The organism is Mycoplasma hafezii, from assembly GCF_049942695.1.
Lineage (GTDB): Bacteria > Bacillota_I > Bacilli_A > Mycoplasmatales > Metamycoplasmataceae > Mycoplasmopsis > Mycoplasmopsis hafezii.
On the sequence record NZ_CP187940.1, the window covers coordinates 807,399 to 922,741 of the forward strand.

Annotated in this window: 96 protein-coding genes, 14 tRNA genes, 3 rRNA genes, 2 other RNA genes and 1 riboswitch (2 of these 116 cut by a window edge); of the genes, 56 read left to right on the forward strand and 59 right to left on the reverse strand. The window is 29.3% G+C overall.

The window, feature by feature from the left end:
• Positions 1-120, forward strand: partial view of an IS30 family transposase gene (locus ACPYPZ_RS03110; protein ID WP_426461124.1) — the 3' portion only. Its footprint begins 909 nt before the window's first position; only the last 120 of its 1,029 coding nucleotides appear in the window; the start codon falls outside the window, past its left edge; its stop codon occupies positions 118-120.
• A gap of 102 nt (positions 121-222) precedes the next feature.
• Here the strand turns inward: ACPYPZ_RS03110 and ACPYPZ_RS03115 are convergent, their stop codons facing one another.
• From ACPYPZ_RS03115 to ACPYPZ_RS03155, 9 genes are all read right to left on the reverse strand, one after another.
• A complete protein-coding gene (locus ACPYPZ_RS03115; protein WP_426461125.1) occupies positions 223-4,647 on the reverse strand; it encodes a DNA-directed RNA polymerase subunit beta' in 4,425 nt (1,474 codons plus the stop codon).
• Entirely contained in the window at positions 4,640-8,245 is a 3,606-nt protein-coding gene (locus ACPYPZ_RS03120; protein ID WP_426461126.1) for a DNA-directed RNA polymerase subunit beta, read from the reverse strand. The genes ACPYPZ_RS03115 and ACPYPZ_RS03120 overlap by 8 nt, the downstream gene beginning before the upstream one ends.
• A gap of 179 nt (positions 8,246-8,424) precedes the next feature.
• Positions 8,425-10,032 (reverse strand): hypothetical protein, encoded by a 1,608-nt coding sequence (locus tag ACPYPZ_RS03125; RefSeq protein ID WP_426461128.1) that lies wholly within the window; start codon positions 10,030-10,032, stop codon positions 8,425-8,427.
• A 58-nt stretch (positions 10,033-10,090) separates the two neighbouring features.
• Positions 10,091-10,831, reverse strand: coding sequence for an ATP-binding cassette domain-containing protein (locus tag ACPYPZ_RS03130; RefSeq protein WP_426461129.1), 741 nt, complete (start codon positions 10,829-10,831; stop codon positions 10,091-10,093).
• 2 nt (positions 10,832-10,833) lie between these two features.
• Complete coding sequence (gene cypl / locus ACPYPZ_RS03135; RefSeq protein ID WP_426461130.1) at positions 10,834-11,976, reverse strand: ABC transporter thiamine pyrophosphate-binding lipoprotein p37/Cypl; 1,143 nt, start codon at positions 11,974-11,976, stop codon at positions 10,834-10,836.
• Positions 11,977-11,997: 21 nt separating this feature from the next.
• A riboswitch (TPP riboswitch) is annotated at positions 11,998-12,095 on the reverse strand.
• Positions 12,096-12,111: 16 nt separating this feature from the next.
• A complete protein-coding gene (locus ACPYPZ_RS03140; protein WP_426461132.1) occupies positions 12,112-14,241 on the reverse strand; it encodes a Tex-like N-terminal domain-containing protein in 2,130 nt (709 codons plus the stop codon).
• Positions 14,242-14,243: 2 nt separating this feature from the next.
• Positions 14,244-14,921, reverse strand: coding sequence for a nuclease-related domain-containing protein (locus tag ACPYPZ_RS03145; protein WP_426461133.1), 678 nt, complete (start codon positions 14,919-14,921; stop codon positions 14,244-14,246).
• Positions 14,922-14,976: 55 nt separating this feature from the next.
• On the reverse strand, positions 14,977-16,020 hold the full coding sequence (locus ACPYPZ_RS03150) for an aquaporin (protein WP_426461134.1): 1,044 nt from the start codon (positions 16,018-16,020) through the stop codon (positions 14,977-14,979).
• Positions 16,013-17,050 carry an NAD(P)-dependent oxidoreductase gene (locus ACPYPZ_RS03155; RefSeq protein ID WP_426461135.1) on the reverse strand — a complete coding sequence of 346 codons (1,038 nt, stop codon included), beginning with the start codon at positions 17,048-17,050 and terminating at the stop codon, positions 16,013-16,015. Before ACPYPZ_RS03155 ends, ACPYPZ_RS03150 begins: the two co-directional genes overlap by 8 nt.
• Positions 17,051-17,227: 177 nt before the next feature.
• On the opposite strand from ACPYPZ_RS03155, the gene ACPYPZ_RS03160 reads away from it, so the two are divergent.
• Entirely contained in the window at positions 17,228-17,974 is a 747-nt protein-coding gene (locus ACPYPZ_RS03160; protein WP_426461136.1) for a hypothetical protein, read from the forward strand.
• Between the two features lie 31 nt (positions 17,975-18,005).
• Here the strand turns inward: ACPYPZ_RS03160 and rpmA are convergent, their stop codons facing one another.
• From rpmA to ACPYPZ_RS03190, 6 genes are all read right to left on the reverse strand, one after another.
• Positions 18,006-18,266: a 50S ribosomal protein L27 gene (rpmA, locus tag ACPYPZ_RS03165; RefSeq protein WP_426461137.1), complete on the reverse strand. Its 261-nt coding sequence runs from the start codon at positions 18,264-18,266 to the stop codon at positions 18,006-18,008.
• Positions 18,267-18,273: 7 nt separating this feature from the next.
• Positions 18,274-18,573 carry a 50S ribosomal protein L21 gene (rplU, locus tag ACPYPZ_RS03170; RefSeq protein WP_426461138.1) on the reverse strand — a complete coding sequence of 100 codons (300 nt, stop codon included), beginning with the start codon at positions 18,571-18,573 and terminating at the stop codon, positions 18,274-18,276.
• 137 nt (positions 18,574-18,710) lie between these two features.
• Positions 18,711-18,956, reverse strand: coding sequence for a hypothetical protein (locus tag ACPYPZ_RS03175; RefSeq protein WP_426461139.1), 246 nt, complete (start codon positions 18,954-18,956; stop codon positions 18,711-18,713).
• Between the two features lie 59 nt (positions 18,957-19,015).
• Positions 19,016-20,539, reverse strand: coding sequence for a YitT family protein (locus tag ACPYPZ_RS03180; RefSeq protein WP_426461140.1), 1,524 nt, complete (start codon positions 20,537-20,539; stop codon positions 19,016-19,018).
• 944 nt (positions 20,540-21,483) lie between these two features.
• Entirely contained in the window at positions 21,484-21,810 is a 327-nt protein-coding gene (locus ACPYPZ_RS03185; RefSeq protein ID WP_426461142.1) for a hypothetical protein, read from the reverse strand.
• Positions 21,811-21,875: 65 nt separating this feature from the next.
• Positions 21,876-22,064, reverse strand: coding sequence for a hypothetical protein (locus ACPYPZ_RS03190; RefSeq protein WP_426461143.1), 189 nt, complete (start codon positions 22,062-22,064; stop codon positions 21,876-21,878).
• A gap of 588 nt (positions 22,065-22,652) precedes the next feature.
• Here ACPYPZ_RS03190 and ACPYPZ_RS03195 point away from each other — a divergent pair.
• The 4 genes from ACPYPZ_RS03195 to ACPYPZ_RS03210 all read left to right on the forward strand — a co-directional run bounded on the left by ACPYPZ_RS03195 (position 22,653) and on the right by ACPYPZ_RS03210 (position 28,861).
• Positions 22,653-23,651, forward strand: a complete 999-nt coding sequence (locus tag ACPYPZ_RS03195; RefSeq protein WP_426461144.1) for a heat-inducible transcriptional repressor HrcA — start codon at positions 22,653-22,655, stop codon at positions 23,649-23,651.
• An 8-nt stretch (positions 23,652-23,659) separates the two neighbouring features.
• Entirely contained in the window at positions 23,660-24,514 is an 855-nt protein-coding gene (grpE, locus tag ACPYPZ_RS03200) for a nucleotide exchange factor GrpE (protein ID WP_426461146.1), read from the forward strand.
• Positions 24,515-24,618: 104 nt separating this feature from the next.
• Positions 24,619-26,421, forward strand: coding sequence for a molecular chaperone DnaK (dnaK, locus tag ACPYPZ_RS03205; RefSeq protein WP_426461148.1), 1,803 nt, complete (start codon positions 24,619-24,621; stop codon positions 26,419-26,421).
• A gap of 115 nt (positions 26,422-26,536) precedes the next feature.
• Positions 26,537-28,861 carry an SGNH/GDSL hydrolase family protein gene (locus tag ACPYPZ_RS03210; RefSeq protein ID WP_426461150.1) on the forward strand — a complete coding sequence of 775 codons (2,325 nt, stop codon included), beginning with the start codon at positions 26,537-26,539 and terminating at the stop codon, positions 28,859-28,861.
• A gap of 514 nt (positions 28,862-29,375) precedes the next feature.
• On the opposite strand, the gene ACPYPZ_RS03215 is transcribed toward ACPYPZ_RS03210, so the two are convergent.
• From ACPYPZ_RS03215 to ACPYPZ_RS03225, 3 genes are all read right to left on the reverse strand, one after another.
• Positions 29,376-31,256, reverse strand: a complete 1,881-nt coding sequence (locus ACPYPZ_RS03215; RefSeq protein WP_426461151.1) for an ABC transporter ATP-binding protein — start codon at positions 31,254-31,256, stop codon at positions 29,376-29,378.
• Positions 31,257-31,267: 11 nt separating this feature from the next.
• Positions 31,268-33,085, reverse strand: coding sequence for an ABC transporter ATP-binding protein (locus ACPYPZ_RS03220; protein WP_426461153.1), 1,818 nt, complete (start codon positions 33,083-33,085; stop codon positions 31,268-31,270).
• Positions 33,086-33,291: 206 nt separating this feature from the next.
• Positions 33,292-33,368 (reverse strand) — tRNA-Arg (locus tag ACPYPZ_RS03225).
• A gap of 298 nt (positions 33,369-33,666) precedes the next feature.
• Here ACPYPZ_RS03225 and ACPYPZ_RS03230 point away from each other — a divergent pair.
• The 7 genes from ACPYPZ_RS03230 (at position 33,667) to ACPYPZ_RS03260 (ending at position 37,655) form a co-directional block, all read left to right on the forward strand.
• Complete coding sequence (locus ACPYPZ_RS03230; protein ID WP_426461155.1) at positions 33,667-33,930, forward strand: hypothetical protein; 264 nt, start codon at positions 33,667-33,669, stop codon at positions 33,928-33,930.
• 790 nt (positions 33,931-34,720) lie between these two features.
• Entirely contained in the window at positions 34,721-34,885 is a 165-nt protein-coding gene (locus ACPYPZ_RS03235) for an IS3 family transposase (RefSeq protein ID WP_426461156.1), read from the forward strand.
• 467 nt (positions 34,886-35,352) lie between these two features.
• On the forward strand, positions 35,353-35,763 hold the full coding sequence (locus ACPYPZ_RS03240; RefSeq protein WP_426461158.1) for an MG284/MPN403 family protein: 411 nt from the start codon (positions 35,353-35,355) through the stop codon (positions 35,761-35,763).
• The gene (locus ACPYPZ_RS03245; RefSeq protein WP_426461159.1) at positions 35,756-36,883 is read left to right on the forward strand and encodes a hypothetical protein; all 1,128 of its coding nucleotides are present in this window, start codon (positions 35,756-35,758) and stop codon (positions 36,881-36,883) included. Before ACPYPZ_RS03240 ends, ACPYPZ_RS03245 begins: the two co-directional genes overlap by 8 nt.
• Positions 36,873-37,322, forward strand: a complete 450-nt coding sequence (locus tag ACPYPZ_RS03250) for an MHO_1590 family protein (RefSeq protein ID WP_426461161.1) — start codon at positions 36,873-36,875, stop codon at positions 37,320-37,322. Before ACPYPZ_RS03245 ends, ACPYPZ_RS03250 begins: the two co-directional genes overlap by 11 nt.
• Positions 37,323-37,343: 21 nt before the next feature.
• Positions 37,344-37,556, forward strand: a complete 213-nt coding sequence (locus ACPYPZ_RS03255) for a phosphopantetheine-binding protein (RefSeq protein ID WP_426461162.1) — start codon at positions 37,344-37,346, stop codon at positions 37,554-37,556.
• Between the two features lie 24 nt (positions 37,557-37,580).
• Positions 37,581-37,655, forward strand: a tRNA-Trp gene (locus ACPYPZ_RS03260).
• A 76-nt stretch (positions 37,656-37,731) separates the two neighbouring features.
• On the opposite strand, the gene ACPYPZ_RS03265 is transcribed toward ACPYPZ_RS03260, so the two are convergent.
• The 3 genes from ACPYPZ_RS03265 to ACPYPZ_RS03275 form a co-directional block, all read right to left on the reverse strand.
• Positions 37,732-38,652: an ROK family protein gene (locus ACPYPZ_RS03265; RefSeq protein ID WP_426461163.1), complete on the reverse strand. Its 921-nt coding sequence runs from the start codon at positions 38,650-38,652 to the stop codon at positions 37,732-37,734.
• 55 nt (positions 38,653-38,707) lie between these two features.
• Positions 38,708-38,782: transfer RNA gene (locus tag ACPYPZ_RS03270), tRNA-Gln, on the reverse strand.
• Between the two features lie 6 nt (positions 38,783-38,788).
• A tRNA-Tyr gene (locus ACPYPZ_RS03275) sits at positions 38,789-38,872 on the reverse strand.
• Positions 38,873-39,023: 151 nt separating this feature from the next.
• On the opposite strand from ACPYPZ_RS03275, the gene smpB reads away from it, so the two are divergent.
• The 6 genes from smpB (at position 39,024) to ACPYPZ_RS03305 (ending at position 44,783) form a co-directional block, all read left to right on the forward strand.
• The gene (smpB, locus tag ACPYPZ_RS03280; RefSeq protein WP_426461164.1) at positions 39,024-39,455 is read left to right on the forward strand and encodes an SsrA-binding protein; all 432 of its coding nucleotides are present in this window, start codon (positions 39,024-39,026) and stop codon (positions 39,453-39,455) included.
• A 4-nt stretch (positions 39,456-39,459) separates the two neighbouring features.
• Positions 39,460-39,841: a transfer-messenger RNA gene (ssrA, locus tag ACPYPZ_RS03285) on the forward strand.
• Positions 39,842-39,843: 2 nt separating this feature from the next.
• Positions 39,844-39,917 (forward strand) — tRNA-Thr (locus ACPYPZ_RS03290).
• Positions 39,918-40,049: 132 nt separating this feature from the next.
• Positions 40,050-41,999 (forward strand): DNA topoisomerase subunit B, encoded by a 1,950-nt coding sequence (locus ACPYPZ_RS03295; RefSeq protein WP_426461166.1) that lies wholly within the window; start codon positions 40,050-40,052, stop codon positions 41,997-41,999.
• Between the two features lie 13 nt (positions 42,000-42,012).
• Complete coding sequence (locus ACPYPZ_RS03300) at positions 42,013-42,780, forward strand: MAG0110 family membrane protein (protein ID WP_426461167.1); 768 nt, start codon at positions 42,013-42,015, stop codon at positions 42,778-42,780.
• Positions 42,781-42,878: 98 nt separating this feature from the next.
• Positions 42,879-44,783, forward strand: a complete 1,905-nt coding sequence (locus tag ACPYPZ_RS03305) for a M13 family metallopeptidase (protein ID WP_426461168.1) — start codon at positions 42,879-42,881, stop codon at positions 44,781-44,783.
• A gap of 81 nt (positions 44,784-44,864) precedes the next feature.
• Here the strand turns inward: ACPYPZ_RS03305 and rplT are convergent, their stop codons facing one another.
• Genes rplT through infC form a run of 3 tightly spaced genes read right to left on the reverse strand, consistent with a single transcriptional unit; the run spans position 44,865 to position 46,045 of the window.
• Positions 44,865-45,215, reverse strand: a complete 351-nt coding sequence (rplT, locus tag ACPYPZ_RS03310) for a 50S ribosomal protein L20 (RefSeq protein WP_426461169.1) — start codon at positions 45,213-45,215, stop codon at positions 44,865-44,867.
• A 58-nt stretch (positions 45,216-45,273) separates the two neighbouring features.
• A complete protein-coding gene (rpmI, locus tag ACPYPZ_RS03315) occupies positions 45,274-45,453 on the reverse strand; it encodes a 50S ribosomal protein L35 (RefSeq protein WP_426461171.1) in 180 nt (59 codons plus the stop codon).
• Complete coding sequence (gene infC / locus ACPYPZ_RS03320) at positions 45,443-46,045, reverse strand: translation initiation factor IF-3 (protein ID WP_426461173.1); 603 nt, start codon at positions 46,043-46,045, stop codon at positions 45,443-45,445. Before infC ends, rpmI begins: the two co-directional genes overlap by 11 nt.
• 638 nt (positions 46,046-46,683) lie before the next feature.
• Between infC and ACPYPZ_RS03325 the strand changes: the two genes are divergently transcribed.
• From ACPYPZ_RS03325 to holA, 3 genes are all read left to right on the forward strand, one after another.
• On the forward strand, positions 46,684-47,196 hold the full coding sequence (locus ACPYPZ_RS03325) for an MAG0490 family ComEA-like DNA-binding protein (protein WP_426461175.1): 513 nt from the start codon (positions 46,684-46,686) through the stop codon (positions 47,194-47,196).
• A 284-nt stretch (positions 47,197-47,480) separates the two neighbouring features.
• On the forward strand, positions 47,481-48,443 hold the full coding sequence (locus ACPYPZ_RS03330; protein WP_426461176.1) for a ComEC/Rec2 family competence protein: 963 nt from the start codon (positions 47,481-47,483) through the stop codon (positions 48,441-48,443).
• 25 nt (positions 48,444-48,468) lie between these two features.
• Positions 48,469-49,419: a DNA polymerase III subunit delta gene (holA, locus tag ACPYPZ_RS03335; RefSeq protein WP_426461177.1), complete on the forward strand. Its 951-nt coding sequence runs from the start codon at positions 48,469-48,471 to the stop codon at positions 49,417-49,419.
• A gap of 31 nt (positions 49,420-49,450) precedes the next feature.
• Here the strand turns inward: holA and ACPYPZ_RS03340 are convergent, their stop codons facing one another.
• A complete protein-coding gene (locus ACPYPZ_RS03340) occupies positions 49,451-50,365 on the reverse strand; it encodes a MurR/RpiR family transcriptional regulator (protein ID WP_426461179.1) in 915 nt (304 codons plus the stop codon).
• Between the two features lie 154 nt (positions 50,366-50,519).
• Here ACPYPZ_RS03340 and rnpB point away from each other — a divergent pair.
• An RNA gene (gene rnpB, locus ACPYPZ_RS03345) (RNase P RNA component class B) lies at positions 50,520-50,785 on the forward strand.
• Positions 50,786-50,844: 59 nt separating this feature from the next.
• Here rnpB and ACPYPZ_RS03350 read toward each other — a convergent pair.
• The 7 genes from ACPYPZ_RS03350 to ACPYPZ_RS03380 all read right to left on the reverse strand — a co-directional run bounded on the left by ACPYPZ_RS03350 (position 50,845) and on the right by ACPYPZ_RS03380 (position 60,078).
• Positions 50,845-52,638, reverse strand: a complete 1,794-nt coding sequence (locus ACPYPZ_RS03350; RefSeq protein ID WP_426461180.1) for a bifunctional metallophosphatase/5'-nucleotidase — start codon at positions 52,636-52,638, stop codon at positions 50,845-50,847.
• 348 nt (positions 52,639-52,986) lie between these two features.
• Positions 52,987-54,633: an IS1634 family transposase gene (locus ACPYPZ_RS03355; protein ID WP_426461182.1), complete on the reverse strand. Its 1,647-nt coding sequence runs from the start codon at positions 54,631-54,633 to the stop codon at positions 52,987-52,989.
• 92 nt (positions 54,634-54,725) lie between these two features.
• A complete protein-coding gene (locus ACPYPZ_RS03360; protein WP_426461184.1) occupies positions 54,726-55,388 on the reverse strand; it encodes a hypothetical protein in 663 nt (220 codons plus the stop codon).
• 186 nt (positions 55,389-55,574) lie between these two features.
• Positions 55,575-57,275 (reverse strand): phosphoenolpyruvate--protein phosphotransferase, encoded by a 1,701-nt coding sequence (gene ptsP / locus ACPYPZ_RS03365; RefSeq protein WP_426461185.1) that lies wholly within the window; start codon positions 57,273-57,275, stop codon positions 55,575-55,577.
• A gap of 125 nt (positions 57,276-57,400) precedes the next feature.
• Complete coding sequence (gene nagB / locus ACPYPZ_RS03370; protein ID WP_426461187.1) at positions 57,401-58,120, reverse strand: glucosamine-6-phosphate deaminase; 720 nt, start codon at positions 58,118-58,120, stop codon at positions 57,401-57,403.
• The gene (gene nagA, locus ACPYPZ_RS03375) at positions 58,110-59,237 is read right to left on the reverse strand and encodes an N-acetylglucosamine-6-phosphate deacetylase (RefSeq protein ID WP_426461189.1); all 1,128 of its coding nucleotides are present in this window, start codon (positions 59,235-59,237) and stop codon (positions 58,110-58,112) included. Before nagA ends, nagB begins: the two co-directional genes overlap by 11 nt.
• The gene (locus ACPYPZ_RS03380) at positions 59,227-60,078 is read right to left on the reverse strand and encodes an N-acetylmuramic acid 6-phosphate etherase (protein WP_426461190.1); all 852 of its coding nucleotides are present in this window, start codon (positions 60,076-60,078) and stop codon (positions 59,227-59,229) included. Before ACPYPZ_RS03380 ends, nagA begins: the two co-directional genes overlap by 11 nt.
• Positions 60,079-60,382: 304 nt before the next feature.
• On the opposite strand from ACPYPZ_RS03380, the gene ACPYPZ_RS03385 reads away from it, so the two are divergent.
• The 8 genes from ACPYPZ_RS03385 (at position 60,383) to ACPYPZ_RS03420 (ending at position 70,459) form a co-directional block, all read left to right on the forward strand.
• Positions 60,383-61,138: a hypothetical protein gene (locus ACPYPZ_RS03385; protein WP_426461192.1), complete on the forward strand. Its 756-nt coding sequence runs from the start codon at positions 60,383-60,385 to the stop codon at positions 61,136-61,138.
• A gap of 1 nt (position 61,139) precedes the next feature.
• Positions 61,140-62,825: a PTS transporter subunit EIIC gene (locus tag ACPYPZ_RS03390; RefSeq protein ID WP_426461194.1), complete on the forward strand. Its 1,686-nt coding sequence runs from the start codon at positions 61,140-61,142 to the stop codon at positions 62,823-62,825.
• A gap of 176 nt (positions 62,826-63,001) precedes the next feature.
• Entirely contained in the window at positions 63,002-63,550 is a 549-nt protein-coding gene (locus ACPYPZ_RS03395) for a hypothetical protein (protein WP_426461195.1), read from the forward strand.
• 143 nt (positions 63,551-63,693) lie between these two features.
• On the forward strand, positions 63,694-65,208 hold the full coding sequence (locus ACPYPZ_RS03400; protein WP_426461197.1) for a hypothetical protein: 1,515 nt from the start codon (positions 63,694-63,696) through the stop codon (positions 65,206-65,208).
• 7 nt (positions 65,209-65,215) lie between these two features.
• Positions 65,216-66,625 carry a hypothetical protein gene (locus tag ACPYPZ_RS03405; RefSeq protein WP_426461198.1) on the forward strand — a complete coding sequence of 470 codons (1,410 nt, stop codon included), beginning with the start codon at positions 65,216-65,218 and terminating at the stop codon, positions 66,623-66,625.
• A gap of 525 nt (positions 66,626-67,150) precedes the next feature.
• Entirely contained in the window at positions 67,151-67,381 is a 231-nt protein-coding gene (locus tag ACPYPZ_RS03410) for a hypothetical protein (protein ID WP_426461200.1), read from the forward strand.
• A 143-nt stretch (positions 67,382-67,524) separates the two neighbouring features.
• Positions 67,525-69,045 (forward strand): hypothetical protein, encoded by a 1,521-nt coding sequence (locus ACPYPZ_RS03415; protein ID WP_426461201.1) that lies wholly within the window; start codon positions 67,525-67,527, stop codon positions 69,043-69,045.
• Positions 69,035-70,459 carry a hypothetical protein gene (locus tag ACPYPZ_RS03420; RefSeq protein ID WP_426461203.1) on the forward strand — a complete coding sequence of 475 codons (1,425 nt, stop codon included), beginning with the start codon at positions 69,035-69,037 and terminating at the stop codon, positions 70,457-70,459. Before ACPYPZ_RS03415 ends, ACPYPZ_RS03420 begins: the two co-directional genes overlap by 11 nt.
• Before the next feature lie 53 nt (positions 70,460-70,512).
• Here ACPYPZ_RS03420 and ACPYPZ_RS03425 read toward each other — a convergent pair.
• The 4 genes from ACPYPZ_RS03425 to tapR all read right to left on the reverse strand — a co-directional run bounded on the left by ACPYPZ_RS03425 (position 70,513) and on the right by tapR (position 73,826).
• Positions 70,513-70,588: transfer RNA gene (locus tag ACPYPZ_RS03425), tRNA-Thr, on the reverse strand.
• A 31-nt stretch (positions 70,589-70,619) separates the two neighbouring features.
• Complete coding sequence (ffh, locus tag ACPYPZ_RS03430; protein ID WP_426461205.1) at positions 70,620-71,960, reverse strand: signal recognition particle protein; 1,341 nt, start codon at positions 71,958-71,960, stop codon at positions 70,620-70,622.
• Positions 71,961-72,006: 46 nt separating this feature from the next.
• The gene (gene tyrS, locus ACPYPZ_RS03435) at positions 72,007-73,242 is read right to left on the reverse strand and encodes a tyrosine--tRNA ligase (protein ID WP_426461207.1); all 1,236 of its coding nucleotides are present in this window, start codon (positions 73,240-73,242) and stop codon (positions 72,007-72,009) included.
• Positions 73,242-73,826, reverse strand: a complete 585-nt coding sequence (gene tapR / locus ACPYPZ_RS03440) for a TyrS-associated PheT N-terminal domain-related protein TapR (RefSeq protein ID WP_426461208.1) — start codon at positions 73,824-73,826, stop codon at positions 73,242-73,244. Before tapR ends, tyrS begins: the two co-directional genes overlap by 1 nt.
• Before the next feature lie 35 nt (positions 73,827-73,861).
• On the opposite strand from tapR, the gene ACPYPZ_RS03445 reads away from it, so the two are divergent.
• The 4 genes from ACPYPZ_RS03445 to tsaD are packed head-to-tail and all read left to right on the forward strand — an operon-like array spanning position 73,862 to position 76,619.
• A complete protein-coding gene (locus ACPYPZ_RS03445) occupies positions 73,862-74,719 on the forward strand; it encodes a DegV family protein (protein ID WP_426461210.1) in 858 nt (285 codons plus the stop codon).
• Between the two features lie 21 nt (positions 74,720-74,740).
• Positions 74,741-75,133, forward strand: coding sequence for a tRNA (adenosine(37)-N6)-threonylcarbamoyltransferase complex ATPase subunit type 1 TsaE (tsaE, locus tag ACPYPZ_RS03450; RefSeq protein ID WP_426461212.1), 393 nt, complete (start codon positions 74,741-74,743; stop codon positions 75,131-75,133).
• Positions 75,133-75,678: a tRNA (adenosine(37)-N6)-threonylcarbamoyltransferase complex dimerization subunit type 1 TsaB gene (gene tsaB / locus ACPYPZ_RS03455; RefSeq protein ID WP_426461214.1), complete on the forward strand. Its 546-nt coding sequence runs from the start codon at positions 75,133-75,135 to the stop codon at positions 75,676-75,678. Before tsaE ends, tsaB begins: the two co-directional genes overlap by 1 nt.
• The gene (tsaD, locus tag ACPYPZ_RS03460; protein ID WP_426461216.1) at positions 75,678-76,619 is read left to right on the forward strand and encodes a tRNA (adenosine(37)-N6)-threonylcarbamoyltransferase complex transferase subunit TsaD; all 942 of its coding nucleotides are present in this window, start codon (positions 75,678-75,680) and stop codon (positions 76,617-76,619) included. Before tsaB ends, tsaD begins: the two co-directional genes overlap by 1 nt.
• 20 nt (positions 76,620-76,639) lie before the next feature.
• Here tsaD and ACPYPZ_RS03465 read toward each other — a convergent pair whose 3' ends face one another.
• The 3 genes from ACPYPZ_RS03465 to ACPYPZ_RS03475 form a co-directional block, all read right to left on the reverse strand.
• Entirely contained in the window at positions 76,640-77,704 is a 1,065-nt protein-coding gene (locus tag ACPYPZ_RS03465) for a hypothetical protein (protein WP_426461218.1), read from the reverse strand.
• A 5-nt stretch (positions 77,705-77,709) separates the two neighbouring features.
• Positions 77,710-78,360: a LemA family protein gene (locus tag ACPYPZ_RS03470; RefSeq protein ID WP_426461220.1), complete on the reverse strand. Its 651-nt coding sequence runs from the start codon at positions 78,358-78,360 to the stop codon at positions 77,710-77,712.
• 109 nt (positions 78,361-78,469) lie between these two features.
• Positions 78,470-80,848, reverse strand: a complete 2,379-nt coding sequence (locus tag ACPYPZ_RS03475; RefSeq protein WP_426461222.1) for a phosphoketolase family protein — start codon at positions 80,846-80,848, stop codon at positions 78,470-78,472.
• Positions 80,849-81,309: 461 nt separating this feature from the next.
• Here ACPYPZ_RS03475 and tuf point away from each other — a divergent pair, with 461 nt between their 5' ends.
• The 15 genes from tuf to ACPYPZ_RS03550 all read left to right on the forward strand — a co-directional run bounded on the left by tuf (position 81,310) and on the right by ACPYPZ_RS03550 (position 95,497).
• A complete protein-coding gene (gene tuf, locus ACPYPZ_RS03480; protein ID WP_426461223.1) occupies positions 81,310-82,497 on the forward strand; it encodes an elongation factor Tu in 1,188 nt (395 codons plus the stop codon).
• Positions 82,498-83,335: 838 nt separating this feature from the next.
• Positions 83,336-83,878: a tRNA (cytidine(34)-2'-O)-methyltransferase gene (locus ACPYPZ_RS03485; protein ID WP_426461225.1), complete on the forward strand. Its 543-nt coding sequence runs from the start codon at positions 83,336-83,338 to the stop codon at positions 83,876-83,878.
• Complete coding sequence (locus ACPYPZ_RS03490) at positions 83,856-84,578, forward strand: TrmH family RNA methyltransferase (protein ID WP_426461227.1); 723 nt, start codon at positions 83,856-83,858, stop codon at positions 84,576-84,578. The genes ACPYPZ_RS03485 and ACPYPZ_RS03490 overlap by 23 nt, the downstream gene beginning before the upstream one ends.
• A gap of 8 nt (positions 84,579-84,586) precedes the next feature.
• The gene (locus ACPYPZ_RS03495; protein WP_426461228.1) at positions 84,587-84,865 is read left to right on the forward strand and encodes a DivIVA domain-containing protein; all 279 of its coding nucleotides are present in this window, start codon (positions 84,587-84,589) and stop codon (positions 84,863-84,865) included.
• A 1-nt stretch (position 84,866) separates the two neighbouring features.
• Positions 84,867-85,727, forward strand: coding sequence for a ribosome biogenesis GTPase YlqF (gene ylqF / locus ACPYPZ_RS03500; protein ID WP_426461229.1), 861 nt, complete (start codon positions 84,867-84,869; stop codon positions 85,725-85,727).
• Entirely contained in the window at positions 85,720-86,106 is a 387-nt protein-coding gene (locus ACPYPZ_RS03505) for an IMPACT family protein (RefSeq protein ID WP_426461231.1), read from the forward strand. Before ylqF ends, ACPYPZ_RS03505 begins: the two co-directional genes overlap by 8 nt.
• A complete protein-coding gene (locus tag ACPYPZ_RS03510; protein WP_426461233.1) occupies positions 86,090-87,463 on the forward strand; it encodes a M17 family metallopeptidase in 1,374 nt (457 codons plus the stop codon). Before ACPYPZ_RS03505 ends, ACPYPZ_RS03510 begins: the two co-directional genes overlap by 17 nt.
• An 8-nt stretch (positions 87,464-87,471) precedes the next feature.
• Positions 87,472-88,617: a trigger factor-related chaperone gene (locus ACPYPZ_RS03515; protein ID WP_426461235.1), complete on the forward strand. Its 1,146-nt coding sequence runs from the start codon at positions 87,472-87,474 to the stop codon at positions 88,615-88,617.
• Between the two features lie 67 nt (positions 88,618-88,684).
• On the forward strand, positions 88,685-89,158 hold the full coding sequence (locus ACPYPZ_RS03520; protein WP_426461237.1) for an Rrf2 family transcriptional regulator: 474 nt from the start codon (positions 88,685-88,687) through the stop codon (positions 89,156-89,158).
• A 304-nt stretch (positions 89,159-89,462) separates the two neighbouring features.
• Positions 89,463-90,278, forward strand: coding sequence for an HAD-IIB family hydrolase (locus ACPYPZ_RS03525; protein WP_426461238.1), 816 nt, complete (start codon positions 89,463-89,465; stop codon positions 90,276-90,278).
• A 6-nt stretch (positions 90,279-90,284) separates the two neighbouring features.
• A complete protein-coding gene (secG, locus tag ACPYPZ_RS03530) occupies positions 90,285-90,521 on the forward strand; it encodes a preprotein translocase subunit SecG (protein WP_426461240.1) in 237 nt (78 codons plus the stop codon).
• 109 nt (positions 90,522-90,630) lie between these two features.
• A complete protein-coding gene (gene rnr, locus ACPYPZ_RS03535; protein WP_426461242.1) occupies positions 90,631-92,883 on the forward strand; it encodes a ribonuclease R in 2,253 nt (750 codons plus the stop codon).
• Entirely contained in the window at positions 92,858-93,643 is a 786-nt protein-coding gene (locus ACPYPZ_RS03540) for a tRNA1(Val) (adenine(37)-N6)-methyltransferase (protein WP_426461244.1), read from the forward strand. Before rnr ends, ACPYPZ_RS03540 begins: the two co-directional genes overlap by 26 nt.
• A 7-nt stretch (positions 93,644-93,650) precedes the next feature.
• Positions 93,651-95,198, forward strand: a complete 1,548-nt coding sequence (gene metG, locus ACPYPZ_RS03545) for a methionine--tRNA ligase (protein ID WP_426461245.1) — start codon at positions 93,651-93,653, stop codon at positions 95,196-95,198.
• Between the two features lie 14 nt (positions 95,199-95,212).
• The gene (locus tag ACPYPZ_RS03550) at positions 95,213-95,497 is read left to right on the forward strand and encodes a putative quinol monooxygenase (RefSeq protein WP_426461246.1); all 285 of its coding nucleotides are present in this window, start codon (positions 95,213-95,215) and stop codon (positions 95,495-95,497) included.
• A 134-nt stretch (positions 95,498-95,631) separates the two neighbouring features.
• Here ACPYPZ_RS03550 and ACPYPZ_RS03555 read toward each other — a convergent pair whose 3' ends face one another.
• The 15 genes from ACPYPZ_RS03555 to ACPYPZ_RS03625 all read right to left on the reverse strand — a co-directional run bounded on the left by ACPYPZ_RS03555 (position 95,632) and on the right by ACPYPZ_RS03625 (position 107,239).
• Positions 95,632-96,312 carry a signal peptidase II gene (locus tag ACPYPZ_RS03555; protein ID WP_426461247.1) on the reverse strand — a complete coding sequence of 227 codons (681 nt, stop codon included), beginning with the start codon at positions 96,310-96,312 and terminating at the stop codon, positions 95,632-95,634.
• 5 nt (positions 96,313-96,317) lie between these two features.
• Positions 96,318-98,996, reverse strand: coding sequence for an isoleucine--tRNA ligase (gene ileS, locus ACPYPZ_RS03560; protein WP_426461248.1), 2,679 nt, complete (start codon positions 98,994-98,996; stop codon positions 96,318-96,320).
• Between the two features lie 8 nt (positions 98,997-99,004).
• A complete protein-coding gene (locus ACPYPZ_RS03565; RefSeq protein WP_426461249.1) occupies positions 99,005-99,502 on the reverse strand; it encodes a hypothetical protein in 498 nt (165 codons plus the stop codon).
• Positions 99,503-99,565: 63 nt separating this feature from the next.
• Positions 99,566-99,641: transfer RNA gene (locus ACPYPZ_RS03570), tRNA-Phe, on the reverse strand.
• Positions 99,642-99,645: 4 nt separating this feature from the next.
• Positions 99,646-99,722: transfer RNA gene (locus ACPYPZ_RS03575), tRNA-Asp, on the reverse strand.
• A gap of 4 nt (positions 99,723-99,726) precedes the next feature.
• Positions 99,727-99,802, reverse strand: a tRNA-Met gene (locus ACPYPZ_RS03580).
• A 39-nt stretch (positions 99,803-99,841) separates the two neighbouring features.
• Positions 99,842-99,932 (reverse strand) — tRNA-Ser (locus ACPYPZ_RS03585).
• A gap of 2 nt (positions 99,933-99,934) precedes the next feature.
• Positions 99,935-100,010: transfer RNA gene (locus ACPYPZ_RS03590), tRNA-Ile, on the reverse strand.
• Between the two features lie 24 nt (positions 100,011-100,034).
• Positions 100,035-100,111 (reverse strand) — tRNA-Met (locus ACPYPZ_RS03595).
• 7 nt (positions 100,112-100,118) lie between these two features.
• A tRNA-Ala gene (locus tag ACPYPZ_RS03600) sits at positions 100,119-100,195 on the reverse strand.
• A gap of 6 nt (positions 100,196-100,201) precedes the next feature.
• A tRNA-Pro gene (locus ACPYPZ_RS03605) sits at positions 100,202-100,278 on the reverse strand.
• 236 nt (positions 100,279-100,514) lie between these two features.
• Positions 100,515-103,401 (reverse strand): 23S ribosomal RNA (locus tag ACPYPZ_RS03610).
• A gap of 299 nt (positions 103,402-103,700) precedes the next feature.
• Positions 103,701-105,208: ribosomal RNA gene (locus ACPYPZ_RS03615) — 16S ribosomal RNA — on the reverse strand.
• A 400-nt stretch (positions 105,209-105,608) separates the two neighbouring features.
• On the reverse strand, positions 105,609-105,800 hold the full coding sequence (gene rpmB, locus ACPYPZ_RS03620) for a 50S ribosomal protein L28 (RefSeq protein WP_426461250.1): 192 nt from the start codon (positions 105,798-105,800) through the stop codon (positions 105,609-105,611).
• 92 nt (positions 105,801-105,892) lie between these two features.
• On the reverse strand, positions 105,893-107,239 hold the full coding sequence (locus ACPYPZ_RS03625; RefSeq protein WP_426461251.1) for a hypothetical protein: 1,347 nt from the start codon (positions 107,237-107,239) through the stop codon (positions 105,893-105,895).
• A 250-nt stretch (positions 107,240-107,489) separates the two neighbouring features.
• Between ACPYPZ_RS03625 and ftsY the strand changes: the two genes are divergently transcribed.
• The 4 genes from ftsY to ACPYPZ_RS03645 all read left to right on the forward strand — a co-directional run bounded on the left by ftsY (position 107,490) and on the right by ACPYPZ_RS03645 (position 109,302).
• The gene (ftsY, locus tag ACPYPZ_RS03630; protein ID WP_426461252.1) at positions 107,490-108,518 is read left to right on the forward strand and encodes a signal recognition particle-docking protein FtsY; all 1,029 of its coding nucleotides are present in this window, start codon (positions 107,490-107,492) and stop codon (positions 108,516-108,518) included.
• Positions 108,511-108,729, forward strand: a complete 219-nt coding sequence (locus ACPYPZ_RS03635; RefSeq protein ID WP_426461253.1) for a sigma factor-like helix-turn-helix DNA-binding protein — start codon at positions 108,511-108,513, stop codon at positions 108,727-108,729. The genes ftsY and ACPYPZ_RS03635 overlap by 8 nt, the downstream gene beginning before the upstream one ends.
• A 32-nt stretch (positions 108,730-108,761) precedes the next feature.
• Positions 108,762-108,867 (forward strand): 5S ribosomal RNA (gene rrf / locus ACPYPZ_RS03640).
• 126 nt (positions 108,868-108,993) lie between these two features.
• Complete coding sequence (locus ACPYPZ_RS03645) at positions 108,994-109,302, forward strand: thioredoxin family protein (RefSeq protein ID WP_426461254.1); 309 nt, start codon at positions 108,994-108,996, stop codon at positions 109,300-109,302.
• 26 nt (positions 109,303-109,328) lie between these two features.
• On the opposite strand, the gene yidC is transcribed toward ACPYPZ_RS03645, so the two are convergent.
• The 3 genes from yidC to rpmH are packed head-to-tail and all read right to left on the reverse strand — an operon-like array spanning position 109,329 to position 112,081.
• Positions 109,329-111,605, reverse strand: coding sequence for a membrane protein insertase YidC (gene yidC, locus ACPYPZ_RS03650; protein WP_426461255.1), 2,277 nt, complete (start codon positions 111,603-111,605; stop codon positions 109,329-109,331).
• Positions 111,592-111,924, reverse strand: coding sequence for a ribonuclease P protein component (gene rnpA / locus ACPYPZ_RS03655; protein ID WP_426461256.1), 333 nt, complete (start codon positions 111,922-111,924; stop codon positions 111,592-111,594). Before rnpA ends, yidC begins: the two co-directional genes overlap by 14 nt.
• Before the next feature lie 10 nt (positions 111,925-111,934).
• Positions 111,935-112,081: a 50S ribosomal protein L34 gene (rpmH, locus tag ACPYPZ_RS03660; protein ID WP_027333701.1), complete on the reverse strand. Its 147-nt coding sequence runs from the start codon at positions 112,079-112,081 to the stop codon at positions 111,935-111,937.
• A gap of 192 nt (positions 112,082-112,273) precedes the next feature.
• Here rpmH and serS point away from each other — a divergent pair, with 192 nt between their 5' ends.
• Positions 112,274-113,542, forward strand: coding sequence for a serine--tRNA ligase (gene serS / locus ACPYPZ_RS03665; protein ID WP_426461257.1), 1,269 nt, complete (start codon positions 112,274-112,276; stop codon positions 113,540-113,542).
• A 45-nt stretch (positions 113,543-113,587) separates the two neighbouring features.
• On the forward strand, positions 113,588-114,424 hold the full coding sequence (locus ACPYPZ_RS03670) for an HAD-IIB family hydrolase (protein WP_426461258.1): 837 nt from the start codon (positions 113,588-113,590) through the stop codon (positions 114,422-114,424).
• 47 nt (positions 114,425-114,471) lie between these two features.
• Here the strand turns inward: ACPYPZ_RS03670 and ACPYPZ_RS03675 are convergent, their stop codons facing one another.
• Both ACPYPZ_RS03675 and ACPYPZ_RS03680 read right to left on the reverse strand, forming a co-directional pair.
• Positions 114,472-115,137, reverse strand: a complete 666-nt coding sequence (locus ACPYPZ_RS03675; protein WP_426461259.1) for a hypothetical protein — start codon at positions 115,135-115,137, stop codon at positions 114,472-114,474.
• Positions 115,109-115,343: the 3' portion of a hypothetical protein gene (locus ACPYPZ_RS03680; RefSeq protein WP_426461260.1), read on the reverse strand. Its footprint extends 761 nt past the window's final position; only the last 235 of its 996 coding nucleotides appear in the window; the start codon falls outside the window, past its right edge — the gene reads right to left on this strand; it ends in the stop codon at positions 115,109-115,111. The genes ACPYPZ_RS03675 and ACPYPZ_RS03680 overlap by 29 nt, the downstream gene beginning before the upstream one ends.

Sequence of the window (115,343 nt, forward strand, 5' to 3'; positions counted from 1 at the left end):
GTCTGAGAAATCAATAATTTACCAAGAAAAATACTTGGATGAAAATGCTCAAATCAAATTTTACAAGACGAAATGGATAAATTAAATAAGGAGATAGAAAAGTTAGCAGAACTTGAATAAGTTGTGAAAAAGCCGACAAATTAATGTCGGCTCTATTTTTAACCCAAGTGTTGCACTGTAAAGGTTAATTAAGGAAAAGACACATAAGTGCCTTTTTTTATATTAGTTTTCATCGTTTTCGTAATCTGAAGCGATGTCATCTAAATCGAATTGTTCTAAATCATTTCCGTAATATTCTGTTTCTTGCATTAAGTCTAAGTCAATGATGTCATTACCGTACATATCACCTGGTAAATCATCATATTCATCTGCTTCTTCGTTTGTAAAGTATGATCTTGGGTTTCTGATGTCATATTTACCTTTTAATTCATAATTACTGTTTGTTCCAGCAGGAATCTTGTGTCCAAGAATAATGTTTTCTTTAAGACCTTCAAGGTAGTCAACACGTTTCGCAATTGAGCTATTAACAAGAATTTTAGCTGTTTCTTGGTATGATGCAGCAGCTAAGAATGAATCACTAAGAAGTGGTGTTTGTTTAGCTCCACGAATCTTAACTTCTCCAAACGCCGGTCTTTTACCTTGAGCTAATAATTTTCCGTTTTCTCTTTGGTAAACAAATGTATCAACTAAGCTTCCTGTGAAGAAGTTTGAATCTCCTGGGTCAGTAATCATAATTTTTGAAAGCATTTGACGAATAATAATTTCGATATATTTATCTGAAATTGTAATACCTTGTAAACGGTATAGACGTTGAACTTCTTTTAATAAATAGTTTTGAACAGCACGTGTATCAGCAACTGTAAGTAATTCGTTAAGAATAATAGGTCCTTCGAAGATTTTTTGTCCTGGAATAACTCTATCACCAACTTTTACTCTAAGTTTTTGAGATACTTTTCCATTTTCGTAAATTGTTTCAACTGTATTTGCATCTTTTCTTGTTTCAATTCCAACAATTAATACATCAGTGTCTTTACCTGATTTATCTTTTGCAGGTGCAATAGATACAACTTTTCCATATACTTTAGAAATTACCGCTGGACGTCCTCATGGGAAATCGTAAGCATCGATTAACTCGATTAAACGACCAAACCCACCAGTAATATCCTCAACTCCGGCAACCCCTCCGGTGTGGAATGTACGCATTGTAAGCTGTGTACCAGGTTCACCGATTGATTGAGCAGCAACAACCCCAACAGCTTCTCCGATGTTTACAATACGGTTAGAAGCAAGGTCTTTACCATAACAACGTTTACATACTCCGTTTTTGGTATGACATGAAAGAACTGAACGAATTTCAACTTCTTTCATTCCTAATTCATTAACAATTTTACTTGCTAACTCTGGTGTAATAAATGTGTTTGATTCAACTGCTACATTTCCATCTTTATCATAAATAGGTGTGTTTGTAAATCTACCTTCAATTCTTTCTGCAAGTGATTCAATAACTGTATCTGTCTTAGTATCTTTAATATCTTTAACAACAAAACCAAAGTCACTTCCACAATCTTCTTCACGAATAACAATTCCTTGAGCAACGTCAACAAGTCTACGTGTTAAGTATCCAGATTTAGCTGTGTTAAGAGCTGTATCTGTAAGTCCCTTACGAGCCCCGTGAGTTGATGAATAGAATTCATAAGCACTAAGTCCATCAAGGAATGAAGATTTAACAGGAATTTCAACTGTACTACGAACCACACGGTCGTTTTCAGCATCGGCTTTAAGAACTTTGGTGTTGTTTTGCATAAGTCCACGCATACCAGCAAGCTGAGTAAAGTTAGATGAGTTACCACGAGCCCCTGAGGTGAACATCATGAATAATGGGTTATCTAAGTCAGATTTTGTAACTTCTTTAAGATCTTTTTCGATAGAATCTTTAACTTCTGATCATTTTTGAATTACTAAGTTATAACGTTCGTCATCTGTAAGGAATCCGTTTTCAAAGTAATTTTTAAGTTGATCGATGTATTTTTCACCTTTTTGAATTTTTTCTTTAGTTGTTTCTAAAGTAGTAATGTCGTTCATTGAAATTGTTGTACCTGAGATAGTTGAGAATTTAAATCCTAAATTCTTAATTTTATCTAAGATAGATGCAACATAGTTTGTGTAACCAAATCAAACTTTTGATAATGCTTTTGTATATTGATCAATGTCTCAACGTAAACCATCAGGTTGTTGTGATTTTGGTGTACTAAAGCTAATTTCAGCGAAAGTTTCACGAATTAAGTTGCTAATAATTCTTGCATGTGAAGTAGGAATTAAATCACCTTTATAGTCTTTTAATTCAGCACAATCTGAGAATTTATTATCGTAGTTAACTTGTGTAATACCGTTAATAACTTCAGCGATGTCTTCCATTGTAACAATAGCAACGTATTTTTCATATACTTTACGTACGATTTTAGCAATATCTTTTTTGGTTAATGCGATATTTACATCCATATTTGCAATTTCTTCTTTAAAGTTTGCGCCATATGGTAATGTATATCTGTTTAAATCAAATTCTGAAGTGTGGATTGATTCTTTTTCAACCACTTTAGTTGAACCATCTTCGTTTGTTTTGTATGATTTTGCAACAAATTTACCAAAGATGAATGGGAAATCGTTAGGGAAAGCTTTGTTTAAGATAAATTTACCAACTGTAGAAATTAAGTATGGATTATCTGTATTTGTTGATACAGATTCTTTATCTAAAGCACTAATTGGTAACACAACTCTTGTGTGAAGTGTGATGTAACCATTTTCGTATGCTAACATCATATCATCATATGAAGCATAGTAGTTACCTTCACCTTTAGCACCAGCTTTTTCGATTGTTAAGTAGTATAAACCAAGAATCATATCTTGAGAAGGGTTAATGATAGGTTCTCCATCTTTTGGACCTAAGATGTTTTTAGAAGCAAGCATTAATTCTTGAGCTTCACGAACAGCTTGGTCAGAAATTGGAACGTGAACCGCCATTTGGTCCCCATCGAAGTCGGCGTTGAACGCTGTAGTTACAAGTGGATGAAGTTTAATAGCTTTACCACGAATTAAAACAGGTTGGAACGCTTGGATTGAAAGACGGTGTAATGTAGGGGCACGGTTAAGAAGAACTGGTCTTCCTTCGATTGCTTTTTCTACATATGGTCAAATAATTGGGTTTAAGTTTTCAATTAATTTTTTAGCTGATTTAACACTAGTAATTGAATCTTCACCTTTAATTAATTCTTTAATAATTCAAGGTTCGAATAATTTAGCAGCCATATCACGTGGGATACCAACTTCGTGCATCTTAAGTGATGGACCAACAACAATAACACTACGTCCTGAGTAGTCAACACGTTTCCCAAGAAGGTTTTGACGGAAACGTCCTTTTTTACCAGTTAAAGCATCTGAAATAGATTTTAATGGGTGTGCATCTTTTGATGTAACTGGAGATGGTTTTTTACGTGCGTTATCAATTAAAGCATCAACAGCTTCTTGAATCATACGATACTCGTTTTGTTTAATTAACATCGGAGCATCAGCTTCGTTTCATTTTTCTAAACGGTTGTTTCTGATAATAATACGACGGTAAAGTTCGTTAACGTCACTTGTTGAGTGTCTTCCATCATCTAATTGAACAAGTGGACGTAAATCAGCAGGAATAACAGGTAAGTTGTAAATTAACATACTTGTTGGTTTTTGTCCTGATTTGATAAATGAGTTAATAACTGTAAGACGTTTGTAAAGTTTTTGACGATCTTGTTGTTTTGTAGTTGTTAAACCACCTTCTTCTTTACCTTGTGCGTTAATTAAATCAATTTCATCTTGAACTGATTTTGCTTCAGCTTCAAGATCGATATTTTTAAGTAAGTATTCAATTGCTTGTGAACCTGTTCCGATTTTAGCATCTGAATATTCGTGAATAATATCGTTGTATTGGTAGAAGTCGATACCGAAGTCTTTTCCGATTTTAGATACAGCATATTCTCTTAATTCTTCAAGAGCAATTTTAATATCTTCGTATTCTTCAGTTCCTTCTTCGTAGTTTTCTAACATTTCAACAAGTGCATCTTGGTAAATAGTTGCAGCATCGTTAATGTCAATAATTGTATTTTTCTTTAATGATTGTAATTCACCACTATCAAGCACGATGTGTGATTTGTAGTAAATTAATTTTTCTAAATCTGCTTTAGTAACTGGTTTACTTGAATCGTAAACTTTTAAACCAAGTAATTTAGAGATGATTGAGTGATCAATTTTAAAGAATCAGAAGTGCACAACTGGGTTGTGTAACTTAATGTGTCCCATTCTACTTCTACGTGTAATTTTAGGTAAAATTTGTGGTTTGTATTTTTCACAAGCTACAGTTTTTGAACAGATTAAGTTTTCATCACTTTTCTTGTATTTTGTACCACAAACTGGACATTTATAGTCAGTTGTAGGTCCGAAAATTAACTCATCGAATAAACCATCTTTTTCTGGTTTATATGATTTATAGTTAATTGTTTCTGGTTTTTTAACTTCACCACTTGATCAATTTAAGATGTCTTCATCAGTAGCTAAAGAAAGAGTAATTTTATTAATTAATTTATTAATATCTTTTTCTTCTTTTAAATTATTCATAACTTTCTCCTCCTCCATCTAAGTATTGGTAAAGTTCTTCATCACTTTCTGTATCTTCAGTTTCTGTTTCTGATACATCAAGTTTCATACCTAAACCTTTAAGTTCGTAACTAAGAACGTTAAATGATTCAGGAATTCCTGGGTTTGGTAATTCTTTTCCAGTAACTAACGCACTGTAAAGAGCATTACGTCCAGCGATATCATCTGATTTATATGTAAGAATTTCTTGAAGTACGTTTGTAGCTCCATATGATTCAATAGCTCAGGTTTCCATTTCCCCAAATCTTTGTCCACCATTTTGAGATTTACCTCCAAGTGGTTGTTGAGTAATAAGTGAGTATGGACCAACACTACGAGCGTGCATCTTATCGTCAACCATATGGTTAAGTTTAAGCATGTACATAACCCCAACAGAAATAGGTTTATCAAATTTTCTACCTGTAATTGGGTCAATAAGTGTTTGTTTACCTGATTTATCAAGTCCAGCTTCTACTAAAGCAGCTTCAATGTCAGTTTTCTTAACCCCATCGAATGAAGGAGTAACGAATTTAACGTTAAGTGAACGAGCAGCCATTCCTAAGTGTAATTCAAGAATTTGACCGATGTTCATACGTGAAGGAACCCCTTGAGGGTTAAGCATAACATCAAGTGGTGTTCCATCTTCTAAGTATGGCATATCTTCTTCTGGAAGGACAATAGAGATAACCCCTTTGTTTCCGTGACGTCCAGCCATCTTATCACCAACTTTGATTTTACGTTTTTGAGCAATAGAAACTTTAACGATTTTATCAATACCTTCTTCAAGAACATCACCTTTATCTCTTGAAAGAACTTCAACGTGGATAACTGTACCGTTGTGTCCATTTTTAACTTTAAGAGATGTATCTTTTTGGTTTGATGATCTTTGTTGTAAGATAGCCATTAAAAGTTTTTCTTCTTGTGATGGGTTTTCTTCACCTTTAGGAGAAGTTCTACCTACTAAAATATCACCAGGAACAACTTCTGATCCAACTCTTACAATACCGTTTTCATCTAAGTTTCTTAAAGCAAATTTAGAAACGTTAGGAATGTCAGCTGTTAATTTATCATCACCAGCTCTACTTGTTCTGAATTGAATTGTTTGTTCTTCAATGTGGATTGATGTAAGAACATCATCTTTAACTAAACGTTCATTAAGAATAACAGCATCCTCGAAGTTGTATCCGTTTCATGTTGTAAATCCAACAAGAAGGTTTTTACCAAGTGCCATTTCTCCGTCTTTAAATGATGAACCATCAACTAATAAGTCACCTTTTTCAACCATTTGACCTACTGAAACAATTGGTCTTTGTTGAATTAAAGTACCTTGGTTACTTCTTTCGAAGTTTCTAAGCGAGTATTTATCTGTTACACCTTTATCGTTTTTAATGTGAATTCTAGAACCATCAACATAAACAACTTCACCAGGTTTTTTAGCTGTGATGTTGTATGATGAGTATTTAGCAATATCAGCTTCAATACCTGTAGCTACATAAGGAGCTTCAGCTTGGAGTAATGGAACTGCTTGACGTTGCATGTTTGATCCCATAAGTGCACGGTTGGCATCGTCGTTTTCTAAGAATGGAATAGCTGCAGCAGCAACTGAAACGATTTGTTTAGATGAAACCTCGATAAAGTCAACATCTTGTGGTGTAGCAATAATATAGTTGTAATCACGTCTAACTGTTAATGTTGGTGAAACGATTTTGTTTGTATCATCAACACGAACTGAAGATTGCGCAAATGAATATCCAATTTCATCAGCAGCTGTTAGGTATCTAACATCTTCATAATCAACAACCCCATTGTTTACTTTGAAGTATGGAGTTTTTAAGAAACCTAAATCATCAACTTTTGCGAATGTAGCGTAGTTAAGGATAAGACCGATGTTTGGTCCTTCAGGTGTTTCGATAGGACAAATTCTTCCGTAGTGAGTTGAGTGAACGTCACGAACTTCGAATTGAGCTGTATCACGGTTAAGACCTCCAGGCCCAAGAGATGTAACACGACGTTTATTTGAAACTTCGGCTAATGGGTTAATTTGGTCCATAAATTGTGAAAGTTTTGATGAGTTAAAGAATGTTTTCATTTGGTTTGTTACAAGTTTGTTGTTTGTAACGTTTTTAGCTGTTACTTTTTCAGCTTCTTTAGCTCCCATACGTTCACGTGTAGTTTTTTCTAATTTTGCAAGAGCAACTGAAAGTTGTCCTTCAAGTAATTCTCCAACTGAAACAATACGTTTGTTTGTAAGTGAATCTGGGTCATCATCTTGTCCGATTCCTTCTGTTAAGTTGAAGTAGTAGTTAATTGCAGCAATAATATCTGAAATTAATAAGTGTGGTTCAACTGATTTTGGATCGTTTCCGATAACAAGTACAGGTTCTTTTTCAGGATCTTCCATTTGTTTTCTTGTTGGATAAACTTTAACTTTAATAATTTTTGTACGTTTCTTTAATTCTTTGTTTGCATTAATTAATCTGTGGTAAACGAATTCTGGATCAATACCAGGAATGTTTTCAGATACAAATAATCCTAATTCAAAGTGTTCTTGAATTTTCTTAGCAATCTTAAAGTCAATAAATGTTCCTTTTTCAAAAACCACTTCGTTGTTTTTTGTTTTTAAGTCTTCTGCTAAATATGTGTTAGTAATACGGTCAAGTAATGATAACTTTTTATTTAACATGTGACGACCTGTTACAGATAAGTTGTAACGTTTTTTGTCGAATAACATTCCAGGAATAAGAGAACGTTTAGCTTCATCAGAAATACGGTCCCCTTTTCTAAGTCCTCTGAAAAGTTCTTCTTGACAAGCGTCAACCATTTCTTCGTGTGTAAAGTCTGTGTTAAGGATTAATTTATCTTTTCTTAATGTTTCTTGAAGTAATTCACCTTTTCCAAATAATTCTTCAATGTTCTTTGCACTAAGTCCAAATGAACCTAAGAAAGTAGCAAGGTTAATGTTTTTGTTTTTATCAACCTTAACTTTAACTGAGTCGATTGATGAAGATGTAACTTTGTGAGATACTTCTAATCACGAACCAATTCTAGGTAAGATTTCTAATTTGTTGAAAAGGTCATCTGATTGTTTATTACGAACACCAAGTCCAAAGTAAGCACCAGGTGAACGAATTAACTGAGAAACAATAACTTTTTCAGAACCGTTAATAATGAAACTTCCACCAGAAGTCATGTATGGAATTTCACCAATAAGAACTTCGTCTAAACGAACCTCTCCAGTTTCTGTAATTTCTCTTTTTAAAGTCGCATAAACTTTAACACTAAAGTTAATACCTTTAGCTTTACATTTTTTAATTTCTTCACTTTCACTTGTAGATTTCTTGAAAGGTAATTCTAATCTAAGTGAGTTTTTTAAGTAGTCTAATCTAACTTGCTTGTTAGCAGCTTCGATTGGATATACTTCTTGTAAGCATTCTTGGATTTTCTTGTCTACAAAAAGTTGGAAACTTTCTTTACTTGTAGCAAGAATGTCAAACAATGGAAGTGATTGTTTTGTAATTGAGTAATCTCTTCTGATTGTTTTTGGCCCAAACTTACGGTTAATGTATTTTTTTTGTTCCATAAAAACACCTTTCTGTTTTTAAATTCATATATTTATATATATGTCTAAAAATTCATATAAATTTTAGCAGAAAAGTATTTTTTCGATAATAAATAAAAAAATTACTTTTAAGCACTATTTGGTAGCGTTAAAAGTAATTTTAATTAGTATTAAAATAAAGTATTAAATTTAAATAAATATTATTTTTTTGCTTGTATAGTCAAGTTTTTTCTTTGTTTTTTTAGTTTTATGAAATTTAACTTAATTTTATCTATTCACTGTTCCTTAATTCCTAAATGAACCAGTTCTATTAAAATAAACAAGATAATAGCAGGTAAAAAGTAAGGAATAATTTTACCTTGTTCATCATTTTTTAGATAAATATTATTAATTCTACTGTAAATACCACTGGTTATAAATAAACTATAGTTCATTGCGTTTCGGTAGGTATTTTCAAATTCGAAAATGCTATTTGCTTGTAGTTGTTTTAATGCTTTAGGAAGCATATAGTTTAAATAAATTTTCAATATATTTCAACCTTTATTTTGCAATAACTTAATTTGTTTACCATTAATTGCATTAAAGTGTTCTGTAAACTGTTTAGTTAATCCTCTAAATGTTCCAACAGCAAGCGCTAAAGTTAAAGCTGTTTTAGTTGCAAATGTTGGATTAAAAATTGCAAAGAACACTATAATCGGAATTGCTTTTAAATAGCTTAAAAACAACTTAAACAATAAAGTTTGATAATAGTTGTGCAACCTACTAGCACATCAAAATGAATAAAAGATTGCACCTAAAATACCTAAAAATAAAGCAACATAGACTTGCTCAAATAATTCTCAATAAACTAAATAAATTTGTGGGTGTTCCCTAACATCAGAAAAATCAAGCTTAAAGAAATTATTAAAGAAAGTGTTGAATGCAGTTCAGCTAATTAATTGTCCGTTATTCTCTGTTAAAATCTCAATTAAGGAGTATAAACAAAAAGCTATCAAGAATATAACTAAAGCAATTTTTATATATTTTTTATAGTTATATTTAAATGAAGTTGGAGTATTCAAACTATTATCTTGAATTGATATAGGATTAAAAAGATATTTAGTGATTAAAAACAAAATAATTTCTAAACTAAAAATAAGTAACACAATATAGAAAATACTAATTGAAAGAAATTGATATTGTGTTTCATATTCTTTAAATAAAATCCCAATTCCAAAAACGCCAGCAGCACCTAAAATTGCACTTCAACGTACATTTGATTCGATTGCTAACAATAAATTCATAATGTATTTGTTTTTATTAGTAAGTAGCACATATTGATAAAATGCAATTAATTGGTTCTTGCCTAGTTTTCTGGCTAAATAATATTTTCTTAAGTTGGTGTTTTCAATAATTTCCATTAAATATTTATGTAATCATAATCATGTAAATCAAAAATAAACACAAAATGCTGCAAACATTTTTGAAGCAATTACATCTAAAAACATCGTTAAGAAAATCAGAATTGGAAATGAACGTAAAAATAATAAAAAGATCCGATTAATATAAACTAAAATACGGTGATTAAATAAATTTGGAACGCTAAAATAAGATGTAAACAGTGCAACGAAGAATGAAATCACAGTTGATGAAACCACAATTTCTAGTGTTTTTAGTAACAATTCACCATTTCACACTCAGAGATTTTTATCAACGTGCGGATCATTTGAATTAAAAGTAAATAAATCTTTTAAAACTTTTAAGCTAGTGGTTGGGCTGCTTTTAATCGTTTTAAAAAAATCTAAGTCATATAAAAAGTAAATAAACAAAGTAATTACTAAGCAAAATAATAGTAGGTGTCGAAACTTAAGTCTAAATATTGTTTTATTAATCTTCTCGTACATCAAAGTATTTTTCTAGTCTTTCTTTGTTAAATTCTTGTTTAGTAAAAATATGATTAATTCGATGATCTTCAATTGCAATTAAGACATCACAATATTTCATAGCTAATTCTAAATTATGAATTGCCATAATAACATATTTTCCTTGTTTAGCTTCTTGCGCTAAATTAATCATTGTTTTTTCACTTCAAAAAGCATCTAAATTACTGGTTGGTTCATCAGCTAATAAAAGGTTAAATTTTAGCATTAAATGCATTAGAATATTAACTCTTTGCTTTTGACCAGTTGATAAATTCTGAATTGGTTTAAATAGTAAGTGTTCAACCCCTAAGTCTTTAGCTTTATCTAGCAATAATTGTCTTTGTGCTTTATTTAACAGTTTAAATCATTTATATATGATATTTTGATAATCATTAAAGTGTCATAATAAATTATGATAAACATCATATTCTTCGATAGTTAGTTTTTCTTGATCTATAAATGAAATTTGATTTTTATACTGCTTAATTTGCTTTTTATTTTGCTTGCTACATAAATTTAAATCATCATAAAATAACTCGCCTTGAATAATTAATGAACGATCAAAAAATGATTTTAATAATGTGGTTTTACCACATCCACTACGACCAATTACACCAATTATTTTACCTGGTTCTAAAGTTAAATTTACATCTTGCAAGACTGCTTTATCTTTATACTGTAAAGTCACATTTTCGAATTTAATCATAATTATTTAATATTTAATGCCTCATATACTTTTTGTCAAAATTCTGTATCTACATTATCAATGTACTTATATCCATTAAAGCCGTGTAATGGACCTCACGGATCTTTATTTTCTTGTGCTAACTTACTAAATGCATCAACAATTATTTTAGCATCTGCTAAATCCATTTTATCTGATGCGATACCAACATTATAAGGTAAAGGATCAGTTAATGTTAAGAAGCTTAATTTTTGTCCTTCTCGATATCCTGTTGGTGTATATTTATCAGGTTCTTTTACTTTACTATAAGCATAAAATCCTTCGTTAGCCATAAAGATATGAATGTTTTCAGTTTTAACATCATTTAATTTTTTAATTTCAGTGTTGCTAATATTATTTGGATATTTAGCAGTTAAATCACGGAATGATTTAAATTGCTCACCAAATTGTTTTTGCATTAAAGCTTGTGGTAAAAGGTATTTGCTTCCAGATTTAATGCTTCCAACTCCAAGACCAAATGAAATAAATTTCTTTAAGTCTTTTTCGTTTCAAGCTTTACGGATTTGCTCTGTAATTGTTGGAGTAGCAACAATTACGAATAATCCTCGTTGGTGGTTAACTAAATTATCATTATAAAATGCTTGATAAATACTTCCATTTCATCCTAATGGATTATTTTCGTTGTTTCATTGATTACGTGGATATTTATCATATAGTTCTTGTTCTTTAGTTGCAATATTTTGTAATTCAATACCTTGGTCATTTTTATATCACGCATTTGCTTGTTCACCTTCAAACTGTTTAGTTAAGGTTTGCATAACAATGTGTAATTTTTTATTTTGAACATCAGTTTTATATTGTGCAATTGAACCACTAGAAACCATTCCAAAATCGATTTCATTTTTATCTAAGCTATCTTTTACTTGTGAATAATCATCTCCATCTACAAAATTAATTTTTACTGTCTTATTGCTTCCTTTTTGAGCTAAAAAATTATTTAGATATTGTGTGAGTTCTTGTTTAATTTGCTCTGGATTACCATATGGTGCTTGTAATTGTAAAATATATTCTGTTTTTGAATTTGTATCGTTGCATGATAAAGCAACCATTGGAGTAGCACAGACGCTAATTGCTCCTAAAAGTGTAATTAGTTTTCTTTTTAACATAAAAAAATTCCTCTTTCCGGACAGAAAAAGGAAAAGACTCGCTCCGCTAGCATTACCTAGATCAGCTTATAAGAGTAATTTCTCAACCTACAAAAAAGTAAGTACCTCTGTCCTTACTTTTAATTATATAGATTTTTATGAAATTGCAATCTTTCCTGCAATACGATTACGTTCTAAGTCTATATTTGTAATCTCTGCATTAATGACTTGGTTAGGGTAATATAAATCAAATAAACTATCTTTATCGCCTAAATTTAAATCTGACACGTGAATGAATAATGTTTGTTTTAATCCAATATAAACAAAGATTCCAAAGTCAGTAATGTTTTCAACTGTTCCTTGAACTTGTTCTCCAACTTTTAAATCTTCAATATTAGTTAAAGAATCTTTGAGGACAAATCCTTGTTTATTTTCATCAAATTGTTTTAATGGGTTTTTAAGTGCGTTCAAAATTAACTCAATTTCATATTGGTTTGAACCATATTCTTTTACAAGTTTAGCAACATTTAGGTTTAAATCTTTAATTCCAGCTTCACTAGGTTCTAAACGATATTCACGAATAATTGCATTAGCTAAAGCATATGATTCAGGGTGAATAAAAGTTTTATCAAGGTAATTATCTGAATTAAAAATACGTAAGAAACCAATTGCTTGTTCATAAGTTTTAGCGCCAAGTCCTGAAACTTTTTTAAGTTGTTCACGATTAGTAAATGAACCATTTTCTAAACGATAATCAACAATTTTTTGAGCTTGAGTTTTAGATATACCAGATACGTAACTTAAAATTGATTTTGTTGCAGTATTAACATCAACACCAACTGTATTAACTACTTTTTCAACTTTAAATGTTAAATATTGATCTAATTCTTTTTCATTTAAATCGTGTTGGTATTGTCCAACCCCAATTGATTTTGGATCAATTTTAACAAGCTCATTAAGTGGATCTAAGAATTTACGTCCAATGTTAATAGCACTACGTTCTTCAACGTTTAAATCAGGGAACTCTTCAATCGCAATTTTTGATGCTGAATAAACTGATGCTCCAACTTCAGAAACAATTGCATATTTAACATCTAATTTATATTTCTTAATTAAATCTGCAATAAACTTTTCAGTTTCTCTACTTGCTGTTCCATTTCCAATTACCACAATATCAATTTTGTGTTTTTGAATTGCGTTTAAAGTGATTTTTTCAGCTTCTGCAGTTTTAAATTTTGGAGCATTAGGATAAATTTTATTAATCTCTAAAACATCACCATTTTCGTTTAAAGCAGCTAATTTACATCCGTTGACAAATGCAGGGTCAATTGCTAAAATATTATGTCCGCTTAACGCTGGTGCAAAAAGTAATTTTTCAACTGAATTAGCAAAAATTAAAATTGCATTTTGTTCCGCAACTGCAAATAAGTCACTAAAAATCTCACGTTCAATACTTGGTTGAATTAATCTTTTTAATGAATCGTTAACTGGATCAATTAAATTTTTAGTATTAGCTTGCTTTTTGTCAATTTTTCTTAAAATCATTTGAACTAAATGATCTACAGAATATTCAAAGTCAAATTTTAAAATCTTACTTTTAACTCCACGATTAATAGCTAAAACATTGTGATTCTTAATGAAACGAATTGGAATTCTATAGTTGTAATAATTTTTAAATTTTTCATTTTCGTCTTCCACTTTAGGTTTTAAGCTAGTTAAAATAGCACCAAAACGTAAAATATTTTCTTTGATTTTTTCACGTAATTCAAAGTCTTGTGAAATTCATTGAGCAATAATGTAATTTGCTTGAGTAATTGCTTCTTCGATTGAAGTCACTTTATCATTTAAATATTTTTGAGCTTCTTTATTAAGATCAAAATTACGATTTGTATTATTGAAAATTGTTTTAGCTAATGGTTCAAGTCCTAAAGCAATCGCTTCAGTTGCTTTTGTTACTTTACCAACTTTAAATGGTTCATATAAAGCTTCTAAGTCACTCTTAACAGAACAAGCTTTAATTTTTTCTTCTAATTCTTTTGTTAATAATTGCTTTTCTTGTAATGTTTCTAAAATTGCTTCTTTTCTTTTTTCTAGCTCAACTGAATATTTATATAATGTTTCAATTTTGTAAATTTGTTCTTCATCTAGACCACCAGTTTTATCTTTACGGTATCTAGAAATAAAAGGAACTGTATTTCCTTCAGTTAACATTTCAAGCACGATGTTAACCTGTTTATCTGTGATTGCTAATTCTTTAGCAACTTTGCTTATAACTTTCTCGTTCATTTTTACCCTTCTATCATTTTTTGAAATTCTTTTTTCTCTCTTTTTGATTTTACTTCAAAGTTTGCAAGTGCTGTAACAATAACCTTATCATCAATTTTATTTTGCTGATTTTTATTGCTAAATTCTAGCAATTCATCAATCCGATTTAACATTTGATCTTCGGTTGTAATAATTACGTGTTTTGGTAGATGTTTAACATTAATTATTAAACCAGTAGGACAGACAATCATTGATGCAAGCGGCATCGATCTACCAATAATTTTTTCCAAATGGTTTAAGTGTTTTTCATTTTGCAACACTGGATTTTTAAAGTCTTTTGTAATTGTTCCTTTTTTAGTATATGAAACAAGTTGTAATTCAGTAGCAGATGCATCACCTTGCAATTCACCAAAATAAGACTTGCATTCTATAACAGCTACTAAATTTTCAAATACTAAAATACCATCTACTTCAAAAAGTTTTCCATCATACTTATAAATATTTCCAGGTAAGAATTTAACTTTTTTACCTTTAATATGTTGTTTAATTTTTTTTGCTACATCATCTTCAAATTTAAATCCTTGTTTTTGATTTTCTTTACCACGAAGTTTATTACGGTGTAAAAAGAATAAAATCACTCATGAAAGAATTAATAATAGAAAAATAGCGATCATTAAAAAAGTAACGATATAATGATTCATTTTTACCCTTTCTTATTAAAAAAACATGAAATCAACTTTCATGTTTTTAATTATATTATTTTTTATCAGCAGGTTTTTGCATATTTAATGCTCTGTAGTTTTTAAATTTAATAATTTTAACTACTAATGGGTTTACAGCAGCTTGTGTAAATCCTTGAACGAAAGCATAAAATACTGGTGCTAATAAATCGGCAATAACCATAATTACACTAGCTGATACGATTGATTTTCAAGCTATTGAGTTTACTTGAACATCTGTAATGTTGCCAAAACCTAAGTTTGAGAAATCAATTGCACTATATTTTGTGTGTCCATATTGAACTAAGTCGCTTGGTCCATTGTGGAATAAAAGAACTGGTCATTGTTGTGCCATACCTCTAGCTGGGTTGATAGCAGCTGAACCACCTAAGATTCCCATTCATACTGAAAGAGAGATAATAAACATAATGAATAAATCACGGTATTTATTATTAATATTAGGTGAAAAGATAGGGAATAAAAGAATTGAAGTCATAACTAACTCAACAAAGAAGATTCAAGCAGTACCTGAAGCAATTGTTGGTGTAGTTGTTGTTGGGAAAGCCTTTTTAGCAGCTGAAATAGCATCGATTGGAGCATTAGCAATCACACCTTCTGGTGCTGTAAAGTGACCAATACCGTAAATAATACATCCAGCTGTTAAAGAACCAAATACTTGAATAATTAATTTATATGTTGTGTAGTATCCGTTGTTTGTTCCGTTTAAGTATCTGTAAATTGATACAGAAGGGTTTAAATCACAACTTCAACGTAAGAAAATAAATAAACATAATCCAACTACGACAAATCCTGCGTAGAATCCGACAATAATTGGGTGTAAAAGAAATTCTTCAATTACAAGTGGTTTGTTAGGTGTTCCTGCAACATAAATACTTAATCCTGCAAGTCCCATTGAAATTAAAATTGTTCCAAAATATTCTGAAATTCCGTGAACGATTCATGTTCTTAAATCTTTTGGTTTTTCAGCGTTTAATCTCCTAGCTTTTGTAAGGTTAAAAAATGAAAAGAAACTTACAAAAAAGGTTCAAAATGATAAAGTTTGTTTCTTAATCTTATCCATTTTTAATTTTTCCGTTCTCCATAATTCTTAACGCATTGTCAAAGTTTCCTTTTTCAGCGTTATCTGCATTTTCAAGTGTAGCTTTAGCGATTTGTGTTAAAGCTAAGTCTGTTAAGTAAGCTTGGTGTGATGTTACTAAAACATTGTCCATTTCGATTAATTCTTTTCAATCTGGGTCTAATGCTTTTAAGTCATCAATTCTAGCTGATACGTCTTCGTAGAAACGACCTTCTTCTCTTTCAAGAACGTCAGTTGCTAATCCACGAATTTTTCCTGATTTTAATCCTCTAAGAACAGCTTTGATGTCCATTGTTTCACCACGTGCTGTGTTAATTAAAATCATTCCTTCTTTCATAGCATCAACAGCAGCATCATCAATTAAGTATCTTGTTGATGGTAATAAAGGACAGTGAATTGAAATAAAGTCACTTTCTCTTAAAACTTCTGTTAATGAAGCTCATTCGAAACCGAATTTATCAGCTGTTTGAGGGAAATTTTCTTGAGCGAAAGCATCGAATACTAATACTCTAGCACCTGTAGCTTTAGCTAATTTAATAAATGTTTGACCGATTTTACCTGAACCGATAACTCCGATTGTTGAGTTACCAACACATTTACCGTCTAACCCATTTAATGAGAAATTGTATTTTTGCACTCTGTCGTGTGCTTTAAATAAGTTTCTGTTTAAACTTAATAATCCAGCGAAAGCAAATTCTCCAATACTTTCTGCTGAGTAGTTAAAAATTCTAAATACTTCGATACCTAACTCGTTTGCTTTAGCAATATCGATTTTGTTGTATCCCATTGATCTTTGGAATCAGTATTTAACACCCATTTTTTTAAGTACTTCTAAGATAACTTTGTCTCCGTATGTGTTAACGAAACCACAAACAGCATCATATCCTTCTGCAAGGTGTACTGTGTTAAGGCTTAAGTTTTCTTTAAAGTAAGTAATTTGATGTCTACCTTCGTTGTATTTATCAAAATATTTAATATCATAATCTTTTGCATCAAAAAAAGCAATTTTCATAATTTTGTCTCCTAAAGTGTGTACTTATTATGTTTTTCTAAATTATATTATTTTTTAATTTCTTGTAAATGAGTAGTTCAACATTCATAAAAAAATACGGAATTAATTCCATAAAGTATTTTAGTTTATTTTTAGTATATTAAAACAACTTTTTTATTTATTATTTGGAGAAACAAAATGCAAAATATTTTACTATACCTATCTGATATTTTTAAGGGTGATAACGCACAGATTTATTACTTTCTTACAAAGGAAAAAGAAATCGACAAAGAAGAGATTAATAAGTCTATAAATAAGTACGAAACGAATAAAATTAAGTATTTAACATTGCTAGATTCAGAGTATCCAAAAGACTTATTTCAAGACACTTTACCGCCTTTTGTGATTTACTATAAAGGTAATTTAAAGTTGTTAGAAAGCAAGAAAAAAGTGATAATTTGCAACGAAATTCACAATAGCAAAACAAAGTATTTTATTGATGAAAGACTTAATTTAGAACAAAATGATATTGTTTTAGTTGCTACCGACTTTAAAAAAACCGAACAAGAAATTATTGATGCACAAAAAACTAAAGGAAATCACAAAATAATTTGAGTTCATAGTCAAAGTTTGGAGCAAATTCCTGAAGCTATTAATGAAAATAATCCAAACGAATTACATCTCAGTTTATTTCCACTTAATTCTCACCCTAAAAGAAATTATTTTAAACAATCAAATTCTTTAGCTAGTGCAATTGCAAATTATTTATTAATTCTTTCTTCTGTAAAAAATACTAAGTTAGCAGGTTTGATTAATTCTTTTTTATACTATGGTAAAGAGATTTATTGTTTTCCTGGCTTAACAATCGATGATGGAAATACTAACTTTTTAAAAGAAGGAGCTAATCTTGCAACTACACTCAGCGAAATCTTTGAAGAAAATTAATTAAAAAATGCACCGATTGGTGCATTATTTATTATTTTACTCTTTCTGGATAGACAGAAACAAACTTTCTGTTTCTTCTGCTTTCGTATTTTACGTAACCATCGATTTTTGAGAATAAAGTATCGTCACCACCACGTCCAACATTTACACCAGGGAAAATTTTTGTCCCTCTTTGACGGTAAATGATTGAACCTGCTGTACAGAATTGTCCGTCACCTAATTTAGCACCTAATCTTTTTGAGTGTGAATCACGACCATTTCTGGTAGATCCACCGGCTTTGGTATGTGCCATTTTCTAATTACCCTTGAATTCCTGTAATTTTAACACGTGTATAAGGTTGACGGTGTCCAAGTTTTCTCTTGTGAGTTGACTTTGCATTGTGACGGTAAACTACGATTTTTTTAGCTTTCCCTTGTTTTTCGATGATTCCTGTTACTAAAGCATTTTCTAAGTAAGGTTTCCCAATTTTGTCATCAACAAGTAAAACTTTATCAAATTTTACTTCTTGACCTTCTTCACCTTCGATTTTTTCGATGAAGATTGTTTGACCTTCTTTAACTAAAAGTTGTTTTCCACCAGCTTCGATAATTGCTAACATGCAATACCTCCATTAAGTGGCTCGTCTTTAAGGTGACGCTTTCGCGTGCTTTCGACCTTTTTAGTACGGTTACTAGAAGTAACGTTTTTATTATATTGCATTTTATCTATTAGCAAAACCGATTTTTATCAATTTTTTTATTCAAAAGTTGTAAAGCTTTCTAAAGAAGTTTTTGGAGTGTCTTTCCCCATTTGCCATTTATAACCAACAACTTTATCTTTAATTTCTCCTTGTGGTGCTAGTGCAACTTTTACTAACCCAACCAGTGGAGCAATTGCATTTGCTAAAGCACCTAAACTAGTTATTAATGCAAGAATTCCAAAACCAACTTCTATTTTTTCTTCTTGCACATTAGAAAGCTTTTGTAATTCTGATACCTTCATTTTTACCTCCGTATATTAAATAAAATAATAAAAAAATAGAACAGAAAATAAACTCTGTCCTATTCAACAAATTGAGTATTAAATTTACCAACTACTTTTTCTACTTTAGTAAATGAAAGTCAAATATTTGGATCAATTAATTTTAAGTCATTAATTAAATTACGTGATTCTAATAATAAGATAACAGTTTCTATTTTATAGTTATATTTACCTGTATAACCTGATTTAAATCTTTCAAGTCTATAACTATGTCAGTAACCGATTAAATTAAAGTAAGCCAATACTTTTTCTGGTTCAGCAGAAATAATTGTTAGCTTCATTTTCTTATATTTAGGATACATAATATTAACAATAACATTAGATACTAAAATATAAGCAAAAGTAGAAAGCTCACGCATTCCAAAATATTCACCATTTGGATTAGGTTTAATAAATGCATAAATAAGCAAGAAAATAATAGCAGTTACAATTGCGATACTTGAAAGCATATTAGCAACATTTTTCTTGCTCTTTGTTGAAAAGTAATATGCCACAATATCTGTACCACCTGTTGAACCACCAGCTTTTCAAGATAAAGCAACACCCATACCAATAAACGCTGCTCCTAATGAACCATATAATAAAATAGGTCAAGTAATTCCTTTAAGGTATCAGTAAGCTTGAAATTCACCATTAGATAAAAAGTTAAATAATTTATAGTTTGGCAACATTTCATTTAAAAAGTCGGATGTTATATCAGGGTGCACAGAGAGAATTAACGCTCCTCTAATTTCTTCATAATTTTGTAATGCAACTTCTGGAGATTGTTGATCTAAAAGGATTGGTTGAAACTCGTTGTGTCCTATTGTTTTAATTCATTCATTTAATATATTAATATGATATTTACTATTTGATAGTAAATCACCTTCTTCTAATTCAGGATATAAATAATTTCTAATTTCGTAAGTATTTCCAGGAACTAAAAGAATTTTTCTCGCAATAAAATCGTGAATTACTTCAACATTAGTAAATAAAAAGTTAATAAAAATTTGGCAAATCATAAAGAGCAAAGTAAATCACATAAAACTTGCTTTTGATTTACGTCAAAAAATAAGAAATAACGGAACATTGCAAGCTAAATAAAGCAACGCAAAGTATTGATGAAGTTGTGGATAAACATATTGTAAAATGGTTGGAATACCAGTAATTCCAGAAGGAATGGTATCAGCTCTACTTAAGAAAACTTGCACTCCAAAGTTAAATACTAAGGCAGCTAATAAAATTAATAAAAAACGTCTTCAATATCTTTGAAAGAATATTTTTGGAGTAATTTTTACTTTTTTGTTATTAGCTAAATATTTACCCATTTTGAACTTTAATTGTTCTGTTTCTTTTTGGATATCTTCTTCAGAAATATCATGTGGTAATTTAGTATGTATACCATTGTTATTTGATACATAAATCACAGTACCTGTACCACAATAATCTAGATTATCCTTTCTATATTTATTATGATGTCAAACCTTATATTTTTCAATAATATGTTTGGGTTTATTATGATTTTTCTTTCATAAATTGTGTTCATTATTGTTGGTATTATTCATAAATTCAATTTTATATTAAATTTATAAAGTATTTAAAAATTTTCAAGCGATTTTATAACTAAAAATTAAACAAGAAGTATTTCGGAATAATTTGTGAAAATATCTGAAAAATAGGACTAATTTTATTGGTTTTATTGTTATGTTTAGCGTATTATGGTAATAAAAATAATAAAATTAATCATATTTTTGTAGCAAAATTTAAACCACAACATTTCCTCTTACCAAATTAATATTTGTTTTTGTAATATTGTGGTTTATAACTTATGCATTTAGCTTGTTAAAAATAGATTAATAAGAGCTTTTACAGAATAATATAATTGATTATTTTGTATATAAAGTAGCTGATCAAGACTTTGTGCAATTGATACTTGATAAATATGTTTTCCGCTATTAATTCATTTAATAAATTTAAGTTTTTAGATATTAAAATACTGTTAGTAAGTATGTTTCAATTTTTAATTGCGTTTATTTTTTACAATACTAATTTATAACGATAAGTTAAATCAAAAATAATTTGGCTTTTTCTAATTAATTCAACTATATTTTTATCTTGCAGAATTAGTTCGATAAATTCTTTAACGATAACAGAATACTGAAAATTAAAACGAGAGCAAAATTCTAAATTATATTTTCGTAAGAGTTCATAAGGTGAATTTTCTAAGCCAAAAATAGATGTTTGTATATCGTTAGTAACGTGATTGACAATATCTTTTTTCAATAAAGGTCAATCATCAAGATTAATCACTTTTTGGTTTCTTCGTAAAAATTGAAAATATGTTTTTCTTTTGTTCGCAGCTTAGCTGAGAATCTGCGACTAAAACACCAAGTTAATATAGTTTAGAATTCTATTTTTAAATTCCTCTGAAAATCTTATTTTTAAAGCATTGCTATCTTGAATTACTAACGGGTAAGACCTTAAATGTTCCTTTAACAACCTATTAATTTTATTCATCGTGTATTTTATTATGCTTCATATAGTATCGTGCTGCTCTTACTGTATATCAGTTATAATCTGCTGCATTTTCAGAAATATATTTTAAGGCTTCATAATATTCTGATTTCAATAAAAATCTTTCGATAGCAGTTAAAACACCATAATAAATAAAAAAGATTATTAAAATAACTAAAGCTATTATTGTAGCTGCATTTCAAGTGCTTCTATATATACCAAAAGATAAACTGATAAAAATTATTACACTTCACAATAATACATATCTAGCAAATCAATAAGCAATAAAGAATTTTTTAATTTTAAGTAATTTATATTCCATTTTTAATAATTATGTTTTATAGGATTGTCTGGTCGCACAGTATCAAAGGTGTATCTAATCATTTCTTAAACATAACTAATTCATTTAACTACTGGAACTTGTGCTAGTATTGACATAAATGAAGCTATCACTGAATGACCCAGAACATCATCTCTTAAAGAAGCATCTTCTTTTTTTAATTCTTTTAATATTTTATTTATTTCTTTATCACTTAATCCAAGTTTTGAAACGATATCTTGAATTTCAGTTTGCAAAACATCAATTATTTCTTTAATTTTCTTTCTATATATGGAGCATATTCGTGGGTGAAAAAACCATCTCTTGATTTAACTCCGTATTTTTTTAGCAATAAGTTATATCCAGTCTCAGATTTAATGATTTCTATAGCTCTCTTTTTTTCTTCTTCATTTTGTACCGATAGATGATAAAGAGAATTAAAATCATTGATATTTAATGAAAATGAATACTCTAGAACCTTAACATATAGTTTGTGTATAGAATAATGTGAGTTTAAAAATTCTTGTCATAATTTATCATTAGTATACTTTTTTGAGGAGTTGCTTCACCTATTAACACATTTGGAAAACAAGCTAAATTGCTAATTGTATTTAAAACAGTTAATTTCATAACATTAATCCTGGGTGAACGTAAGTAATATGTTTTCACCCAATATTATTATATTCTTTTAATCATCGGTAGCATATACTGCTTCACTTTTCTATATATATATATATAGTATTTATTCAAAAACTTCTGAATATAAACAAATAGCAAGGTTTTTGCAAATTAGCAAACAAATTAATTAATTGCTAAAAAATAAACTTTAGTGCTATAATTGATTTATGAATAACAATAGAATTGAACCTAAATATGAATTGATTTTAAAATACACTGTAATGCTTTATGTTGAAGAAGGAAAAGCAGTAAGTAGTTCACATTTAATTGAACGCTATCCAAATGAAATCAATTTTTCAAGTGCTAAAATCAGATATTTAATGAATGATTTAGAAATATTTGAGTTCTTACAAAAAGCTCACAGTTCTAGTGGACGTATCCCAACCACAAAAGGGTTAGAATACTACGCAAAATACCTAAGCGAAACAGAAGAACAAAAAATTTTAAAACGCTTAAATAAGGTATTTAAAGAAAAAGAATTATCAATTGATGAGACGCTAGATCAAGCTGCAAATATGATTGCTGAAATTACAGGACTAACCTTAATTACAACCCAATACAATGCTAGTTCATTACTTAAGAGTATTGATTTAGTTCCGCTTAACGATACAACAGCAACAATCGTTATGGTTGTATCTAATGGTGAAGTTTTTTCAAAAATTTTAACTTTTAAACCAGAAGAATTAAGTATTAATGACTTAAAAGTTGCAGTTCGTATCTTTAAAGAAAGATTAATTGATGTTCCATTGCAAGAATTACCAAATCATGTATTAGGACTAAAAACTATATTATCTGAAGTAATTAAGAACTATCAAAAAGTTATCGAGCAATTTGTAAATAATATTTTTAACCTATCTTTAAAGCAAAATAAAGTTTATGGAAAAAATAACATCATTTTAAGTAACCAAATCAATAGAGAAGATTTATCAAAATTAATTGACTTAATTGAACATCATTCAATTTGAGAAAAAATTGATGAAGAATTAGGAGATGATGAAACAATTAAAATTTCAGTCGATAATATGGGTAGTTATATGTCAAAAAGAATTCCATATCATTCTGGTGTAACTGAAATATCAGTAGTAGGTGCACAAGGTTCTGATTTTAACAAAATGAAAAGTTCAATAAAAGCTCTTGAAAGTTGATTAACAAACAAGAGTAAATAAGGAGTAATATGAAAACAAATAAAATTAGTGTAAATGATATTGTTAAAGGTAAATTTGATTTATATGTTGAAGGAACTCATCAACCTGAATATAGTGGTGATAAAGAAATCGTAATTGGGCAAGAACAATTCTTGCCTCAGTTTGATGAAAAAATTCTTAATCGTAAATATAAAAGACATTTAGAAATAAAATTTACATTCCCTAAAGATTATGAAATTCAAGAATTTCAAAGAAAAACAGCTTTAGTGCTTATTAATAATATAGAAGTTTTATCTCCAGAAAAAGAAGAGACAAAAGCTACTAAAGAAGCAAAACAAGATGATGCTAAATTAAAAGAATTAGAAGCAAGAATATCAGAGTTAGAAAATAAATTAAACGAAAAAGATACTCAAATTAGAGTGATGGAATATTCATTTAAAGAAAAAGCTGATGAATTAACAAAAAAAGCAACTGAAAAATTAAATGAAAAAATTAATGAGCTTCAAAATAAAACAAACGAAACAATCAAAGAAAAACAAGCGTATGCACTTGCTAGATTTATTGAAGATTTAGAAGTTCCATTTAACAACCTTGCTATGGCTACAAAAGCTGGAGAAAATTCAGATAATATCCAAGTTAAAAATTACTGCATTGGTTTCTCTATGGTTGTAAGTCAATTTGAACAAGTGTTTAGTGATCATAACATTCAATTAATTACACCAGAATTAGGAACTGAATTTGATGCTAACATTTCTCAAATCGTCGATTGAGGTTATATGCCTGAATTAAAAAACCACGTAGTTTTAAAAGTAGTTCGCCAAGGAATTAAAATCGCTGATAGAGTAGTAAAACCTGCATCAGTAATAGTAAATAAATTAGATTAAAAAAATTTAGCAAATAAATTACTTGACTGCTAAATTTATGGTAAAATATATTTAGTACTAATTAAAGTAATGTACTTAAATTACGATATTAGGAGGCTTAAAATATGGCTAAAGAAGTAGTATTAGGAATTGACTTAGGAACAACAAACTCTGTTGTTTCTGTAATCGAAAACGGACAACCTGTTGTTTTAGAAAATCCAAACGGAAAAAGAACTACACCTAGTGTTGTTGCATTTAAAAATGGTGAAACAATCGTTGGTGAAGTTGCTAAAAGACAAGTTGAAACAAACCCAAACACAGTTGTTTCTATTAAAAGATTAATGGGAACAGATAAAACAGTTCACGTAAATGGTAAAGATTATAAACCAGAAGAAATTTCAGCAATGATTCTTTCATATATGAAAGATTACGCAGAAGCTAAATTAGGTCAAAAAGTAACAAAAGCTGTTATTACAGTGCCTGCTTACTTTGATAATGCTCAACGTGAAGCAACAAAAATTGCTGGTAAAATTGCTGGACTAGACGTACTTAGAATTATTAACGAACCTACAGCAGCTGCACTTGCATTCGGTTTAGAAAAATCTAAAGATAAATCAATGAAAGTGTTAGTATATGACCTTGGAGGTGGAACATTTGACGTTTCTGTTCTTGAACTTGAAGACGGAACATTCCAAGTATTATCAACAAGTGGTGATAACCATTTAGGTGGTGATGATTGAGACAATGAAATCGTTAAATGAATGTTAAAAGAAATTAAAGATAAATACAACTACGATGCTACAAGTGATAAAATGGCACTTGCTAGATTAAAAGAAACAGCAGAAAAAGCTAAAATCGATCTTTCTGCTCAATCAGTAGCTCAAATTAACTTACCATTCTTAGCAGTTACAGCAGATGGACCAGTTAACGTTGAATTAGAATTAAAACGTAGTGAATTTGAAGCAATGACTTCACAATTATTAGATAGAACAAGAAAACCAATTGAAGACGCTTTAAGAGAAGCAGGAATTACAGCTGCTGACTTACATGAAGTACTTTTAGTTGGTGGTTCAACACGTATGCCAGCTGTATACGATATGGTTAAGAGAACATTAAATAAAGAACCAAACCGTTCAATTAACCCTGATGAAGTTGTATCAATTGGTGCAGCAATCCAAGGTGCCGTACTTGCTGGAGATATCGAAGACATCTTATTACTTGATGTTACACCACTTACATTAGGAATTGAAACAATGGGTGGAGTTGCTACACCACTTATTCCAAGAAACACAACAATCCCTGTAACAAAATCACAAATCTTCTCAACTGCTACAGATAACCAAAGTGAAGTTACAATTAGAGTTGTGCAAGGTGAAAGACCAATGGCTAACGATAATAAACTTTTAGGACAATTTAACCTTGATGGTATCGAACCAGCTCCAAGAGGTGTTCCTCAAATTGAAGTTAGCTTCTCAATCGACGTAAACGGTATTACAACAGTTACAGCTAAAGATGTTAAAACACAAAAAGAACAAAAAATTACAATTCAAAACTCAAGTAAATTAAGTGAAGAAGAAATCGAAAGAATGGTTAAAGAAGCTGAACAAAACAAAGAAGCTGATAATAAACGTAAAGAAGAAGCTGAAACAATCGTTCGTGCAGAAAGCTTAATTGACCAAATTAATAAAGCTAATAAAGATCAAGGTGATAAACTTGACCCTAAAGCTAAAGAAGAATCAGAAAAACTTGTTAAAGAAATCCAAGAATTAATCGATAAAAAAGATATTCCTGCTCTTAAATCAAAATTAGATGAATTAGAAAACACAATTAAAAACTTCGCAAACTATGCAGCACAACAAAATGCTACACAAAACAATAATTCTAATTCAAATGATGATGTTGAAACAGCAGAAGTCGTAGAAGAATAATAAACATAAAGACCTTTCAAAAAAGCAAAATTAATAATCCAAATTCAAATAATAATTAAACATATGCACAGAAAAATCTGTGCATTTTTTATATCGAAAATAGTAAAATAAAAAAATGGAAAAATCACGTAATCACAAAGAAGTTTTTATCAAATTTATTAAATCTTTAGGTCGTAAAATTGCTATTGAAATTAATAAAGAAATCAATCATAAAAATTTTTATTTTTCTAATTTAATAAACAATAAACCTATCAATGATTTTAATCAAATAACTCGAACAGTTTCAAAAGATTTCGTTCAGAATAACCAAAAAATTAATTATGTGGCTATTGGCGATTCATTAGCGGCTGGTTTTGATGGTTTTTTAGACGATGATTACTATGGTGAAATAATTGATAACCACGTTGTTGGAAGCTCATATCCAGCTTATTTTGCTGATATTTTAATGCAAACTAAACAACTAGGTTCTTTTAACAACTATTCAGTGAATTCTTCAAGCATCCAGGAATGAATAGACTTTTTCAAAGGTTGTCCGAGCGAATTTAGCTTAGTTTTAGCTAATTCAAAAGAACGAAATATCTCCGTAAATTCTATTAAACAAGAGTTAAAAAATGCCAACTTAATTACGATTAGCATTGGTGCAATGGATTTCTTTTACTTATTTTTTGAAAATCTATTTAATAATGATTTTTCAAATTTAATCGATCAGTTAGATAGTCCAGAAATTATTCAAATTTTTGATGAATATCTTAAAAATAAATATTTTGAGATTATGAGCAAGCTAAAAGCACAATTAGCAGAACTATTACAAATTATTAAAACAATTACCCCAACATCAAATATTAATTTAATCGCTTACCCTATACCTTTTTTAGGTTTAAAACACGTTATAGATCAATATTTCTTTAAAGTTAACGAATTAAACTGTGATTTTTCAATTTTAGAAACATTTATCGGCTTGCTGAATAACAATATGAAAGAAGTAGCGATAGAACAACAATGCAATTGAATAAATTTATATAATAATGACTACTGAGATCAAAATATTGCAAAATTTAGTTCAACCTATGTTGATATTCATCCAAATATTAAGGGTTATAAAAAAATGGCTCTAGATTTATACTTAAAACTATCTAATCCATCTTTTGATACTAAAACCTATTCCCAAAATTATCATTTTAATTACAACTACTGAATGAGTGATGCTAACCAGTTTACATATCAATTTAACAAAAGCAAACTATTTGAGAGTGCAATACCTAAAAATGATGAAGGATACTTAAAAAACACTCACGAATTAGAACAAAAAATTATTGATAAAGGAAATTATAAAAATTTTGCTAAACGTTTAATTAAATATGAAGGATGAATTAAAAATAGTTCTCCTACGATCGCGATGAACTTTTTTAAAACTGAATTTTATAATAAGCTTGATCCAAATTTATTATTACTAAACTACATCAATAAATACAGCTCAGCTACTAAGCTAACTGAGGAGTTTGTGCTTACACTAGTACAAAATAAAGTTATTCACAATATTTTAGATAATATTCAACTTACTTGCAATGACATTGTTAAAACACCAGAATTATCTGCAGAAATAATTTTAGATCGCATTCTTTCGGAAATTAAAAATACTAACAACTACTTAAAAATTATTGAGCTCATTTTAGAATTAGAACTATGCCACTATAATCTTGATGAATTTATTGATATTTTAGGTGAATTAATCGATAATGCTGTAAATTATTTATCACCAAAAATTATTAGTGCTCTTCAAAACACTTTTACTAAATACCACCAAAAATTAAACCTCGATTTACAAGCAACAATTCATAATTTGCAAAGGTTTGTTAATCAAAATCAAGCACGATGAACTTCTATATTAAAAACTTTAATATTAAATACCTTAAAAATAGCAATTATTAATTACCAAATAGATAGTATTAAAAATAAAAAAATAATAAATTCATTTGATTTAACTAAGTCGATGCTATTTTTCAGCAACATTAAGCAAGAACAAGACTACTCTACTTTAGTTGTTACAAACTTAATTCAAATTATGAACTTACTCATACAAGATACTAAAACACTCGATATATTTGTGTCTGAGATAGCAATTTTAATTAGTAGCAAACTAAAATTTAATCCTCAAAAAATAATCGCTTTACTTGATAACTTAATAGGCATTCTTTTTAAGGATCAACAAAAATCTAAAATACAACAATTATTAACTGAAGTTTTATCTGTGTTAATTAAAGAACTTCAAAATACAAATGATTTTAAGGCTTGATTTATAACCATTAAGAAAAGCTTAGCAAAAAATAAATTTATTAAAAATCAAGTGCTTAAACACTTTATGAAGTTAAAACTAAGCAATAAGGTCACTTTAATTCAATTATTATTGAAACAAAAACATATGAAAAACAGCAGTAGTTAACTGCTGTTTTTGATTATTATTTGACATATTATGTATTGAAAAAATAGGTTATGGCTCTTTAACGATATTTAAAACATCATATTCTATTTTTAATAGCGATTTTTATGTTCATCAGCAAAACATGAGGAGGTCATCATCTTTAAAAATAAGTAGGAAAAATATCTAGATAAGAGATGTAATATCATCAAAAAATAAGAAAATGAAATGATTAATAATAAATAATTAATATAAATGATAATGATTAACTTATTGATTTATGCTTATAATGTATTCTATCTTTTTTTAGGGTGATAAGCGAAGGTTCTTGATATGTGAGCTAAATAATTTTTTTTGCTTATCACCCTATAAATATTTTATTCTTTTTTTAATGTCCAAATAAATTTTTTAAGAAAGCTTGCACTACCAAACATTAAGAATTTTAAATAAACAAAAACTATTGTTGATACATCGACAACCAAAGAGGTTAAATAAAAAATAGTAATTAATCATAATGAGTTAATTACTATTTTAAAAATTAATCAATACTAAATTGTGAAGTATATAAATCGAAGTAGAATCCTTTTTTCTCAAGCAATTCTTTATGTGAACCTTGTTCAATAATATATCCATTATCAATAACAATAATTTTATCTGCATTTTTAATTGTGCTAAGACGGTGAGCGATTACAAATGAAGTTTTATTTTCCATTAAGTGTAACATTGCGTTTTGCACAATTACTTCAGTAGCAGAGTCGATATTAGAAGTTGCTTCATCTAAAATCAGAATGCTTTTGTTTTGTAAAATAGCACGAGTTAAAGCAAGTAATTGTTTTTGACCTTGAGAAATATTTGCACCATTATTTTCCACCATTGTGTTGTATCCATTTGGCATATTCATAATAAAGTGATGTGCTTTTGTTAATTTAGCAGCTTCAATAATTTCTTCTTGAGTAGCTTTAGGATTTGCTAATTTAAGGTTTTCTAAAATTGTTTCGTTAAATAAGAAAGAATCTTGTAAAACAATAGTCATATTGTCTCTAAGATTTTCTGTTTTAATATCACGTAATTCTTTACCATCAATTAGAATGCTTCCAGATTCATAATCATAATATTTGCTTAATAAGCTAATAATGGTTGTTTTACCAGCCCCAGTAGGTCCAACAATCGCAATTACTTGTCCAGGATCAGCTGTAAAGCTGGCATTTTTTAGTTGATAGACACGGCTTTCTGCATTGTATTTAAAATATACATCCTTAAATTCAACGCGTCCACGAAGTTCTTTATCAGCAAATTCTAAAACTTGATTACTTGTATCTGGAGTTTCAATTTTAAGTAATTTAAATAAACGACTACTTGAAGCTATACCAATTTGTAAACTAAATGTAGTGTTAAGTAAACTTTGGAAAGGACCAATGTAGTTTCATGAAATTGAAATATAAAGAATAATTAATGCAGGAGTTGCTTTACCTTCATCATTTGTTCCTAGACCCTTAACACCTCAGACAGGAACATCGTAAGTGTAAAATAAAGCAGCTAAGAAAGCGATTGCTACAATAATTGAGTTTGAAATAAGACCATATCAAGTATCAAAACTACGAGCAATAACGTCTCCACCATATGCAGAGTTTCTAATTTTACGTGTGATTTTCTTAAGATCACTATAAACATATTCTTGTTGGTCAAATGAATTAGTAACTCTAGTGTTAGCAAGCATTTCTTCTACAAACGCATTTAATTCACCAAATGCATTTTGCACTCTAACAAAGTATGGTTGTGATTTTTTCATTAACAAAATTACTAAGCTAAAAAGTAAAATACTAATTGGTAACACAATTAAAGTAAGCATTGATGAGATTAAAAATAAAATAATAATCGCAATCGAAATACTAAAAATAGCACTACCAGCTTGTGAAAGCATTTGAAATAATGAGTTTGAAACGTTGTTAACGTCAACAATTAAACTTGAAATTAAGTTTCCAGCTTTATTTTTATCATAAAAGCTAATTGGCATTTTATGTAGTTTTGTAATAATATCATTTCTTAATCTTGCACCTGCACCAAATGACACTTTTACATAAATGTAGTTTTCTAAATATCTAAAAATTCCATATAAGACAAATGAAACAGCTAAAATACATGTTCAAGTAATGAATCCAGTTAAATTAAACTCTGTTTCTCCAGGATTGCTAAGTGCTGGTTGAAAGTAATTTTGCACAATCATACCAATTAAAAAACTACCTAGAACATAGAAAATTGAGTTAATTAATGAAAACGTAAATGCTAAAGCTAATTTCTTTTTATCAACCATTAAGTAAGAAATGAGTGTTTTAAATGTTTTTACATAAGAAGTTTTAGTTTTATTTTTTCTTTTTTCAGCTAAATCTTTAGCTATTTCTCTTGTTTCGTAATTTTCCATAACACTCCTTTCTATTGTTTAAGTTGGTTATTATTAACTTCTTTATATCACTCACATGTTTGAAGTAATTCATCGTGTGTACCTTGAGCGATGATTTTTCCTTTATCCATTACTAAAATATTATCTGCATGCTTAATTGAGTTAATTTTTTGCGAAATAATAATTGTAGTACAGTCATAATTGTGTTTGATATTTTGAATTAATTTTTTAGTTGTAATATTATCTAACGCACTGGTTGAGTCGTCTAAAATTAAGACTTTTGGATCGATTAATAATGTACGTGCAATACTTAAACGTTGTTTTTGCCCACCACTAAGGTTTTTACCACGTTGCTCAATTGTATGATCAAGACGGTCATCAAATGTTTTAATAAAATCTAATGCACACGCAGTATTAAGAGCTCTTTCTAATTCTTTATCTGTAGCTTGATCGTTAGCAAACATCATATTTGAACGAATTGTACCACTATATAAAAGCGGTTCTTGATAGACAATCCCAACTTTTGAATGTAATTCTTTGGTATTAATTTCTTTAACTTCTTTGTTATTTATTAAAATATTACCCTCATCATATTTCATATTATTAACTAATAAGTTAGCGATAGTGCTTTTACCACTTCCTGTTGGTCCGATAATTCCTAAAGTCTCACCACCTTTAATTTTGAAATTAATATTAGAAATTGCATAATCTTTTGATGTTGAGAAATATTTATATGAAAGATCTTTAAATTCTACTGAATAATTTGAAATATCATTAGTTTGTCCTAAATGATCTGTAATTTTGTATCCACCTTCAACTTTTAAATTATCGTATTTTGTGTTTAATACTTCTGTAATTCTTTTTGCGGAAATTTTAGCACGAATAAATGAACCAATAAATAACGCAAAAATCATAATACCAGTTGCCAAAATAAATTCATATTCAATAAACACGTTAATTTTTGCAAGCAATTGAGGTGTAGCACTTCCATTTTGAATTAAGTTAGAAGCCATAATAAAGATCGCAACAATAACTAGGTTAATAATTCCAAAGAATGCAGGTGTACCGATAATAATAATTCTAAATGTCTTATTTTCAACAGTCATTCATTTGTTATTAATATTAAAGAATTTATTTTTTTGTTTTTCTTGCAAGTTATATGCACGAATAAATCTAGCACCAACAATTGTTTCCTCAGCTTCCTTAGTAATTTTGTCTAAGTTCTTACGGTTTTGTTTAATTAATGGGTTTGATTTTCAGAAAATGAAAACAAACACCAAAATTAAAATCGGAATAATCCCCACGATACTTCAAGCAAAGTTTACATCAGTTGAGAAAGCAAACACAATACCAATAATGATAAATAGTGGTGCTTTAATTAATGAAGTTGTAGCATTAATTAAAAAATCCCAAAAGACAGCAACGTCATCATTAATACGTGTAATTAAACTCTCAGTAGTTAATTTAGAAATATCTTTTAAACTAAGTTTTTGATATTTTTTAAATAGGGTATTACGATAAAAGTTTGACGCATTTTCCCCAGCTCAAATAATGATAAAAACACTAATAATTGAGCTAATTGTGGCTGCTAATATTGCTCCAATCGAAATTGAAATTAAGAATTTAATCGCACCACTACGTGTGTCGCTAGTATAAATTACTAAGTCTTTGAACAATGTAATGGCAAATTTTCCAGTTCCGGCATTATCATCAGGAATTAACAACGGAATAAACTGAGAAATTAAAATCGGAATAATCATTGTTAATGCAACATTAATAAGCACAAAGATAATACCAATACCAAAGTAAGCTTTGATTTTTGCAGGTAAAATCCTAAACATTTGCAGCATAGTTTCTCCTCCTTTTTATTTCTTTCTTACTATTATTTTAATAATAGTAAATTATACAATTTTAAAACTAAAACACATAAAATCGTAAATTATCTATTAAATAGCATATAGCCATTTTTTTATGCTCTTTTTGATATTTTTCACCATTTTTGCATAAAAAAATAACTCAGTAAACTAAGTTAAATTCTCTAAAAACATAAAAAAAATGGCGATCACGACAGGATTCGAACCTGTGACAACCAGCTTAGAAGGCTGATGCTCTATCCAACTGAGCTACGCGACCACTTGTAAATATATTTTAACACTATTTTAAGAAATAGAACATAATATTTTTATTATTTTTAAATAAAAACCACTAGACACAACACTTCCTCATATGGCTGCTTCGGTTAGGACCTGACCAGGTTAGTGGGTTATTGTTCTAATGGCTTAATAATTATAATAGAAAAAATGTATATTTGTAAATTTTTACCAAAACTATAAATATCAATTTGAGTTTATATTCCTATGGAAAAGATAAAGTTTCTTATATGCGGAAAAATAAAAACATACAAAACTGATGCTAAACTAGGACAAACATAGTGGACACAATTAATATGTTCGCTATTTTTGTATTATGAGATTATATGAAAGAATTAAAGCAAATAGAATGATTAGAATTGTTAATTCTATATGATGATTTTCTGAATTGTAAAATTACAGAAAATAAATTTCAAACTGAATTAATTAATGAATTTTCTAAAAATTGAAACAATCAATACTTTAGAAAAACCGTAAGGAAGAAGTATGCATTGTATCATAATGGTATGACAGATTTAATTTCAATTACTGGTAAGAGTTCCTAAAAAAGCAAGGTAGTGGTAGGCCTAAAAAGAAACAAAAAATTACAAAAGAAGAATATGATAAATTATCTAGAGATGATTTGATTGAAATTATCGAATATTTACGTGATATCCTTAAAAACACATCTGCTGTAAATATACTTAACAAAAACATTGCAGATTGACTAACTCTCATATATCTAAAAGAGTATGAGCTAAGGTTTTAAACTTTTCAAAAAGCTTATTGTATAAAAGCTTAAATCAGAAGAACACTAAATATAAACCCTAATGAATTAGATGAGTTGTATATCATGGTACTAAAAGCTTTTAATGAAACAAAAGGAATTTACAGCAGAGAAAGATTATCTATTTACATCAAAAATAAATATCAAATAACCATAAATTACAGAACTTTAGGCAGAATAATGAATAAATTAAGCTTAAAATTCCATATTAGAAAGAAGCACAAACCCAGAGAGATTAAAAATGTAAATGTTAAATTTAATAATTTAGTCAACAGAGATTATAATGCTACAAATAATGAGATTGTAATAGCAACTCATGTATCATATATACCTTCACCAAAAGATATACAAAATAATTTTGTGTATTTTTCAGCTTGCATCGACCACAAAACCAAGAAAATAATAAATTGAAATTTATCTAATAGAAAATAAATTATTCACTCCGATCATGGTTTCTAATATTCATAAAAATATTACATCAAAACTATTAACCAAAATAATGGAATTATATCAATGAGTAGAGTTGGTAATTCTTAGATAACAGAGAAATCCAATATTTCTTTTCGATATTGAAAGCGGAAGATTTATATAACATCAATATTAAAGATTTAACATTTAAAGAACTTAAAGAATCAATTCGTAATTTTATAGAATGAAATAACAACGAACGGTTACAATCAAATTTAAATTGAAAAACACCTCAACAATGTTGAGATGTTCATTCATATTTATAAACTGTCCACTAAAAGTGTCCTAGTGTCATAGTTTATCTTTTTCTTTTAATAATTTTATATTTACGTTGCATTATTTATAATATTTATGCATCCACTAGTTTGTTTTAAGTTGTGAAGTGGATGTTTTCTTATTCAAATTTTGTAGAATAAAAGCAACACCTTAATATTATTTTACTAATAAAAGGGGTGTTGCACTGTAAATTACAATAAATGAACAGACACTATTGCTTGTCTGTTTTTTTGAATAATTTTTTCGTTTTTCACATTAATTAACTCCATATTTGTGAAAATTATTTCAACTTAAATTTGTAAAAAAAATTAGTCTTTTTTTGGTCTATAGAGCTTTTTGTTTCGCAAGCGTTGAATTTTTCACACTTTTTGGGCATTTTTTATAAAAAACTAGCTTTGTTATCCGAATTAGTTAGCATATTAGTGGGAGCAGCAGGAAAATAAAAGAAGGAAAAAATATGATAGTTACTCCTACATCAAAAGTCGAAGACGATGACTTATATGAACAACAATTAAAATTTTTAAAAGAAGTATTTCTCACAGACCTACTTTATAAAAAACAACTCAAATACGAATTATTTAAATTACGTTATGAATCTTTACGTGATGATGCAGATCAAGATAAAATTAAAGACCAAGAACGTGAGTTAGAAGCTAAAATTCAAGGAAAAGGCAGCGTTATAGAATTAATCTTAAGTTTAATGGACACTGATAAGGCTTGACTTATTAAAAAGTGCTACTGAGATTCAGAAAGCAAAATCAACAATCAGTGGTATTTAGAGTATTTCTCTAAAACCACTTTTTACAAAAGAAAGCGAGAAGCTGTAAAACAATTTGTTGATTTTTACTTTAGTTATGGTGATGAATAATTTATACACAACTATTCGTGTACCTATAGAAAATTCACAACAAATAGTCAACCAATATTACTCTACAAAACTAGAAATCAATGATGATAGTGATTTAAAAAAAGAATTTCATCATATGAATCTTAATGTTGATATTGGTATAGAAAGAATCCTAAATAATTCTAAATTAACTAATTTAGAATTAGCCATTTCAAAAAACTCATTTTATAAAGATTTAAAAATTAGCTTTTTCATTAATCAAAAAGCGATAATTGAAGAAAAAAACATCAAACAGTTCACAATCATTTCAGAGAATGACGCAGAAATTTATTATGATAAAATTAAAAGACTAGACTTACATATTTATAGTCAAAATCAACCTAATAAAGTTATCGCAAAATACGCTATTGCTTTAACTGAATTTAAAAAGCAAAAAATCAATATTTCAAATATATATCACGAAAACATAATAAAGTGTCCATACTATACTCGTATTAGTTTTGATAAATATGGTAAAAGCAGAGTTATCGATACAAATGCAATTTTTAAAATTTTATGACTACCGATATCTTCCGATAAAAAAAGCGTAAATATTGCTCAAATAGAAACTTTTACATTACCCAAAGACAGTCCTATTCCAAATTATAATAATAAAAATATTTTTCGATTTCTCAGCTTTGACATAGATTCTTTTATGTTTAAACCATTTATCACTAATAAATTAACTCTTAAGACTTCTGAAATTCTACAAACGTTGAAAAATAAAAAAATTTTTATCTTGTCATTATTACAAAATTTCAAAACAAACTTAAATAAAGACGAATTAATTGCAGAAAATGATAATACAATAATCACAGGTTTAATTATTCCAAAAAGATTTTTAGGCGATATGCAAACCACTTTGTTTATTGATACAAATTTCTTTTCTGCATCTATAACCAGGAATTTTCGAAACCATATAAATTTTAATAACACAGTAATAAATCAAAAACCAAAAAGGATTAAAGTTGTTGAAATTACAAATCATAAATTAATAAATTATAGATTTGTCATTAATCTCCCTGATATTGAAAAGTTTCTTAAATTCGAAAAATGAGAATTTGATTGATTCTGAAAAGGGACTAACAATCTTGCGAAATAAGAAAAAAATCTTAAAACCACTTTTAGTTTCCAGTATCCTCTTTCCAGTATTATCTGCAATCGGAGTTGGAATTTGATGAAACACAATTCATAGTGAGAAAATCGACAACTTTAGAGGTAAAAAACCACAAGGAGAAAATAATGGCAAAAAACAACAGCAGATGAGTAATCAAACTATATTTCCTAAGATTGAAATTGAGGGAAACATTGAAGAAATTCAAAAAGACAGATACGGAATTCAATACCTTAGTAGCGAAAATGTTTTGAAAATTATAAAAAACATTGTTTCTAGACTAAAAACATATGAAGGTAAAATAGAATTCGATTATGAAATAATCGAAGGTTATACTAAAACAGATACATCCATAATCATTTATATTAAATATATATCACCACACGGAACTGAAGAACAAAAACAATATAAAGTTTTTTTAGACTAAAAAAGTAAGTATAATTCTGTTATGGAAACAAAAGAAGTTATACTTGCAGAAATTAGTAAATTAGCTAAGAAAAAAGTTAATGAAGATGACTTTATTTCTGACTTAAATATTGATTCATTAGATTTAGCAATGTTAGTATTCCAAGCTGAAGAAAAATTTAATGTTAGAGTACCTGATGAACAACTAACAAAAGTTCAAACAGTAAAAGATGTTATTTTACTTTTTGATAAATAATTTTTTGATATAATAATAAGGCTTAGGAGTATAGTTCAACGGTAGAACAACGGGCTTCAACCCCGTGTGTTGTGGGTTCGAATCCTGCTACTCCTGCCATTTTTTATACAAAAAATGGACTTATGCACGCGAATTACCTCGCGTGCTTTCTTTTTTAGATATAAAAAATCGGCTCTTAGCCGAAATTTCTTTGTTTAATTAAATAATAAAGCCCTTGTAATGCACTGTCATCTCCATTAGTATCAAAGTAAAGGTTAACGTTACGGAAATGATTTGGATCAGCATACTCTTGTGCTTTTTCAAATGCTTTAAGTACCATTCATTCTGCATTTAATGCTACAGAACCTCCAACAAAGAAGTTAGTAGGTGCAACAGTCGCTGCAGAAACACAAAACATTCTAGCTAATGTTTCAATAGCATTATCAATTAATTCTGTTGCTTTTTCATCACCTTCATTATATTTTTCTAATAGTTCTTTTGTGCTTTGAGCAATCCCTAATGCTTTCGCTTGTGTTTCTAATCCACTTCCTGAACAATGTAATTCTAAAGCGAAAGAGTTTTTTAATCTGTGTTTACCTGTAAAAGGTTTGATAGATAAGGGAATTTGTGCAATTTCTTGTGCATAATACTTATTACCATGATATATTTTGCCTTCAATAACTAAACCTGCACCAAAACCTGTTGATATTGTAAAAAATTGTGATATATCACTATCTCTGCAATTGTATGCATTATGGTTAGAAAGTGCCATAACGTTTGCATCATTTTCAAATACAATATCATTTAATTCTACGTTTTTTAAAATGTATTTTTTAACATCAAAGTTTTCTCAACTACCTAATAAGTTCGGACTTTTAAGCACAACTCCATTTTCATAATCACTAGGACCTGGAATGCATAATGCTAAATATTTTATTTTATGTTCTTTTATTTTATCTATTACTCAGTTTATAGTGTTTTCAGCAACCATAGAATCTGTAGCAGTTTTATATTTACAAATAATTTTTCCTTCTTTATCAAAAAGTGCAAATCTTGTATTTGTACCTCCGACATCTACAGCTGCAAATTGTGTATTTTCGTTCTTATCTAATTTCATAATCCTATTATAATTTAATTTTTAAAAAATAAAAAAAAATCGTCTTTCGACGATATGGCTGTCCTAGTTAGATTCGAACTAACGCATGGCGGAACCAAAACCCGCTGCCTTACCGCTTGGCTATAGGACAATATAATGGTGGGAGGAGAGGGATTCGAACCCCCGAATCCTAAGAAAGTGGGTTACAGCCACCCGCATTTGGCCGCTTTGCTATCCTCCCTTGGATAAGTGCGTAATTATTATACTACAATTTTAATAAATAAAAATATTTTCTTAATACTTTTTTGCTAGAACAATAAAAAACATAAAATTGAAGTAAAGTAATTAGCAAAAATATTTTATCAAAAAAATAGATATATTAAAATTAAAGTATGAAAATAGTTAGTCAAAATAAAAAAGCTAGACATAATTATGAAATTTTAGACACATATACAGCAGGAATAGCATTAGAAGGGTGAGAAGTTAAAACAGCAAGAGTTAACGCTATAGACATCTCAAATAGCTATTGTTCTATATACAAGGGTGAAATATGATGAAAAGATTCTTTTTTTAATAGTTATATGTTGCAAAAAAATGACGAATATAGAGATAGAAAACTATTAATGAATAAAAAAGAAATTTTAAAAATAAAAAATATATGTGAGGCAAAAAATACAACTATAGTACCTTTAAAACTTTTTTTTAACAATAAAAACTATCTTAAATTGGAAATAGGGATTGCTAAAGGTCTAAAGAAATATGACAAACGTGATAAAATAATTAAAGAAGAAAACCAAAAATATTTAAAAAAATACATTATTTAGTTTTGGGGATGTAATGGTTTTGACATATTTAGGTTGTATATTGTTGCAGTAGTGTTGCAGACTATAATTGCTCTAGGCTTTCTTAAATGGAAAATCTGAAAAAGAAGTTGAATACTCATTCAACAACCCAGCATTTGCTGGAACACAAAGCTTTGCATTTGCTTAATTAGCTAGCAAAGTCATTTTTAAGTAATTTCTCTAGCTTAAAAGTGTGTCTGAGAGAATTGTCAATAAAAATGAACGAATTTATTGATGAAAAATAGTTCAAATGAAATTACTGTTTTTGTGTATTTCATAGTTTTTTCATTATTAAAAATACAATAAACTGTAGATACGATATATAAATTTATTTATGGACGCGAGTTCGACTCTCGTCATCTCCACCAATGCTCCTTTAGTTAAGTGGCATAACGGTTGACTCGTAATCATCTATCGCAAGTTCGATTCTTGTAAGGAGCACCAAAAAGTTAAGTTAATAAATGCATAAAAGCTTTTATTAACTTAACTTTTTTAGTTTTTATTTAGTATAATTTTAATAAATTTTAAATATATATTTATATATATTTAAAAGAACATTCTTAAAAAGGAGCTTCTATGAGTCAAAAAAACAATTATGATGCAAGTAATATCAAATATTTAGAAGGTCTAGAACATGTTAGACTTAGACCAGGAATGTATATCGGAACAACTGCAAAAGCCGGATTACACCATTTAATTTGAGAAATTGTTGATAATTCAGTCGATGAATGTATGGCTGGATTCGCAAATAAAATCAACATAACAATCACTAAAGATGAATCAATTATCGTTGAGGACAACGGAAGAGGAATACCTGTAGGTAGTCACCCTAAATTTAAAATAAGTGCACTAGAGGTTGTACTAACAAAATTAAATGCCGGTGGAAAATTCGAATCTAACGCATACAAAGTTAGTGGTGGATTGCATGGTGTTGGTGCTAGCGTTGTAAATGCTTTAAGCGATAAGCTAGAAGCATGAGTAAAAAGAGATGGTAATTTATATTATGCAGAGTTTGAAAATGGTGGAAAAACTAAGCAATCAACTAAAATCATTTCTGAATTAAAAAACAAAGAGGAAACTGGAACAACAATTAAATTTCACCCTGATTTTACAGTAATGGAATTAAATTCTTTTGATAAAGATTTAATTATCGACCACGCAAAGCAAATAGCACACCTTAATAAAGGACTATATGTTAGCGTTACAGATGAAAGAGATAATAGTTTTGAAGAATTTCAATATGATAACGGAATTGTTGATTATGTTAAAGAATTAAACGAAAGTTATACACCAATTAATAATGAAATAATATACGCATCAGATGAATATATAGCTGGTTATCGTCCAGATGATACACCAATTACAATTGGAGTTGAAGTTGCTTGTCAATACCTAAACGACTTTTATAGAAGCAACATTATTTCATATACCAATAACATTTCTACTCACGAAGGTGGTACACACGTTTTAGGATTTTATGATGCTTTAATAAGAATTATTAATAATTATGCGATTGAAAAAGGAATCATCAAGTCAGATAGTGACAAATTCACAAGAGATGACTTAAGCGAAGGATTAACAGCGGTAATTTCTATCAAACACCCTTCACCACAATTTGAAGGTCAAACAAAAGGTAAATTAGGGTCAAAAGACGCCCGTATTGCTGTTAATAGAGTCTTCTCTGAAGTATTTGAAAGAAAATTAATCGAAAACCCTGATTTAGCTAAAAAAATAATTGATATTGCTACAATTGCAAGAAAAGGGAGATTAGCTTCTAATGCAGCACGTGATAATGCTAGAAGAAAAAGTGCATTTGATAATGGTGGATTACCTGGAAAATTAAGTGACTGCAGTTCTAAAAATGCCGAAATAAGTGAGTTATATATCGTCGAAGGTAACTCTGCTGGTGGTAGTGCTAAAATGGGGCGCGATAGAAAAACTCAAGCAATTTTACCACTACGTGGAAAAGTTATTAATGTTGAAAAAGCAAGGCAAGAAAGAGTTCTTGAAAACGAAGAAATTATGTCTTTAATTACTGCATTAGGAACTGGACTAGGCGATACCTTTAATATCAATAAATTAAGATATCATAAAATTGTAATAATGACTGATGCCGATGTCGATGGTGCACACATTAGAACATTATTACTTACATTCTTTTATAGATATTTTAAACCTTTAATTGAACATGGTTTTGTATATATAGCACAACCTCCACTTTATAAAATTTCTCAAAATAGATTTACTGACTATGCTTTTAACGATGCTCAAAAAGAATATATTCTATCTCAACTAAACCCAAATCAAAAAATTACAGTGCAAAGATATAAAGGGTTAGGTGAAATGGATCCAGAACAACTTTGAGAAACTACTATGGATCCAACAAGAAGAAAAATGCTTCAAGTTCAAATTAATGATGCTTACAAAGCGGACTTAGCTTTCAGTACTTTAATGGGTGAAAATGTGGAACTCAGAAAAGATTTTATTGAAAAGAACGCTAAATTTGTCAAGAATATAGACTTATAATAAAAGGAGTATTATGAATAATTTTCATTTTGGAAATAACAGCGATAATTTCGCAAAAGACTTTTCTAATACTGAAATAAAATTAAAAAATAAATTTTACGCTGTTATACTTTCTACATTTTCTGTTTGTCTGTTCTTAAGTATTGCTATCGCTTTTGCTGTTTATGGAACATTAAATGGTGTCTTAAAAAATAACCATAGATTAATTTTTGATTGATTTAATTGATTCTGAATCGGATTTTTAATTGCTACACTAGTGGTAATGATTTTAATAAGCTTCCTGCAAAAAATGAGCACAAAAGCTCTTCTGGCATCTGCACCAATATTAATAATTTATTTTGGTGTTTCGATCGGTATGGGTTTATTTCTTTATTTAAGAGATTCTAACTGAACATACGTAGTGTTGGCAGTGTTTGTAGTACCAACATTAATTACTTTCGTGTTCGGATTGTTAGGATACTTTAATTTAGTTAATACTACAGCACTTTCAACATTATTAGTGGTTTTATTAATTACTTTGATTGTGCTTATAATAGTTTCTATATTTATACCTTCACAATCAGGTTCTAGATTAGAAAATTGAATTTCGGCAATCGGAACTGCAATCATTATAATTTCTATTATATTGAACTTCTGAATGATTAGAAAGTATGCAGACACTGTTGAATTCTTAGGGAATAAAGAAATTATTAGACAAGGTGTGTTCTTTGGACTTCAAACCTTTATTCAATACGCAATTCTTATTCAATATATAATGGATATTTTCCACAGTCACCGTTAATCAAAAAAGTATATGGTTTTATATTCTTAATTCCATATGCTTTTTTATTTTGCCTATTCTTTTATAATTGTAATATTGTTATATAAAAAAGGAGTATTATGAAAAAAAACTTAAAAGATGATTTTTACGATTACATCAACTATGATTGATTACAGTCAACTAAAATTCCAGAAGATAAACCATTAATAAGTGCTTTTGGTGAGATGGATTTAGCTCTTGAAAAATTACTTAAAGAATTAATACATTCATGACACCAAAATAAATCTTTAACACCTAATAATAACCACTTACAACAAATGGTTAAACTTTACGATATGATTTTAAACACCGAAAAAAGAAATGAAATCGGTTGAAACGATGCACGTTCGGATTTAGAAAACATTCTTAAATTAGAAAGCTTTGAACAAATTGCTAGAAACTTTAAAGAATTTGAATATAAATATACATATATGCCAATTAGTTTCGGTGTATCTCAAGACTTTGTAAATAACAGAATTAAAGTTTTATGAATTGGAGAACCAAGCACAATCTTACCAAGCAAAGAAAATTATTCAAAAGATGATAAAGATAAGTTCCTTAATATCTGAAAAGAAATGAGCCTTCAACTAGCTGTTGATTTTGGTCTTTCAAAAGAATATGCATTAGAACTATTAGAAAAAGCGATAAAGTTTGATGATTTAGTAAAGGACTATGTTTTAACAAGCTTAGAAAAAGCAGACTATGTTTCTTTATATCATCCAAAACCACTTGAATATTTTGAAAATAAATCAGAATTTTTCGATTTAGCAAATATTGGTAAAGAATTAATTGGAGATAAAAAATTAGAAACAATTTGTCTCGACAATGTTAAATACATCGAAAATCTCAACACAATCTACACTAAAGATAACTTCGAAGGTTTCAAAGCATTAATGTTTTTCAAAAATCTTCACGCAAAAGCGCCTTATATTACAGAAAAAACCAGAAAAATTGCTTCACAATTTAGAAATGCTCTTTATTCAATTGATGCAGTTCGTTCATTAGAGGACTTTGCTTATGATACTGTTTCTAGATTTTTCTCTATGCCTCTTGGTATGTATTATGCAGAAACTTATTTTGGTAAAGAAGCTAAAGCTAACGTTGAGTCAATGGTTAAAAGTATGATTCAAATTTACGATGAACGTTTAACAAAAAATGATTGATTAAGTAAGGATACTATCGCTAAAGCCAAATTAAAACTTTCAAAATTAGGTGTTATGGTTGGTTATCCAGAAGAAATTGAAGATTACTACGATAAATTCATAATGAATGATTACAATGAAAATGGTAGTTTAATTACTAATATCGACCTTATTTCTAAAGTTTTAACACAACACTCATACGATCAATATTTAGAAGTAACTAACGATAAATTATGAAGTATGTCACCAGCTACAATTAACGCATACTTCCATCCATTCTTTAATCATATTGTATTTCCAGCAGCTATACTTTCAAAACCATTTTATGACTTACATCAATCATCAAGTGCTAACTTTGGAGGAATTGGGGCTGTAATTGCTCACGAAATTTCCCATGCCTTTGATAATAATGGAGCTCAATTTGACGAAAATGGAAGTTTAAATAACTGATGAACAGAAAATGATTACAAAGAATTTAAGCTTAGAACTCAAAAAGCAATTGAATTATTCGACGGAATCGAAACAGAAGTAGGTCCTGTTAACGGTAAATTAACTGTATCTGAAAACATTGCTGACATTGGTGGTTTCTCATGTGCTTTAGAAGCTGCTTCACGTGAAAAGGACTTTAGTCCAAAAGAATTCTTCGAAAACTGAGCAAGAATTTGAAGAATTTTATCTAAACCAGAAGCTGCCAAAAGACGTTTAGAAGCGGACGTGCACGCTCCAGGAAAACAAAGAGCAAACGTACAGTTAAGTAACTGCGATTTATTCTATGACGAATATAACGTTACAGAACAAGATGGAATGTACGTAGCACCAGAAAAAAGAGTTAAAATTTGATAATATAAAAATCCAGCTGATGCTGGTTTTTTTGTGTAATTGCATAAAAAAAGAACCAATAATTAATTGGTTCAATTATTATAATTAAGCTTGTTTTGCAATTTCGATTAACATTGCAAATGTTTTTGGTTCGTTAATAGCTAATTCTGAAAGCATTTTACGGTTAATTTGAACGTTTGCTTTTTTAAGTCCGTTAATAAATCTTGAATAGCTCATTCCTTCAGCTCTTGTAGCTGCATTAATACGAGCGATTCATAATTTACGGTAGTTTCTTTTAACTTGTTTACGGTCTCTGAATGCGTATGTTCAACCTTTAACAACTTGTTGTTTAGCAACTTTGTACCCGATTGATTTGTGTCCGAAGTATCCTTTTGCTAATTTTAATCATTTTTTACGTCTTGCTCTTGTAACTGTTCCACCTTTTACTCTTGCCATAATTATTTTCCTTTCTTAAATACTAATATTATTTATCTTGAAAAATGAATTAACAAGATTAGATCAATGCTTTAAATCTTTTAAGGTCGCTTCTTGACATTAGAGCAGATTTACGTGATTGACGTTTTTGTTTAGTTGTTTTGTTTTGAGCTAAGTGTGAACGGAAAGCTTGTTCACGCATAACTTTACCAGTACCAGTAACTTTAATACGTTTTTTTAACGCACTTTTAGTTTTCATCTTTGGCATTTAATTCTCCTTCTTTAGTCTCTTGACTTTTTTCTTTTAAATATTTAGCGATTTTAGTTTTATTTGGTTGGAGATTCATATCAAGAAAACGATCGTTAACTAACTTAGGTTCGGTTGATTTATCAGCTACATCTTCTAATGTAGCATAAAATCTCTCTAAAGTATCGAGACCTAAATCTTTACGTCCAATTTCACGTCCTCTTAATTTAAGTGAGACCTTAATTCTGTCTCCTTTTAATAAGAATTCACGTGCTTTTCTACTTTTTGTTAATAAATCATTTTCACCAATCATTGGTGTTAAACGAACTTCTCTATTTTGAATAATTGTTTGTTTTTCTTTTAATTCCTTTTGTTTTTTCTTTCTATCATACTTAAATTTACCGTAATCAATAATACGTGCGATAGGTTTTGGATTAACACTAATTAAAACTAAATCTTTACCTTCGCTTTTAGCGATTTCAATAGCTTCTTTTGTGTATTTAACACCCATTTTTTCACCATCTGCTGATAATAAAAATACTTGTTTAAAAGGAATGTTATTATTAACGTAGTGTTCTTGTTGTGGTTTTTTCTTGTCTTGCATAAGCTCCTTCAAATAAAAAAATAGTTATTAACCATCTCTCTACTAAAAAAGGTATCAGAATTATGTGATACATTAATTGTAGCTAAACCCAAGGCTATGGCCATCAGGTGAGAAATGAAATTCTACTTTTCTGCAATTAAGTTATTGCTTTTATATTTTAGCACATAATTTGAATATTAGCATTTTGTATATTATTTTATTTAATCACTAAAAAATAGTGAAAAACGAATTTTTTATCATTATTTTTCATTTAACTAGTCAAAAAAATGATTTTTTTAAAAAAAATTCAAATAATAGTATATATTTTTTATGGGCTTAACAAAGCCCACCACTGTTTATTAAAACAATTTTGGTATTATCGTAAATTTTATTTATATTTAATTTATTTTTAAACATGTTTATATTAACTTTTTAAAGTATTGTTTAATTCTTTTTTTCGTATAAATAGTCGCAGTTTATACGTTATAACATTTATACATTTATTACAACTTGTTTTTATTTCTGAATTAATAAATCTCGTACAATTACAAAAAACATTCATTGTATAATTTAAATTAAATAATCACAATATAATTATTAGCAAATCGCATCTGCGGTTTGTTTTTTATACACTTTTTTAAAAAAATTATTTATTAAGTATGAAAAAGAAACACAAAAATATTTTAAAGTTATTGTTCTTAATTTCTATTTCCGGAACAGTTGTCGGAATTTATTATTTAAACAAGACTTTATCAATTAATCAAGAAAAATATAATGAAAATACACTAAAAAAACTATATACCTATAAGTTTAGCGGCAGTCTTTCAGGATTAAAAGAATTAAAGTCAGACAAACCACTAACTTATCAAGAATTATTTTCTCAGCTTAATATTGGTTTAAATGCCGATCTATCTCACTTTAATTTACAAGAAATCGCTCCTTTTAATACTGTAATTCATATTCCTAGCTTTAAAAGTGAAACGCTAAAATGAAGTCAAATAGTCAGTGTTAAGCAAATATTAGCTTTTGGAGTGTCAAAAACTCTTGCAAATAAATTAATGAAGCTCAAGAAAAAATGGGTTTTTGTTCCATCATGAGATGACATTATATCTACAGCAAAATTCGATTTCAAAGAAATATCAATTTTAAAAAGTTTTTTAATTCTAATTTAAAATACTTCGTATATTTCGCTATAGCTTCATTATTTAGTTATATTGCAATTTCTCAAAATTGATTTTTATTAGTTTTTTGATTCATTTTATTGATTTTTAATTGATGCTTCTTTGGTTGAAAAACACTAAAAATTCTATTCGTTTGTCTTTTGATTATTTCTATTTATCAAACATACGTTTTAATTTATGCATCTAGATTACAACAATTTTACAAAGTAAATACAACTTATTTTTTGACTGTCACAGAAGAAAGACAGAGCAATTGGCTACTAAAAGACTCATTAATGAATAACTACGTAATTTATAAAAACGAGGATAACCAGTTTTGACTAGTCTACCAAAAAGTCATTGTGAACGGTAAAATTAAAAGTCCCTCTTATAATAATAACTATGATTTATTATTAGAAGTCAGTTCATTTGAATTATCCAGCACTATAGACCCACGGTATTATTTTTTTAAATATTTTTATAATCTTAGCAAGGTTTATCACAATTTTATATTACCAGTCCTTTTTGGGCATTATTTAAATCTAAATCTATCCGTCTTTCATTACGTTAGAGAGCTTAATATAGTTCATTTATTAGTAGTTAGCGGGTTGCATTACGGCATTATTTTTGGAACATTAGTAAAATTAACTCGCAAATTTGACAAACATCAAATTATTCCTTTAATCTTGATTACTTTATTCTTTTTCTTCTCAAGAATTACAATCGGATCGTTTAGAAGTTTTGTCTTAATTCTCCTTTTTCATTATTTTAAAAAAATTAAGTTTTTATCTAGATTAAATTGAAATAAGCATTATTTATTATTTTTTGTAAGTTGTGCTCAACTGATAATTAATATTTATTCAGCTCGTTCAACAGGATATTATATTTCGTACATTTTATCATTTTTCATTTATTCAACTTATACAGCAACAACTCGTGCTTCTTTTAAAAATCAAACTATATTTTTGCTAAAAATTTGAACAATATCTACTGCAATCATTCTAACTAATGGAAACTCAATAAGTTTATTTAGTTTCTTGTACAACTTTATATTTGCATTTATTATCGAGTTTATAATATACATATTATTTTTTGGTTTTTGAATTCTGCCAGTCTGTGTCGCAGTCCATTGAGTATTTATCAACTTTGTTAAATCAATATCGATTATTAATATTATTTTCGTAATTGAAGTCAAGCAAATTGGATTAATTGTTTACCCTATAATCTTCACACTATATTGCACTATTCATAAAACCTAAAAAATCAAAATGATATAATACAACTATGTATTTAATTTATGGTGAAGAACAGTTTTTAATTAATCAAAAAATTAATAAATTAAAAAGTAAATATAACGATAATCAAATTATTTTATTGGATGAAAATTATAGTTATGATGATCTTTTAAAGTCTCTGAGTGCAACTAATTTATTTAATCTAAAACAATTAATAATTGTAAAAGGATTAGATTTATTCAAATTAAAAAAACTCGATACAAAGCAAAATAAAATAAGTGAAATATTAATTCGTACATTAAGCAATTACGATGATAATGAAGTTGTTTTTGTAGCAAACGAAAAGAAAATTGCTGATAACAACTTTACCAGTCAATTTTTGAAACTTAATAATTGTCAAATACTAGAAATGCAAAAAATTTCAAAAAAACAATTGCCAGAGCAAATTATGCAATACATCACAAGTAAAAAAGGGAATATTTCTTATATTGATTTACTTTATCTCTTAGAAAAAATCCCTGATGACTTAGGTTTAATTATTAAAGAAGTCGATAAATTACTTTTAGTTAATCCAAACATTAATAAAACAATAATCGATGAGAACATTTCTCATTATCCCATTCCATCTGCTTTCGGATTTGTTAATTCACTTCAAAAAGGAAATTTTGTTGAAATTTATAATGCATATTTAAACCAAAAGCAATTAGGAGAAACTACAATTCAGTTAATTTCACAAGTTTCATGATCCTTTGTCTTAGTCTATCAAGTGGCTTGCTTATTAAATTTAAATATGAGCCAAAAAGATATTGCTGATTTTTTAAAAATTAATGAGTATCGTGTGAAATTAGCTAATATACAATTAAATAAGTACGGAATTTCTAGGGTTAAAAAAATTATACAAAACCTCGCTCTAGTTGATCTTGAAACAAAATCTTCATCCATAGATTCGTATTTAATCTTCGAGCAATTCCTAATCGATAATTTTTTAGACTTAAAATAAGAAAATAAAAATGCTGGGTTTCCCAGCTTTTTTATTTTTTCTCTCTCTTTCTTTGTTTAAAGGAGTGTTTGCATTCTCCTCTCATCATTGTATTTCAATCTTCTATATTTTGTCTCATTGTTACGTATTTTGCAGCTTTTTCTTTATGTGAATTAATAATCATTGCAAAAATAATATCAACAAGCATGAAACAACTTACCTTAATTCCTACTGGAACTAATCTATATTCTTCTTCAAGAGCAACTATTTCTAGTATGTTTGTAGCTTTGTGACAAATTTTTCTTGCTCTTTCCATATCAGAAGTCCAAATACTATAAGTTAAATTTAACTTTTCTAAATGCTCAATAACCTTTAGTATTTCAGCTGTTTTTAAACTATTAGAAATTAAAGTGATATGTGCTTTATTTTTTAATGTTATTTCTGAACTGAAAAACTCATGTATTGAATCTACACAATATATTGGAACACCAACTTTTCTAACTTGTTTAGCAAAGTAACGTCCTACAATAGCTGAGTCGCCAATTCCAAAAATAATATTTGGATAGTTTTCAAGAACTGTTTTTGTGTACTTAACAATCTTATTGTGATTAAAACAATATAAATCATTTGTCTCTTTAATTGAATAATTATAAAGATTAAAAATGTTTGAAATAATATCGCCACTATTTAAATCATCGCCTTTTTTAACTAATCTATTTATTGCATTAATTTTAGTAATACGTTCTGCAACATAAATTTGTAATTCTCTAAAGTTTTTAAAACCTAAATGCTTTGAAAAACGTGTAATTGTTGGCTGTGAAATTTTTAATGACTGTGATAAAGTGGTTGAATTTGATGATTTAAATTTTTCTGGATTGTTCTCAATAAATTCTAATAAGAGGTTATAATTTTCATTAGTTCCTCTTAATTTAAGCTTTTTATCATTTTCAATGATAGGTGTTTTCATTATTCGACAACTCCGTTTATATAATTTTTTAACCCTATATTACATAATAATTATATCAAACTTATAACTACAGATTATAAATGTGGAAAAAATAGAAAAATTTTCAGTACATTTATAATGTTTTGCTTTTTTAAAAAATTTGCTAACATATAAGTACATCAGTCAGTAGCTACGAAAGTAGAGGAAAGTCCGTGCTAGCACCACCTGCGATGGTGGTAGTGATCGTGTCAAGCCCAATAAGCTTGAGCCTAGACGACTAGTGCCACAGAGACGAGAATTGTGAAACGCGGTAAACTCCACGAGCTAGAAACTCAAATTATGGTAGAGGAACCTGAGATAGGAACTGAACGAATCTTGGGAGTGCTAATGCACTAGATAAATTACTGACACCTGATAAAGGAACAGAACACGGCTTACGATGTAAACTCCACTTTGTGGAGTTTTTTTATACAAAAACGAGACATAATGTCTCGTTTGTGTTAGTCCGCACTTGGTACTGGTTTTTTAGTAGCTTCTTCAGGTATGTCTATGATTTGTCCTTTCAACATATCATCTTTTGCATAATCTTCAAGAGTAAACTCTAAAATCGTAGGATCTAGTTTTGCGTCTTTAGTACTAATTTTGCTGATAAATTTAAGTGCATCTTGAATTAAGCTTTGACCTTCATAAACCATTTTAACACTTTCAGGATTTTTAGCATAATTTAGCATTGTATATCCATCACCACCATATGCTAAATAATCATTTGTAGCAATATAGTAGTATTTATTAGGGTCAAAATCTTTTCCGTTGATTTTGATGCTTTCAGGAATTGCTTCTCACATATATTCTTCTTTTTGTGTTTTTGGATTAAGTTTTTTAATAATATTTACTTTATATGAAATGTTAGATGAAAGTTGTGAGAATCCCCCTGAACGTGCTTTAGAAATTCCATATAGTATTGCTTCTTTGGCTTTATCGCCTTTAACTCTAACCACGTTTGGTCTATTACCAAAAGGAGAAATAGCTCTCATATCTCCATATTTTACTGGTCCTTTATCTAAGTTAGATCTTAAACCGCCACCATTAAATAATCCAAAAGTATTATCAATTGTACCAGGTTCTACATCAGGGATAGCTTCTCAGGTTTTTGAGGTAAAGAAATTTCAAGCACCAGCGTTAGCAAATAAAACACCCATTGTAGTTGGTAAAATTCTTCCTCTTCAATAAGGAACACCATCGATATTTAAAGTATCAACTTGTAAAAATGGTGCTGGACTTTCAAAAACAACTCTTTCATTTTCACTTGAAAAGATTTTCTTAAGTTCTGCTAGGAGAACTTGATTTTTAGATTTTGGATCAATCGGCTCTAATAAAGTAGCGACTTCAACTTGATAAATGTCTCTAAGTGTTTGCTTTTGTGACGCTATTTTACCAGTTGTCACATCAAATTCTAGTTCGATATCGCCTAAATATTTGGTATATGCTTCTGTTTGAGTAACATAAGTGTCTGGCTGATTTTCATTATTAATTTTAACCAAGGTATGTGAGTGCCCATCTAAAATTAAGTCTAAATCAGTATCATTATGTTCTGCTAAATACTCAGAAGTTCAAGCAGCAACACTACGAGCTTTCCCTAAATGAGCGATATTAATAATGAAACTAATTTCTGGATGAGCTTGTTTAATTTCAGCAACAACCTTTTTGGTTTCAGTTAAAGGATCCGTAAAGTTAACTAACTCTGAATTTTTAGGGTGTGATGTCGTTTTGGTATCTGGTGTAGTTAAACCAAAAATAGCAACCTTAATTCCACTACCTAAGTCGCGAATAATATAAGGCTTAAAGACACGTTGACCTACCTTGGATGCATCATAACCTTCTACCTGTTTATCAGCTGGTAATTCTGCATAATAAATATTAGCAGATAAAAATGGCATAGTTTCAGCATCCTTATTTAGTTCAGCATTTAAATTAAGGATGTGTTTTAAACCATAGTCAAATTCATGGTTTCCAACTGCAACAGCTTGATACCCAATGTTTTTAGCGATATTAGCAATGGTTTTACCTTTGTCTGTATCAGATAAAGGTAAACCTTGAATCATATCTCCTGCAGATAATAATAGGTCATAATCTTTATCTTTAAGATAATCACCTGTTTTTAACATTCCTGAATAAAGGTTGTATTTACCATCATCAAACTCAATTCTTCCATGTTCATCATTTGAGTGGAAAATTTTGATAGTTCTAAGTTTTGAGTTAGTTTCTTTTTCAACATTTCTAAGTAGACTAAGCAATGTGTTAGTTTTAACTACAAGTGGTTTTAGTTCATTTTGAAACCCTTGTTTTTAAAATTGACATTTTTTGTGCTTTAAGTTCTTTATCTTTTTCTGCTTTAATGGTTTTTAGTTCAGCAGCTAACTCTTTAATTTTTTCATCATATTCGTTTGATGCTTGTTTATAGTTATCTCTAACTGCTAAAACTACATTTTGACTTGCACTAGAATTTTGTTTTTTAAGAGCATCGACTTGTGCTTGTAAATCAGCAATTTGTTTTTTATCTGCTTCACCTGGGTTTCCGAGTTGTAACTAGGTAAAAATAAATACACCTAAAAAATAGGTGTATTCGTAAACCTAAAATAAAATTACTTGTACAAAATTGCATTTACAATATTTGATATTGTTTTGTAATCTTGTACTTGTTTTTTATTATCTTCATTTTCAATGAAAGTTTTTTCTACTTCTTTTGAGTTTATATACTTAACAAAATATTCAGCTGAAACAATAGCTTCAATAAATCTTTTGTTTGTGTAATGTTCATATAAAACTCCACTATTTTCCAAAGTTGAATTTACTAAATAAAGTGAGTATTTTAAAATAACTAACGACATAAAGCATAATGTAAAATGTGCGATGATGTGTTCATCTTTTCACACATACATTGGTCTAACTTCTAAAGCTGTTTTCAATGTTCTAAAGTTTTCTTCTATTTGTCATTGTTGACTGTAAATATCAATTATTTCAAACGGAGATAAATCAAATCTATTTGTCTCGTAAATGTAATAACCGTCATATTTTTCATCTTCTTGAATTTTTTCTACATCTAACTCATAGTAAGATTTACCAATTTGTTTGAAAAAACGACACTTTTTAGAACCGGTTAAGTCATTTGCATTAACATAACCATCTTTATTTTTTCTTTTGTTAAAATTGTTTATTAAAGTTTTTCTATCTTCTCTATCTTTTGCTGCACGACTTTCGCTGAAAGTAATAATTCTTTTTCTAACTTCACCGTTAGGTCTTTTACTTTTAAAAAGCGAAGCATATGTCATTTCTTTAAATTTAATATTATTTTTTTCGATGTAATCACTTTCATCCAAAACATATTCCTTAAACTTTTTACTACTTGTTTTTAGTCTATAAGAAATAATATAGTTAATTTTATGTTGCTCTAAAAAACGAATATTAGAGTTGATACTCATACCTTTATCAGCAATAATTGTGACATTTTGAATTTTGTAAATTGACATTATTTCCAACATAAAATGTATCATTGTTTTGCAATCTGCAGTAGAACCCTTGAATACTTTAAAATGTATTGGTATTCCATTAATATCAGTCGCCATTCCGATCACAACTTGATCTTCTTTAAATTTTCCATCTTTTGAATAACCAGGATATCTTAAACCATCTCTTACAAAACTTTCAAAGTAAGTTGTGGTTGAATCAAAGAAAAATAAATTCACATTTCTATTTGTTAATTCACCTATTCTTTGGTTTAAATTAATTAATAATTGATCTTTTTTGTCGAAAATATAATCTAATAAACCGTAAAATGACGTTTTCTTAACATCTGGAGTTTCTACAAATTTATGTTTATTTTGAAAAATTCCGATCATACTTGTAGGGTCTAAAATACGTGAAGTAATTGTGTATTTCAACAATTTATCTAAATCTTTATGTTTAGATTTTTGAATGTTTGAAAATAAATTCATACTATCAATTACTTTATAAATAGTTTCAACACCATATTTAACTGTTTTTGTTTCTACGGTTTGACTATTTAATGATTTCAGTAAAATTTCTTTAACTTTTTCCTTGCTTTCAGTAGTAGGGATTTTTTCTGCTTCTTTTTTGAGAACACTAATTGGGTCAGAAACAATTTCCATTAACTTTTCCAACCTACCAATTCCTACTTGATTACTATAACCTTTTCCGTAACCGTTTGAAACTGCTACCGAAACATATGTATGATCTTTTCTTTTATGTTTGATGACAATGAATTTTTCCATATTTTCATTATATCATTTTATACAAGTAATACAAGTAAAAAAATAAGAAAATTAGTGTTACCTATTATTTACATAGTAAATAATAGAAAAAATTAGAATAAAAAATTGAGCTTCCAACTCGGAAACTCAGGCCCAATGTTTTTAGCGATATTAGCAATGGTTTTACCTTTGTCTGTATCAGATAAAGGTAAACCTTGAATCATATCTCCTGCAGATAATAATAGGTCATAATCTTTATCTTTAAGATAATCACCTGTTTTTAACATTCCTGAATAAAGGTTGTATTTACCATCATCAAACTCAATTCTTCCATGTTCATCATTTGAGTGGAAAATTTTGATAGTTCTAAGTTTTGAGTTAGTTTCTTTTTCAACATTTCTAAGTAGACTAAGCAATGTGTTAGTTTTAACTACAAGTGGTTTTAGTTCATTTTGAACCCTTGTTTTTAAAATTGACATTTTTTGTGCTTTAAGTTCTTTATCTTTTTCTGCTTTAATGGTTTTTAGTTCAGCAGCTAACTCTTTAATTTTTTCATCATATTCGTTTGATGCTTGTTTATAGTTATCTCTAACTGCTAAAACTACATTTTGACTTGCACTAGAATTTTGTTTTTTAAGAGCATCGACTTGTGCTTGTAAATCAGCAATTTGTTTTTTATCTGCTTCATTACTACATGAGGTCATCACTAGTGGTAAAGTAAGAGTGACTGTTCCAATAGGAATAAATTTAAGTAATCATTTATTTTTCAACTTCATAAAACTCCGTTTTAATAATTAATTTATGGTATTAATACCATAAATAATCATAATAAGAATTAACGCTTTTTACAAATAAATGACTTTATTTTTATGCAATAAATTTTATTTTTTCCAGATTTAGCTTTATACACGCTAGCAATATTAAATTTGCATAAAAAAAGTCGTATCAAACGACTTTAATTATTATATGTATTTTTGAATTAATTCAAGAACTTCAGCTTCTGAATCTTTTTGAATTGCTTGTTCTGCAAGTACTTGCATTTCAGCAAATGAAAGTTTTCCAACAAGTTCTCTAGAAGCTAAAACGTTGCTTGCAGACATAGAGAATTCATCAAGTCCTAAACCAAGTAATAATGGTAAAGCTTTTTTATCTCCAGCCATTTCACCACACATTCCAGCTCATTTTCCGTGTTTATGTGCTCCATCAATAACCATTTTAACAAGTCTTAAAATTGATGGGTTAAGTGGTTGGTAAAGATATGAAATATTTTCATTCATTCTATCTGCAGCCATTGAATATTGAATTAAATCGTTTGTACCAATTGAAACGAAGTCTGCATATTTACAGAATTGATCAGATAACACAGCAGCTGCTGGAGTTTCCATCATTAAACCAACTTCAATTTCGTCTGCTGGTAAAATGTTAGGGTTTGTCTTAAGAACTTCAGCGTGTGCTTCTAAGTACATTTTTTTAGCTTCTAAGAATTCTGGAACGTTTGTAATCATAGGGAACATAATTGCAACTTTTCCAAATTCACTAGCTCTAATTAATGCACGTAGTTGTGTTTTGAAAATTTCTTCGTTTTCTAAACAAAATCTAATTGCACGGTAACCTAAAAATGGATTCATTTCTTCTGGGAATTTAAAGTATTTTAAAGTTTTGTCTCCACCAATATCTAATGTACGAATAACAACTCTTTTACCTTTCATTCCTTCAACTACAGTTTTGTATGCTTGGAATTGTTCTTCTTCTGTTGGTCAGTGATCGTTATCCATATATAAGAATTCTGATCTAAATAATCCAATTGCTTCAGCATCATTTTCTAATACTGATTCTAAGTCTTTTGGAGTACCAATATTTGCAGCTATTTCAACATGGTGTCCATCAGAAGTAACAGAATCTTTTCCTCTTAAAGCTTGTAAACGTTCTAAATATTCACGATATTCTTTTTCAGCTTTTTTGTATTCAGCAACTTCAGAGTCATTAGGATTAATAATAACTTCACCTGTAGAACCATTTAATGCAATTAAATCACCAGTTTTTGCGTGTTCCATTACGTTATTTGTTCCAACTACTGAAGGAATTCCTAAGCTACGAGCCATAATTGCTGTATGGCTTGTTGGTCCTCCGATGTTTGTTACGAAACCTTTAACAAATTTTTTGTTTAATTGAACTGTTTGGCTAGGACTTAAGTCTTCAGCAACAATTACAACTTCTTTATCAATTGCTGTTAAATCTGGTTCCTCAATTCCGTTTAAAGCAAATAAAAGTTTTTTAAGAACATCTTTAACATCAGCTGCTCTTTCTTTAAAGTAATCATTATCCATAGCTAAAAACATATTAGCAAATGATTCGTAAACTTCTTTAGTAGCATATTCAGCTGTTAATTTTTCATTTTGAATTTTAGCTTTAATTTGATCGATTGCAGCTGGATCGTTTACAACCATCATATGAGCATCAAAAATTGCAGCATGTTCAGGAGAGTCAGCAAGTTCTTTAGTTTTTGCTAACTTATCTAAAACTTTAGTTCTAGCATCTTCGTAAATTTTTAATTCAGCATCAACATCTTTTGCTTCTTTTGTGATTTCTACTGGAAGTTCTTCAATTTTGAAAACTTCGGCAATAGCAACACCTTTAGAAGCTCCAATACCTTTTATAATCATAAAATGTCTCCTTTTTATTAATTTTATTAATTTTAGTATATTTTTTTATTTATTCTAGAGCACTCTAAGTGCTGAACAATAAAATATGGAATTAATTGCATTAATATATACTAAAAAGCAAACTACTAAAGTAGTTTAGCAGCTGCTTTATCAACTATGAATGTTACATCTTTATGGTTTTGTAAGTAACTAGCAGGTACGTCACTATTTACTTCACCTCAAAATGAATCGTGAATTGCTTGTGCTTTTGCTTCTCCACTCGCAAGCAAAATAATCTTTTTAGCTTTTAAGATAGTTCCAATTCCCATTGAAATAGCAGTACGTGGGACATCGCTTTCTTTTTCAAAATAAATTTTATTTGACTGGATTGTACTATCAGTTAAATGAACTTCACGAGTTTTATCAGTATCTTTTGAACCTGGTTCATTAAATGCTATGTGTGCATTTGTACCAATCCCTAAAATTAAGAAGTCAATACCACCGTTCGCGATTAATTTTTCGTATTCTTCGGCATTTTTAACTAAATCACCATTCCCATTAGGAAAATTAATATTTTCTTCTTTTACATTAATATGATCAAATAAATGGTGATGCATATAGTAATGGTATGAACATTTATTATCTGTTGGAATACCAACATATTCATCTAAATTAAATGTTGTGACTTGACTAAAGTCAATTTTTCCTTCTTTATACATTTTAATTAAATCTTGATAAGTTTCAATTGGAGTACCTCCAGTTGCAAAACAAATTCTGAGATTTGGTTTTTCTTTAATTGCTTTTGCAATCATATTTGCAGCTACTTCAGACATTTCTGCATAATCTTTTACTACTTTAACATTCATTATTTTCTCCTTGTTGTTCTAAAATTGGTTTACCATCGATATAAACTTGTAAAAGTTTTAAATCTTTTTTTGCTAATAAAACTAAATCAGCTGTTTTATCAACATCAATATAACCTAATTCTGGTTTATTTAAATATTGAGCAGAGTTATATGATGTCATAGCTACTGCATCTTTAATCGGAACACCAATTTCTATTAAATTTCAAAATGCATCAATAATTGCAATCCCACTTCCAGCAATAGTTTTTGTTCCTTTTAAATAAATAGCTTTTCCTTCTTTTGTAACTGGAATATTTCCTGAAATATTATCTCCATCATGATAATAAGCTGGCTTAATAGCATCTGAAACACAAATTATCTTATCCACGCCTTTGTTTTGGATTGTAAATCAGATGCTTTCTTTTGAAACGTGAAATAAATCACAAATTAACTCTACATAAGTATTTTTATCCATTAATGCAGCTTCAAGCATACCAGGATTTCTTGAATCTACTCCAGTCATTGCATTTCATAAATGACAAACTGAAGTGCAACCATTTTCAAAGTATTTTTTTGTTAATGCAAAATCTGCTCCACTATGACCAATTGAAGGAATAATATCTAATTTTTGCATATATTTCATTGTTGGAATTGAAACCATTAATGGGTCAAAAGAAATTTTCTTTAATTTATTTTTAGATTCAAGGTACATTCTTTCCACTCTTTTATCTGTACCTTTTAAAAGATATTCATCTTTATGAGCTCCTTTTTTTGCAAGTCCAATAAATGGTCCTTCAATATGAAAACCTAAATTCTTTGAAACCCATTTATGATTGTTAGCCATGTGTTTTAATGAAACTAAAATTTCTTCTCATGAACGTGTCATTGCTGTTGGCATAAAGCTTGTAGTTCCGTTTTTGGCTAATTCTGCAGAAACAACAGCTAAATCTTCAGCACCATCCATAACATCATGATTATAAAATCCATGAATATGCGTATCAATAAATCCTGGTACTAGGATTGAGCTTGCTTCTCCATCGATAGGCTCAATTTTAGTAATTTTTGAATCTTCAATTGTTACATTAGCATTTTTAATTATCGAGTCAAAATTAACTATCTGTACATTCTTAATTATCATTGATTGCCTTTCTTAAATTTCCGTTATGCATCTTAAGAACTTTTTGTGCTTCATGCTTATCGATATTAAGTGCAGCAATCACAATAGCTAATTTAACATTCTTATCTGCCGTTTCATAAGCTTCTGCAGCTTTTGTTTCACTACACATAGCTATATCAGAAATAATTTGAATACTACGTTTTACTAATTTTTCATTAATTGGGGTTAAATCAATCATATATTGATCATAAACCTTACCTAATTTAATAGCAGTAATTGAAGAAATCATATTTAATACAATTTTTTGAGCCGTGGCTGCATTAAGTCTAGTTGAGCCTTTAATTAACTCGTCACCAACTTTAATGCACATATTTAAATCACTATATTTTTCGATCAATCCACCTTTTTTATTACAAATTAAAGCAGATTTTGCACCTAATAACTTAGCTTGTTTTAAAAAACCTGCACAATATCTTGTGTTTCCAGAAGCACTAAGTGCAATAATAAAATCATTTTGATCCACTTTCTTTTTAATTGTGTCTGATTCACCTAATTCAAAATCATCTTCATATCCTTCTAATGATTTTAAAATTGCAGCATCACCTCCTGCCATTGAATATTTAAATCATTTTTTCTCGCCAAAAGTCGGTAAGACATCAAGGGCATCTAACATACCAATTCTTCCTGATGTACCCGCTCCAACGTAAATAACCCTACCACCATTATCAATAGTGTTTATCGCTTGCACAATAATTTCAAGTAGAGTTTCATTTTCAGCTTTAATAGCTTCAAGAACAACTTCATTTGATTTCTCAAATTTATCAACCAAGTGTTTTACACTGTAAACGTCTAACTTTTCCATTTTTTCACCTTAAATAAACTTAATATATATACAAAATTTTAAACTTTTTAAGCTTTTTTTATCAATAACGCTCAAGAGATGTCAAAAAATATGGAACAAAATGAAAATTATTTCACAAATAGATTTTTTAGTACTTTAGACTTGTCTTATTGGTTCTAAATAAGTTTTTAAGGTAAATTGTGGAAATTTTCATATTTTTACCACATTTTTATGTAGTTTTTTTGCAACATAATTAAATTAGCAATATAAATAAATATAATTTATTTGAGTGAATGAAATATTTTGCTCAAGTTTGAAAGGCTTTATGTCTCTAAAAGTTAAAAAAATGTGTGAAAGCATTAAGAAAATGCATAAAGGACAAAAAGCATATGTTGGCTTATGGTTAGGATTTGTGGTATTCTTAATTATTTCCGTAATTATTGTTGCTGCATACCGTACACCAGAAAATCCAAATAGTGCTATTTTGACCGATGCTCTAGCTGCTAAATTAAATGATTTTCAAGCAGAAAAATGAGGTTTAATTAACAACCAAATTGCTGCTTTAAACAAATATTTAGCAGATGGAACTAGTTCTTCAATTACAATCGCTGGATTAACTGAAAAAGTTAATAATATCCAAACAGCCGTAACAGAAAATGCATGATATTTAGGTGGTGATGCTACTAAAGCTATGAATGATAGCTTAGCTGCATATACTAAATTATTTACAGGTAATGATGTAAAAATGGATGATGCTTTATTAAATAATTTACGTGCTGACGTAATTCAATACGTATCTAAATTTAAACCTGCTTCAATTAGTGGAATGTTAACAAGCGCAACTGATGCATCAAGCATTCCAGCAGTAGTACAAGCATTAATTACAACACCTGAAGTATCAATTAATCAATTTGTAGAAAACAACGTAACTACAAGTGCATTAGTAAACCAAAGATCAAATGTAATTGCATCTATGGGTCTTATCATGACAATCTTTATGTTCGCTGCTGTTATTGTTACTGTATATGTAAATGGTTTTGTACTTAAAGGTAAAAAACTATTTAGAAAGGCAGGTAAATAACATGACTGATGTTATCAAAGCAAAACCTGCAAAATCATATCAATCTAAATGAAGAAAATTTATGTCTAAGTTAGCAAAAATTGGTGGAGCATTAATGTTCCCTATTGCTGTTTTACCACTTGCTGCTATCTTACTTAGAATTGGTGCTGATATTCCAGGTACAACTGAATTCAGTAAAGTTACTGGAAGCATTATTTTAAAAGCTGGTGGTGTCGTATTTGACAACTTACCTGTTTTATTCGCAATCGGACTTGCATTCGGATTCACTAAAGAACGTCGTGGTGAAGCTGCATTTGCTGGATTTATTGCGATGTTACTTCTTATGCAATTAATGCCATTATTAACAAACGCTTACTACGACGGTATTAACTTTGGTACTGCAGAAGCTCCAATGATGGGATTTGGTGCATTATTCGGAAGTAAATTTACACCAGTTATCGCTGGTAACGTTCTTAATGGGATTATTATTGGTGCTATTGTTGCATGAGTTTACAACCGTGCATTTAACGTAGAATTACCTAAAGTATTAGGATTCTTCTCAGGAAAAAGATTAATCCCTACTTTAGCTATTATTTCAACAGTTTTATTCACAATTGTTTGAGCTGTTGTTTTCCCATGAATTGGGTATGTAATTTACGTAATTTCTAAAGCAATGTCAGATGCTACAAGTGTTGGTGAAGCACAAGCAAATAGTGCTAAAGTGCTTGCTACACGTGCTGGAATTATGGGTGCTTACGGATTTATGAACCGTTTATTAATCCCATTTGGATTACACCACATTCCTAACAACTTATTCTGATTCCAATTAGGAGAATTCCAAACAGCTGATGGTGGAACTGTTAACGGTGACATCTTTATCTTCTTACAAGGTAAAGCTGCTGGAAACCCAGGTGGATTATTCCAAGCCGGTTTCTTCCCTATGATGATGTTTGGACTTCCTGCATTAGTTGGTGCTTTCTGATTTACAGCAGAAAGTAAAGTTCAAAGAACAAGAGTTATCGCATTATTTGGTTCTGCTGCTGTTGTTAGTTTCTTAACAGGTATTACAGAACCTATCGAATTTGCTTTCGTGTACGTATCACCTTTATTATACTTAGTACACGCTGTGCTTACAGCTGTGTTCGCATTTATTACAGGAATGTTCGGAATTCAATTAGGATTCGGATTCTCAGCTGGTGCTATGGACTACTTATTAAGTATTAACAAATCAATGGCAATCATTAGAGAATCACACTTTGAAGGTGCAAGAAAAGTATTTGCAAACCCAGGATGAATTATTCCAATCGGATTAATTTGTGCTGCTACATACTTCACAGTTGGAACATTAATGATTAAAAAATTAGACTTAAGTACACCAGGTAGAAAAGATGGTGTTATCTTAAGTGAACAAGAAAACGATGGAGAAATCGCTCCTGCTAACGAAGATGAAACTGGTTTATCACCAAAAGCTAGAAAAATCGTTGCCGCATACGGTGGATGAGATAACATTGTTGAATTTAACAACTGTTCAACAAGATTAAGATACATTGTTAAAGATGCATCTAAAGTTGATGAAGAAGCTCTTAAAAAAGCTGGTGTATATGGAGTTGTTAAAGTTTCAGACAATACAATTCACTCAATTATTGGTGTAGAAGCAGAAGGGTTAAACGCTCAAATCGTTGATCACAAAGGTGAAGCATTAAATTAATACACAAAAAAATCAGGGTTTATCCCTGGTTTTTTATTACTTATTTATTTCTATACTATAAATCGATAATCCACTACTTTTGGTTTTGTTAAATATCATAATATTTTGTATGGTTCTTAACAACAGCTAGCAAACATAATCAATAATAATGTAAAATATAATTAATAGGAGTAAATATGAATTTAAAAAAATTTAATCAAATGCTAAAATCAAAAATTGATACTCAAAGAAAATTGTTGATTTCATTAATTGTTTTTTACATTATCTTAATCGCTGTTTATAGTTTTACAGCTGGAATTGTAAAATCATTTACAAATATAACTGAATATTACGATAATTACAACGGTATCCCTACTGGTTTATTGGTTGTAATTGCTATTTTTGCAATACTAGTTGCAATTACAACAATTGTTTTAGTCATTATATATATTGTAACATTAGTGCAAATTTGAAAATTATTAAATAAAATTGAATTATATTTAATTGAATTTGTTCGTGTTGCTAACGTAGAAGATAATCTTGCAAATAAACTACTATTTGATAATCAACTTAAAACTATTCATCAAATTAAACTTTATGGTTTATTTAGTATCGGTATACCAATGGGAATAGTGATTTTTGGAATCCCATACATTGCTCAAGGTAAAAAAGTATCTGCTAATATCGACCAATTAATTAATGCTTTTACAAAAGTTGAAGATAATGTTAAAATTGTAGAAAAATAAATATATTTAAAAAACGATAAACACAGGATTTTAGGTAAATTAAACCTATATTCCTGTTTTTTATTTTAATTTGCTCGTGATTTGTTTTTTTTATTAGTATAATTTAAACCTTAGTTAATTAAATAAAATTTAGAAAGGATTAAATGAAATATAAACTGAAAAAGACGTTTCTTGCACTAACATTAACTATGAGTGCAGCACCATTATTATTTGGAGTAAAAATTGAGTCAAACATAAAGCAAACTCATAAAACAGAGTTATTAGATTTTTTAAATGCAAATCATAAAGAATTTATTAAAGAAAATCAAGCAAAAATTAATGAAAGTTTTTTAAAACTAAAAAATTCTGAAGAGATCAAAACATTAATTGACAATTTAGACGAATACACCAGTGATAAATCATTTATTAATTATATTGATAATCTTAATTTGGATTTATTTACTAAAAAAGTAATATTAATCGAATTCAAAAGATTTCAAAAGAGAGAAAAATTCAAACACAGAGAAATTAAAACAGGTAAAACTTGATACAAACTTAATTATAAAGACGATAATAACAGCACTAATAATCTAAATAAGATTGATATAAAAATAAATAACGAGTCACTCAGATACAAAGGTTTTGATATTTTTGAGATAACTGATAATGTTTTTGCACAAGATGAAAGTTATATTGGTTGAAGCAATCAAACAATTATGAATGTTATGCTAGGAAGATATTTCGAATCTAATGAATATCTTAGTGACTTAGAAAAAGCTATAGACTTAACTGGTGATGATCTTTCTGATGTAACATTAAACCTAAATAAAATAATGACATCTAGGTTTCCAAAAAATAGTGAAATTTACTGATTTTTAAAACAAAACGAATTACAACTATCAACTAAAACAAATATAACCATCTACAAAGAACAAGCTACACATATTTGAAAAATATTTAAAGTGTTAAAAAATACATCTTTTGAAACTATTAAACAATCTGGTGGAGTATTTAATTTTTTAAAAGCAACTTTTAAAAATAAATGAACTGAAATGATGCAAAACCCTCAAATTAAGTTATTTTTATCTGAAATTTCAGATCTCCAAAATCTCATTACTTCAAAATTAAATACTACTTGGTTTCAACAATTAAAATCTGTTATTTCAAAATCTTTAGTTGCGATATCTGTTGCATTTTTTGCTAAGTCGATTACCGAATTAATTCAAACAGCAGAAACAGATTATGTTAATGTTAAAGCTTTATATGATACATTAATAAGTGGCACTAATTTAGCAATCGGAGCAGTATCTTTATTAGGTACATCTATTCCAGTTGCAGGAGCAATTATATCTCTAGGAGTGGTAGCGTGTGATTTAATTATGAAATCAGTAAAACTTGGAAACGGATATACTATATATCAAAATTTTAACGATCAGGGATTGAATGATTGAGAATTTCAATGAAAAGAAAATCATATTAATATGCTTAGCATTGCTATAAAACATAGCAATAATTTCAAAAATGGAATTGTTTGAAAAGTTACCGATGGTTGATTTTCTTATCCTGATTTATTTATAGCACAAGCGAAAAAGGTTAATGGAAGATACGACTATAAAAACTATCAGTATCAATTGTTATCTCCAGGAAATGAATTTAATTTTGGTAACAAAATTAAATAAATTAATTATGAAATATAAATGAATTTTATCAGCTGGCATAATATCATTATCTACAGCACCAATCAGTTGCGTTAACCTTTTTACAGAAAAAAATAATTTTGAAAAAACAATAACCTACGAAATAGAACGGTTTTCGTATTTTAATAACACACAAATCACTCTAAATGAGTCTCCGTTTTTATCAAATTATGCTAATGTTATAAATTTAGATTATATTAGTCAGCATTATGCAAGTAGCATCAAAACAGCTGCTGATTTAGATAAAATAATGGTCTTTTTGGATAAATCGTATTATGAAAAATATCATTTAGTAGCATTTGAATATTTAGATGAACAAGGAATTTTAATTTTATATTTTAAGGATGATATGTATTCGAAAATCCCTTTCTTTGGCTATTTAAACTTTATTATTAAAGGTTTTAAGAAAAAAGACAGAGAATTTCATTCATTAAAAACAAGTAACCAAAATTTAACTTCTAAAAATTCTGTTGGTTTTTATTACACATCTAATAATAAGACTATTTTAGGAAACGGTATGTTTTTAAATTATTTAAAACCAACAAATCACAGTTATCCAAATAAATGGTTTTTATTTACTGTTGGGCATTTATTTTGAGACCAATTTGATAATAAGCCATTTGAAATTAATATTTTTAACACTCAAAAAAATGTTAAAGCATTAGCAAAAGTAATTCAAGACGGTAGAGATACTTTTAATAATGACTTATCAAAAATTAAAAATTTATTACCAAACAACCTGCAAAATGAAGAAATCTTAAGTTATTTAGATTATGCTATTTTAGAAATTAACTTTAATTCTGAATATGAAGCTGAGCAAGTTACTAGCGACAATATAAATGACACCGCATTTAAAACTATTTTATTTAATGAAAATCTAGGATATTTTGATTATCAAAATAATCGTTCACAATTTATATATTATGACGGCAGAAATCACTTTAATGAGAAGTATTTCAACAGTCCAACAATTATAGGTTCAGTATCAAATTATTACTCGAAAACAAAAGTTCCTTTCTTTGATGAATATAAAGTTTTCAAATTGCAAGATCGAAACTATATAGATTTATCACCAACTTTTATATTTAAAAACACTAACTTTGATAGTGGTTCATCAGGACTAATAAGTTCAAATCATAACAATAACTTTATTAAAATCGCCAACTCTAATAACAAAGGGCTTTGATTGCCGTTTAATTTTGAATTTAAAAATCTATCTGACCAACTCACAGCTCAATACAATCTTGGTGATTCGGATGAATGATACGAATACTTTAAGCAATTTAGCTATGATATTTATTTTGAAAGACCTAATATAAATCAAAATAAATGTTTTATCAAAACAATTCGTGAATTATATCCTAACAGAACTTTAGGTTTTAACTATAATAAAAAATAGAGATAGCAATAAACTATCTCACCTTAATTAACCTTTACAGTGCAACACTTGGGTTAAAAATAGAGCCGACATTAATTTATCGGCTTTTTCACAACTTATTTAAGTTCTACTAACTTTTTAGCTCCTTATTTAATTTATCTATTTCGTATTGTAAAATTTGACTTGAGCGTTTTTATGCAAGTATTTTTCTTCGTAAATTATTGATTTTCAGACTGTTTTTTCTATTACCTTATCACTAATTTTAGTAAAGTCAGTGCCTTTTTTATACCTTCTGCGAAATAAACCATTTGAGTTTTCGTTGCTACCACGTTGAAAAGAAAAATAAGGTTCTGCTTTGTAAATATTAAATTGAAATTTCTTAGCTACGAATTGCAGTTTATTAAATTCAAACCATTATCAGAAGTAATATGCAAAACTGGTGTATGCAAATTTCACAAATCTGTAATTTTCTATTCAGAACCTTATTGATTTCTAAAGTGTTTTTAGAACGAACTCTTTTTGCTATAAAAACCTGATTTACGTTGATTGAAAGTTGATATATTATCAGTATTTGATCTTTTCAAACCAATAAATAAATCTATTTCTCAATGTCCAAATTCTTTTCTATCATCAATGTATTTAGGTCCTAAACCAATGGGAATAGTGATTTTTGGAATCACATACATTGCTCAAGGTAAAAAAGTATCTGCTAATATCGACCAATTAATTAATGCTTTTACAAAAGTTGAAGATAATGTTAAAATTGTAGAAAAATAAATGTATTTAAAAAACGATAAACACAGGATTTTAGGTAAATTAAACCTATATTCCTGTTTTTTATTTTAATTTACTCATAATTTGTTTTTTTTATTAGTATAATTTAAGCCTTAGTTAATTAAATAAAATTTAGAAAGGATTAAATGAAATATAAACTGAAAAAGACATTTCTTGCACTAACATTAACTATGAGTGCAGCACCATTATTATTTGGAGCAAAAATTGAGTCAAGCATAAAGCAAACTCATAAAGCAGAGTTATTAGATTTTTTAAATGAAAATCATAAAGAATTTATTAAAGAAAATCAAGAAAAAATTAATGAAAGTTTTTTAAAACTAAAAAATTTCGAAGATATCGAAACATTAATTGACAATTTAGACGAATACACCAGTGATAAATCATTTATTAATTATATTGATAATCTTAATGTGGATTTATTTACTAAAAAAGTATTAGTAATCGAATTCAAAAGATTCCAAAAGAGAGAAAATATAAAAAATAGAGAAATCAAAACAGGTCAGACCTGATATAAAGTAGATTTTACAAATAAAAGTAAAACCACAAATATCTTAGGAGATTTTGATGTCAAGATAAACGATCGGTCAATTAAATATAATGGGTTTGATGTTTTTAAAATTACCGATAATGTCTTTGCACAAGATGTTAGTTATATAGGTTGAAGTAACCAAACATTAATCACCACTTTATTGGGTAGATATTTCGAAAGCGACAAGTATCAAGAAGATTTAGAAAAAGCTATTGCAATATCTAATTCAGATATTAATAGTTTGGAATTTAATTTTACTCAAATTTTAAAATCGCAATTTTCGAATAATAATTATATTCATAATTTTTTAACAAGAAATAAGTTTACACTCACATCAGAAATAGGTAAGTATTCAAAAACTAAAGATGTATCTCAATTATGAAAAGTTTTAAAGGTGTTAAAATCTACAAAATTTGAAGAGATTCAAAAATCAGGTAATATATTAAACTATCTAAAAAACACCTTTAAAAATCAATGAGAAACTATAAAAAGTAATCCACAAGTAAAATTACTGTTAAGTGAAATATCAGATATGAAAAATCTAGTTGGGAAGGCATTGTCGCAAAGATGGTTTGTTCAATTTAAATCTGTAGTATCAAAATCGTTATTAGCACTAAGTGCAGCGTTTTGTGCTAAATCATTGTTTGAATTATTCTTATCAATTGATAATGAATATGTTAATACAAAATTAATTTACGATTGTATTATTAATGGAACTAATTTCTTAATTGGTGCATTATCAGTTGCTGGAGCATCTATACCAATTGCCGGTAGTATAATAGCAATAACTACATTAGTGTGCGATATTTTACTAAAATCCATACCCTTAGGTAATGGTTATACTATTTACGAAAACTTTAATGATCAAGGTTTAAATGATTGAGAATTCCAATGAAAAAATAATCATAAAAATATGATTAGCATTGCATCAAAATATAGCAATGGTTTTAAAAACGGAATTGTATGAAAAGTAACAGATGGATGATTTACATATCCTGACATTTATATAGCAACTTCAAAAGGAAATGGTTTAAACAATGAATATGAAAATTATTCATATACTTGATTGTCGCCAGGAAATGAGTTTAACTTTGGAAACAAAATCATTGAAAAATAAAAAAAGACTAAAAATTTTTTTATCGTTTTTATTATTAAGTACAATTGCTTTACCATTAGGTTATGCAATGATTCAAATTGAAAAACCTTCATTTAAAAAACAAACAAAAAACAAATTAGAAATTTACAATAATTTCAACAATTACGAATTAACCTATACTAATGCACCAATGCTTGAAAATTATGGCGAAGTGATTAAACCAGAATTTATCAAAAGTCATTTTCCTAGCGATATACAAACACCTGGTGATTTAGATCGTATATTTAAATTTCGAAATAAATCACAATATAATGATTTTCTGTTAGATGGTTTTGAATATTTAGACAAACAAGGGGTGTTGATAATTTATTTTAAAAGCAGTGCAACATCTTCTTTACCACTTTTTGGAAATTTAAAATACATAATTAAAGGGTTTAAGAAAAAAACTATAGAAAAAAATGTTCTAAAAACTATTAACCAAGAAATTCATAAAACAAATAACGTTGGTTTTTATTATGAAAATACAAAAAATAAATTAATTGGTGGAAATGGCAATTTATTAAATTATTTAAAAACTAAAGATGGAAGCTATCCAACAAAATGATTTTTATTTACAGCAGGGCATTTATTTTGAGATAAATTAGATGGCTCTGAATTTGTTTTGACACTTTACAACACTCAAAAACAAGTAAATGTTAAAGCAAGAGTTATTCAAGATGGTAGAAATCAATTAATCACAGATTTAAATATGCTAAAAAATTTACTACCTAAAGAGTATCAAAATCACGAAATTCAAAGCTATTTAGATTATGCAATTTTAGAAATCAATTTTAGCAACCCTGATGATAGTCAATCAATATCAACCACAAACATTGAAGACACACCATTTAAATCTATTACATTTGCAAACCCAACAGGTTATTATTACTACAATTTTCAAAAACAACAATCTGAATTTATATATTATGAAAATAGTAAGCACTACAACACTAAATATTTTGAAAGCGAAAATATATTTGGTTCTGTCAATTATTATTATTCAAAAATTAAAGTTCCTTATTTTAATAATTTAAAGATTTTTAAATTATGAGGTAAAGAGTACATTGATTTATCACCAAGTTTAGCTTTTGAAAACACAGATTACCCTGATGGTTCATCTGGTAGCATTAGCTCTGGTTCAAACAATATTTTTATTAAAATTAGTAATTCAGGTTCTAGTGGAATGTGAATGCCTTTCACTTGAAATTATAGAAATATTGTAAATCCTCTATTTATTAATCATCAATTAGAAAAAGATGAAGCAATATGACTTAAGTATTTTTCTACTTTGAATTACGATATTTATTTCGACAATCCAAAGTATAATCAAAGTAAATCATTTTTAAAAACAATTAAAGAATTGTACCCAAATGAAAAGCTAGGATTTGAATATTAACAAAAAATAGAGATAGCATAAACTATCTCTATTTTTTAACACTAATTGTGATATGGTGCCGACAACTGGACTTGAACCAGCGACCATCTCCTTACCATGGAGGTACTCTACCTGCTGAGCTATGACGGCATGTAAAATTATTTTACCATAATTTTACACATTATAAACCAAAGCCACTTGGCATTTTACCGGCTTTAACATTTTTTACAATCTCACTCATTTTCTTAGACATTGCATCAAAATCATTAAGTAATTTATTGTATTCTTGTGCTGTTCTTCCACTTCCTTTTAAAATTCTTTCTTTACGAGAAGCTTGTTTTAATAGTTTAGGATTTTTACGCTCTCTAATTGTCATTGAAGACATTAAAATTTGATAAACTTGCATTTTTTCTTCTGCTTTTTCAATTTGTTCTGGATCTACTTTATTCGCAATTCCGCCAGGAAGCATTTTTAAGATTTTTGAGAACTTACCTAAATTTTTCATTTGTTTAATTTGTTCCATTAAATCATCTAAAGTATATTCACCTGAAAACATTCTTTCCATCATGTTTTGAGCTTTATCATGGTCGATCACATCTTGAGCTTTTTCAACTAATGAAAGAACATCACCCATTCCAAGAATTCTATCAGCCATACGATCAGGATAGAATAAATCTAAGTTCGAAACTTTTTCACCTGTACCAATAAATCTAATTGGAATATTTAAAACTTGTCTTAAGCTAAGTGCAGCTCCACCACGAGCATCTGAATCAAGTTTTGTAATGATAGTTCCTGTTAATTTTAAATTGTGATGGAATGTTTCAGCAACATTAATAATATCTTGACCACTAAGTGCATCAGCAACAAAGAAAATATCACTTGGTTTTGCAATTGCTTTAAGTTCTATTAATTCATTCATTAATTTTTCATCAACACTTAAACGACCAGCAGTATCAATAATAATTAAGTCATTTTCGTTTTCTTTAGCGTATTTTAAGGCATTTTCGGTAATTTCATTAACTGAATGATCAACACCCATTTCAAAATAATCTACTTGAATACTTTTTGCTAATGTAACTAATTGATCGACAGCAGCAGGACGATAAATATCTGCTGCAACCACCAATGGTTTATTAACATATTTTTTCTTACGTAAGTAGTAAGCTAATTTAGCAGTTGCTGTAGTTTTTCCAGATCCTTGTAATCCACACATCATAATAACATATGGTTTCTTATCGATTTTTAACTCTTTAACACTACCACCTAGGATTGCTACTAATTCTTCGTGAAAAATCTTCACCATTTGTTGTGAAGGATTTAACTTACCAATTACTTCGCGTTGTAAAGCTTTTTCCTTAACGTTATTAATAAAAGTTTTAACAACTTTAAGATTAACGTCAGCTTCAAGTAAAGACATTTTGACTTCACGAGTAATTTCAGCAATGTCTGCTTCTGTTAGTACGGTTTTTTTAGCCATTTTTGCTAAACTTTTTTCAAATTTCTTTTCTAAAAAACCTAACATAAATTCCTTTCTAAATTAAATAAATTGAGCCTATGCTCAATTTATTTTATTTTGTAATTTTAATGCAGTAAATATTTTTCTTTCCAACATGTAAAATCGCATATTCACCGTTAAATAAGTTTGATTCTAAATTAAATTCTTCTGTTATAGATTGGTTATTAACTTTAATTGAACCTGTTGCAATAAATTCACGTGCTTGACGTTTTGATTGCAATACTTTTTGTGCAATCAATTGATCAACTAAGTTTTCATTTTGATTTAATTCTAAAGTATTAATTTGTTCTGAAATTAATTTAATATCTTCTAATGAGTATTCTGATAAATCTACTTTTTTATTAAATAATAACTCTGAAATTTTTTGTGCTAATTTAGCTTCTTGTTCACCTTGTAATTGTTTGATAACATTAAATGCAAGTGTTTTTTGAGCTAAATGTGCATTTGGTTGTTCGTTATGTTTGTGCATTAATGCATCAATTTCATTCACTTCTATAAATGTTAATCATTTAAGTAGTTTTTCAACTTGTGAATCTGGTTGATTTAATAGAAATTGGTACATTGAGTATGGTTTAGTTAATGTTTTATCTAATCATAAGCTACCACCACCTGTAGATTTTCCAAATTTATTTCCATTTGCATCTGTTAATAAATTTGATGTAAGAGCTACAGCTTTACTTTGTTCTCCAAATTGTTTATTAATCATATCCAATCCAGTTGTTAAATTACCTCATTGGTCTGAACCACCAAATTGTACAAACACATTTTTAGATTTATATAAGGTTAAAAAGTCTCAACCTTGAATTAAGCTGTAACTAAATTCAGTAAAACTTAACCCATTATTAATACGAGATGCAACACTATCTTTAGCAAGTAAGTATGCTACATTAACCATCTTACCTGCATCTCTTAAAAATTGTAAGATATTCATATCTTTGTAAAAGTCATAGTTATCTACAACTTCTAAACCAAAGCTTTCTAATTGTGCTTTAATATGTGCTTTATTTTTTGATAATGTTTCATTATCAAGTAATTTTCTTTCTGCATCCTTAAATGATGGGTCACCAATCATTCCTGTAGCTCCACCAAGCACAGCGATACAGTTTCAACCATATTGTTTAAAACGTAATAAGTTAGCAATTTGAATGTAGTTTCCTAAATGTAAACTTGTAGCAGTTGGATCAAAACCTGCATATACAGTTGTACCTTTAGGTAAGCTTAAAAATTTTTCTTCATTACTAATTTGTTTTAAAACTCCACGGTTTCTTAAGTCTTCTAATATATTCATTAAAATTCAAATTCCTTTCCAATTTGGTTTGCTTCACCGAAAATTAATCCATCTTTATCAATACCTAAAGTACGATAGCCTGTAAGCATTCCATAACTAGAAACATCCATTACTTTTCCATTTAAAATTGGTGTACCAGCAAAAGTAGTTGCACCTGGTAATGCAAGTACCACTACTTTACCTTCAGCAGAATCTAATGTGTTAGTCACTAATTGGATTTTTTGTTGAGTTTCTTGATTAATTAAAACTTCTAAAACAAAAAGCTTTTGACTTTTTGGATGTACATCACGTTTTAAGATTTCACCAAAAATAAATTGTTGAATTGGTCTAATTTCTAATCCAAGTTCTTTTGCTTTAGTTTCGAGTAATTCAATTTGTGCACTTGTTAATCTTCCGAATTTTACATTAGGTTCAATACCTAATCATTCGTTATCTAAACAGTTAATTGAATTTACTTTATTGTTTTCATCAACAAAAAAGATTAATTTGTCTGTTGTAATTTGTTTTGTATTGTGAATTTTTTGGTCCACATAAATTATTGAAATATTCTTAAAAAAATTGTTTAAATTATTAAATGTTAACATAGTCTTATTATAACAAAATATAATATAATAACACTATGACTAAAACAGCTATTGTAATCGACTCTTCTGCTGGTTTTTCTCAAGTAGAAGCACACAAAAATAATTGATTTTTCTTACCCTTATTAATTTTCATTGATGATAAAAAATTACAAGATGGAATTGATATTACAAGTGATAATTTATTTGAACATTATCACTTAGAATCAGGGACAGCTAAAACTTCAGCCACACCTTTAGGGATTGCTACTGACTTACTTGCAAAATTAAGTAGCGAATATGATCAAGTGGTTGTTTTTCCTATCTCAAAACACTTATCAAGCCAAAACCAAATGCTCATTAATCTAGCACAAGACTTTCCTAATGTAAAGGTTATTGAGTCTTTATACGTAGCAGAATTAATTCCATTAAAAATCAGAGAACTTGAAAGTTTATTAGAAAAAGGCGTATCTTTAGAAGAAGCTGTAGCTTACTTAAATAATTGAGATACACGTTACGATGTAACTTTAGTACCTAAATTTAATGATTACTTAGTTAAAGGAGGGCGTTTAAGCCCTGCTGCTGCAACCTTAGCTAAGTTATTACAAATTGTTCCAATGATCAAATTTGAAGCAGGAGAACTGCTTAAAGAGGGAAAAGGAAGAACATTTAACAAAACTGTTCAAAAAGTTATCGACTCAAAATTCGCCAACCATAATAATGATGAATACGATTGTGTAATTTTACATTCAGATAATCAAGAAATCGAACAATATTTATCATATGTTAAAGAAAATTACGGTTTAGAACCTTTTGTCGCTAAAATTCCAAATGTAGTTGCAATGCACACTGGACCTGAAGCAATTGTTATAATTAAAGCACCAAAATTAACAGAAGGACAAAAAGCATTGTTTTAAACTTTGCTTTTTATTTTATTTATGAAAAAACTTATTACAAACCAAATTAGTGATTTAGATAAATTTATTTTTGACATATTACCACTAATTAAAGAAAATCAATTCATTTTATTAGAAGGTGACCTAGGTGCAGGAAAAACCACTTTTGTCAAATTACTTGCTAAACAATTAGGAATTAAAGAACGTATTACATCACCTAGCTTTTCATATATGAAAACCTACGATGGATTAGTTCACATCGATTTATATAACTATAAAGGTGATTTGGATGAATTTGAAGACTACTTTGAAGATAACATTGTTGCTATCGAATGATCGAATCTCCTTAAAAATAGTTTAAATAGTTATATAAAAATTAATGCAACATTACTAGATAATGATTATCATCAATTTGAAATTACGGAGGTAAAATAATGAATATTTATTTAGATACAGCAACTGAAGACTTCGTATTAATTTTATTTGATGATAACTTCAATGTAATTGATTCAACTCTAATGCAAGGTTATAAAAAGAAAGTTCACTTAATTACAGAACAATTTGAAGAACTACTTATTAGAAATAATTTAGAAGTACAAAATCTAAAAGGTTTATACACAAATATTGGTCCAGGATTTTTTACCGGTGTGCGTAGCTCATTAGTTTATTTTCAAACAATTTCATTAATGACTAATATCCCTATGTATATAACTAATTCATTTGCTTTATTGCAAAAACAATCAGAAAATGATATTCTAGTGTTAGACGCTCAAGGTGGAAAAAAATATTTATTTAACACCAAAAATACCAACGTAAACGAACAAACAGTTACTGTAGAAAACTCAGAACTTCCAGTTCAAAAAATCAATTTTGAAAACATCATTCATAACTTTGTAAAATATCAAGATTGTTTTCTTCAAAAAGAAGCTATGGACATTGAACCACTTTACATTAAAAAACCACAAATAGGAGGACAATAATGAAAATTTTAGGTATTGAAACATCTCATGATGATACTTCTATTGCGGTCCTTGAAGATGGTAAAGTTTTAGATTTATGAACAATTTCGCAAATTGATATTTTTAAAAAATTTGGTGGCACAATTCCTGAAATAGCCTCACGTGAGCATGTTAAAAATATTGCTATTATTCAAGAATTAATCTTAGAAAAATATGATCCAAATAGTTTTGACTATATTGCTTATACCAAGGAACCAGGATTAATTGGTACACTCCAAGTTGGTTATTTATTTGCTTCTGCATTTGCTTTAGTAATTCAGAAACCTTTAATTCCAATTAATCACTTACATGGACATTTTCTTTCTTCAACAATTACTGAACAAATTGAATTTCCTGCATTATGCTTATTAGTTAGTGGTGGACATACTCAACTAATTCTTGCTTACGATGTTGATGATTTAGAAATTATCGGAGAGACATTAGATGATGCTGTTGGTGAAGCATTTGACAAAGTATCTTCACGAATCGGTCTTGGTTTTCCTGGTGGACCAATTATTGATAGAGTAGCTCAAAATTATCAAGGTGAATATTTATCATTCACTAAACCACACACTGAAGAATTATTAGACTTTTCATTTAGTGGTTTAAAAACACAAGTATTAAATGCTGTTAACAAACTTAAAATGAAAGACCAAGAAGTTGACAAAGAACAATTTGCAGCAAGTTTTCAAAAGGTTGCTGTAGAATACTTAATCGATAAAACAAAGAAAGCTTTAGAACTACACCCTAATATTAAAACCTTAGTACTAGGAGGTGGTGTTTCAGCTAATAGTGAACTAAGAAGAGAATTTTTAAAACTACACCCAAACACTATTATTCCTTCTTTAAAATACGCTACAGATAATGGAGCAATGATTGCTCAAGCAGCTTATTTAAAATTAAAAAAGTCAGGTAGTAAATAATCTATCTGACTTTTTTAATTTTAAAGAAATGGTAAACAGGTAATAAATGCAGCAGTTGCATATACTGCATAAATATCTGTTTCAATATTTTTATATAAATTATCAATTATTTCTTGTTCAGTTATTTTTTTACCATTAAATGTAACCTTTAATTGATCTTGATAATCTTGAGTACAATGAGCCGCAATGATTTGACTACTTAAAACTGCAATTCAAAAGTTTTGATACATTAAATCATTATTTTGAATTGCTTCTCTGACGTTATATAAGTGTTGTAATGTCATTTCTTGTGCGTAGTTAGTGTATAACATTCTCGCCTTAATTTCATCATTTGAACATAATTTGACATATTTATTAAAAACATCATTTTCAAGTTTTTGTGTTTTGTGATTTTTATCATTTAAATTTTTAGTAAATAATGAAAAATCAAATTCCATATTAGGTTCTAAATCATTTAAATAGCAATAATAATATTGCATTGCTCTAGTTACTTCTGTGCTTGTCTTACCGTTACTTACTATTCATGAGAATAAAACGTTAACTGTATAAAAATCGTAACGATCTAATAATTTAAAATGATAAATTAAACCTATATTTTTAATTCTTGCAGAGCTTGGAATTGAAAAATCTCTTGCATCTTCAAAAAACTTAATGTTAAATCCACAATTATCAGGAATATTTGATGTTGCACCAATGTATTCTAACTCATCAATATCTTCGAATGCAGTTTCTAAAATTTCATCCGTAATTTGTTGGTCAAATGAACTTTCGATTATTTTTCTAATTCTCTTTTTTAGTTTTCTACGGTAAAAAACCAGTAAAAAGCATATTACTCATAAAATAAATATCGGAATTAGAAGAACAGCTAGATCAACAAAACCGAAAATAATAAATAAAATAAGCGAAATATCTAAAGCAGTAGCAAAACCAACTCATCAGTATTTATAGAAAAATGAATTTTGTATTTTATTAACTTTTTCTATAACACTTGTCTGTAAATAATCAGCAAATTGTTGTTTTACTTTATCGCTAATTTTATTTCTGATTTCTTCAATATTACTTACAGGAGTAACTTTTTTATACATATAAATTAAAAGTTAAATTCTAATTTAACATCTTCTCTTTGTTTTGTTGAAGCTTGGAATAATTCAATTGTACGTAAGTGTGCATTTTCTGCTACAACATTTGAAGGTCATACAAATAATGCTGTATTAAATTCATTAACTTCTTGGTTATAAAGTCTACGAGAAGCTGCGATTTCTCTTTCTAAATATGCAGCTTGCTCAGCTAATTCTTGAAACATCGCACTAGCTTTTAATTCTGGATAGTTTTCAGCTACAGCAAAAAGTCTACCAAATACAGAACTATTTAATTCTTGCAATTCATTACGATTGATATTTTGTTCGTGTAATAATGCACTACGCATTTTTGTTACATCAGTCATAATTGATTTTTCAAAATTTGCATATCCTTTTGTTGTGTCATATAACTTAATTAATGTCTCACTACGACGAGCAAGCTGAGTATCAATATTACTTGCTAATTGATTAATTTTATTTTGTTGAGCACGTAATTTATTATTTTTAACAATGTATCAAATGATTGGAATAATTAAAATAAAGCTAAGGTATAAAAATATTTTTCCACCAAGTGATGCTTTTGCATTTCTTTGTTCAATATCAGGTGTTGGATTAAAACCGTTTTCTCTGTTTGGTTGTGATTGATCATAAATATTTGCCATATAAATCTCCTTTTTGATTACCTTTAAATTATATTTAATTTAGATGAATATATAAAAAACTAGCTAAATTAATAGCTAGTTTCTGGGTACTAATTTAAAGTTAAATAACTTATTTTAATCCTTCTCATTTTCAGAATCTTACTTCATCTTCATCAATACCTACTGATTGAATGTATTCTTTGTGGAATTTAATTTTTTCATCCATAAGTTTAACAAAGTCAGCAGCTTTTTCACCATATACTGCTTTTGCAGCTGTTTGAGACATGTGGTATCTATCCATATCACTCATTAAACGAATGTCAAATGCTGTTGTAATATCACCGTTTTCTCTGTATCCGTGTGGGTAAACATTGTGGTTGTGACGGTCAAAGAAGATATCTCTAATTAATCCTTCAAATCCGTGGAATGCAAATACAATAGGTTTATCTTTTGTAAAGATTGCATCAAATTCTGCATCACTGTATCCACGTGGATCGTGTTTTGGATGTCTTAATCTTAATAAGTCAACTACGTTAACAAATCTAATTTTAAGTTCTGGGTATTGTTTGTGTAAGTATTCTGTAGTTGCAAGTAATTCTAATGTAGGTTCTGTACCTGATGATACAAGAACTAAATCAGGTTCTTCATTCATTGAACATGTTGAAGCTCAATCAATAACTTTAAGTCCTTTTTCAACTAATTCACGTGCTTCATCTACATTAAATCATTGTTCTCTTGGTTGTTTTGAAGCAACGATTAAGTTAATTACATCTCTTTCTGTTAATGTTTTATCTAATACAGCAAGTAATGTGTTTGAGTCAGCAGGTAAGTATTCACGAATTAATTCTGGTTTTTTATCTGCTAAGTGTCCTAAAAGACCTGGATCTTGGTGTGTGTATCCGTTATGGTCTTGTTGGAATGCTGTAGATGTAGCAATAACATTAAGTGATGGATAGTCATTTCTTCATTCAACTTTTCTTGCTTTAGCAATTCATTTCATGTGTTGTGTAAGCATTGAATCAACAACTCTTAAAAATGATTCGTATGATGCAAAGAATCCGTGACGACCTGTTAATACATATCCTTCTAAGAATCCTTCACATTGGTGTTCTGAAAGTTGTGAGTCGATAATTCTACCAACTGGTCCGATAGCTTCATCTAATTCTGGTTCAACTCTTTCAAGTCATTGACGGTTTGTTACTTTTAATAAATCAAATAATCTGTTTGATTTTGTTTCATCTGGTCCAAATGCTCTGAAGTTTGTTGGGTTACGTTTTACAACTTCTGCATAGTATTTACCAGCTGTAACCATATCTTGGTCTTTGATTTGTCCTGGTTTATCAAATTTAAGTACAAAATCTTCTCATTTAGGTAAATCTAACACTTTTGGATCAATTCCACCATTTGTGATTGGGTTCATTGCCATACGTTTGTCACCTTTAGGTGCAATTTCAGCATATTCTTCTTTAAATTTACCGTTTTTATCGAATAATTCATGTGGTTTATATGAAAGTAATCATGCTTCAAGATCTTCAATCATATCTGGTTTTTCGCTTGTTACAGGTAATGGAACTTGGTGTGCACGGAAACTTCCTTCAAATGTTAATCCATTAATTTTGTGTGGACATGTTCATCCTTTTGGTGTACGAACGATTAAAGCTGGTCAAAGTGGTCTTGTAGCTTCTTCTGCTGGTTTTTTACGTGCTTCTGCTTGAATTTTTAAGATTTTTTCAATAGCTTCATCAAATTTTTCAGCCATTTGTTCGTGAATTCCAACTTGGTCATTTACATCAGCTTCAACAAAAATTGCTTCTCATCCAAATCCGTAAAGCATACTTTTAATTTCTTCGTCTGATTTACGAGACATAATTGTTGGGTTAGAAATTTTTCCACCGTTAATGTGTAAGATAGGTAATACGGCACCGTCATTTACTGGGTTAATAAATGATGTTGAGAATCAGCTTCCTGCAAGAGGACCTGTTTCTGATTCACCATCACCAATTACAGTTGCAGCAATAACTTGTGGGTTATCAAGAATTGCTCCTGTTGCGTGTGATAATGAATATCCTAATTCTCCACCTTCGTGAATTGATCCAGGTGTTTCTGGAGCTGCGTGACTAGCTGTTCCACCAGGGAATGAGAAACGTTTAAACATTTTTTGCATTCCAGCTGTATCTTGAGTAATTTCAGGGAATAATTCTGTGTAACTACCATCAAGATATGAGTTAGAAATCATAACTTGTCCACCGTGTCCTGGACCTTCAATATAGAACATATTTAAATCGTATTTGTTAATTACACGGTTTAAGTGTGCATAAATAAGGTTTTGACCTGGGATTGTTCCCCAGTGTCCAATTGGGTACATTTTAACATCTTCTGGTTTTAATCCACCTTCTAAAAGTGGGTTATTTCTTAAATAAATTTGTCCTGCTGATAAAAAGTTTGCAGCTCTTCATCATGCGTGAACTTTTTCTAAATATTCTTTTTTGTCAAATTGTGTTTTATTCATATAGCATCCTTTATTAAATTAATAATTAGATTTCAACAAATAGAATTTTTTGTTCTAAATGTAATTAAATTATCTTATTTTTCTTTTTTTATGAAAGCAAATCGCTGAATGATGTGGAACACTTTCCACTTTTTCCACATTTGTAAACCAAAAGTACCTATATTTAGGGTATTTTTAGTATTTTAGACCAGTTGCTAAAAAAGTCATATTAGTAATAATCTATATTTTGCAAAAAAACTTTTTTTGTTAAAATATATCTATAAATTTATAAATAGATTTAAATAGAAACAACACAATAAGTGTGAGAATTAATTTTTATTTAGATTTTGCTAAAATATATGTGCTAAAAGAAATAGGACAGGTCCTAGCTGAAAGACTAGGCTTTGGTGGTTTTAGCGCTAGAACAAAAATTTATATATAGTTGAAATAAAATAATTAATTAATTCAAAGAAAGGATACAAATGGCAAAATTAGATTTTGACCGTAGTAAAGAACACGTTAACGTTGGTACAATCGGACACGTTGACCACGGTAAAACTACATTAACAGCTGCTATTGCTACAACATTAGCTAAAAAAGGTTTATCAGAAGCTCGTGATTACGCTTCAATCGATAATGCACCAGAAGAAAAAGCACGTGGTATTACAATTAATACATCACACATCGAATACCAAACAGAAAAAAGACACTACGCTCACGTAGACTGTCCAGGTCACGCTGACTACGTTAAAAACATGATTACAGGGGCAGCTCAAATGGACGGAGCTATCTTAGTTGTTGCTGCAACAGATGGACCTATGCCTCAAACACGTGAACACATTCTTTTATCTAAACAAGTTGGTGTTCCTCGTATCGTTGTTTTCTTAAACAAATGTGATATGTTAGAAGGTGAAGAAGAAATGATCGAATTAGTTGAAATGGAAATTCGTGGTCTTCTTTCAGAATACGGATTTGACGGAGATAACGCTCCAATCATCCGTGGATCAGCTTTAAAAGCATTAGAAGGTGATGCTGCATACGAAGAAAAAATTATGGAACTTATGAATGCAGTTGACTCATACATCGAAACACCTGTTAAAGAATTCGACAAACCATTCTTAATGGCTGTTGAAGACGTTTTCACAATTACAGGACGTGGAACAGTTGCTACAGGTCGTGTAGAACGTGGAAGATTACAATTAAACGAAGAAGTTGAAATTGTTGGTCTTAAACCTACTAAGAAAACAGTTGTTACAGGAATCGAAATGTTCCGTAAAAACCTTAAAGAAGCACAAGCAGGAGATAACGCTGGATTATTACTTCGTGGAGTTAACCGTGAAGACGTTGAACGTGGACAAGTTTTAGCTAAACCAGGTTCAATCGTTCCACATACAGAATTCGAAGCTGCTATCTATGTACTTAAAAAAGAAGAAGGTGGACGTCACACACCATTCTTCAAAAACTACAAACCTCAATTCTACTTCCGTACAACAGACGTTACAGGGGGAATTGAATTCGAAGCTGGACGTGAAATGGTTATGCCAGGGGAAAATGTTAACTTAAAAGTTAAATTAATCGCACCTATCGCTGTTGAAGAAGGAACAAAATTCTCAATCCGTGAAGGTGGACGTACAGTTGGTGCTGGATCAGTTACAAAAATTATTAAATAATTGATCACCCTACTAAAAAAGAGAGTTTATAACTCTCTTTTTTCTTTTATATTTTTATAATAAACATTGATTTGCATGATTTCAGAAGACAACACTTATTAAAATTTATTAAAAAAATATTCGCTACTTTAAAAGAATATAAACTGGGAATATTATTTTAATAGTACAATTTATACATTAAAATGTTGTCAGACAAAACTTAACTTTAGATTAAATATAAGATGCTTTTGTAATTTGGACAATTGGTAAATTTTGTGAAAAAAGATTAGTTTTTTTCTACAAAAAAATAAAAATTTTTAAAATTTTTATTGCTTGCATAAAGCATTAAAAAAATTTCTGATTTTTTTGCAAAACTTTTAAGCCTAAAATATAGTGCTAAAAGTTTTTAAAACAGCTTAGTAATTGATTAAAATACAGATTTTAATTTTTAAGCCTTGCGTATAGTCATTTTAAGAAAAAAAACAAGTTAAGTATATAATATATATGTGGAAGTAAAAAATGAATTACATATTTTTAAAATTACCAAAAATATGTCTAACATAGTACTGAAACAATAATCTGGTCAATTATCAAGTTTTATTACTAATAATCTGAATTTGATGTTATTCATATTCTGTGGTAGTTTTTTGATAAATTACAAAGATTTACTTTTGGGTTCATTTCATTTTGTAATTTAATTCCACACTCTAATTTAGAGTTTACCAAAAGTTAAATTGTAATTAATGATAAAAATTATCGAGTTTATTTCATTCATACTAAAACGCACTTATGTGCGTTTTTTCTTCGACTTTTTAGCTTAAATCGAAGCAAAAACGTATATTAAATATATAATAATAACATGTTAAATATTGTTTTATACCAACCAGAAATTTGCCCAAATACAGGTAATATTATTCGTACTTGTTTTGCATTAGGTGCAAAACTACACATTATCAAACCAATTGGTTTTGATTTACACCCAAAATGACTTAGACGTGCTGGAGCAGGAAGAATGCTTTCAGATATCCCTCATGAAGTACATGCATCATACGAAGACTTTGCTAAGAAATATGGTGATAAACGTATTTTTTACGTTACTCGTTATGGATTAAAAACATATTCAGATATGAACTATAAACAAGAATTTGAAAAAACTGGTGAAATCTGAATGATGTTTGGAAGAGAATCAACTGGGATTGACAAAAAAGTCTTACAAGATCATTTGGATGATTGCATTAGAATACCAATGGTCTCAGCAATGCGTTCAATCAATTTAGCCAACTGTGTAAGTATTTTAGGATTCGAAGTAATGAGACAACTTGATTTTGTTGACTTATCACTATACGAAGTAGAAAAAGGAAAAAATTATTTAATTGAACATGATTTTAGTGAGCAAAAATAATCCCAAAGTCAAATTTTGAAAAAAATTAAAAGAAAAAAAATATAGAGATATAGAAGGTCTTTACTTAATTGAAAGCTACCATTTAGTTGAAGAAGCTAAAAAATACGGTATTGTTGTAGAAACTATCGAAACTGAAGAAAACCAAAAATATTCAGATTCCACTTTAGTTTCAAAGGAAATTATTTCATTATTAGCTTCTACCGTAACACCACAACAAATTATTGCTGTTGTTAAAAAAGATAAGCCTTTATCGCAAAGTATCAACAAAGTAATCGCACTAAATAATTTACAAGATCCAGGGAATGTTGGAACAATTATTCGTTTAGCAAAAGCTTTTGATTTTGATACTGTTATTATTGAAAATCTTGACCCTTATAATGACAAAGTAATTCGGTCAAGTCAAGGTGCTTTCTTTGATACTAACATCATCCAAACAAAAAACTTAAATCAAACACTAATTGACTTAAAAAATGATAACTTTACTGTTTATGAGACATTATTAAATGAAAAAGCACAAGCTTTAAACGATGTCCAATTTAAAGAAAACAAAATCATTATTGTCGTAGGTAACGAAGGACAAGGAATTAGCAAAGACATTCAAAAATTAAGTGATACAGATATCTATATTCCAATTTCATTTGAAAGCTTAAATGTGGCTTGTGCTACAGCTATTATTCTAGATAAAATCAGAAACAAATAAGGAGTAAGATGCACGATTTAATTAAAAATATCTACCAACAACTTTTAGAAAATAAATTCGGTAGTTCCTTAAATGGCTATTCAAAAGCAGAAGTCGATTCATTCTTAGAAAAAATTGCTTCTCAAGTGTATTTTTTATTGCAAGACTCAAATGTAACGCAAACCGACTTGGATAAAAAAGAAAAAATTATCGAACAACAAAAAAATAAAATTGATGAATTGACTTTTGAAAACAATCGCCTTGAAAAACAAATTAGGAAATTAGAAGAACTTAATAAAGGAATATAAAATGTTTGAACAAAATAAAGAAGAAAAAGAATTTAGAAACCTAATCCAATGATTTCCAGGTCATATGGCTAAGGCGATGAAAGATATTAAAGAAAACGCTAATTTATGTGACGTTTTTATAGTCGTACTCGATGCACGTTGTCCTATTAGTTCATATAATGAAGATTTCGATGCAATCTCACCTCAAAAACCAAGATTATTTATTGTTACTAAAAGTGATTTAATGGATAAATCTAAAAAAGATGAAATTAACGCACGTTTTAAAGGTGAAAATATTCTTTGATTAGATTTAAGAAAGCAATCATCTAAAAAAATTATTTTAAATAAATTAAAACAAATTATGGCTCCAAAAATTGCTCGTGATAAATCTAAAGGAATGTTAATTAGTCGCATTAAATCATTTGTTGTTGGTGTTCCAAACTGTGGTAAGTCAACATTAATTAATTTAGTATCAGAAAAGGCTAAATTAAAAGTTGCTAATTATCCTGGAGTTACACGTGAGAAAAAATGAGTCGTAAACGGCGAATTTCTTTTCCTTGATACACCAGGTATCTTATTGCCTAAATTTGATGATCAAGAAATTGCTATTAAGTTATTAACTATCGGATCAGTTAAAATCGAAAATTTCCCTACTGAATTTGTTGCAATTCAGATGTGAAAATTAATCAGCAAATACTATCCAGAACGCTTAACTAATTTAGGCTTAACACCTTGCCAAGATGACAAGGAAATTTATGGTTTATTCTTTGAATACGCTGAAAAATTTAAATTTTTCAAAGATAAAGGGCGTCCAGACTTAGATAAGGCTCACAAGCATTTTATTAATTTCTGTCGTAATTTAAAAGATGTTACATATGATTAAAACAGAATTAATTATTAAAAAATCAAGGTTCATCAGCTACGCATTTGAATTAACAGACAAAGCTAACTTAAAAGAAATCATCTCATCAGTCCAAAAAGAAAACAAAAAAGCTCGACACGTTTGTTATGGTTATTTAATTTACCAAAATGGTGTTGAAAGTGGTGGATTTAATGATGATGGTGAACCTAAAAACACAGCTGGTAGACCAATTTATGATTTATTACAGCTTAAAAAAATGTATAACTATGTAATAGTTGTTGCAAGATATTTTGGTGGTATTAAGCTAGGAGCTGGTGGTTTAATTCGTGCATATCGTGAAAGTGCACTATTAGCTATTAACCAAATATCAAAAGGAGTAGAAAATGAGAATTTTAAATAAAAAAGATTTAAACTTTATGCTTGTTCGTCCTGCATACGAAGGAACAGAATTTCCTAAATTTGTAGGTCGTAAAAATTTAACAGTTACTGAAGATTTACAAAATAACATCGCTTATGTATATTTAGATAAAGAACACACAAACTTAGAGGGTATTAATTCATTAATCAAAAAAATTGCAGGTTCTTTATCAAGAAATTATGCTTTTGATTTAAAAAGCTTTATTACAGAAGAACTAACAGCTGATACATTAATCAGAACATTTATTATTAAATCTGATTTTGCTACAGCTAAATTATTCAAAAAAACAAATGCAAAAGTAGATCCTAAGGACAAAAAAGATAAAAAAGAAATAGCATTATATTTAGGAGCTAAATACGACTCTGAATTAATCAAAAAATGTCAATATCTTTCAAGAGCAATTACTCAAGTTAGAAATTTACAAATTATGCCTGAAAACTTTTTAAACTCAGAAATGTTAGCTGCTGCTATTACAACTGATTTTGCTGGTATTGAAGGTTTAAAAACCGAAACCTTAACTAAAAAAGAAATCGAAGCAAACAATATGGGATTATTACTTTCTGTTAACAAAGGAAGTACACACGAACCAAGAGTTGTCATTGCTTCATATAACGGAAATCCAGAGTCAAAAGAAAAAATCGTTATCGTTGGTAAAGGAATTACATTTGATACAGGTGGTGTTAACACTAAAGGATATCATATGGAAGGAATGAAATATGATATGTCAGGTTCTGTAATTGCAGCCTACGCAGTTAAAGTTTTAGCTTTATTAAAAGCTAAAGTTAATGTTGCTGCTATTATGTGTATTACAGATAACAGAATTAACGCAGACGCATCACTTCCTGAAAATGTATACCAATCTATGAGTGGTAAATGAGTTGAAGTAGTCGACACAGACGCTGAAGGTCGTTTAGTTCTTGCTGATGGTTTATACTACGGAGCAAGTAAATTAAAAGCGACAACATTAATTGATGTTGCTACATTAACTGGTGCAATTTTAACAGCACTCGGAAATGTTTATACAGGAATTTGATCAACTAACGATCAAAAATGAGAAACATTTAATAAAGCTGCTCAAGTAGCACAAGAAAAAGTATGAAGAATGCCAATGCACGAAGATTACAATAAAGGAAACAAAGGCTCAAAAGTTGCTGACTTAGCTTCTTGAAGCAAAGTTGTTAGACCAGACTCTTCACAAGCTGCTATGTTCCTTAAAGAATTCACAAACGGTGTTGGTTACATTCACTGTGATGTTGCAGGTACAGCTGATAAAAATGGTGAACCTCAAGGTGAATTAGTAAGTACATTAGTTGAATATTGTTTAATGAACGCAAAATAAGGAGTTTTATGTTAAAACAAGAAATTATTAACTTTACAGTTGCTAAAGATGAATGATTAAAATCACAAAATGATGCTCTTAATTATCTTGAAGGGCAAAAAAAAGATAAACAAGAAAAAATTACTCAACAAACAATTTTAGAATTAGCAAAAAATGCTTACATCGAAATGAAAAGAGATGAAACTTTTAGAAATAATTTAAAAGATAATTCTAAAATTTCATTTTTACCAGTAATTGAAAATGTAAACGTATCAGTAGAAAACCTTTCATTTGACTTGAAAGTTTACTTTTTAGATGATCTTAAAGATTTTCAAGTAGATTTTCAACCTTCTGCAAAATTTCAATATGATAAAAATTTTGAATCTAAAATTGAAGAATTCAAAAAATCATTTATGTCTAATTACACATTTTATTTAGACACAAAAGAACCAATTCAAGATGGAAATATAGTTATTTTAGAAATAGAAATGAAATCAAAATCTGATAATTCAGTTAGAAAAGATACAATTCAAGTTAAAGCAAACAAAAATGCTACAACACCAGTAGAAAAAGAAATTATTGGTTTAAAAGTTGGTGATGAAAAAGATATTACCAACGAATTTGCAGATGTCCATTTACAAGTTAAAGAAATAAAAGAAGCAAAAGCAATGCCTATTACAGAAGAAAATGTTAAATTAATGGGATTAGAAAAAGTTTCTACACTTGCAGATATCGAAAAAGAAATAACAACATCTGTTAAACATCAAATCTTTTCTGATGCTGTATTTGATTATGCTCAAAGAATTATTAAAGAAATTTTAGTTAAAAATAAACCATTAGAAATCCCTGAAGATTTATTATTACAAACTTTCTCACAAGCAAACGTTAAAACTGAAGAAATGGAACAAGTGAAGGCACAATCAGAAAATATGATTTCTCAATACTTCTGAACTAATTTAATTTCTAAACGTTTAGGTTTAGAACCAACAGAAAACGAAATGAAAAGTGAAATTAAATTAGTCCAAAACTTCCTTGGAACTACAGATCCTAACCAACTTGATTTTGGAAAAATCGCATATGTAATTATTAGCAAAAAATTAGGACTTTACTATTTAAATAAATACGAACCAACAGAATTTATTTTCGTAACTCAACAAGTCCCTAATTTCTGATAGATTAGTTAAAAAACAAGCAGCAAGCTTGTTTTTATTTTGTCCAAAAATGTTATATAATATATGTGTAATGAAAAAATCTACAAAAAACACTACAAAGTGAGTATTTAGTGACTATATTGTTTCTTTACACATTTTAACTTACTTATCACACAAAAAAGGTGAAGTAGTTCCAAGTAGTGTGATTGCGAAAAATGTAGAAGTAAACTCAGTGCGGATTAGAACAATCGTAAAACCTTATATTGATTGCGGTTGAGTAAAAGCTTACCCTGGACGTATGGGTGGATACGAAATACTAAAAGATCCTGCAACAATTACTTTAAAAGACGTTTTAAACAAATTACACTTAAAATTAATTAACGAAAGTTACAGTAGTGGAACAAAAAAAGTTAAATGTAAAATCGCAAACAATATAGGTATGTTCTTTAAAACACTTCTTATTGTACTTAACAATGACATTGAGAAAGTGTTAGCTCAAGTTACCGTACAAGATATTTTAAAATCTACACTCGAAGGAAATTACGACTGAAAAGATGCTTTTTAGCATTAATCTAGATTTAATATAATTATCATAGACAGAGCATATTTAATATGCTCTGCTTTTTTATAAAAATGCATTTTTATTTTTTGAAAACCATCTTTTTTTTATTTTTTTTGCATTACACAAACGAATTTAATAAGTTTTTAAAACGAAATAATTTTTACACCTTAAAAATAGATTAATAAATTTTTATAAAAATATTTTAAACAAACAAAAAAATGATAATAGAAAGCACTCAACCTTTAGCATATAGCATAAATAGTGTAAAATTTAAATATTACTTTAAAAAGTTGCAGAAAGGAATAAAATGACACAACCTTCAATCGTTTTTTTAGATTTAGACGGAACAACTCTTGATGGACCTGCTCCAAAATGATTTCAAAAAGACCCTAGCGAATTTACTTGCGATGTACTATCAAAAGTAAATAAAATTTTTCCTGTTGTAATTTGTACAGGAAGAAGTGCAAATAATAATACAAGAAGAATTGTAGATAAAATCGGTTTAGACTCATACATCACTTGAAATGGTTCAGAGATTTACTGAAAACATGAATTAGTATATCAAGCACACGCACCAAAAGATGTTACTGCTGAATTAGTTAAAGATTTTGAAAAATACAACTTAAATGTTATTTTCAATTCAAATAAAGAAAACTCATATACAAAAAACATAATTTCAAAACAATTTATGGGACACGCAAAAGATACATGTAAATATTGAAAAGATTTTGATAATAATTTCAATATGCAAAAAGCTTTTGTTTGACCTGCAAGTTTTTCACCTGTTAAAAAGCTAGCAAAAATATTTCCAATTTTACAGGATAAATATGGAGATAAATTAGAGTTAACCCTAGCTGGTGAAAATAACGTTATGGAAATTACACCTAAAGACATTTCTAAAGGTAACGCAGATCTTTGATTATGTAATTATTTAAATCTTGACCCAAATAAAGCATGACACTTCGGTGATTCATTAAACGACGCATCAACAAAAGGTAAAATCGGAACTTTAATTGCTGTTGCTAACGCTACTGATGACTTAAAAGTGCAAGCTGATGTAATTTTAGATAAAACTTGTGATGAAAGTGCTGTTGCACATCATTTAAAACAATTTATTAAGTAGGACGTTGTGGTTTATTTTATTACTACTATTTTAATTATTCTAGGATTTTTCATAATCCTAATTTCATTTTTAATGTCACCAGACTCAAATGGTTTTTCTGGTGCTTTAGTTGGTTCAAGTGATTTAGAATTATTTAAAACTTCAAAAGAAAGAGGATTTAAAAAATTCTTAAAATACAGCATGATGACATCTGGATTAATTTTATTAATTCTTGCTGTTTTATTAGCTGTTTTAGTACACTAAGATCCACAAGTTTTGTGGATTTTTGTCTGCTTTTAAAATCTATAATTATGCTATGATTTTAATGCTTTATAGTATATATACTATAAATAACGTAAGGAGAAATTCAAATATGGATAAAGAAAAAATTTATCATTTCATACAAAGTGCTGTATCCAGGTCATTTCTAGATATTGCTAAACACTTTCGTATTTCTGTTCGTAATAATAAAGATTTAACAAATATTTTATCTACATTACTTAAGGAATACAAAATTTTCAAAAATAATAAAGATGAATACTACGCACCAGTTTTAAAAGACACAATCGTTGGTACATTAAGTGTTAACGCGAAAGGATCATTTGGTTTTGTTGACTACAATATCGATGAAGAAGCTGGTACAAAAGATAGTGTATTTATTAAAAGTTTTAATTTTAATGGTGCAATTCACAATGATATTGTTAGAATTAATGTATATGTTAATCCAAGAGATAACCAAAGCGATTTAACCCATGGAGTTGTTACCGAAATTATCGAACGTGGAAACACTGAAATGATTGGATTTATGAAACAAAAAAATTCATCTACTTATTTTGTACCTGTTGAAGAACGTTTCAAAACCATTCAATATAAACTTATTTCTTCAGTAGTTCCTACTAAATTAAACGATTTAGTAGTAGCACGTATTTTAAAATATGAAGAAAAAAGTATTTTAATTCAAATTGAACGTGTAATCACAAATGAAGCTGACCCGATGGTGTTTGTTAAATCTTACTTAGAACAAATTAAAGCTCCAAGTAAGTTTCCAGACACTTTAGAAGAAGAAATCAAAGCAATTCCAGAAACAATCGCTAACGAAGATATCTCTAATCGTGTAGATTTACGCGATAAGATGATCGTAACCATCGATGGTGATGATACTAAAGACTTTGATGATGCAATTACTGTTAAAAAATTAGACAATGGAAATTATTTCCTTGGAGTTTATATTGCTGATGTTTCTTACTATGTTAGAGAAGAAACAAAAATTAATGAAGAAGCCTTAAATCGTGGAACAAGTATATATTTAGTCGATCGTGTTATTCCGATGCTACCAGTTGAATTATCTAACGGAATTTGTTCTTTAAATCCTAATGAAGATCGTTTTGTCTTAGCTTGTGAAGTCGAAATCGATAAATATGGTAATACTGTAAAAACCAATATTTTCCAAGGTATTATTGAGTCTAAATTTAGACTTACATATAAACAAGTAGATAAATATTTTGACACAGGAAAAATTAATGAAGATTTTGAAAATCAAACTGCTGTTACAGAATTAAAATCTATGCTTAACCAAGCTAGAGAACTTAGTTTAATTCTTCATCAATACAAAATGAAACAAGGTTATATTGATTTTGAAATCGATGAACCAAAAATTAAATTAAACGAGGATGGTTCTGTTAAAGAAATCATTATCAATAAACGTGGATTTAGTGAAGTTTTAATCGAAGACTTTATGGTTCGTGCTAACGAAACAGTTGCTAAATTTTTATACGATAATAAGCTTCCTGTTCTTTACCGTGTACACGAAAAACCTGATGCTGATAAATTACAAGGTTTAAAAAATGCTTTATCAGTTATCGGCATTTCAATGGACGGAATTAACGAAAATAATATCAATCCACAAAATTTTGCTGAATTAGTAAATAAAGTTAAAGAATTAAGAAACGATGATTTCGTAAAACTTCTCTTTTTAAGAACAATGCAAAAAGCAGTATATTCACCAGAAAATATCGAACACTTCGGTTTAGCTAGTCAGTTCTATTGCCACTTTACCAGTCCGATTCGTAGATATCCCGATTTAATGATACATCGTATTATTCGTGATTTCTTAATTAATAAACAAATGGATAAATTGCAACATATGCGTGACCAACTACCTATTTTTGGTGATTTAAACACTAAGAGTGAGCAAAAAGCAGTACAAATTGAAAGAAATGTTAATGATTTAAAATTTGCTGAGTTCCTTAAAAATCAAGTTGGTAAACAATTTAAGGTACAAATTTTAAGTATTTTACAATTTGGTTTCTTTGTTGAATTTGATTTTAAAGCCAGCGGACTAGTGCACCGTAGTAATTTATTTGACGGAGATTATGAAGCTAACGAAACTTTAACTAAATTAATTTCTGAAAAAAGAACATTTACCCTAGGTGATTACGTTGATGTAGTCGTAATAGGTGTTGATTTAGTAGAAGGGAAAGTTGACTGCGTACTTGCAGAACTTTATCCAACATACTTAGAAAATCAACGCAAATTTAAAGAATCAAGACAATTAAAAACACCGCTTAAATTAAACACAAAACACGACAAGCACGATAAACATGATAAACCTAGAAAAAGAAAATAGAAAATTAGTAAAAAACTCTTTGGGTTTTGATTCTGATTTATATGTCTATCAAGATAAAGATATGTTTAATTATTCGGTAGATACAATCTTATTGGGTAATTTTATTTATTTAAATACAAAAATTCACCGTGCACTGGAAATTGGTGCAAACAATGGTGCTCTAAGTATTTTTGTCGCAGCTAGAAATCCAAAATTAAAAATTGATGCTGTCGAAATTCAAGCACCTGCTGCTGAATTAGCCGAATACAATGTAAAAATGAATAATCTTGACAAACAAATTAAAGTTATCAATAAAGACTTTAATGAATTTTGAAAAGAACACTGTAAAAATGCAAGTAAAAAATATCAAATTATTTTTTGTAATCCACCTTTTTATCCATATGATAAAACAAAATTAAAGAAAAATATTTCTGAATCTAAATTGATAGCTACTCATGAGATTCATTTAAATCTTGAACAATTAATTATAGGTGCATCAAAAATCATTGAGCAAAAAGGCTTCTTTACAATGGTGTTACCAGTCGAACGAATGGTTGATGCTTTTTGTTTACTTAGACAATATAATTTTGAGCCAAAAAGAATACAACAAATTATTCCAAGAGTTCAAGATAAACCTAAATTTGTTTTAATTGAAGCTAGATATAATTCAGGTTGAGGAACACACTTTTTACCTAATTTATATTTACACGATCCACACGACACATTAAATCACGATTACCTACCAGAAATCAAAGAATTGTATAAACCTAAAAAAGTATAGGAGTATTATGAATAAAAGATTTTATATTACAACACCTATTTATTACGCAAGTGGTAAATTACACATTGGTCATTTATATACAACCACATTAGCTTGAACAATTGCAAATTATAAAAAACTAATGGGCTATGATGTTAAGTTCTTAACAGGTAGTGATGAACACGGACAAAAAATCTTTTTAAAAGCAGCTGAAAATAACAAAACACCTCAAGAATTTGTTGATGAACTTTACACAAGTTATAAACAAATGTGAGTTGATTTTGGTATAGACTATGATTTTTATTCAAGAACAACTAACGAACAACACAAAACAAGTGTTAGACATATTTTTTCTAAATTTCTCGAAAAAGAATACATATATAAAGATAGCTACACTGGATTATATTCAGTTAGTGATGAAGAATTTTTAACAGAGACTCAAGCTGTTAAAAGAGATGGAAAGTTCTACCATCCAACAAGTGATCACGAATTAGTTACTGTATCTGAAGAAAGTTATTTCTTCAATATGAACTTATTTGCTGATTGACTCATTAATTACCTTAATGAACACCCTGATTTTGTTTCGCCAGCTAAAATTACTAAAGAAATGTTAAATAACTTTTTAAATAAAGGTCTTGATGATTTATCAGTAACTAGAACAAACGTTTCTTGAGGTATTAAAATTCAAGAAGAGGAAAAACACACTTTATATGTATGATTAGATGCCTTATGCAACTATATCACTGCATTAGGTTATGATCCAAACCTACTAGAACAACCTAAATTATTTAAAGAATTCTGGGCTGATCCAAATACAGAGGTGGTTCATTTATTAGGAAAAGAAATCGCACGTTTCCATATGATTTACTGACCTATTTTCCTAAAAGCTCTCGATCTTCGCTTACCAACTAAAATTCAGGCACACGGTTGATTGGTTACACCAACTGGAAAAATGTCTAAATCCAAAAATAATGTTGTAGACCCGTATGATTTATTAGCAAAATTTCACCCTGAAATGATTAAATATTACTTAACAAGTCAAATAGTTTTAGGAGAAGATGGAATTTTTGACCAAGATCGCTTTATTGATGTAATTAATGCTGATTTAATTAACAATTTTGGAAACTTAGTATCTCGTACTTTAAAAATGAAATCCAATTCTTTTGCTGAACCAATTAAATATGTTTCAACTGAATTACCAATTGACTTAGATATCAAAAATAAAATTACAGCATCAAAAAATGAATTTATCAAACATTTTGATAATTTTGAAGTTGATAAGGCATTGCGTGTAGCTATTACTTTATCTAGCGAACTAAACAAATATATTGATGAAACTCAACCTTGAACATTAAAGGAAGATTTAAATCGTTTATCTCAAGTTTTATCAATTTTATTAAATGGTATTTACGCAGTTGCCACCTACTTACAAGTTGTTTTACCACAAAAAATGGATGATGTGAAAAAAGCATTAGGTGTTCCAGCTTTTTCACTTGATTCTATAAATAAATTTGATAAATTTGATAACATTAATCAGGCTAATTCATTTATGCTATTCGAAAGAATTAAAAAATAAAAGGAGTAAAATAAATGATTTTCGCTAAAGCAACAACATTCATTATTAATCCTGAAAAAACTAAACCTTTTTTAGATTATATGTTTGTTTTATCTAAGAAAACTAGAATGCTTGAAATGAATCTTTCATTTGAATACGGACTTCAAAGCGATGATAAAGTTGTATTAATTGAAAGATGATCAAGTCTAGCAGATTATAATAATTTTGTTAATGATCCTAATTTCTCAACTGAGTTTAAAACATTAACAAAAATGGCTAAAAAAGTTTCAGTTTTATATGAATTTGAAACTATCAAATAATAACGAATATTCAATTTTAAGCACATCTAATTCTCTAGCTGTGCTTTTTTATTACTTTTTTCCTCAACGCACTTAGACACGCTTTTAAGCACTAATAAGGCGATATAAAAAAGCAGCTTTATTAACTAAAACTGCTAATTTTGTAATTCGCTATTTATTTGGTTCTTCTTTTTCTTTTTATCTTTAATATATTCAGTTATCACATTAACAATTGTTGTAACTAATAAGATAACTATTGCAATAAATATTGATAAATCTGCGTAATTGAACGTACCAACTGTTTGTCCTTTTCAATTTTCTCAAAACGGTACGTAGAATATATCTTTTACGTATCCTAAAAATCTAAATCTATCAATGCAGTTTCCTAAATCACCAGCTAGTAAAATCCCTAATCCAAGTGCATAATAAATAGCATACTTAGATTTTAAAAAGATAGGAATTATTAAAACAACTATAGCTAAAATAATGCTTAATGCTTGTACTGCTGCGATTACATCTCATGACTCAGGTAAAACAGTAACACCTTTATGTCAAACATTACGTATACCTATAATTCCATTACCATGCTCTGAGCCCCCATATACTTTATTTGCTGGTCATATACTTTCCGCACTAGTTTCTGAATGTTGGCCAAAAACATCTACAGGGTGATTTCATAAATATTGTTTAGTTAGTTGATCGATTACTAAAAAGATAGTAAAGACACCAATTAATATTATGTAATTAATTAAAATTTGTTTTTTATTCTTGTGTAAATATTTTTTAGACTTTTCTAAAAAACTAGATACATTCAACTTTAATTTTTCTATGTTCATAATAATTATTCCACTTCTGGTAAATTAGAAACAATATCGTAACAATTTTCGCAAAGCTCTTCTTTTATCTCATTAGCTAAAAAGTGATTTCAACATCTAGCACATTTTACTGAATCAAATTTATTTACTGATAATTCTTTTTTACTATCAAATTGTACTTGTCCAACCATTAATAACACTTTTAAATCAAGACTTCTTAAAAATTCATTTGGGTTAGGGATATTTAAAGCTAATTCATTTGAACGCTTAATATTTCCTAATTTAATTTGTTCTTCGATTAAAACATTTACTTTATCGCGTAATTCAAAGAACTCTGAAAATTGGTCGATTACTGTATAGTCAACATCTTTTCTAGATACTTGTTTCATTGTTTCAAGCATAACGCTTTCAAATTTATTAGGTTTATTAAAGAATTTATATGCTTCTTCTGCTGTCGTAGGTAAAATTGGTGTAATTGCTAAAATTATAAATTCCGTTATTTCATAAATATTATTTAATACCATTAGACGTTCAGAATCATCAACTTTTCTTACATATAAAACATCTTTCATTACTGATAAGTAAAAACTTGATAAATCAACAATGAAATTATTTAATAACTTAATTACAGAAATAAATTTATATTCATTATAAGCTTCATTCACCTTAACAATTAAATCTTTAAGTGTTTCATTAATATATTTATGAATTCCTAAATATTGCATTTGTGGTTGATATGTAAATCCTTCTAAATTACCAAGTAAGAATTTTAATGTATTTCTTCATTTACGGTAAATTTCAGAATTTTGTTCTAGTATAGCATCAGAAATTGTAACATCATTTGTATAGTCACTATTTGCTGCTCACAATCTTAAGATGTCAGCACCACGTTTTGAAATGACTTCTTGTGGCACAACAACATTCCCTTTAGATTTAGACATTTTTTCACCTTTTCCATCTAAAACAAACCCATGTGAAACTAAATCTTTATATGGTGCCACACCTTTATATGCTACTGAATTAATAATTGAAGAATTAAATCAACCTCTATATTGGTCCACTCCTTCTAAATATAAATCATATGGAGATGAAACTTTTTCATCAATGTTAACAGCTATACTTGATACTCCAGAGTCAAATCAAACATCCATGATATCCATTTCTTTTGTATAACCTAGACCTCTAAATTTTTCTGGTAACAATTCATCAGTTTCTTTTTCTCATCAAATATCTGTTCCGTTTTCTTTAACTAAAGAAATAACGTAATCAAAGATTTCTTCATTAATTACAGGTTTTTTATCTTGATCATAAAAAATAGTAATCGGAACTCCTCAACTTCTTTGACGAGAGATAGTTCAGTCATGACGATTTTGAATCATTTGAATCATTCTTGACTTAGCTCATTCAGGGTATGTATTAACATTGTTTTCTAATTGATTAATAATTTGTTCCCTAACCTTATCAATAGACACAAATCATTGTGGTGTACCACGGAAAATAATTGGTTGGTGTGTTCTTCAATCATGTGGATATGAGTGCTTAAATCTTTCAAAATATAATAACTTATCATTTAAAAATTCTGAGATTAGCTTATTAGCATCTTCATAAAAGATTCCATCAAATTTTGTATTAGTTCCTTCAATAAAACCTTTATCACTAATATGCATAATCATATTTAGTTTATTTTTTTGTCCGATTAAGAAGTCATCCTCACCAAACATTGGTGCTATATGAACTATTCCTGTTCCTGTTTCATCAGTTACGTGATGTCCAATCACCACAGGTGCCTCCTGTTGTAAAATAGGAGTTAAATATGTTATATTAGTGATTTCTTTACCTAAAAAGCTATCAATCACTTTAAAATCTGTTCAACCAAATTTTGAAGTAACGTTATCAAGTAATGTGGAAGCTAAAATATATCTGTTACCCGCTTGCTCAATTACTACGTATTCAATATTTTCAGCAAGTGCTGCCCCAGCATTAGCAATTAAGGTCCATGGTGTTGTAGTTCAAATAATTAATTTATCATTTTCTTTAATTTTAGAAAAATCAGATTTAACTACATCAAAAGCTACATAAATAGAAGGACTGACTACATCTTGATATTCAACTTCTGCCTCAGCTAAAGCACTTTGACTACTTGGTGATCAATAAACAGGTTTTAAACCTTTATACACCATTCCATCAAGACACATTTTTTTAAACACTTCTAATTGTTTGGCTTCATATTCTTTATCTAAAGTTACATAAATTTTTTCTAAATCAGAAAGCAGTTGTAAACTTGCAAATTCCTTCTTTTGTTTTTCTACTTGTGATAATGCATATTTAGCCGCTTTTTTTCTTAAAATGTATGGAGTTATTTCATCTTTATTAAGCTTAGCTTCTACTAAAAATTTATGTTCAATAGGTAACCCGTGTGTATCTCACCCAGCAACAAAAGGTGAATAAAAACCACATAAGCTTTTATATCTAACTATAATATCTTTTAAAATTTTGTTTAATGCATGCCCTACGTGAATGCTTCCATTAGCATATGGTGGACCATCATGAAGAATAAATGTTGGATTATTTTTGTTTTTTTCTAAAACTTTTTTATAAATTTGATTATCTAACCATTCTTTTCTGTATAATGGTTCTTTTTGTGTTAAATTAGCCCTCATGTCAAATTTTGTTTTAGGCATATTTAATGTTTTCTTTAAATCCATAATTTCTCCTATTTTTTATATGGTTTGTCAATAGTTATAACATATGGTTCATCACTAGGTGGATGACAATGTCCAAAATGACAAAAAGGTTCATTTCTTAATTCTATTTTTTTAAATGAACTTAAATGATAAGTACGTACAAGTGATATTTTTTTATTTTTTGTTTTTCATAAGTATTTAAAATTTACATTGTTACCTATGTTATTAAATGAAATGGAAATTAATTTTCCATAAATAGTGATAACACCATTATCATAAGGTATTACTTGCTGAAATTCATTTCAATCAATTCAATTATTTTTTCAAATTTCTTCAATTGTATAATCATTTAGTTGTGCATTTTTTGGCAAATTGAAAATAGGTATAAATTCCGTTTGATAGTAATTTAAAAATTTAGCAAATTCCTGATTACTTTTAACTTGCACCTCATTTTTTTGAGTAACACACGACACCATTAGACATGGTAAATTGATTATCCCGCAACTAAATATAATACGTTTTAACATTTTCAAATTATACAAAAATTACTCTATTTTATTAAGTTAAACCTAACAAAATAGAGTAATTTATGGTGGCCCCGGCAGGAATCGAACCAGCGACACACAGAGCTTCAATCTGTTGCTCTACCAACTGAGCTACAGGGCCATAATGGCGGTCCAGACGGGGATCGAACCCGCGTTCTCCTCCGTGACAGGGAGGCGTATTAAACCACTTTACCACTGGACCATTTTGGTTGCGGAGGCAGGACTTGAACCTACGACCTTCGGGTTATGAGCCCGACGAGCTACCGACTGCTCCACTCCGCTATTTGATCTATTAAGTTAAGCACCTGTCTAGTTTATAAATGGCGGGTGATGAGGGATTTGAACCCCCGCGGGCCGTGAAGCCCCTGCTAGTTTTCAAGACTAGTCCCTTCAGCCTCTTGGGTAATCACCCATTGGTGGACCCAACAGGATTCGAACCTGTAACCGACCGGTTATGAGCCGGTTGCTCTAACCGTTGAGCTATAGGTCCAAAAAAGCTCAAAATAATAGAGATTGGTAGCACCGAAGAGAGTCGAACTCTTGACCTTCCGGGTATGAACCGGATGCTCTAACCAACTGAGCTACAGTGCCATAATAATGGTGGAGAGTATGGGATTCGAACCCACCACCTCCTGCGTGCAAGGCAGGCGCTCTAGCCAAATGAGCTAACCCCCCATTAAATGGTGAAGAAGACAGGATTTGAACCTGCGACCACTACAGCCCAAATGTAGTGCTCTACCAAGCTGAGCTACTTCTCCACAAACTTATTTTCATAAGCTATACTATTATATACTATTTTAAAAATCTTTGTTGATTTTTATTATTATCTTTTTGCTTATATATTATAGCATACTTATTAAAAAACAAAAATATTTTTTTATTTTTTTGAAAGAACTATTTTCTTTACTTATATAAAAAATACCCTCTTGGGTAAAGTTCTTTCAAAACTGAATAGTAAATGAATAATTCATTAAAATGTCTAATATACATCTTAACTTTTAAACCTATCAATTTATTAGTAATGGTCAGCTAAATGTATTGCTACACGTACACTTCCATCCTATCAACCTCGTCGTCTACAAGGAATTTCAAGGGAATACTTATCTCTGAGGAGGCTTCCCACTTAGATGCTTTCAGCGGTTATCCTTTCCGTACTTAGCTACCCAGCTATGCTCCTGGCGGAACAACTGGAACACCAGCGGTACGTCCACTCCGGTCCTCTCGTACTAAGAGCAGCTCTCATCAATATTCCAACGCCCACATCAGATAGGGACCGAACTGTCTCACGACGTTCTGAACCCAGCTCGCGTACCGCTTTAATTGGCGAACAGCCAAACCCTTGGAACCGACTCCAGCTCCAGGATGCGATGAGCCGACATTGAGGTGCCAAACCTTGCCGTCGATGTGATCTCTTGGGCAAGATAAGCCTGTTATCCCCAGGGTAACTTTTATCCGTTGAGCGACTACCGTTCCATAACGTATAGCCGGATCACTAAGTCCTGCTTTCGCACCTGCTCGACTTGTAGGTCTCGCAGTCAAGCACACTTCTACCTTTGCGCTCTACATACGGTTTCTGACCGTATTGAGTGTACCTTTGAACGCCTCCGTTACCTTTTAGGAGGCGACCGCCCCAGTCAAACTACCCACCACGCACTGTCTCCCCTCCGGATCACGGAGGCAGGTTAGAAACTCAACATACCAAGGGTGGTATTTCAAGGTCGACTCCATTAAGGCTAGCGCCTTAACTTCAAAGTCTCCCACCTATCCTACACATGTTAGGCCAAGTTCCAATACGAAGTTGTAGTAAAGCTCCATGGGGTCTTTTCGTCTTGATGCGGGTACCCGGCGTTTTCACCGGGACCATAATTTCACCGAGTTCCATTGTTGAGACAGTTGAGAGATTATTGCGCCTTTCGTGCAGGTCAGTATTTAGCCGACAAGGAATTTCGCTACCTTAGGACCGTTATAGTTACGGCCGCCGTTCACCCGGGCTTCATTTCAACGCTTCGCATAAGCTAACGCATCCACTTAACCTTCGGGCACTGGGCAGGCTTCACCCCCTATACATCACCTTGCGGTTTAGCAGAGAGCTGTGTTTTTGATAAACAGTTGCCCCTCACAATTTACTGTGGCCAACTTGCGTTGGCGTCCCTTCTTGCGAACTTACGGGACCATTTTGCAGAGTTCCTTAACAATGGTTTTCTCGCGCGCCTTAGAATACTCATCTTGGGGACGTGTGTCCGTTCTCGGTACAGGTACCAAATATGTAAACGCTTAGAAGCTTTTCTTGGAAGCATGAAATCACATAATTCAGAAACTAGTTCCTATGCATCGCACATTCCGGTTATAGAGTACGCATTTAACTATACTCACCAGTCGGTGCTTACCCCCAAATCCAATAATGGGTAATGCTATCCTTCTCCGTCACTCCATCACTCATAAAAGGTAGTACAGGAATATTAACCTGTTGTCCATCGGATACGCTTTTCAGCCTCTCCTTAGGTCCTGACTAACCCTGGGTGGACGAACCTTGCCCAGGAAACCTTCCCCAATAGGCGTCGTGGATTCTCACCACGAATCGTTACTCATACCGGCATTCTCACTTCTAAACGCTCCACATATCCTCACGGTTATGCTTCACCGCATTTAGAACGCTCCTCTAACGCACTTTCGTGCCCGTAGCTTCGGTATCATGTTTTACTCCCGTTACATTATTGGCGCATGATCTCTTGACTAGTGAGCTATTACGCACTCTTTAAAGGATGGCCGCTTCTAAGCCAACCTCCTAGTTGTTTATGAAATCACACAACCTTTCTGACTTAACATGATTTTGGGACCTTAGCTGACGATCTGGGTTGTTGCCCTCGCGAGCCGGGACGTTAGCACCCCGGTTCCGACTGCCCGACAATGCACAATGGTATTCGGAGTTTGATTATAGTCAGTACCGCTAGGCGCGGCCATTCCATATTCAGTGCTCTACCACCAAAGTTTAACATCGGACGCTAGCCCTAAAGCTATTTCGAGGAGAACCAGCTATCTCCAAGTTCGATTGGAATTTCTCCACTATCCACAAGTCATCCGGGCACTTTTCAGCGTACTACGGTTCGGCCCTCCACTTAGGGTTAACTAAGCTTCAGCCTGCTCATGGATAGATCACATTGTTTCGGGTATATGTCGACATACTAAACGCCCTATTAAGACTTCGATTTCTCTGCGGCTCCGCTTTTTTCCACTTAACCTCGCATGTCAACATAACTCGCCGGTCCATACTGCAAGATGTACGCCATCACTCATTAACGAGCTCTGACTAATTGTAAGTAAGTGGTTTCAGATTTTATTTCACTCCCCTCCCGGGGTTCTTTTCACCTTTCCCTCACGGTACTAGTTCACTATCGGTGTCTGGTTAGTATTTAGCCTTACCGGATGGTCCCGGCAGATTCAGACAGGGTTTCACGTGCCCCGCCCTACTCAGGATACTATCAAAAGTTCTTACCATTTCGCATACAGGAGTATCACCTTCTGTGCTATAGCTTCCCAACTATTTCTGCTATGATAAGAATTTGTAACTTTATGTAGATAGTCCTACAACCCCAGCTAATGCTGGTTTGGGCTTTTTCACGTTCGCTCGCCGCTACTGATGAAATCATTATTTATTTTCTCTTCCTGTTGCTACTAAGATGTTTCAGTTCACAACGTGTCTCGCAAATGCAACTATTTTATTCATTGCATAGCAACCAGAGATTAATCTGGTTAGGTTTCCCCATTCGGAAATCCCCGCTTCGTAGCTTATATCCAGCTCCACGAGGCTTATCGCAGGTAATCACGTCCTTCATCGACTTCCAGACCCAAGGCATCCACCACAAACTCTTACTTATTTAAAAGTTAATTTAAGTATAAACCTATTGTTGATGTATATTCAAAGACATTTCAATAAATTATTACATTGTAATAATTACTCGGTATCAATCAAAACAAATTAACCAAAATTTAATTTATTTAATTTGATGTCGTTGTAATATCTTTACTATTCAGTTTTCAAAGAACAATGAGAGAAAGTTCTCTCAAAACTAGATATATCTATGGACTATTAACATAGTACATAACAATTTACAATATTTGATAATAAAAATAGTCTGGTAATAAGATGACTTATATATAGATAAGTCGTTGTACTCCGTAGAAAGGAGGTAATCCATCCCCACGTTCTCGTAGGGATACCTTGTTACGACTTCACCCCAGTCACCAGTCCTGCCTTAGGCAGTTGTCTCCGTAGTTAACAAAACCGACTTTGGGCATTACCAGCTCCCATGGTGTGACGGGCGGTGTGTACAAGACCCGAGAACGTATTCACCGTAGCGTAGCTGATCTACGATTACTAGCGATTCCGACTTCATGTAGTCGAGTTGCAGACTACAATCCGAACTGAGAACGGTTTTTTGAGATTTGCTCCACATCGCTGTCTTGCTTCTCTTTGTACCGTCCATTGTAGCACGTGTGTTGCCCCACTCGTAAGAGGCATCGATGATTTGACGTCGTCCCCACCTTCCTCCGGATTACTCCGGCAGTCTCCTTAGATCATCTAACTAAGGACAAGGGTTGCGCTCGTTGCAGGACTTAACCGAACATCTCACGACACGAGCTGACGACAACCATGGCACCATCTGTCATTCCGTTAGCCTCCACTATATCTCTATAGCTTTGCGGAAGATGTCAAGAGTGGGTAAGGTTCTACGCGTATCTTCAAATTAAACCACATGCCTCCACCGCTTGTGCGGATCCCCGTCAATTCCTTTAAGTTTCACACTTGCGTGCATACTACTCAGGCGGATGATTTAATGCGTTAGCTGCGCCGATGGTTCCCATCAGCTAATCATCATCGTTTACGGCGTGGACTACCAGGGTATCTAATCCTGTTTGCTCCCCACGCTTTCGTCTCTCAGTGTCAATATGTGCCCAGTTAGCTGCCTTCGCCATGTTGATGTTCTTCCTAATATCTACGCATTTCACCGCTTCACTAGGAATTCCGCTAACCTCTACACAATTCTAGCGTGCCAGTATCCAACGCTATTTGGGGTTGAGCCCCAAGTTTTTACGTCAGACTTAACACACAACCTACAGACGCTTTACGCCCAATAATTCCGGATAACGCTTGCAACCTATGTATTACCGCGGCTGCTGGCACATAGTTAGCCGTTGCTTTCTGACAAGGTACCGTCAAGACAAAGGCATTTCCTCCTCTGTTTTTTCTTCCCTTATAACAGCAGTTTACAACCCGAAGGCCTTCATCCTGCACGCTGTGTCGCTCCATCAGACTTTCGTCCATTGTGGAAAATTCCCTACTGCTGCCTCCCGTAGGAGTCTGGGCCGTATCTCAGTCCCAGTGTGGCGGATCAGTCTCTCAACCCCGCTAAACATCATCGCCTTGGTAAGCCATTACCTTACCAACTAGCTAATGTTACGCACCCCGATCCTCTAGTGAAGCAAACGCTCCTTTTATATTAATTTCATGCGAAACTAATAAGTATCCGGCATTAGCGCTAATTTCTCAGCGTTATTCCAATCTAGAGGGCACGTTAAGTACGTGTTACTCACCCATTCGCCGCTAAGTTCCGAAGAACTCCGCTCGACATGGATGTATTAGGCACACAGCCAGCGTTCATCCTGAGCCAGGATCAAACTCTCGAAAAAATTGACTGTCATGTATTGTATATATCTAGTTTTCAAAGAACTTTATTTAGCAATTTGTTTGCTTAAGTATTATATATTAAACTTTTTAAAAACAAAATAATTTTTAAAGTTTTTTTAAGTTTATTTTTTAAGCAATTTTTGTTAAATTTTCTATCACTCTTCTGCACCCAGAAAGTGATTGATAATATTCTAACACGTTTATAAGAAAAGTCAATAAAAAAACATTCTTTTTTAGAAAGTATTTAGTTTGGTTTATTTCTTTATGGTTTTAATTTGAATAAATTAGAATTTTTTAATTTAATTTATATATAAATACGTTCAAATACAAAAGATTTAATCAGTTTACGAACTATAAACGTAAAAATAAAAAGTTGCTTGATCAGAGCAACTTTGTTTATTATTAAACTAAACCTTTGTTTTTTAAAGTTTTTAATGTTTTTGCACTAACTCTTAAAGTTTTAGTAGTTCCATTAATATTTACTTTAACTTTTTGAAGGTTAACATTAAATTTACGTTTTGAAGCGTTCATTGCGTGTGAACGCTTGTTTCCTGTTTGTGGTCCTTTTCCAGTTAAGACGTCTCTTCTTGCCATAAACATTTCCTTTCTATTTAATTAAATATTAGCTAAATATATTATATTTAATAAGTTATGTAAAGCTAACTTATTATATCAAAAAAGTTTTTTTATTTATTTTTGTTATTTTTTTGTTTGTAAATACTTTTTCTTAGTATAGATTTTAGAATCTTAAACTCATTGTCATCTGTTAAATCATTATTATTTACGCAATAATCTACAAATGTTTTTCATTGTTGAATCTTCATTTTGCAAACAAATTCATTATTTTGCATCGTATTCATATAATGAGCAATTATTTTTCCTAATCTTCTAATTTTCTTTTTTGCAATCAGTTCAGTTTCAATATTATAGTTAATATAATTACCAAATGTTAATGTAATTATTCATGTATATAATAAGACAATAAATTTCATTTCTTTATTTAATATATTTTCTGAATGAATTAAAAAGACTAGTTTAAGTATAGTGCTACGCAAATTCTTTGATAAATATATATGAGATATTATGCAATAAATCTTTTCTAGATTCTCAATTTCTACTTCAGGAGCAATATGATTTGTTCTTGAATCAAGAAAAAGTTGTTTTAATAAAATGAAATTTTTTAATTGTATGAAATATTCAAAATTTAGGTTTTCCAACCTTCTATCAATATCTGTTAAATTATTATAAATTTCATTAAATCTTCAAAATTTGTTATCTATAAAAATTTCTCACCACTTAACAAAATTATCAACATTTTCGTCTTCATTAGAATTAACTTTTTTAAAAAACCAATCAAATCAATTAATTCAAAATACTCGCACATCATTAATTTGACATTTTTTATTTCTACTTTTATTAATTTTTTTTGAAAATATTTCATTATTTTTATCCATGTACTTATTAAATTGATAGATAAACCCACATATTTTCTTATTATTTTGTAATAAACATAGAAGTAACGAATTTTTTTGAATAGTAAATTCTATATCACATAAATTACCAAATCATAAATCGTAGTAATGAGTTATTTTGTTTCTAAACATCTCTATATTATTAGACATATAACAAAGAGGAAAAATGACATTAAATAATATTCATTTTTCTTCTAATGAAAATTTAAACTTTTGAAAACATGATTGATTAGCTTTTATTTTATTTACAACCGAACTAATCTTTTCAATAAATATAGACACTATATATTCTTTTAAAAGAGTAAGTATTTCTTGTTTATTATTAATAAAACCTATTTTTATTTGTAATCTTTTTCTTTCTTTATGTAGTTCCTTATAAATTTGTTTATATTTGTGCAATTTCAAAAAGTCCATTAATCATGTAAGTTTATCTATCTCTTGAATTGAGTTTAAATAATTCGTACCTCAATAATTAGAAATTGTAATTTTGTTTCTTTTAATTTCTATCTTATTATAAAAATCAATTTTTTGATTGCACGACTCAATTTCCAATACATCCATATATTTTTTTATAATATTCTCGTTATTGTCATTTCTTTCTCTGTGTTCTCATATTACATTAATCACAAATTTGGTTCTATATTTTTTATTTAATTTTAATTTTGTAAAAACAGAAATGAGCATTAATAACGTTTCATTTGAAGCACAATAAGAATTGAGCAAAATATATTCAAGTGTATTTATATACATAGCAATTATAAGAATATAACAATTTCATAATAAATAAAATTTTTATTTATAAAATATATATATGAAATTTTTTAAAAGAATTATTAATAAGATTAAGGGTAAAAATGATGATGAACTCTTAAACTCATCAACTGATGAGAAAAAATCATTAAATGAAAAAATAAATAAATACGAAACTGGTTTAAGTAACGCTTCTAACCTAGGAAAGAAAATTTTAGAATTACAAAATAAACACCACGAAATAGATGAACAGTTTTTTGATGAGTTAGAAGAAATTCTGATTATGTCAGATATTAACTTTAAATTAGTTGATATTATTATTGAAAAAATTAAGCGTGAAGTTAAGACTAATCAAATTACTGATACGAAATTAATTGGTGAATTAATTGCGGACCAGCTTTTTGTTATCTATGCAAATAATTCAATCATTCAAACTCAATTAGATTATCAAGAAGATAGAGATTTAAACGTTTTTATCTTTGTAGGTGTTAATGGGAGCGGAAAAACAACTTCTATAGCCAAAGTTGCTAATAAATATATCGCAGAAGGCAAAAAAGTATTAATTGTTGCAGCAGATACATTTAGAGCTGGTGCGGTAAATCAACTAAAAGTATGAGCCGATAGAATTGGTGCAGATATTTCAATGCCTACAAAAGAAGGTCAAGATCCAGCTTCTGTTGTATATCAAGGTATGCAAAAAGCAAAAGATGAATCATATGACTTAGTTTTAATTGATACAGCAGGTAGATTACAAAACAAGGTTAACTTAATGAAAGAACTTGAAAAAATGGTTTCAATTATTAAAAAATTTGAACCTAGTGCACCACACGAATCTTTATTAGTACTAGATGCAACAACAGGGCAAAACGGTTTAAGTCAAGCTAAGGTGTTTCAAGAGGTTGCTGATTTAACAGGAATTATTTTAACTAAAATGGATGGAACTTCTAAAGGTGGAATTGTTTTATCAATTAAAGACGAATATAATTTAGATGTTAAATTAATTGGATTAGGTGAAAGCCTTGATGCTCTTCAAGAGTTTGATTTAGAATTATTTATTTATCATATGTTGAAAGAATTATCAAATGAGTAAAAAAGATTTATCTGAAGTTGAAAAATACACAAAGCTATATGCTAAATATCATATGTTTCTTACTCAAAATCAAAAACAAGTATTTCAATTATTTTACTTTGAGGATTTATCATATGGAGAGATAGCTGAAATTATGGCAACCACTCGCTCAGCTGCATATGACACCTTAGATAAGGCAACAAAAAAACTTTCAAAATTTTTAGAAAAATAGTTTGCATTTTTTAAAATCTATAGTACAATATTATCAGTGGTTATAGCAAAGAGGTTCACCTGATACCATTCCGAACTCAGTAGTTAAGCTCTTTAGTGCCGACGATAGCCGAAAGGTGAAAATAGGGAGCCGCTGTTTTTTTATACTTTTTTTGTCCTAAATTATACTCTTTTTTTAGGTTTATATCAAAAAGTTAAAAAAACAGCTTTTTTAATGCACTTTTTGTATTTTTTGTTTTATAATAGTATTGTTAAAGGAGATAAAATGTTAAAAGAAGTTAATAAACAAGAATTTTTGGAAGCAAAAAAAGAAGGTTTACAACTTTTAGTTTTCTATGCTGACTGATGTGGTCCATGTAAAATGTTTAAATCATCATTAGAAGAACTATCAGAAAAAGACAACATTACAGTTTTTAGAGTAAATATCGATCGTGATAAAGAGTTTACTAGAGAAAATAATGTTCTTTCTATTCCGTATACTAATGTTTTAGTTGATGGAGAAGTCGTAGAAATAATGCAAGGTTATAAACCATATGATGTTTTAAAACATGACCTTCAAAAATTCATGAAATAAAAAATCTCGCTGAGCGAGATTTTTTATTATTTTTTAAATGCTTTCTTTGAGTATCTTTCTTTAAATCATTTAGATTTTTTAACTCTGTGAAGAGCGAGTGTTTGACCAATTTGTCAAATTCCTCCGAACATTCAGTAAACTTGAACACCGGCTGTGAACATAATTGTAATTACTGTGAACACAATAATCATAATTCTTTGTGTTCTTTCTGATTTTTTAAGTGCCTCAATTTCTGCAATTGTTGCTCTTTCTTTCAATCTACGTTTATTCAATCATTGTGGTAATAATTGTGATGCAAGTTGTACTAAAATTGTTGCAGCTAAAATTCAAAGATATACTCAGTTTCCTGAAAATAGTTCTTGATATGATGTTGATGAGAAGTTAATTCCCAACCATACAGTCGCTTTAATTTCAGGTAATCCTTGAATAACCCTCCACATAGCAAAGAAGATCGGCATTTGGAACAGCATTTGTCCTAATTGATCTAAAGGATTTAAATTATATTTACTGTGTAAAGCAGCAAGTTCTTGTTGCTTACGCATTTTCATTTGTTTATTATTTTCAAATCCTTTGTATTTAGCTTCGATTGCTGCTTTTTTAACTTTTAAGTCTTCTTGTAATGATTGCATCATTGTAGCTCTAAATGATAAAGCTAATGTTACAAGACGTGTAAGAATAACAGCAATAATAATAGCTATAATTGATGCTCAACCTTTTAGATCAGGCATTGGACGTCTAATACTTTGAATTAAAGCACCAAGTGGGTAAACTAATAAACCATAAAATGGTCCAAGTTCTCATGCTTGTCCTCATGTATAAATTGGTTTTTGAGGAGCATCTCCACGTAATGATAAGTAATTATCTACATTTTTTACATCTGAATAAAATCCGATAACTTTTTTACCATTTGCAATATCGAATTTTAATTCATAACCTGTTAATGTTAAATAATTTTTAAGTGTTAAGTTGTAAGCTTGTAATAAATTATAAGCTTGGACGTCAATAGTTCCGATACTTAAATCTTTAGTATCTTCAAGTCATGCTTTTCTAATTTCGCTAGCTAAATCTTTAAGTTGAGTGATTTTATCGCTATCTTCTTGACCAGCAAGGATCTCAGTCATTTGTCCAAGTTTCCCTTGGATTACATTGACATTTTTAATCTCTACATTTAATTTTTCTGCAGAAATTAATTTAGCTTGGTATGCAGCAATAAAGTTTTTAAATTCTTCAAACTTAGAAGCAGCCACACCATCTAAAGTTTTTAATTCAATCATTTCTTGATTAAATTGACCAGAAATTGATTTAACAAATTCTGCAGTTGATTGGTATTTTGAATCGTATGCTTGAACTTGTTTAAAGAATTCAGAATTTTTTCCGAATGCAAAATTATATAAAGTAAGGAAAACATCTGAATTATAAGCTTGGTTAGCTAATTTCATTTTTTCAAGCTGTGCAGCTTTTTGTTCTGGTGTTAATGATTGGTTGTTTTCGAAAATAATTGGTTTAACATCATCAGCAATTTTTACACTTGCCATTGGATTGCTATCACCAATTACTGTAGAACTAATAATTGTGTAATATTCTTTTCCATTTTCGTCTTTCTTAATAACTGGTGCAGTTTTGTTATTATCACCTTTTTCAGTTAAGAAATTAAAAATAGAATCATTAGATGTTAAATAATAATAAACATCTTGTGCTTGGTTTAATTTTGAATAACCAGTACTTGTGCTTGATTTAAATAAATATTGACCATTAGTTGATCTTAAAATTTCTGATAACGCTGAATCACTTGTGGCAAAGCCATAATCTTTTAATTCTTGCATTAATGCAGTTTTTTGTTCTTCATTTAAGTTACTTAAATCAATTCTAAATGATGAAGAATAAGAATTGTATTCTCCGTATTTTCCACCATTAGCTTCTGTTTGTTTAATAAGTTGAGCAATTAAGCTTTCGCTTAAATCTTTTTCATTAACATGGTGGTTAATTGAACTTGGGACTAAATAAGCAAAGGAATTTTGATTAGCTTCGCTAGTATTTGTTCCCTGAATTTTTGCTTTATCAACTTTAAAGGTAGTAACTTTAGGAGCTATTTCTTTTTCACTTGTATAAATTTCAAAACCATTACCTACGGTTGATGAAGTTTTGATTGTGAAGTTCTGAACACACCCTGTAAGAGTTAAACCAAAAATGCAAACATAGAGAAAAGTCTTGATAATTTTTCAAGCTTTTCTCCAGTTTGTTTTTCTTTGTTCTTTTGGGTCGCGTCCCTTGGTAAAATAATTAAAATGTTTAGATTTGTTCATTTTTCCTAAATTTCTCAAATAGTTTTTGCAGTTCCTTTTTCTTAGTTGAAAACGGAGCTTCTAAAAACTCTTTGCGCGCAATTACAACAAATTCATAAGGTAAGTCGTATAAATCACACTCATGAATGATTGCTCTTAATTGACGTTTATATAAATTACGACCAACTGCGTTTGCGAATCTTTTCGGTACGGTAATACCCATTTTAAAGGCGTCTGCGTGTTTATAATACACAATGACATATTTGTTAATTAATTGTTTTTTGGTATTCATTACCGAATCGAATTCTCAATTCTTTTTGAGTCGATGTTGTTTTTTCATTGGAAATTAATTATTTGTCTGAAACTGTTAATCTTTTTCTACCTTTAGCTCTTCTGTTAGCTAAAACTTTTCTACCGTTAGCTGTTTTCATTCTAGCACGGAAACCGTGAACTTTAGCATGTTTACGCTTGTTAGGTTGATATGTTCTTTTGCTCATTTTATCCTCCTTGTTTTATATTTATATTTATAAGCTTGTATATTATACAATAAAGATGCTTATTTTTCAGTTTATTATATATCATAAACAATATATTTTTTTAAGTTTTTTGTTAGTTTTTTGTTGTATTTTTGAATATCACAGAAATAATATTTTATAATAAAGAAAAAATTTAGTCAATTAGAGGAAAGTATGTTAGATATTAAATACATTTTAAATAATAAAGATACTGTTCGTGTCGGACTTAAAAACCGTGGTTTTGATGTAGAAAAATTCGATGAATTTGTTGAATTAGCATCACAACGTGGACAATTAATGTTTGAAGAACAATCAAAAAAAGCTGAACTTGGTGTTTTATCAAAAGATTTTGCTAAATTCAAAAACCAACCAGAAGAATTAGCAAAACTTAAAGAAAAAATTCAAGTTATTAAAGATGAAAGCACTAAATTAAGTGAACAAACTGAAGTTTTAAACGAAAAAATTAATAAATTAATTTTACAAATTCCAAACCTTCCTTTAGAAACAGTTCCAGTTGGTGCAGATGAAGATGATAATGTGGTTATTGCTACTCATGATAAAATTGGTCGTGGATTAGTAACAAATGTTTTACCTCACTATGAAATCGCTAAAAAACTAGATATTATCGATATCGAAAGAGCTGTTAAACTTTCAGGTTCAAGATATGTAATTTATAAAAATGCCGGAAGCAAATTAGTTCGTGCTTTAATCGCATTTATGTTAGATTTACACACTTCAAAAGGATATCAAGAATTTAATACACCTGTTATTGTTAAAGAAACAGCTTTATATGGTACAGGACAATTACCAAAATTCCAAGAAGACCTTTATAAATTAGAAGGTGCAGATGAATATTTAATCCCAACCGCAGAAGTAACTTTAACAAATATTTACAATGGTGAAATTGTTGACTTATCAACTCCTTTTAGAGCTACAGCATACACAGAATGCTTTAGAAGCGAAGCAGGAAGCAGCGGTAAGGATACTAAAGGTATTTTAAGACAACACGAATTCAAAAAAGTTGAATTAGTTAAGGTTGCAAAAGCAGAAGATGCTTGAAATGAATTCTTAACGATGCTCGAAGATGCTAAAGATGTACTTGAAAAATTAGAAATTCCTTACCGTGAATTACAATTATGTACTGGAGATATGGGATTTAGTTCACGTAATACTGTTGATTTAGAACTTTGATTACCTTCTGAAAATCGTTTCAGAGAAGTTTCATCAGTAAGTTATATGGGTGATTTCCAAGCTCGTAGAGCAATGATTCGTTACAGAAATAATGAAGGAAAAACAGAATACGCTCACACAATGAACGGTTCAGGTTTAGCTATTGACCGTGTAATTGCAGCATTATTAGAAATTTATCAAAACGAAGATGGGACAATTACTGTTCCTACAGTTTTACAACCATATATGAATGGATTGAAAGTTATTAAGTAATAACAAAACAAGAGCAATCTTGTTTTTGTTTTGCAAAGGAGAAAAATGAAAAAAATATTCGCATATGATTTAGATGGGACATTATTAATGCCTAACAATAAAGTTCACCCAGGAACTAAAAAAGCGATGTGAGAGACACATCAGCAAGGACACTTACATGTAATTGCTACAGGTAGAGGTGTAATGAAAGTTTTACCATTAATTGAGAAAAAAGATATTGAACATATTGATTATATTGTTTGCTCTAATGGAACAGCTATTTATGATCTTAAAAATAAAAAACTTACAGTATTAAAACAAATGGATAAAGCTGCTTTTGAAGTGGCTAGAGATGCTGCTTTAAAATACGAGTCTATTTTAACGATTGATACAGATAAATATAACGGAACATATTTCCCTAACGATCAACTTCCAAGTTGGATTCCATCAGATCAAGTATATGATATGAATGTAGTAGATCACGCAAACATCGAAAAACTACAAACAATTGTCAATGATGAGACAACCAAAATTACACAAATGGCACTTAGAAATCCACAAGAAAAAGCCGCAGCTATTACAAATGAAGTTCGAGCTAAATTAGGTGAAGATAAATACGAAGTTTACCTTACAAACTTAGTCTATACAGATATCAACCCTAAAGGAACATCAAAATGAAAAGGTTTAGTAGAATTAGCTAAAATGCTTAACAAACCAGTAGATTCAATTGTTCCATTTGGTGATAGTGGAAATGATTTAGAAATGTTAACTGAAGCTAACTTAAGCTTTACAATGTGTAATGGTGCACCTGATGTTGTTGCTCAAGCACAAAATGTTATTGGACACCATGAAACAGATACAATCGGACAAACAATCTTAAAGGTTGCTAATAATCAATTTTAATTAAGCGAAAGCTTAATTTTTTAATATAAAAAGCAACCTTAGTTGCTCTATGATTTATCACATAATTCTTTCATAATATCAGCTAATTCATCGGTAGGTGTAGCAACAGATACAAAACCTTTATACGCTGTATTCAATAGTTCTAATCTAGAAATACCATTTTTAGATTTTGTTTGATAATAATTTCCATCTGTTAATGCTATAAAAAATACATTTGAATCTGTTCGTTGTTGAACGGATTTCAAAAATTTCTTAATATCTTCAAATTGATTATCTTGAGCTCCACCTTCTTGATCAGTATACTTATGAGAAGCGTAGAACATACAATTATTATATTTTCATTGCATATCAATTGTCTTTAAACTTTTAATAGCTGGTTGAAATTCCAAAACATTACCATCAGAAGTTAAATATTTAGCATATTTACCTGATTTAGGTAAAATTTTAAACTCAGTTACACCATCTATTTTCTTAATAAAGTCACCTGCTATTTGTTCGTGTATATTTTGTTTGCTTGGATCTTTAGCGAATTTACTAATAACAATCAAATTTAAATCTCTAATTTCTTGATAGTATTTTTCTATAGGAATATCTGTTCTTTCTGATTCTGCTATTATCTTATCGTGTAACCACTTAGATCCAATAGAGTCATATACACTTTGTATGTTTTTTAATCTTTTTTCTTTAATTATTTTCTCTCATTCAATTTTCATAACAAATATTTAATATCCTTCTAGCCTCTTTAAAACTCATACGTCTTCTGTATTTTTGGTCTTTTCTTAATCCTTTAAAAGATGACATAAAAACATCATGTGTTTTTTCTCTATATTCATTAACGTAATTATTTAAATAATTTATAAATTTATTTAGCTTTTTGATTGTTATGTTTTGAGGGATTTTTATTTTTGTAATACTGCGG